Source organism: Streptomyces sp. NPDC024687 (genome assembly GCF_055559055.1).
In genome coordinates this window covers 72334-186814 of sequence record NZ_JBVHLJ010000011.1, presented here as the reverse complement: position 1 = coordinate 186814, position 114481 = coordinate 72334, and the positions used below count along the sequence as shown (strand labels likewise).

100 protein-coding genes and 8 pseudogenes (1 of these 108 cut by a window edge) are annotated in these 114481 nt (G+C 69.7%); 72 read left to right on the top strand and 36 right to left on the bottom strand.

Going from position 1 to position 114481, the window contains the following annotated elements; all coding sequences use genetic code 11:
* A protein-coding gene (locus ACZ39I_RS34795; RefSeq protein WP_467248901.1) for a family 1 glycosylhydrolase crosses the window boundary here: on the top strand, nucleotides 1-1040 show its 3' portion. 376 nt of this gene lie to the left of the window's left edge; only the last 1040 of its 1416 coding nucleotides appear in the window; its start codon lies off the left edge, out of view; it ends in the stop codon at nucleotides 1038-1040.
* Between the two features lie 13 nt (nucleotides 1041-1053).
* On the opposite strand, the gene ACZ39I_RS34790 is transcribed toward ACZ39I_RS34795, so the two are convergent.
* Both ACZ39I_RS34790 and ACZ39I_RS34785 read right to left on the bottom strand, forming a co-directional pair.
* Nucleotides 1054-1554 carry a MaoC family dehydratase gene (locus tag ACZ39I_RS34790; protein WP_467248900.1) on the bottom strand — a complete coding sequence of 167 codons (501 nt, stop codon included), beginning with the start codon at nucleotides 1552-1554 and terminating at the stop codon, nucleotides 1054-1056.
* A 27-nt stretch (nucleotides 1555-1581) separates the two neighbouring features.
* Nucleotides 1582-2403 carry an enoyl-CoA hydratase/isomerase family protein gene (locus ACZ39I_RS34785; protein ID WP_467248899.1) on the bottom strand — a complete coding sequence of 274 codons (822 nt, stop codon included), beginning with the start codon at nucleotides 2401-2403 and terminating at the stop codon, nucleotides 1582-1584.
* A 109-nt stretch (nucleotides 2404-2512) separates the two neighbouring features.
* Here ACZ39I_RS34785 and ACZ39I_RS34780 point away from each other — a divergent pair, with 109 nt between their 5' ends.
* The 4 genes from ACZ39I_RS34780 to ACZ39I_RS34765 are packed head-to-tail and all read left to right on the top strand — an operon-like array spanning nucleotide 2513 to nucleotide 6100.
* Complete coding sequence (locus ACZ39I_RS34780) at nucleotides 2513-3637, top strand: acyl-CoA dehydrogenase family protein (RefSeq protein WP_467248898.1); 1125 nt, start codon at nucleotides 2513-2515, stop codon at nucleotides 3635-3637.
* Nucleotides 3638-3657: 20 nt separating this feature from the next.
* Nucleotides 3658-4836 carry an acyl-CoA dehydrogenase family protein gene (locus tag ACZ39I_RS34775; RefSeq protein WP_467248897.1) on the top strand — a complete coding sequence of 393 codons (1179 nt, stop codon included), beginning with the start codon at nucleotides 3658-3660 and terminating at the stop codon, nucleotides 4834-4836.
* Complete coding sequence (locus ACZ39I_RS34770; protein WP_467248896.1) at nucleotides 4836-5345, top strand: nuclear transport factor 2 family protein; 510 nt, start codon at nucleotides 4836-4838, stop codon at nucleotides 5343-5345. Before ACZ39I_RS34775 ends, ACZ39I_RS34770 begins: the two co-directional genes overlap by 1 nt.
* On the top strand, nucleotides 5345-6100 hold the full coding sequence (locus ACZ39I_RS34765; RefSeq protein WP_467248895.1) for an SDR family NAD(P)-dependent oxidoreductase: 756 nt from the start codon (nucleotides 5345-5347) through the stop codon (nucleotides 6098-6100). The genes ACZ39I_RS34770 and ACZ39I_RS34765 overlap by 1 nt, the downstream gene beginning before the upstream one ends.
* A gap of 245 nt (nucleotides 6101-6345) precedes the next feature.
* Here ACZ39I_RS34765 and ACZ39I_RS34760 read toward each other — a convergent pair whose 3' ends face one another.
* A complete protein-coding gene (locus ACZ39I_RS34760; protein ID WP_467248894.1) occupies nucleotides 6346-7557 on the bottom strand; it encodes a CaiB/BaiF CoA transferase family protein in 1212 nt (403 codons plus the stop codon).
* A gap of 145 nt (nucleotides 7558-7702) precedes the next feature.
* On the opposite strand from ACZ39I_RS34760, the gene ACZ39I_RS34755 reads away from it, so the two are divergent.
* Genes ACZ39I_RS34755 through ACZ39I_RS34730 form a run of 6 tightly spaced genes read left to right on the top strand, consistent with a single transcriptional unit; the run spans nucleotide 7703 to nucleotide 12583 of the window.
* Nucleotides 7703-8194, top strand: a complete 492-nt coding sequence (locus ACZ39I_RS34755; RefSeq protein ID WP_352385531.1) for a PaaI family thioesterase — start codon at nucleotides 7703-7705, stop codon at nucleotides 8192-8194.
* Nucleotides 8195-8198: 4 nt separating this feature from the next.
* Nucleotides 8199-9065: an enoyl-CoA hydratase-related protein gene (locus ACZ39I_RS34750; RefSeq protein WP_467248893.1), complete on the top strand. Its 867-nt coding sequence runs from the start codon at nucleotides 8199-8201 to the stop codon at nucleotides 9063-9065.
* A gap of 31 nt (nucleotides 9066-9096) precedes the next feature.
* A complete protein-coding gene (locus tag ACZ39I_RS34745; RefSeq protein WP_467248892.1) occupies nucleotides 9097-9549 on the top strand; it encodes an FAS1-like dehydratase domain-containing protein in 453 nt (150 codons plus the stop codon).
* Nucleotides 9546-9968 (top strand): MaoC/PaaZ C-terminal domain-containing protein, encoded by a 423-nt coding sequence (locus tag ACZ39I_RS34740; protein WP_467248891.1) that lies wholly within the window; start codon nucleotides 9546-9548, stop codon nucleotides 9966-9968. Before ACZ39I_RS34745 ends, ACZ39I_RS34740 begins: the two co-directional genes overlap by 4 nt.
* 4 nt (nucleotides 9969-9972) lie before the next feature.
* Nucleotides 9973-11463, top strand: a complete 1491-nt coding sequence (locus ACZ39I_RS34735) for a class I adenylate-forming enzyme family protein (protein WP_467248890.1) — start codon at nucleotides 9973-9975, stop codon at nucleotides 11461-11463.
* A complete protein-coding gene (locus ACZ39I_RS34730) occupies nucleotides 11453-12583 on the top strand; it encodes a serine hydrolase domain-containing protein (RefSeq protein WP_467248889.1) in 1131 nt (376 codons plus the stop codon). The genes ACZ39I_RS34735 and ACZ39I_RS34730 overlap by 11 nt, the downstream gene beginning before the upstream one ends.
* A gap of 218 nt (nucleotides 12584-12801) precedes the next feature.
* On the opposite strand, the gene ACZ39I_RS34725 is transcribed toward ACZ39I_RS34730, so the two are convergent.
* Nucleotides 12802-13983: an amidohydrolase family protein gene (locus tag ACZ39I_RS34725; protein WP_403662174.1), complete on the bottom strand. Its 1182-nt coding sequence runs from the start codon at nucleotides 13981-13983 to the stop codon at nucleotides 12802-12804.
* 135 nt (nucleotides 13984-14118) lie between these two features.
* Nucleotides 14119-14922: a FadR/GntR family transcriptional regulator gene (locus ACZ39I_RS34720; protein WP_467248888.1), complete on the bottom strand. Its 804-nt coding sequence runs from the start codon at nucleotides 14920-14922 to the stop codon at nucleotides 14119-14121.
* Between the two features lie 178 nt (nucleotides 14923-15100).
* Here ACZ39I_RS34720 and ACZ39I_RS34715 point away from each other — a divergent pair, with 178 nt between their 5' ends.
* Together ACZ39I_RS34715 and ACZ39I_RS34710 are read left to right on the top strand one after the other, a co-directional pair.
* Complete coding sequence (locus ACZ39I_RS34715) at nucleotides 15101-15940, top strand: enoyl-CoA hydratase-related protein (RefSeq protein ID WP_467248887.1); 840 nt, start codon at nucleotides 15101-15103, stop codon at nucleotides 15938-15940.
* Nucleotides 15937-16527 (top strand): DUF2889 domain-containing protein, encoded by a 591-nt coding sequence (locus ACZ39I_RS34710; RefSeq protein ID WP_467248886.1) that lies wholly within the window; start codon nucleotides 15937-15939, stop codon nucleotides 16525-16527. The genes ACZ39I_RS34715 and ACZ39I_RS34710 overlap by 4 nt, the downstream gene beginning before the upstream one ends.
* 230 nt (nucleotides 16528-16757) lie before the next feature.
* On the opposite strand, the gene ACZ39I_RS34705 is transcribed toward ACZ39I_RS34710, so the two are convergent.
* Entirely contained in the window at nucleotides 16758-17549 is a 792-nt protein-coding gene (locus ACZ39I_RS34705) for a DeoR/GlpR family DNA-binding transcription regulator (protein WP_451476050.1), read from the bottom strand.
* 327 nt (nucleotides 17550-17876) lie between these two features.
* Here ACZ39I_RS34705 and ACZ39I_RS34700 point away from each other — a divergent pair, with 327 nt between their 5' ends.
* The 6 genes and pseudogenes from ACZ39I_RS34700 (at nucleotide 17877) to ACZ39I_RS34675 (ending at nucleotide 23401) form a co-directional block, all read left to right on the top strand.
* Nucleotides 17877-19154, top strand: coding sequence for an ABC transporter substrate-binding protein (locus ACZ39I_RS34700; RefSeq protein WP_467248885.1), 1278 nt, complete (start codon nucleotides 17877-17879; stop codon nucleotides 19152-19154).
* Between the two features lie 124 nt (nucleotides 19155-19278).
* Nucleotides 19279-20163 (top strand): carbohydrate ABC transporter permease, encoded by an 885-nt coding sequence (locus tag ACZ39I_RS34695; protein ID WP_403662701.1) that lies wholly within the window; start codon nucleotides 19279-19281, stop codon nucleotides 20161-20163.
* Nucleotides 20160-21029, top strand: a complete 870-nt coding sequence (locus ACZ39I_RS34690; protein ID WP_403662188.1) for a carbohydrate ABC transporter permease — start codon at nucleotides 20160-20162, stop codon at nucleotides 21027-21029. Before ACZ39I_RS34695 ends, ACZ39I_RS34690 begins: the two co-directional genes overlap by 4 nt.
* Before the next feature lie 30 nt (nucleotides 21030-21059).
* Nucleotides 21060-22028: an alkaline phosphatase family protein gene (locus ACZ39I_RS34685; RefSeq protein ID WP_467248884.1), complete on the top strand. Its 969-nt coding sequence runs from the start codon at nucleotides 21060-21062 to the stop codon at nucleotides 22026-22028.
* Nucleotides 22029-22261: 233 nt separating this feature from the next.
* Nucleotides 22262-22447, top strand: a pseudogene (locus ACZ39I_RS34680) (helix-turn-helix domain-containing protein); the annotation flags it as partial.
* A gap of 150 nt (nucleotides 22448-22597) precedes the next feature.
* Nucleotides 22598-23401 (top strand): hypothetical protein, encoded by an 804-nt coding sequence (locus tag ACZ39I_RS34675; RefSeq protein WP_467248883.1) that lies wholly within the window; start codon nucleotides 22598-22600, stop codon nucleotides 23399-23401.
* A gap of 350 nt (nucleotides 23402-23751) precedes the next feature.
* On the opposite strand, the gene ACZ39I_RS34670 is transcribed toward ACZ39I_RS34675, so the two are convergent.
* Nucleotides 23752-24723, bottom strand: a complete 972-nt coding sequence (locus ACZ39I_RS34670; protein ID WP_467248882.1) for an SDR family NAD(P)-dependent oxidoreductase — start codon at nucleotides 24721-24723, stop codon at nucleotides 23752-23754.
* Nucleotides 24724-24778: 55 nt separating this feature from the next.
* Here ACZ39I_RS34670 and ACZ39I_RS34665 point away from each other — a divergent pair, with 55 nt between their 5' ends.
* A complete protein-coding gene (locus tag ACZ39I_RS34665) occupies nucleotides 24779-25201 on the top strand; it encodes a MerR family transcriptional regulator (protein WP_467248881.1) in 423 nt (140 codons plus the stop codon).
* 313 nt (nucleotides 25202-25514) lie between these two features.
* Here the strand turns inward: ACZ39I_RS34665 and ACZ39I_RS34660 are convergent, their stop codons facing one another.
* Nucleotides 25515-26486: a tetratricopeptide repeat protein gene (locus tag ACZ39I_RS34660; protein WP_467248880.1), complete on the bottom strand. Its 972-nt coding sequence runs from the start codon at nucleotides 26484-26486 to the stop codon at nucleotides 25515-25517.
* A gap of 99 nt (nucleotides 26487-26585) precedes the next feature.
* Between ACZ39I_RS34660 and ACZ39I_RS34655 the strand changes: the two are divergent.
* Nucleotides 26586-26775: pseudogene (locus tag ACZ39I_RS34655) on the top strand (IS5/IS1182 family transposase); the annotation flags it as partial.
* A 26-nt stretch (nucleotides 26776-26801) separates the two neighbouring features.
* Here the strand turns inward: ACZ39I_RS34655 and ACZ39I_RS34650 are convergent.
* From ACZ39I_RS34650 to ACZ39I_RS34640, 3 genes are all read right to left on the bottom strand, one after another.
* The gene (locus ACZ39I_RS34650) at nucleotides 26802-28007 is read right to left on the bottom strand and encodes a flotillin family protein (RefSeq protein ID WP_467248879.1); all 1206 of its coding nucleotides are present in this window, start codon (nucleotides 28005-28007) and stop codon (nucleotides 26802-26804) included.
* Nucleotides 28008-28020: 13 nt separating this feature from the next.
* The gene (locus ACZ39I_RS34645; protein ID WP_467248878.1) at nucleotides 28021-28272 is read right to left on the bottom strand and encodes a hypothetical protein; all 252 of its coding nucleotides are present in this window, start codon (nucleotides 28270-28272) and stop codon (nucleotides 28021-28023) included.
* 430 nt (nucleotides 28273-28702) lie between these two features.
* Complete coding sequence (locus tag ACZ39I_RS34640) at nucleotides 28703-29929, bottom strand: acyl-CoA dehydrogenase family protein (RefSeq protein WP_467248877.1); 1227 nt, start codon at nucleotides 29927-29929, stop codon at nucleotides 28703-28705.
* Between the two features lie 113 nt (nucleotides 29930-30042).
* On the opposite strand from ACZ39I_RS34640, the gene fabG reads away from it, so the two are divergent.
* The 5 genes from fabG to ACZ39I_RS34615 are packed head-to-tail and all read left to right on the top strand — an operon-like array spanning nucleotide 30043 to nucleotide 35519.
* Complete coding sequence (gene fabG / locus ACZ39I_RS34635; protein ID WP_467248876.1) at nucleotides 30043-30789, top strand: 3-oxoacyl-ACP reductase FabG; 747 nt, start codon at nucleotides 30043-30045, stop codon at nucleotides 30787-30789.
* A 23-nt stretch (nucleotides 30790-30812) separates the two neighbouring features.
* Nucleotides 30813-32063 carry an acetyl-CoA C-acetyltransferase gene (locus tag ACZ39I_RS34630; RefSeq protein WP_467248875.1) on the top strand — a complete coding sequence of 417 codons (1251 nt, stop codon included), beginning with the start codon at nucleotides 30813-30815 and terminating at the stop codon, nucleotides 32061-32063.
* Nucleotide 32064: 1 nt separating this feature from the next.
* Nucleotides 32065-33501, top strand: a complete 1437-nt coding sequence (locus tag ACZ39I_RS34625; protein WP_467248874.1) for an OB-fold domain-containing protein — start codon at nucleotides 32065-32067, stop codon at nucleotides 33499-33501.
* Complete coding sequence (locus tag ACZ39I_RS34620) at nucleotides 33501-34709, top strand: acetyl-CoA acetyltransferase (protein WP_467248873.1); 1209 nt, start codon at nucleotides 33501-33503, stop codon at nucleotides 34707-34709. The genes ACZ39I_RS34625 and ACZ39I_RS34620 overlap by 1 nt, the downstream gene beginning before the upstream one ends.
* A gap of 15 nt (nucleotides 34710-34724) precedes the next feature.
* The gene (locus ACZ39I_RS34615; protein WP_467248872.1) at nucleotides 34725-35519 is read left to right on the top strand and encodes an SDR family NAD(P)-dependent oxidoreductase; all 795 of its coding nucleotides are present in this window, start codon (nucleotides 34725-34727) and stop codon (nucleotides 35517-35519) included.
* Nucleotides 35520-35587: 68 nt separating this feature from the next.
* Here ACZ39I_RS34615 and ACZ39I_RS34610 read toward each other — a convergent pair whose 3' ends face one another.
* Nucleotides 35588-38272, bottom strand: coding sequence for an ABC transporter permease subunit (locus ACZ39I_RS34610; protein WP_467248871.1), 2685 nt, complete (start codon nucleotides 38270-38272; stop codon nucleotides 35588-35590).
* A gap of 128 nt (nucleotides 38273-38400) precedes the next feature.
* Between ACZ39I_RS34610 and ACZ39I_RS34605 the strand changes: the two genes are divergently transcribed.
* Genes ACZ39I_RS34605 through ACZ39I_RS34590 form a run of 4 tightly spaced genes read left to right on the top strand, consistent with a single transcriptional unit; the run spans nucleotide 38401 to nucleotide 43109 of the window.
* The gene (locus ACZ39I_RS34605; protein ID WP_467248870.1) at nucleotides 38401-39645 is read left to right on the top strand and encodes an ABC transporter substrate-binding protein; all 1245 of its coding nucleotides are present in this window, start codon (nucleotides 38401-38403) and stop codon (nucleotides 39643-39645) included.
* Nucleotides 39646-39656: 11 nt separating this feature from the next.
* Nucleotides 39657-40382 (top strand): ABC transporter ATP-binding protein, encoded by a 726-nt coding sequence (locus ACZ39I_RS34600; protein ID WP_467248869.1) that lies wholly within the window; start codon nucleotides 39657-39659, stop codon nucleotides 40380-40382.
* Nucleotides 40383-40392: 10 nt separating this feature from the next.
* Nucleotides 40393-41733 carry a hypothetical protein gene (locus ACZ39I_RS34595; protein WP_467248868.1) on the top strand — a complete coding sequence of 447 codons (1341 nt, stop codon included), beginning with the start codon at nucleotides 40393-40395 and terminating at the stop codon, nucleotides 41731-41733.
* Nucleotides 41733-43109 (top strand): acyl-CoA reductase, encoded by a 1377-nt coding sequence (locus ACZ39I_RS34590; protein ID WP_467248867.1) that lies wholly within the window; start codon nucleotides 41733-41735, stop codon nucleotides 43107-43109. Before ACZ39I_RS34595 ends, ACZ39I_RS34590 begins: the two co-directional genes overlap by 1 nt.
* A gap of 321 nt (nucleotides 43110-43430) precedes the next feature.
* On the opposite strand, the gene ACZ39I_RS34585 is transcribed toward ACZ39I_RS34590, so the two are convergent.
* A complete protein-coding gene (locus ACZ39I_RS34585; RefSeq protein WP_467248866.1) occupies nucleotides 43431-44477 on the bottom strand; it encodes a LacI family DNA-binding transcriptional regulator in 1047 nt (348 codons plus the stop codon).
* A gap of 100 nt (nucleotides 44478-44577) precedes the next feature.
* On the opposite strand from ACZ39I_RS34585, the gene ACZ39I_RS34580 reads away from it, so the two are divergent.
* From ACZ39I_RS34580 to ACZ39I_RS34560, 5 genes are read left to right on the top strand one after another with little or no spacing between them, the layout of a single operon-like run.
* Complete coding sequence (locus ACZ39I_RS34580) at nucleotides 44578-45879, top strand: ABC transporter substrate-binding protein (protein ID WP_467248865.1); 1302 nt, start codon at nucleotides 44578-44580, stop codon at nucleotides 45877-45879.
* Nucleotides 45880-45926: 47 nt separating this feature from the next.
* Complete coding sequence (locus ACZ39I_RS34575) at nucleotides 45927-46820, top strand: carbohydrate ABC transporter permease (protein WP_467248864.1); 894 nt, start codon at nucleotides 45927-45929, stop codon at nucleotides 46818-46820.
* Nucleotides 46821-46828: 8 nt separating this feature from the next.
* Entirely contained in the window at nucleotides 46829-47695 is an 867-nt protein-coding gene (locus tag ACZ39I_RS34570) for a carbohydrate ABC transporter permease (RefSeq protein ID WP_467248863.1), read from the top strand.
* On the top strand, nucleotides 47695-49479 hold the full coding sequence (locus ACZ39I_RS34565) for a DUF2264 domain-containing protein (protein WP_467248862.1): 1785 nt from the start codon (nucleotides 47695-47697) through the stop codon (nucleotides 49477-49479). Before ACZ39I_RS34570 ends, ACZ39I_RS34565 begins: the two co-directional genes overlap by 1 nt.
* The gene (locus ACZ39I_RS34560) at nucleotides 49476-52133 is read left to right on the top strand and encodes a discoidin domain-containing protein (RefSeq protein WP_467248861.1); all 2658 of its coding nucleotides are present in this window, start codon (nucleotides 49476-49478) and stop codon (nucleotides 52131-52133) included. Before ACZ39I_RS34565 ends, ACZ39I_RS34560 begins: the two co-directional genes overlap by 4 nt.
* 60 nt (nucleotides 52134-52193) lie before the next feature.
* Here ACZ39I_RS34560 and ACZ39I_RS34555 read toward each other — a convergent pair whose 3' ends face one another.
* From ACZ39I_RS34555 to ACZ39I_RS34535, 5 genes are all read right to left on the bottom strand, one after another.
* A complete protein-coding gene (locus ACZ39I_RS34555; RefSeq protein WP_467248982.1) occupies nucleotides 52194-52784 on the bottom strand; it encodes a TetR/AcrR family transcriptional regulator in 591 nt (196 codons plus the stop codon).
* 60 nt (nucleotides 52785-52844) lie between these two features.
* On the bottom strand, nucleotides 52845-53630 hold the full coding sequence (locus tag ACZ39I_RS34550) for an oxidoreductase (RefSeq protein ID WP_467248860.1): 786 nt from the start codon (nucleotides 53628-53630) through the stop codon (nucleotides 52845-52847).
* Between the two features lie 272 nt (nucleotides 53631-53902).
* On the bottom strand, nucleotides 53903-55060 hold the full coding sequence (locus tag ACZ39I_RS34545) for an oxygenase MpaB family protein (protein WP_467248859.1): 1158 nt from the start codon (nucleotides 55058-55060) through the stop codon (nucleotides 53903-53905).
* A 94-nt stretch (nucleotides 55061-55154) separates the two neighbouring features.
* On the bottom strand, nucleotides 55155-56210 hold the full coding sequence (locus tag ACZ39I_RS34540) for a polyprenyl synthetase family protein (protein WP_467248858.1): 1056 nt from the start codon (nucleotides 56208-56210) through the stop codon (nucleotides 55155-55157).
* Nucleotides 56200-56484, bottom strand: coding sequence for a polyprenyl synthetase (locus ACZ39I_RS34535; protein ID WP_467248857.1), 285 nt, complete (start codon nucleotides 56482-56484; stop codon nucleotides 56200-56202). The genes ACZ39I_RS34540 and ACZ39I_RS34535 overlap by 11 nt, the downstream gene beginning before the upstream one ends.
* 247 nt (nucleotides 56485-56731) lie before the next feature.
* Between ACZ39I_RS34535 and ACZ39I_RS34530 the strand changes: the two genes are divergently transcribed.
* Both ACZ39I_RS34530 and ACZ39I_RS34525 read left to right on the top strand, forming a co-directional pair.
* Nucleotides 56732-56971, top strand: a complete 240-nt coding sequence (locus tag ACZ39I_RS34530; RefSeq protein WP_352385602.1) for a hypothetical protein — start codon at nucleotides 56732-56734, stop codon at nucleotides 56969-56971.
* Nucleotides 56971-57348 (top strand): toxin Doc, encoded by a 378-nt coding sequence (locus ACZ39I_RS34525; protein WP_467248856.1) that lies wholly within the window; start codon nucleotides 56971-56973, stop codon nucleotides 57346-57348. The genes ACZ39I_RS34530 and ACZ39I_RS34525 overlap by 1 nt, the downstream gene beginning before the upstream one ends.
* 26 nt (nucleotides 57349-57374) lie before the next feature.
* Here the strand turns inward: ACZ39I_RS34525 and ACZ39I_RS34520 are convergent, their stop codons facing one another.
* Nucleotides 57375-57842, bottom strand: a complete 468-nt coding sequence (locus tag ACZ39I_RS34520; protein ID WP_467248855.1) for a MarR family winged helix-turn-helix transcriptional regulator — start codon at nucleotides 57840-57842, stop codon at nucleotides 57375-57377.
* 63 nt (nucleotides 57843-57905) lie between these two features.
* On the opposite strand from ACZ39I_RS34520, the gene ACZ39I_RS34515 reads away from it, so the two are divergent.
* The 4 genes from ACZ39I_RS34515 to ACZ39I_RS34500 all read left to right on the top strand — a co-directional run bounded on the left by ACZ39I_RS34515 (nucleotide 57906) and on the right by ACZ39I_RS34500 (nucleotide 60876).
* Entirely contained in the window at nucleotides 57906-58274 is a 369-nt protein-coding gene (locus ACZ39I_RS34515) for a VOC family protein (RefSeq protein ID WP_467248854.1), read from the top strand.
* A 731-nt stretch (nucleotides 58275-59005) separates the two neighbouring features.
* Nucleotides 59006-59758: a zinc-binding dehydrogenase gene (locus ACZ39I_RS34510; protein ID WP_467248853.1), complete on the top strand. Its 753-nt coding sequence runs from the start codon at nucleotides 59006-59008 to the stop codon at nucleotides 59756-59758.
* Between the two features lie 112 nt (nucleotides 59759-59870).
* Nucleotides 59871-59984, top strand: coding sequence for a hypothetical protein (locus ACZ39I_RS34505; RefSeq protein ID WP_467248852.1), 114 nt, complete (start codon nucleotides 59871-59873; stop codon nucleotides 59982-59984).
* Between the two features lie 115 nt (nucleotides 59985-60099).
* Nucleotides 60100-60876 (top strand): nuclear transport factor 2 family protein, encoded by a 777-nt coding sequence (locus ACZ39I_RS34500; RefSeq protein WP_467248851.1) that lies wholly within the window; start codon nucleotides 60100-60102, stop codon nucleotides 60874-60876.
* A gap of 19 nt (nucleotides 60877-60895) precedes the next feature.
* Here the strand turns inward: ACZ39I_RS34500 and ACZ39I_RS34495 are convergent, their stop codons facing one another.
* The 3 genes from ACZ39I_RS34495 to ACZ39I_RS34485 form a co-directional block, all read right to left on the bottom strand.
* Complete coding sequence (locus tag ACZ39I_RS34495) at nucleotides 60896-62137, bottom strand: MFS transporter (RefSeq protein WP_467248850.1); 1242 nt, start codon at nucleotides 62135-62137, stop codon at nucleotides 60896-60898.
* Nucleotides 62138-62827: 690 nt separating this feature from the next.
* Nucleotides 62828-63946, bottom strand: a complete 1119-nt coding sequence (locus ACZ39I_RS34490) for a fatty acid desaturase family protein (protein ID WP_467248849.1) — start codon at nucleotides 63944-63946, stop codon at nucleotides 62828-62830.
* A 7-nt stretch (nucleotides 63947-63953) separates the two neighbouring features.
* On the bottom strand, nucleotides 63954-65009 hold the full coding sequence (locus ACZ39I_RS34485) for a ferredoxin reductase (protein WP_467248848.1): 1056 nt from the start codon (nucleotides 65007-65009) through the stop codon (nucleotides 63954-63956).
* An 87-nt stretch (nucleotides 65010-65096) separates the two neighbouring features.
* Between ACZ39I_RS34485 and ACZ39I_RS34480 the strand changes: the two genes are divergently transcribed.
* Nucleotides 65097-66236, top strand: coding sequence for a PucR family transcriptional regulator (locus tag ACZ39I_RS34480; RefSeq protein ID WP_467248847.1), 1140 nt, complete (start codon nucleotides 65097-65099; stop codon nucleotides 66234-66236).
* A 143-nt stretch (nucleotides 66237-66379) separates the two neighbouring features.
* Nucleotides 66380-66718 carry a thioredoxin family protein gene (locus ACZ39I_RS34475; protein ID WP_467248846.1) on the top strand — a complete coding sequence of 113 codons (339 nt, stop codon included), beginning with the start codon at nucleotides 66380-66382 and terminating at the stop codon, nucleotides 66716-66718.
* A 46-nt stretch (nucleotides 66719-66764) separates the two neighbouring features.
* Here ACZ39I_RS34475 and ACZ39I_RS34470 read toward each other — a convergent pair whose 3' ends face one another.
* Nucleotides 66765-67526: a hypothetical protein gene (locus tag ACZ39I_RS34470; RefSeq protein WP_467248845.1), complete on the bottom strand. Its 762-nt coding sequence runs from the start codon at nucleotides 67524-67526 to the stop codon at nucleotides 66765-66767.
* A gap of 298 nt (nucleotides 67527-67824) precedes the next feature.
* Here ACZ39I_RS34470 and ACZ39I_RS34465 point away from each other — a divergent pair, with 298 nt between their 5' ends.
* From ACZ39I_RS34465 to ACZ39I_RS34455, 3 genes are all read left to right on the top strand, one after another.
* Complete coding sequence (locus tag ACZ39I_RS34465) at nucleotides 67825-68232, top strand: hypothetical protein (protein WP_467248844.1); 408 nt, start codon at nucleotides 67825-67827, stop codon at nucleotides 68230-68232.
* Between the two features lie 917 nt (nucleotides 68233-69149).
* Nucleotides 69150-69581: an ATP-binding protein gene (locus tag ACZ39I_RS34460; protein ID WP_467248843.1), complete on the top strand. Its 432-nt coding sequence runs from the start codon at nucleotides 69150-69152 to the stop codon at nucleotides 69579-69581.
* 280 nt (nucleotides 69582-69861) lie between these two features.
* Nucleotides 69862-70056: a hypothetical protein gene (locus tag ACZ39I_RS34455; RefSeq protein WP_467248842.1), complete on the top strand. Its 195-nt coding sequence runs from the start codon at nucleotides 69862-69864 to the stop codon at nucleotides 70054-70056.
* Nucleotides 70057-70264: 208 nt separating this feature from the next.
* Here the strand turns inward: ACZ39I_RS34455 and ACZ39I_RS34450 are convergent, their stop codons facing one another.
* A complete protein-coding gene (locus ACZ39I_RS34450; RefSeq protein WP_467248841.1) occupies nucleotides 70265-70495 on the bottom strand; it encodes a hypothetical protein in 231 nt (76 codons plus the stop codon).
* Nucleotides 70496-70884: 389 nt separating this feature from the next.
* Here ACZ39I_RS34450 and ACZ39I_RS34445 point away from each other — a divergent pair, with 389 nt between their 5' ends.
* From ACZ39I_RS34445 to ACZ39I_RS34430, 4 genes and pseudogenes are all read left to right on the top strand, one after another.
* Nucleotides 70885-71556, top strand: a complete 672-nt coding sequence (locus ACZ39I_RS34445) for a class I SAM-dependent methyltransferase (protein ID WP_467248840.1) — start codon at nucleotides 70885-70887, stop codon at nucleotides 71554-71556.
* Nucleotides 71557-71587: 31 nt separating this feature from the next.
* A pseudogene (locus ACZ39I_RS34440) lies at nucleotides 71588-71701 on the top strand (IS5-like element IS4811 family transposase); the annotation flags it as partial.
* A gap of 138 nt (nucleotides 71702-71839) precedes the next feature.
* On the top strand, nucleotides 71840-72481 hold the full coding sequence (locus tag ACZ39I_RS34435) for a hypothetical protein (RefSeq protein WP_467248839.1): 642 nt from the start codon (nucleotides 71840-71842) through the stop codon (nucleotides 72479-72481).
* 2 nt (nucleotides 72482-72483) lie between these two features.
* Nucleotides 72484-73074, top strand: a complete 591-nt coding sequence (locus ACZ39I_RS34430; RefSeq protein WP_467248838.1) for a hypothetical protein — start codon at nucleotides 72484-72486, stop codon at nucleotides 73072-73074.
* Between the two features lie 13 nt (nucleotides 73075-73087).
* Here the strand turns inward: ACZ39I_RS34430 and ACZ39I_RS34425 are convergent, their stop codons facing one another.
* Together ACZ39I_RS34425 and ACZ39I_RS34420 are read right to left on the bottom strand one after the other, a co-directional pair.
* The gene (locus ACZ39I_RS34425; protein ID WP_467248837.1) at nucleotides 73088-75697 is read right to left on the bottom strand and encodes an alpha-L-arabinofuranosidase C-terminal domain-containing protein; all 2610 of its coding nucleotides are present in this window, start codon (nucleotides 75695-75697) and stop codon (nucleotides 73088-73090) included.
* A 110-nt stretch (nucleotides 75698-75807) separates the two neighbouring features.
* Complete coding sequence (locus ACZ39I_RS34420; protein ID WP_467248836.1) at nucleotides 75808-77304, bottom strand: arabinofuranosidase catalytic domain-containing protein; 1497 nt, start codon at nucleotides 77302-77304, stop codon at nucleotides 75808-75810.
* Nucleotides 77305-77971: 667 nt separating this feature from the next.
* Here ACZ39I_RS34420 and ACZ39I_RS34415 point away from each other — a divergent pair.
* The 12 genes and pseudogenes from ACZ39I_RS34415 (at nucleotide 77972) to ACZ39I_RS34360 (ending at nucleotide 89541) form a co-directional block, all read left to right on the top strand.
* Nucleotides 77972-78996 (top strand): annotated as a pseudogene (locus ACZ39I_RS34415) (LacI family DNA-binding transcriptional regulator).
* A gap of 399 nt (nucleotides 78997-79395) precedes the next feature.
* A complete protein-coding gene (locus ACZ39I_RS34410) occupies nucleotides 79396-80538 on the top strand; it encodes a substrate-binding domain-containing protein (RefSeq protein ID WP_467248835.1) in 1143 nt (380 codons plus the stop codon).
* Between the two features lie 2 nt (nucleotides 80539-80540).
* Nucleotides 80541-82157, top strand: coding sequence for a sugar ABC transporter ATP-binding protein (locus ACZ39I_RS34405; protein WP_467248834.1), 1617 nt, complete (start codon nucleotides 80541-80543; stop codon nucleotides 82155-82157).
* Nucleotides 82154-83173: an ABC transporter permease gene (locus tag ACZ39I_RS34400; protein ID WP_467248833.1), complete on the top strand. Its 1020-nt coding sequence runs from the start codon at nucleotides 82154-82156 to the stop codon at nucleotides 83171-83173. The genes ACZ39I_RS34405 and ACZ39I_RS34400 overlap by 4 nt, the downstream gene beginning before the upstream one ends.
* A gap of 92 nt (nucleotides 83174-83265) precedes the next feature.
* Nucleotides 83266-83939: pseudogene (locus tag ACZ39I_RS34395) on the top strand (ribulokinase); the annotation flags it as partial.
* A gap of 8 nt (nucleotides 83940-83947) precedes the next feature.
* A pseudogene (gene araD / locus ACZ39I_RS34390) lies at nucleotides 83948-84106 on the top strand (L-ribulose-5-phosphate 4-epimerase); the annotation flags it as partial.
* 729 nt (nucleotides 84107-84835) lie between these two features.
* Nucleotides 84836-85813: a hypothetical protein gene (locus ACZ39I_RS34385; protein ID WP_467248832.1), complete on the top strand. Its 978-nt coding sequence runs from the start codon at nucleotides 84836-84838 to the stop codon at nucleotides 85811-85813.
* Nucleotides 85814-85885: 72 nt separating this feature from the next.
* On the top strand, nucleotides 85886-86377 hold the full coding sequence (locus tag ACZ39I_RS34380) for a hypothetical protein (protein ID WP_467248831.1): 492 nt from the start codon (nucleotides 85886-85888) through the stop codon (nucleotides 86375-86377).
* 466 nt (nucleotides 86378-86843) lie between these two features.
* Entirely contained in the window at nucleotides 86844-87902 is a 1059-nt protein-coding gene (locus tag ACZ39I_RS34375; protein WP_467248981.1) for a YihY/virulence factor BrkB family protein, read from the top strand.
* Between the two features lie 486 nt (nucleotides 87903-88388).
* Complete coding sequence (locus ACZ39I_RS34370) at nucleotides 88389-88811, top strand: phage holin family protein (RefSeq protein ID WP_467248830.1); 423 nt, start codon at nucleotides 88389-88391, stop codon at nucleotides 88809-88811.
* Complete coding sequence (locus ACZ39I_RS34365) at nucleotides 88808-89275, top strand: DUF3618 domain-containing protein (RefSeq protein WP_467248829.1); 468 nt, start codon at nucleotides 88808-88810, stop codon at nucleotides 89273-89275. The genes ACZ39I_RS34370 and ACZ39I_RS34365 overlap by 4 nt, the downstream gene beginning before the upstream one ends.
* A complete protein-coding gene (locus ACZ39I_RS34360; RefSeq protein ID WP_352385670.1) occupies nucleotides 89275-89541 on the top strand; it encodes a DUF4235 domain-containing protein in 267 nt (88 codons plus the stop codon). Before ACZ39I_RS34365 ends, ACZ39I_RS34360 begins: the two co-directional genes overlap by 1 nt.
* Nucleotides 89542-90110: 569 nt before the next feature.
* Here ACZ39I_RS34360 and ACZ39I_RS34355 read toward each other — a convergent pair.
* Nucleotides 90111-90434 (bottom strand): annotated as a pseudogene (locus tag ACZ39I_RS34355) (MFS transporter); the annotation flags it as partial.
* 181 nt (nucleotides 90435-90615) lie between these two features.
* Nucleotides 90616-90744, bottom strand: a pseudogene (locus ACZ39I_RS34350) (dihydrofolate reductase); the annotation flags it as partial.
* Nucleotides 90745-91274: 530 nt separating this feature from the next.
* Between ACZ39I_RS34350 and ACZ39I_RS34345 the strand changes: the two are divergent.
* Nucleotides 91275-92705: a family 43 glycosylhydrolase gene (locus ACZ39I_RS34345; protein WP_467248980.1), complete on the top strand. Its 1431-nt coding sequence runs from the start codon at nucleotides 91275-91277 to the stop codon at nucleotides 92703-92705.
* Nucleotides 92706-92740: 35 nt separating this feature from the next.
* Entirely contained in the window at nucleotides 92741-94192 is a 1452-nt protein-coding gene (locus tag ACZ39I_RS34340) for a family 43 glycosylhydrolase (protein WP_467248828.1), read from the top strand.
* Nucleotides 94193-94208: 16 nt separating this feature from the next.
* Here the strand turns inward: ACZ39I_RS34340 and ACZ39I_RS34335 are convergent, their stop codons facing one another.
* Nucleotides 94209-94484, bottom strand: coding sequence for a hypothetical protein (locus ACZ39I_RS34335; RefSeq protein ID WP_467248827.1), 276 nt, complete (start codon nucleotides 94482-94484; stop codon nucleotides 94209-94211).
* Here ACZ39I_RS34335 and ACZ39I_RS34330 point away from each other — a divergent pair.
* Entirely contained in the window at nucleotides 94477-94776 is a 300-nt protein-coding gene (locus ACZ39I_RS34330) for a hypothetical protein (RefSeq protein ID WP_467248826.1), read from the top strand. The two genes, ACZ39I_RS34335 and ACZ39I_RS34330, sit on opposite strands and share 8 nt — an antisense overlap.
* Nucleotides 94777-94829: 53 nt before the next feature.
* Nucleotides 94830-95027, top strand: a complete 198-nt coding sequence (locus tag ACZ39I_RS34325) for a hypothetical protein (RefSeq protein WP_467248825.1) — start codon at nucleotides 94830-94832, stop codon at nucleotides 95025-95027.
* Nucleotides 95028-95231: 204 nt separating this feature from the next.
* Here ACZ39I_RS34325 and ACZ39I_RS34320 read toward each other — a convergent pair whose 3' ends face one another.
* Nucleotides 95232-95801, bottom strand: a complete 570-nt coding sequence (locus tag ACZ39I_RS34320) for a dihydrofolate reductase family protein (RefSeq protein WP_467248824.1) — start codon at nucleotides 95799-95801, stop codon at nucleotides 95232-95234.
* Between the two features lie 637 nt (nucleotides 95802-96438).
* Entirely contained in the window at nucleotides 96439-96717 is a 279-nt protein-coding gene (locus ACZ39I_RS34315) for a GlsB/YeaQ/YmgE family stress response membrane protein (protein WP_352381772.1), read from the bottom strand.
* An 891-nt stretch (nucleotides 96718-97608) separates the two neighbouring features.
* Here ACZ39I_RS34315 and ACZ39I_RS34310 point away from each other — a divergent pair.
* On the top strand, nucleotides 97609-98985 hold the full coding sequence (locus ACZ39I_RS34310) for a vanadium-dependent haloperoxidase (RefSeq protein ID WP_467248823.1): 1377 nt from the start codon (nucleotides 97609-97611) through the stop codon (nucleotides 98983-98985).
* Between the two features lie 12 nt (nucleotides 98986-98997).
* Here ACZ39I_RS34310 and ACZ39I_RS34305 read toward each other — a convergent pair whose 3' ends face one another.
* The gene (locus tag ACZ39I_RS34305; RefSeq protein ID WP_467248822.1) at nucleotides 98998-99864 is read right to left on the bottom strand and encodes a helix-turn-helix domain-containing protein; all 867 of its coding nucleotides are present in this window, start codon (nucleotides 99862-99864) and stop codon (nucleotides 98998-99000) included.
* Between the two features lie 409 nt (nucleotides 99865-100273).
* Between ACZ39I_RS34305 and ACZ39I_RS34300 the strand changes: the two genes are divergently transcribed.
* From ACZ39I_RS34300 to ACZ39I_RS34290, 3 genes are all read left to right on the top strand, one after another.
* Nucleotides 100274-100879, top strand: a complete 606-nt coding sequence (locus tag ACZ39I_RS34300) for an RNA polymerase sigma factor (protein WP_352391542.1) — start codon at nucleotides 100274-100276, stop codon at nucleotides 100877-100879.
* A complete protein-coding gene (locus ACZ39I_RS34295) occupies nucleotides 100876-101937 on the top strand; it encodes a CU044_5270 family protein (RefSeq protein ID WP_467248821.1) in 1062 nt (353 codons plus the stop codon). Before ACZ39I_RS34300 ends, ACZ39I_RS34295 begins: the two co-directional genes overlap by 4 nt.
* Nucleotides 101938-102370: 433 nt before the next feature.
* Entirely contained in the window at nucleotides 102371-102541 is a 171-nt protein-coding gene (locus ACZ39I_RS34290) for a hypothetical protein (RefSeq protein WP_467248820.1), read from the top strand.
* A 536-nt stretch (nucleotides 102542-103077) separates the two neighbouring features.
* Here the strand turns inward: ACZ39I_RS34290 and ACZ39I_RS34285 are convergent.
* The 4 genes from ACZ39I_RS34285 to ACZ39I_RS34270 all read right to left on the bottom strand — a co-directional run bounded on the left by ACZ39I_RS34285 (nucleotide 103078) and on the right by ACZ39I_RS34270 (nucleotide 111849).
* Complete coding sequence (locus ACZ39I_RS34285) at nucleotides 103078-104658, bottom strand: hypothetical protein (protein WP_467248819.1); 1581 nt, start codon at nucleotides 104656-104658, stop codon at nucleotides 103078-103080.
* 661 nt (nucleotides 104659-105319) lie between these two features.
* A complete protein-coding gene (locus ACZ39I_RS34280; protein WP_467248818.1) occupies nucleotides 105320-106366 on the bottom strand; it encodes a hypothetical protein in 1047 nt (348 codons plus the stop codon).
* A 31-nt stretch (nucleotides 106367-106397) separates the two neighbouring features.
* Nucleotides 106398-108278, bottom strand: a complete 1881-nt coding sequence (locus ACZ39I_RS34275) for a DNA/RNA non-specific endonuclease (RefSeq protein ID WP_467248817.1) — start codon at nucleotides 108276-108278, stop codon at nucleotides 106398-106400.
* 199 nt (nucleotides 108279-108477) lie between these two features.
* On the bottom strand, nucleotides 108478-111849 hold the full coding sequence (locus ACZ39I_RS34270; RefSeq protein WP_467248816.1) for an ALF repeat-containing protein: 3372 nt from the start codon (nucleotides 111847-111849) through the stop codon (nucleotides 108478-108480).
* 554 nt (nucleotides 111850-112403) lie between these two features.
* Here ACZ39I_RS34270 and ACZ39I_RS34265 point away from each other — a divergent pair.
* The gene (locus tag ACZ39I_RS34265; protein WP_467248815.1) at nucleotides 112404-112931 is read left to right on the top strand and encodes a hypothetical protein; all 528 of its coding nucleotides are present in this window, start codon (nucleotides 112404-112406) and stop codon (nucleotides 112929-112931) included.
* A gap of 82 nt (nucleotides 112932-113013) precedes the next feature.
* Nucleotides 113014-114481: trypsin-like serine protease (locus ACZ39I_RS34260; RefSeq protein WP_467248814.1), on the top strand; the 1468-nt coding region annotated here is incomplete at its 3' end.

Sequence of the window (114481 nt, the reverse complement as noted above, 5' to 3'; positions counted from 1 at the left end):
CCGCCGAACTGGGCCGCCGTTTCGGCGACCGGGTGGAACGCTGGATCACCTCCACCGACCTCGCCGGCCCCACGCTCGCCGACCACGTGGCCGGAATGTATCCCCCGAACCGGGGCGCGGGCCGGGCCGGACTGCCCACGGTCCACCACATCCTGCTCGCGAACGGGCTCGCCACCCAGGCCCTGAGAGCCACCGGCGCGCGGGGCCGGATCGGCACCACGGTCACCCTCGTGGGCGGCTACCCGGCCACCGACGACCCCTACGACCGTCTCGCCCTGGAACGCCTGGAGAGCTGGACCAACCGCCTCTTCCTCGACCCCCTGCTGCTCGGCGAGCACATGGTGACCGAGGACGGCGACTCACCGGTCGAGGACACCGGATGCGTACGCCCGGGCGACCTGGAGACCATCACCACCGAACAGGACCTGCTGGGCCTGTCCTGGCACACCCCGTTCCGCGTCACCGCGCCGGAGAACCTGCCGCGCGTACTGCCGACGCGAACCTGTCAGAGCGCCCTCAACGAGGTGAACCGCCTGCTCGTGGGCCTGGGCTTCGCGATCGTCCCGTTCGACGACGTGGAGACCACCGCCTACGGCTGGCCGATCATCCCCGAAGGACTCGCCGACGCCGTCGCCGGCCTCTGCGAGCTGTACGGCGACGCGTTGCCGCCGCTGTCCGTCATCGACAACGGCATGGGCGACCTGGACCTCGTCGACGCCACGGGACACAGCGACGACGACCGGCGCCGGGCCCTGCTGCGCGCCCGGCTGTCCTGGCTGGCCGGACTGACCGCGGCCGGTGTCGAGGTGTGCGGCTACGAGTACTGGTCGGTGCTGGACAACCTGGAGGCCAAGTTCCGCTACACCCGCCTGTACACGATGGCGGTCCCGGACCACGAGGCCCCGCCGCGACCCACGATCCCCTCCGACTGGCTGCACCGCGGCGCCTTCGCCGGCGCCCCCGTACCCGAAGCGGGGCGGCCCACCGGCCTGAGCCTGGTCCCGACCGCGCCCCGGGCTCAGGACGGCACAACCTCCTAGCCCGGCTCCCCTCTCAGGACGCCGGAGCCTCGTAGTCCCTGCCGCGGATCAGCCGTACCGGCGTGTAGACGAGAACGTCCGCGTCCCGCTGGTTGCGGACCGTGATCCGGCTGGTCACCACGCCCCGCCCCGGCTTGCTGGAGGGCCGGGATCCGGTGGTCTCCACGACGGCGTACACGGTGTCGCCGACGTACACCGGACCCAGCACGTCGAGCTCCATGTGCAGGAAGGCGAGGCCCGTGCCGTGCAGCACGTTCGTCTGCAGGACGAGCCCTTCGGCTATGCAGTACGTCAGTCCGCCCGGGACCAGTCGCCCGGTGTAGCCGCCGTCCGCGGCGTGCGAGGCGTCCCAGAAGAGGGGCTCGGTGAAGCCGCCCCAGGTGACGAAGTTGACCAGATCGGTCTCGGTGATGGTGCGGCGGGCGGTCCGGAAGACCTGCCCGACCGGCATCTCCTCATAGGTCAACCCCTTCACCAGCAGGGGCACTTCGGTGATGGTCCGGTCCGGCGCCATGATCGGTTCCTCTCGTACGGTCGGTGGTCACAGGTCGAGCGGGTGCTTGCCGCTGACGCCCTCGAAGTCCGCGGGCCGCTTCTCGCGGTGTGCGGCGAGTCCCTCGACGACCTCGTGCCCGCCGAACCCGAAGAACTCCAGCCCGAGCGAGGCCTCGAAGATCGGCTGGGCGGTGCGGTACCAGTGGTTGAGGGACCGCTTGGTCCAGCTGATCGCGCTGGCCGGCCCGGCGGCCAGGGCTGTCGCCACCCGCAGGCCCTCGGCGTGCACGTCGGCGTCGTCCACGCACTTCGACACCAGCCCGATCCGCTCGGCCTCCTCGCCGGTGAGCGTTTCGCAGGTCAGCAGGTAGTACTTGGCCTTGGCCATGCCACACAGCAAGGGCCAGCAGATGGCGGCATGGTCACCGGCCGCGACCCCGAGCCGGGTGTGCCCGTCGACGATCTTCGCCGTGCGGGCCGCGATCGAGATGTCCGCGAGGATGCCGATGACCAGGCCCGCCCCGACCGCCGGGCCGTGGATCGCGGAGACCACCGGCTTGGAGCAGTTGAGCACCCCGTAGACCATGTCCCGGGCCTCCCGCATCACCCGGGCGCGCACCGCGTAGTCCTCCGTCATGGCTTCGATCGAGTCGAAGGTCCCGCCCGCCGAGAACGCCCGGCCCGCCCCCTGGACGAGCACCGCGCGGACTTCCTCGTCCCGGTCCACGACGGACCAGATGTCGGCGAGCTCACCGTGCATGCGCGGATCCACGGCGTTGAGGTTCGGGGCGTCGAGCACGATCCGCAGCACGCCGGGCGCGGGCCGCTCGAAGGTCAGGCTCGTGAACGGGGCGTAGGGATCGGTCACGTCGCGCTCCTGGTGTATTCAGTGTGGATACTATAATTATCTAACTGTATCGAGAGGTGGGCGGCAAGCAGGCCGCACGTGACGTTGCACCGAGGACAGGAAGCTCGGCATGGATCTCACCTTCAGCGAGGAACAGGACGAACTGCGCAAGGTCGTCCGCTCGTTCCTCGCCAAGCACTCCGACGAGGCGACGGTGCGCCGCCTTGCCGCCGACCCGACCGGGCACGACCCCGTCGTCTGGCGGCGGATGGCCGGCGAACTCGGCCTCCAGGGCCTCGCCGTCCCGGAGGAGTACGGCGGCTCGGGCTTCGGCTACGTCGATCTCGGCATCGTCTTCGAGGAGGCGGGCCGCGCGCTGCTCGGCGGCCCGTACTTCGCCACCGTCGCTCTGGCCGCCGAGGCACTGCTGCGCTGCGCCGACGAGCAGGCGCGCCTCGAGCTCCTGCCGGGCATCGCGTCCGGCGAGACGGTGGCCACGCTGGCGCTCACCGAGGACAGCGGCCGCTGGGACGAGCAGGGCATCCGGCTCACCGCCGCCCATGACGAGGCGGGCGGCTGGCGGCTGACCGGCGCGAAGACGTACGTCCCCGACGGACACCTCGCCGACCTGCTCCTGGTCGCCGCCCGCACGCCCTCGGGTGTGAGCCTCCTGGCCGTCGAGACCGCCGACGCGCCGGGCCTCACCCGCACCCCCCTCCCCACCCTCGACCAGACCCGCAAACAGGCCCGGGTGGAGTTCACGGACACCCCCGCCCGCCTCCTGGGCCCCGAGGGCACGGCCTGGCCCGCTCTCGAACGCACCCTCGCCACGGCCGCCGTACTCCTGTCCGCCGAACAGGTCGGGGGAGCCGCGGCCGCCCTGGACGCCGCTGTGGAGTACGCGAAGATCCGCGAGCAGTACGGCCGGCCCATCGGCTCGTTCCAGGGGATCAAGCACAAGTGCGCCGACATGCTCATGGAGATCGAGTCCGCCCGCTCGGCCGCGTACGGCGGCCTGTGGGCGCTGGACGCGGGCGAGGGGACGGAGATCTCGGTGGCCGCCGCCCTCGCGCAGGCCTTCTGCTCGGAGGCGTTCACCAAGGTCGCCGCCGACAATATCCAGGTCCACGGCGGCATCGGCTTCACCTGGGAGCACCCGGCGCACCTGTACTTCAAGCGGGCCAAGAGCTCCGAGGTACTGCTCGGCACACCGTCGTACCACCGGGAACTGCTCGCCGCCCGGCTCGGCATCTGAGACCTCAGGGAGAAGCTGACATGGAGCTGGACTTCGGGCCCGCGGTACGCGACTTCCGCGAGGAGGTGCGGGACTGGCTGGCGGACCACCTCGTGGGGGAGTTCGCCGAGCACCGGGGCGTGGGCGGCCCCACCGACGGCGCGGCCTGGGAGGTCCGCCTCGCCTGGGACTGTGAACTGTCCGCGGGCGGCTGGCTGGGCATCGGCTGGCCCCAGGAGTACGGCGGCCGCGGGCTCGGACTCCTGGAGGAGATCGTCTTCGAGTACGAGTACGCGCGCGTGAACGCCCCGTACCGGGCCACCGTCAACGCCCTCGACCTGCTCGGCCCGATGCTCCTCAAGGTGGGCAGCGAGACGCAGAAGAAGCGCTTCCTGCCGCCGATCCTCGCCGTCGAGGAACTGTGGGGCCAGGGCTTCAGCGAACCCGGCGCCGGCTCCGATCTGGCGTCCGTGCGCACGCGGGCGGAACGGGACGGCGACGAGTGGGCGGTCAGTGGACAGAAGGTGTGGACGTCGTTCGGTATCCACGCAGACTGGGTCTACGTCCTCACCCGCACCGACCCGCAGTCCGTTCGGCACAAGGGCCTGAGCATGCTGCTGGTGCCCACGGACCAGCCCGGCGTGGAGATCCGCCCGATTCGCAACCTCGCCGGCCAGGACGAGTTCGCCGAGATCTTTTTCTCCGACGCGCGCACCGGCGCCGACATGGTCGTCGGCGAGGTCGGCCAGGGCTGGCGCACCGCCATGGCCACGCTCGGCATCGAGCGCGGCACCACGCTGCTGCCCCAGCAGCTCGCCTTCGAGCGGGAGGCCGAGGCACTGATCGACCTGGCCCGGGAGCGGGGCGCGCTCGACGATCCGATGCTGCGCCGCCGCATCGTCGACGCCTGGATCTCCGTACGCATCATGCGCACCACCAACCTGCGCACCATCGCCGAACTGACCGCCGGCCGCACGCCGGGCGCCCAGGCCACCACCGCGAAGCTGTACGCGTCGACCCGGCACCAGCAACTCGGCCAGCTGGCCACGGAGTTGACGGGCTCCGCCGGACAGATCGTCGGTGAGGGCTACGCGCTGGACCGCAGGCAGCGCTCCTTCCTCCTCGCCCTCGCGGAGACGATCTACGGTGGGTCGAGCGAGATCCAGCGCAACATCATCGGGGAGCAAGTCCTCGGTCTGCCGAAGGAGCCGCGCCCGTGATGTCGCTCGAGGACCGTCTCGACCGCGTCGAGTCGCAGCTCGCCATCCAGCAACTGCCCATCCGCTACGCCCTCGCCGTGGACGGCCGCGACCTCGACGCCTGGGTCGGCTGCTTCCGGCCGGACGTGGACATGGGGCGCCACGGCCGCGGGCGGGCCGTCCTGCGGCAGCACATCGAACCCGCGGTGCGCGGCTTTTACCGGTCGGTCCATCAGATCTGCGGTCACCGCGTGGAGTTCACCGGCCGCGACACGGCGGCCGGCGCGGTGTACTGCAGGGCCGAGCACGAGGTGGGGGACCGGTGGATCGTGATGGCGATCTGCTACTGGGACGACTACGCGCGCGTGGACGGTGACTGGTACTTCTCCCGGCGCCGCGAACGGCACTGGTACGCGGCGGACGTGACCGAACGCCCCCAGTCCGTGGGATTCAAGGGCTGGGAGGGTGCCGGAGAACCGGCGCTGCCCGAGGCCTTCCCCTCCTGGTCCGGCTTCTGGAAGGAAACGTGATGGCACGGTTGTCAGGGAAGACGGCGCTGGTCACCGGCGGTGGGCAGGGCGTGGGCCGCGGGATCGCGCTCGCGCTGGCCGCCGAGGGGGCGGCCGTGGTGATCACCGGCCGGACCGAGGCCAAGCTGAAGTACACGGCCGGGGAGATCGTCGAACGCGGCGGCCGGGCGTACACCGTGGTCGGGGACGTGGGGGAGCGGGACGACGTCGACGCCATGGTGGCCGAGACGGTACGGGAATTCGGCGGCCTGGACGTGCTCGTGAACAACGCGCAGTCCTCGGTGCAGCGCAGGCTGGAGGAGACGTCGTACGAGGATGTCGAACTCACCTACCGCAGCGGACCGTTGGCCGCCTTCCACGCGATGCAGGCCGCCCTGCCCCACCTCAAGGAGAGTCGCGGCAGCGTGGTGAACCTGGGTTCCTCGGCCGCCGTCCAGGGCGAGGTGACCTTCGCGGCCTACGCGATGGCCAAGGAGGCGATCCGCGGCCTGAGCCGGGTCGCCGCGCGGGAGTGGGGCGCGTACGGGATCCGCGTGAACGTCATCTGCCCGGCCGCGCTGAGTCCGGCGGCGGAGGCATATCTCGCCGCGCATCCGCAGAAGGCGGAGGAGATCACCCGGCAGATCCCCTTGGGCCGGCTCGGCGACCCGGTGGCCGACATCGGCCGGGCCGTGGCCGCGCTCGTCAGCGACGACATGGCCTATCTGACGGGCGCGACGCTCATGCTGGAAGGCGGCCGGACCCTGCTCGGGTGAGGCAGGAGTTCCGGCCACCGCCGCCCGTGCCCGTCCTGTCCCCGGGGCTCCGCTCCGGAACCCGGGCCAGGGAGCCTTGCCCCGGACCCCCGGTTCCTCACACGCCAGACGCGCTGAGTCTCCAGCTCGTCCGGCGTTTGGGGCGCGGCCGCTCAGGCGGCAGCGGGGGCCTGGGGGCGCAGCCACCAGTGAGGGGACGGGCAGGGGTGGCGGGGGCGAAAACCTCCCAGGCGTACCCACCCACCTCACACAACACCCCGGCCCCGCAGCTCCGCCAGCTGATGTCCCGTCACGTCGGCCAGCTCGGCCAGCACTTCGGCCGTGTGCTCACCCAGCGCCGGCGGCGGGGTGTACCCCTCGACCGGCGTCGCCGTGAACCGGATGGGGTTGGCGAGCATCGGCAGGGGCCCGGAGGTCGGGTCCTCGACCTCGATCAGCATTCCCCGGTGCTGTATCTGCGGGTCGGCGAAGACCTCGGGCATCTCGTTGTACGGGCCCGCGGGCACGTCGTGTGCGTCCAGTACGCTCAGCCACTCGTCCCGGGTGCGGGTGCGCAGGATCGCCGCCAGCACCGGCAGGATCTCCTCGCGGTGGGCGATCCGGGCGGAGGTCGTGGCGAACCGTTCGTCCTGGAGGAGGTCGCCGCGGTCGGCCGCCGCGCAGAACGCGGCGAACTGCTTGTCGTTGCCCGCGACCAGAAAGATCGGCCTGTCCTTGCAGGGGAAGGCCTGCGAGGGGATCCCGCCGTAGCCGCCGTTGCCACGCCGCTGCGGAACCTCGCCGGAGACCAGGTAGTTCATCGCGAAGTGGGACAGCGAGGCCAGGCCGCAGTCCAGCAGGGACAGGTCGATGAACTGGCCTTCGCCGGTGACGTCCCGGTGGCGCAGGGCCGCGAGGACGGCGGTGGAAGCGTAGAGCCCCGTGAGGATGTCGATCATGCTGACGCCGACCTTCATCGGCTCCTCGGGGTGCCCGGAGACGCTCATCATCCCGGACATGGCCTGGAAGATGCCGTCGTAGCCGGGGCGGTCGGCGTACGGGCCGGTCTGTCCGAAGCCGGTGACCGAGAGGTAGACGAGGCGCGGGTTGAGTGCGCGCAGGCTCTCGTGGTCGAGGCCGTACTTGGCCAGCGTGCCCGTCCGGAAGTTCTCGACGAGCACGTCCGAGCGTGCGGCGAGGGCGCGGATCAGCTCCTGTCCTTCGGTGGAGGCGTGGTTGACGGTGACCGACCGCTTGTTGCGGTTGGCGGCGAGGTAGAAGGCGGCGGTGTCGGTCCGGTCGCCCTCGGGCCCGGGTGCGAAGGGAGGGCCGTACGTCCGGGAGTCGTCCCCCGATCCGGGCCGCTCGACCTTGATCACCTCGGCGCCCAGGTCGGCCAGCATCTGGGTGGCCAGCGGCGCGGCGAGGATGCGGGACAGATCGAGCACGCGGATCCCGGCCAGTGCGGTCGACGGCATCTGGGTCTCCCTCTGTTCACGGACGGCTAATCAGTTATATAAATAATACATCTAGGGGTTGGATGCGGCCCTCGTGATTGCCTCATCTATTGAATTCATGTAACTATATGGATCGGCCGCCAGGCCGGGACCGGAGGGCGGGCTGATGACCGTCGCGGCGAGGACCCTCACCGATCAGGAACAGCGCGAACGCCGGGCCTGGTTCCGGGCCCGCTGGGAACGCGGAGTCGCCTTCAACCGGCGCTGCCGCATCCGGGTGACACGCTGGGAAGCGGACGGGGTCGAGATCGTGCTCCCCTACGCCGAGTCCCTCTCCGCCCACGAAGACGTCTTCCACGGCGGCGTCATCTCGGCGCTCATCGACACCGCCGGGGCCGGAGCCGTGATCGCCGGGCACGACTTCACCAAGGGCAGCCGGCTCAGCACCGTGTCGATGTCGGTGCAGTACCTCGCACCCGCCCGCGGCCGTGAGGCGATCGCCTACGCGCGCTGTGTGCGGCGGGGCGGCCGGGTGCACTTCGCCGACGTCGACGTGCGGGCCGACGGACGCATCTGCGCCCGTGGGCAGGTGGTGGTGACCATCTCCGGGGAACGGCCCGGCGTCGGCGACCCGATCGAACCGCTGGACGAGGAGTGACGTGATGCCCGAGGAAACCGCGGTGGCCCCCGAGAACCTGGACCAGGACCTGGTCCTGTACGAGGTGGACGAGGACGGCGTCGCCACCGTCACCCTCAACCGGCCCGAGCGCAAGAACGCGTGGAGCCTGCCGATGGAGCGCCGCTTCTTCGCACTCCTCTACCGGGCCGCACAGGACCCCGCCGTCCGAGTGGTGATCATCACCGGGGCGGGCCGGGCCTTCTGCCCGGGGATGGACATGCAGCGCCTGGAGCAGAACTCGCAGCCGGGGGAGTCCCTCAACCTCCAGGCCCGCGTCCCCATGTACAGCAGGCGGAACATGCCGAAGCCGATGATCGCCGCCGTCAACGGCGCCTGCGCGGGCATCGGCCTGGTCCAGGCGCTCATCTGCGACGTCCGCTTCGCCGCCCGCGGGGCCCGCTTCACCACCGCGTTCACCCGCCGCGGCCTGGCCGGCGAGTACAACCTGCCGTACGTCCTGCCGCGCGTCATCGGCCTGGAGAACGCCCTCGACCTGCTGCTGTCCGGCCGCGTGTTCGACGCCGACGAGGCGAAGGAGCTCGGTCTGGTCAGCCGAGTCGTGGAACCCGGGGATCTGCTCGACGCGGCCCGCGCCTACGCCAGGGACATCGCCCGCAACTGCTCCCCGCGCGCCATGGCCGTCGTACGCCACCAGGTGTACGGCGACCTGGACCGCCCCTTCACCGACGCCCTCGCCCGCTCCTACTCCGCCATGGAGTTCTTCGCGGGCTCGCCCGACTTCCGCGAGGGCGTGTCGAGCTTCGTGGAGAAGCGGGAGCCCAAGTTCGAGGGACTGCCGCCGGACTTCGACCCGGACGAGGCCACGCGCGACGCGTTTCTGCCGTACTGATCTGCCGTACTGATTCGAGGAGCACACGCGGATGACAGGGCAACCCTTCCCCGTCGAGGCCGGGCACATCATGATGTTCGCCCGTGCCATCGGCGACGAGAACCCGGCGTACCAGGGCGAGTCGGCGCTCGCACCGCCCACCTTCACCATGGCGAGCGCCCACTACGACCCCGACTACCACCTGCGTCCCAAGCCGGAGCAGGAGTGGTTCGGGTCGGGACGTGACGCCGGAGTCATGGCCGAAGGCGCCGGCGGGCTCCACGCCGAGCAGCACTTCGAGTACCACCGCCCGGTGCGCGCCGGCGAGACCCTCTACGCGCACCTCTCCGCCGGCCGCAGCTGGGAGAAGCAGGGCCGCACCGGCCGCCTGCTCTTCAGCGAGCGCATCACCGAGTACCGGGACGCCGACGGCGAACCGGTCGTCAGCGCCGTGACCGTGGCCGTCGTCCCCGAGGGCCCGGCGACCCCGAAGGACGCCCGATGAGCCTGAGCCCCGACGACATCAAGGTCGGCGAGACACGCGAGAGCGTCCTCGTCGACGACCTCAAGCGCACCCGGATCGTGCAGTACGCGGGCGCCTCCGGCGACTTCAACCCCCTGCACACCGACGAGAAGTTCGCCGTCGAGGCCGCGGGCTATCCCGGAGTGTTCGCCCACGGCATGCTGACGATGGGCATGACCGGCCGGGTCCTGACCGACTGGGTCGGCACCGAGGCACTGCTGCGCTACGGCGTCCGCTTCAAGGCGCAGGTCTGGCCCGGCGACACCCTCACCGCCACGGCCACCGTCGAGTCGATCGAGGACACGCCGGCCGGCCCGGTCGCCCACTTCGCCCTGCGCACCGTCAACCAGGACGGCGCCCAGGTGGTCACCGGCATCGCGGCGGCCCGACTGGAGCCCTGAGCCGATGGCCGCCGCGCAGGAAGAGGTGCAGGCGGCCACCTGGACCGCCATGGTGAGCCGCGCCTACGACCATGCCCGCCCCGCCGTCCGGTTCGGCGACCTGACCTGGACCGGACGTGAACTCCTCCACCGTGCGGCTGGTGCGGCCGACTGGCTGGACACCCTCGGCCTGGAGCCCGGCGAACCGGTGCCCGCACTGGTTGCCACCTCTGCCGACGCCCTCGCGCTGGTGATCGGCGGCGCCGGATCCGGCCACCCACTCGCACCGCTCGGCGTCCGCATGACGGCGTACGAGATCGCGGCCGTGGTCAAGGAGACGCGGGCTCATGTCCTGCTGGCGCAGCCCGAGTTCGCCGACCTCGGCAGGCAGGTCGCCGAGCTCTCCGGCCGCCGGATCGCCGTGGTTCCCGAACTGCGCGCGGCATCAAGGGAGTTGGTGGCAGACCCCGACGACCTCGCCACCGTCCTGCACACCTCCGGAACGACGGGCCTGCCCAAGCCCGTGCCCATGAGCCAACGGCGCCTGGCCGCCCGGGCCCGCGTGAACGGCGGGCTGTGCGCCCTTGACCCCGACAGCTTCTACGGCGGCAGCGCGCCCTTCCACCACATCGCGGGCCTGGGCAACCTCGCCGTCGCCCTCGCCGCCGGCGCCCTGATCACCGGCCTGCCCCGCTTCACCGTCGAGGGCTGGGCTCTGCTGCGGGACCTCGGCACCACGCACACCAGCATGGTCCCCGCGATGCTGGAGACTCTGCTGGCGGCCGGACAGGCCCGCCACGAGACGCTGCGGACCCTCCAGTACGGCGGCGCGCCCGTCCGCCCCGGCACCCTGCGCCGGACGTACGAGGCGATGCCCGGCGTCCGCATGCTCAACATGTTCGGGCAGACCGAGGGATCACCGATCAGCGTGCTCACCCCGGAGGACCACCGGGAGGCGGTGGCCGGGCGCACCGAGCTGCTGCGGTCGGTGGGGCGGCCCGCACCCGGAGTGGAGATCAGGGTCCACGACCCCGGCCCGGACGGCATCGGAGAGATCCATGCCCGCGCCGACCACCTCTTCAAGATCGACGCCGAAGGCTGGCTGCACAGCGGCGACCTGGGCCGCGTGGCGGAGGACGGGTATCTCTACCTGCTCGGCCGACGCACCGACATGATCATCCGTGGTGGCGAGAACGTCCACCCGCTGGAGGTGGAGACCGTCCTGTCCGCGCATCCCGGGGTGGCGGATGTCGCGGTCACCGGCGTTCCCGACGAGCGGCTCGGCCAGACCGTCGTCGCCTTCGTCGTCCCCGCAGATCCCGACGCCCCACCGCAGCCCGCGGCCCTGAGAAGCCACACCCGCGCCCGGCTGTCCGGGTTCAAGGTCCCCGTCCGCTGGTGGTTCGTGGACGACCTGCCCCGCAATGCGAACGGCAAGGTCGTACGCCGAAGCCTTCGGGAACCCACCGCGCCCACCGCGCCCGCCGCGCTCGAAGGAGAGACACGTGACGCTTGACCACTCGGTCGTCGCCCCGCAGACCGTCGGCGTCGACCCGCACCGGCTGGACGTACTCCTGCGCCGGATCCGCCTGGAGGTCGAGCACGGACCGCTGCCGACCGCCCAGGTCGCCGTGGCCAGGGGCGGAAGGCTGGTCGCCTTCGAGACCTGGGGGGACGCCGAACCGTCCACGCGATACGTCCTGCAGTCCGTCGGGCGGTCCATCGTCGCGGGCGCCGTGTGGAAGCTGATCGGCGAGAGCCTGCTGGACGTGGATGAGCAAGTCGCCGCGATCATCCCGGAGTTCGCGCCGAACGGGAAGGAGGAGGTGACGGTCGAGCAGGTGCTCACACACACCGCGGGCTTCCCCTTCGCGCCACTCGGGTACCCGAAGATGCTCGACCGCGAGCAGCGCCTGGCCGCCTTCGGCCGCTGGCGGCTCGACTACCCGCCGGGCAGCCGCTTCCAGTTCCACCTCACCTCGGCGGCCTGGCTGATCGCCGAGATCGTGGAGCGGCGAACCGGCCTGGCCTTCGCCGACTACCTGCGGGAGCGGATCGCCGTACCGCTCGGCCTGTCCTCGCTCGAACTCGGCGTCCCGGTGGACCGGCAGGCAGGCACCGTCGCCCCGATGACCGCCACCGACCGCACGAGCGACGAGCAGGAGCCCGACCCCTGGGGCCCCTGGTACCTGTCCGACCCGCGGGTGCTGGCGGCGGGCGAGCCCAGCCACGCGCTGGTCGCCACGGCCGCCGACGTCGCCCTGTACTTCCAGGCGCTGGAGCATTCGGGCCTCTGGAAGCCGGAGGCGGTGGCGGAGGGCACCCGGATCCGGCTGACGGACCACCCGCACGGGGAGCAGATCTACGGGGGCGGCTCCAACCGCCGTACCAGCATGGGCCTGTTCGTCACCGTGGCCGGCCCGGACGCGGGCAGCAACCTGCCGTCCACCGGTTCGCCGGCCCTCTTCGGCAGCGCCGGGGCCGCCTACCAACTCGGCTTCCTGGACCCGGAGACCGGCCTGTCCTTCGCCTGCCTGACCAACGGCTACCCCCTCGCCGGCTACGACCACTCCCGGCGCGGCACGGCCCTCCTCACCAACATCGCGAACCTCGCGGCGGATCTCACGGAGCAGTAGTGCGAGGGTGCGTGGTGCCGGGGGGGAACCGGGCATCGCCTGCGTTCGGTGGTGGAGTTGGGTCATGGCGGTTGCATCCGGCGATGTGCCTGGCGGCAGTACCGGACCTCCGGGTTCAGCAGGGTGACCACTGACCGCTCCACACTCGCTACCCCCAAACAGTCTTGAGCCCGGTACCGAATGCCGGTACCGGGCTCCCCGCTTCTCTCCCGCGATGCTCAGCGGCTGATCAGCTGCTGGGCGTTGTTGTACATGATGTCGTCCTGGGCGGACTCGTCGAGCTCGGCGATGAGCTTGCGGAAGTCGGCCGGGTTGGCCAGGCCCTCCGCATGCGGGAAGTCGGAGCCCATGACGATGGACTCGTGGTAGCCGAGGCGCTTGACGACGTTCACGATGTCGTCCTCCGGATAGGGCACCACACGGACGTGCTTGCGGAAGACCTGGCTGGGGCGCTCGTCCAACTGCCCGCCTATCCAGGGGCCGTTGCGGCCCATGCCACGGCTCTTGTCCATGTGGCGCACGAAGTGCGGCACCCACTCGGAGCCGAACTCGGACACCAGGACGTTGATGTCGGGGAACCGGCCGAAGAGGTTGTCGAAGATCAGCGCGGACAGCGTCTCTTCGACGGGACGCTGGCCGTAGGTGTTCTGCCACTGCCAGGCCGACATCCGGAAGTGGATGGGGTTGGGGTCGTAGCCCCAGGAGGGCGCCACTTGCGAGTTGTAGTAGAACTCGCTGATGTGGTAGCAGACGCTGGCCTTGGCGTCGTTGACCAGCTTCCAGAACGGGTCGAAGTACGGGTCGCCGGGCGAGCGGCCGTACACCGGGCCGGTGGGCAGCAGGATGAAGCGGGCGCCCTGGTTCAGGACGAACTCCAACTCCTTGACGGCGCTGGGCAGATCGCGCAGTGACAGCAGCGCGGGGGCGTAGATGCGGTTCTGGTGGTTGAAGCCCCAGACCTCGTTCATGTACCGGTTGAAGGAGTGGTAGTTGGCGTAGAGCGGCTCCACGCCCTTCACGTACTCCTCGGCCACCAGCGCCCAGCCGCCCGGGTAGATGATCGTCTGGTCCAGACCCTGCTCGTCCATGACGCGCAGCCGGGACTCGCGGTTCTGGTACGACTCGTGCATCGGCTCGAACTGGTACGTCTCCTCGGGATTGCCCGAGGCCATCGCCTTGAGCATCTCCTTGAGCGAACCGGGACGGTAGACCTGCCCGAACTCCGGTTCCAGGCATACGACGATGCGGTCCCCGGCGAGGATCACCTCCCGCCCGTCCGGCAGGGTCACCGGGGCGACCGCCGAACCGAGGAACTCCTTCGGAAGGTAGCGGGTGAAGGAGTCCCGCTCCTCGTACATGTGCTGGTCGCAGTCGAAGATGGGCTTGCGCTGTTCGGCCATGGCGTCGCCTCCGGGCCCCCGGGAACTATTCAGTACGCCTTCTATAATTATCTAACTGATTAGAGAGCGCAAGAGGGGAGTGGGGGCCGACCTGTGGCGGGTAGCGGAGGCGGACCTGTCGCGAGGTGGGGCCGGTCAGTCGAGGAGTTCGAGCACCGTCTTGGGGCCGGCGGCGTTCACGACGTCGTCCGCGCCGGCGATGTGCCGCTGCCACAGCTTCTCGGCCTCGTCCGCCTTGCCGGACTCGATCAGGCCGACCATCCGCACATGTGCCCGGTGCCCCTTGAGGGCCTGCGCCTTCTGTGCCTCGGCATCGGCCGCGCCCGCCGTGTACGAGGCGTTGGCCCGGTCGATGATGTTGCGCAGCATGCCGCACAGCAGGATCAGGGTCTGGTTGCCGGTGAGTTCGATCAGCAGGGCGTGGAAGGCGTCCTGCGCGTCGACCAGGGCGAGCGGGTCGTCGAGGACGGCCTTCTCGGCCGCCACCGCGTCGCGCAGCTGCTTGATGTCGTCCGGCGTGTGCTTGGTGGCGAGCTGGCGGGCGCAGGGCGGCTCGATGAGGGCCGCGGCGCGGTAGATGTCGCCCAGCGTGGCGCCTCGGTACTCGAGGATCAGGCCGGCGAAGCGGGCGGCGACGTCCGAGTCCGGAGCGCTCACCCGGGCCCCGCCGTGGGCGCCGCGGCGCACCGTGATCAGGGACTCCGACTCCAGGACCCGGAACGCCTCGCGCAGCGTGGGTCGCGAGATGCCGAACTGCTCCATCAGGCCCGACTCCGGGGGCAGCGCGTCGCCGGGCTTCAGCTCGCCGCGTACGATCTGGCGACGCAGGTGTCCGGCGACCAGCTCGGCGGTCTTCGGCACCCGCACCTGACGTCCGACACGGCTGCGGGCGGGGACGGGCACGGTCGCCGTTTCTGCGGTGCGGGCTGCCTCGGCCACGGTGGGCTCCTCGTATAGCTAAATGAATCGTCTTAGTGCATCGAGGGTACCAGGTCAAGCCGTCGGTGATCTTCATTGTGCGCCATCTGGTCTGGTGCACTCGTGGCCCGTTGGTATATAGATGATTCATCTATCTATAAAGCCGGTCCAGCCGACGGATACCGCGGGAGTGACCTCGATGACCGAGAACCCGGCCCCGGAGATCCTCACCGATCTCACCGACGACGGGGTCATGCTGCTGACCCTGAACCGGCCCGAGCGGCACAACGCCTGGACGCTCGAGATGGAACTGCTCTACAACGAACTGTTCGAGCGGGCGGAGCGCGATCCACGGGTGCGGGCCGTGGTGCTCACCGGGGCCGGGCGCAGCTTCTGCCCGGGCATGGACATGAGCGTCCTGGACGCCGCCTCGTCGGGCGCCCGCCCCTGGCCGACGGACCACTTGCCCCCGCGTACCCGACCCATGTCCTTCCCGAAGCCCGTGGTGGCCGCTGTCAACGGCGCCTGCGCCGGCATCGGGTTCAACCAGGCGCTGATGTGCGACGTCCGGTTCGCCGTACCGCACGCCAAGTTCGCCGCCGCCTTCAGCGCGCGCGGACTGGTGGCCGAGGACGGCGTGTCCTGGATCCTGCCCCGGCTGATCGGCTACGGCAACGCCGCCGACCTCCTGCTGTCCTCGCGCCGGATCACCGGCACGGAGGCCCTGGCGATGGGGCTGGTCAACCGCCTGGTGGAACCTGCGGAGTTGCTCCCGGCGGCACTCGCGTACGCGACCGAACTGGCCCGCTCGGCCAGCCCGTACGCGATGTCCCTCATCAAACGGCAGCTCGCCGACGACCAGGCGAGGACCTTCCCCGACAGCCGCGACCACGCGGCCGCCCTGCTGGCCACGGCGAAACGCGCCCCGGACTACCGCGAGGGCGTGCGCAGCTTCATCGAACGCAGACAGCCGGAGTTCGCGGGGCTGGGAGAGACTCCGGCCGTGGCCCCGGCCCTGTCGCAGGAGGCGTCGTCATGACACGCTCCGAACTCCCGCTGCACCGCCGCACGATCACCGTCACCGCCTACGCGGAGGGCGGCGACGAGATCTCGGTCGAGGCGGAACTGAGTGACGTGCGCCCCTGGGCGGAGCCGCCGGCCGACGTCGTCCACCGGATGGCGCTGGCCGTGCGTGTACGTCTGGCCGACATGGTCATCGTGCACGCCGACGCGGACATGCGGACCTTCCCGCACGCCGAGTGCCCTTTGATCACCCCGGTGTTCGACGGCCTGACCGGGCTCAGTGTCGCTGCCGGGTACAACCGGGCGATCCAGGAGCGGTTCCGTGGGGTGTCCGGCTGCTCGCACCTGCATGAACTGGCCCGCGTCCTGGGCCCCGCGGTCGTGCAGGCGGCCATCTCGGCGAACGCGGGCCTGCGGTACGCCGGGGAGGAGTCCCAGGGCCCGCGCTCCACGTCAGGTGTGCTGAACAGCTGCCACGTCTGGGCACCGAACGGCGTGGGCCTGCGCAAGCTGGACGCGGGCTGGGTCCCGGGCACCGGGCCGCGTCCGGTGCCGCCGCTCAGGACCTTCGAGCACCGTGGACCGGGGACGTCCGGCGCCTGAATTCCCGGCAAGGCCCGCGGTCGTCTCGCCCACCGAGGCGCGCTGATGACGCGGGTGGTGGACCTGCCGTCGGCCGGGACGAGATCCGGCATGCCTGAAGGCGGGGGCCGGCCCAGCCCAGGCGGTCGAACTCGGCCGGTAAGCCAGGGATCGGGGGGCGCGGATCTCCGCTCCGGCCGGGCGCGGCGGGCACACTGCTGCTCGGTAGCCACCCGCAGGGCGCGGCAGTCTCATACCTCCACCACTTCGACTCCCGCCTCCCGCAGACGGCTACCGGTCTTCTCGTCCACCGGGGCGTTGGTCACCACGACGTCGAGTTCCTCGGGACCGCACACCCGGGCCATGCCGGTGCCGGGGAACTTGCCCGCGTCCGCCACCAGGACCACCTGGGCGCTGGCGGCGATCATCGCCCGCTTGACAGGCACCTCGACGGCGGTGGTGTCCAGCACTTGGCCGTCCGGGCGGACCCCGCTGGTGCCGAGGAACAACCGGTCGGCGTGGACCTGCCGCAGATTGTCCTCGGTGAGGAAGCCGACCAGCGAGCGGTAGTCGCGCCGGACCACGCCGCCCAGCAGGATCAGCTGGACGTCCTTGTCGTCCTGGAGTTCCTCGTAGACGGCGAGGTTGCTGGTGATCACGGTCAGCGAGCGGCCGTGCAGATGGCGGGCCACCCGGTGGGCCGTGGTGCCGATGTCGAGCAGCACGGTCTCGCCGTCCCTGACGAGGTCCGCGCACCAGGCGGCCAGCGCGTCCTTCGCCTCGACCCGGACGCCGGCCACGTCGGCGAACGGGTCGTCCTCGCCCATCACGGGCGCGGCACCGCCGTACACCCGTTTGAGCAGTCCCTCGTCCTCCAGTTGTACGAGGTCCCGTCGGATCGTGGCCTGACTCGCCCCGACCTTCTCGGCCAGGGCGACCACTGAGAGGGGCCCGTCCGCGCGCAGGGCGCGAAGGATCAGCTGATGTCTCCGGTCAGCGAGCATGCCGCTGACCATACTCGCGAACTCTTCAAACTCAAGCAAAGTCACGCATGAATGTCTCGATACTCGCTTGACCCTTGTCAAAGTCGCGCACCGGGTGCACTCTCTTGCGTAATTCAAGCGAGGTCCGGACCCCACTCCGGTCGGCCGAAGCGGATGAAGGCGTACTCCGCCGTCACGGACGCGTCGGCACCGTCTGAGAGGACCAGCTCACACGCCCCGGGTGGCTGAAGGGTTCCCACCACGCCGATGCTCTTCAGCCACCCGGCCCTCCCGTCGCACTCCCTCAACGGCCCATGACTCACAGGTCCTGCCGGGCATGCCCGACATGGCCGACGCGCAGAACCCGCCCAGAACTAGGAGAAGATCGTGGATCTTTCCCGCAGACGATTCCTTCAGGCCGCCGCCCTGACGGCCGCCGCGGCCGGCGCCACCGCGGCATGCGGCGGCTCAGGATCGAGCGGCACCAAGGACGGCAAGGACCTGACCCTCTGGTACTGGGGAGGCGCGCTCAGCGACAAGGTGGTCGCCGAAGCCAAGACGCACTTCAGCAGCCAGATCAAGCTGACCACCGACTCCATCGGCGGCGACTTCAAGCAGAAGCTCACCACCACCCTCGCGGCGGGGGCCGCCGTCCCGGACATCACCGGCATCAAGGGGGAGGACATCGCCTCCTTCCTCCCCAACGGCAACCGTTTCCTGGACCTGAACGACCTGGGCTTCAAGAGCCTCGCTCCCCAGTACCTGGGGTGGAAGACCGAGCTCGCCAAGACCACCGACGGCAAGCAGATCGGTTTCCCGATCGACGTCGGTCCCACCGCGCTCTACTACCGGGCGGACCTGTTCGACAAGGCAGGGCTGCCCTCCGACCCGGCCAAGGTCGCCGCCGCGACCAGGACGTGGGACGACTACTTCGCGCTCGGCGCCGAGCTGAAGAAGGCGCTGCCGGGCACCTACCTGATCAACAACCTCGGCACGGTGTTCAACATCGCGGTCGGGCAGGGGACCAAGCGGTTCATCGACAAGAACAACCACTTCATCGGCGACCAGGACCACATACGCGCCGCCTGGGATCTCGCCGTCCGCCCCTACCAGCTCGGTCTCGACGGCAAGATCAACGACAACACCCACAACGCCGCCCTCAGTAAGGGCACGCTCACCACCGAACTCGGTGCGGCCTGGCACGCGTTGGACATCGAGCAGGCGGCCCCCAACACCAAGGGCAAGTGGCATGTCAGCCCGAACCCGGGAGGACCGGCCAACCAGGGCGGCTCCTACCTGGCCCTGCCCAAGCAGTGCCGTAATCCCGAAGAGGCATTCAAGATCATCAGCTGGATCCTGAGCCCGGCCAACGACGCCCGCGGCTTCACCGACGCCGCCATCTTCCCGGCCTGCCCTGCCGCTTACGCGATGCCGGCCATGACAGGTCCGGACGCCTTCTTCGGCGGACAGAAGATCATCGAGGTCTTCGGTCCGGCCGCCAAGGCCATCCCGGACAGCTACGAGGCACCCGCCGACGCCGCCGTCATGGCCCCCTACCTGACCGAGCTGACCAACATCGAGGCCAAGGGCAAGAAGCCCGACGACGCCTGGAAGGACGCGGTCAGCCAGGCCAAGCAGATCGGCCGGCGGCAGGGAGTGAGCTGACATGTCGTCACCTCCGGTCACCGGCCCCGCCGCGGTGCCCACGCACCGCGGCGGACCGGGCCCGCGCCGGTTCCGCCCGCGGCGCACCCCGCCCCCGGGCGCCGTACGGGTCAGGCGTCGCGGGGTGCTGTCCCACTGGCGGCAGTACCTGGCGATCTCGCCCTTCTACCTGGTCTTCCTCGCCTTCTCGTTCTTTCCGGTCCTCTACTCGCTGTATCTGGCCTTCCAGCGCTGGGACGGCATCGGCACCATGCACTTCGTGGGCCTGCAGGAGTTCCGTTTCCTGTGGGAGGACCCCGTCTTCTGGCTGTCGATTCGCAACACCCTGGTGATCTGGGTCCTGTCCACCGTGCCCACGCTCGTCGGTGCCCTGGTGCTGGCGACGCTGCTGCACTCGGTGCGCCGGTTCAAGGGCTTCTACCGCATCGCCCTCTACGTGCCGAACGTGACCTCGATCGTCGCCGTGGCGATCTTCTTCGGCGCGGTCTTCAGCAACAACTTCGGTCTGGTCAACGCGATCCTGGACACGGTGGGCATCTCACCCGTCCCGTGGCTGAGCGACCCGTGGCTGATCAAACTGGTCATCGCGCTGCTGATGACCTGGATGTGGACCGGCTACAACATGATCATCTACCTGGCGGGGCTCCAGACCATCCCGAAGGAGATCTACGAGGCGGCCAAGCTGGACGGTGCCGGCGCCGTCCGCACCTTCTTCCAGATCACCATGCCGATCATGCGGCCCATCATTCTGTTCACCGTCATCATCTCGACCATCAACGGCCTGCAGAGCTTCAGCGAACCCCAGATCCTCTTCGCCAGCGAGGCCGCCAACCCCAGCCTCGGCGGTCCCGGCCAGGCGGGCCTGACCACGCTGCTGTACTTCTACCAGTCGGCCTTCGTCAACAACGACTACGGCTACGGCGCGGCCATCGTGTGGGCCTTCTTCGTGCTGATCATCGTGCTGGTCCTCATCAACTGGCGCATCGTGCAACGAGGGAGGAAGCCATGACGGCAGCGGGTACGACGCCGAGGGCGACGGACACGAGACGGTCCCGGCGCCCCAGGGGCCTGAGCGCGCACATCATCCTGATCCTGGCGGTCCTGATCTCGGTCTTCCCGTTCGTGTGGACGATCATCATGGCGACCAACACCACCCAGGACATCTACAAGAGTCCGCCGAAGCTGAGCTTCGGCTCCCATCTGCTGGAGAACATCCGGCACATGCTCAAGACCATCGACTTCTTCGGGTCGATGCTCAACACCGTCGTCGTCGCGTCCGTCACCACCGTCCTGGTGCTGCTCATCGACTCCCTGGCGGCTTTCGCCTTCGCCAAGTTCGACTTCCCCGGACGCAGGGTGCTCTTCGCCGCGCTGCTCGGGTTCATGATGCTGCCGTTGCAGCTGGGCATCCTCCCGCAGTTCATCCTCGTCTCCAAGATCGGCTGGGTCGGCACGCTCAGGGCACTCGCCCCGCCCGCCCTCGCCAACGCCTTCGGCATCTTCTGGCTGCGCCAGTACATTCAGAGCGGCGTACCCGACGAACTCCTCGACGCCGCACGCATCGACGGCGCCGGGTTCCTGCGCCAGTACTGGAACATCACGCTGCCCATGATCAAGCCGGGATTGTCGTTCCTCGCCATCTACGCCTTCGTCAACGCCTGGAACGACTACATCTGGCCGCTCGTCGTGCTCACCAAGCCCGGCCACGTCACCCTCCAGGTGGCGCTCGCCCAGCTCAACGTCGCCCACAACACCGACTACAGCATGGTCATGGCCGGGGTGCTCATGGCCTCCGTCCCGATGCTCGTCGTCTTCTCGATCTTCGCCCGAGGCTTCATCGCGGGCGCGACCGAGGGCGCCGTGCAGGGCAGTTGAAGCCGTTGCAGGTATCGAGAGAGGTGAGGAATGACGGACGTACATCCCCCGCAGCGGCGCGCGCCCGGTGAGAACGCTGAGGAGGAAAGGGCGGACGGCGTGAAGCGCGGCAAGGTGCTCGTGGTGGGCCTGGACGGAGTGCGCTTCGACCGGCTGACTCGCTCGCCCTCCACGGCCCCCGTGCTGCACGGACTCATGGCGGCGGGCGCCCACGGCACCAGTCTCCTCCCCTACGGCGAAGTGGACGGGCAGGCGGAGGACGGACCGTCGACCAGCATGGCCTACACCGATTCCGGGCCCGGCTGGTCGAGCCTGCTGACCGGGGTGTGGCCCGACCGTCACGGAGTGACCGGCAACGACTTCACCGGCGCCGACTACTCCCGCTACCCCGACTTCCTCAGCCGTGCCGTCGTCGCCCGGCCCGGTCTGCGTACGGCGGCCGTGGTGTCGTGGCCCGACCTGCTCCACCGCGGCACGCTCGGCCCGGCCATCGCCCGGCGAGTACTCCATGACGGCGAGGCGCAGGGCTACGAAGCAGCGGACCGCCTCGCCGCCGACACCGCCGTGCGCTGGCTCACGGACGGCGACCCGGACGCGGTGTTCGTGTACTTCGGCGCCACCGACGAAGCCGGCCATGCCACGGGCCCCCTCAGCCCCGCCTACGACCAGGCCCTCCTTGCCGTGGACGCCCACCTCGGGCGGCTGCTGGACGCGATCGACTCCCGACGCTCCCACCCCGGCCGCGGTGACGAGCACTGGACGGTGCTCGTCACCACGGACCACGGCCACCTCGACACCGGCGGCCACGGCGGCGACACCCGTGCCGAGCGAGAGGTCTTCGTCATCCTCACCGAGCCCGGCGTACCGGGCGGCACCCTGCTCGACACCCCGCGCCTCATCGACCTGGCCCCCACAGTCCTGGACCGCCTCGGCGTCCCGATCGACCCCGCATGGGGACTGCAGGGCCGCGTCCTGCCGGGGTCCTGCACGGGCTCCTGATTCGTCGTGCGTCCGGTACGAGCTTGTCCTCGTAGGACAGAACTCCCAGGCTCCGGTGGAACGCGTGGTTTTGGGGTTGACCTCTGGCGACGACTCGCGGTCCGTGGTCACGAGGAAAAACCGGCAGTGGGAGGAGTGCCGCTGCAGATCCGCCTCCCGCATAGACCCAGCCAGCCGCTCGGGATCCACCCCGACACCGAGTCCGGGAATTTCTCAACTCACGTCGCGCCCGGATCGCCCCGAGCAGGCGGGCCTGCCCGCTTACGGCGGCAACCGTCGGGTCAAAGGTCTGCACCGCGAGGAGATAGCCCTACTGGCGGGGGTATCGGTCGACTACTACGTGCGCCTGGAGCGCGGCAGTCTCGCCGGTGCCTCCGATGGCGTTGCTCGACGCGTTGCCTCTGTCTTGCAACTCGAATTTTGTGGTGTGGGGAAGCTGGGTGATGGCCCCTCCGCGGACGGCAACCGGGCGGTCCGCCTGAGGCGAGTCCTGCTCGCTGCCAAATCGGCAGGCCAAACGTAGCCGCTCGGTGCGATCATGCTGTCCGCCGACAGAGCGGGGAGAGCGTATGGCCGGCTTGACAGTGACGGTGTGTCTGCCGCCCGAGGTCGCGGACGATATTGAGGGGGCGCTCGCCGCCGCTCTCGCACCGTTCGACCAGAACGGTGACAACCCCCTGGGCCGCGGCATGTGGGATTCACGTCGCGTCCTCGGCGGCAGCAATGGTCGGGGGTTCGCGGTCGTCCGCGGATACGAGGACGATCCCAGGCTGGTCCACGACGAGCCCCGATACGACGGCACCCCTGCTCCCAGCGCTCCGGGAGTCTGTGCCGGAGGACCGCGTACCCTGCTCGACTTCTCGCGGCCGCAAGCCGCTTCCGAACGAGCGACAGCCGCGTCCTGGGACCTGTGGCAACGTCTGTCTGGCGTGCACCCTCCAGCCCTGCCCCTCAAGGTCTTCGTGGAGCGTTGGCGAAATGATCCCGACGCGTTCCCGGGCGGTCCCTGGGACGACGGGATGGTGGCCGCCTACCGGGCTCAGCCGCTGATCAAGGCATACCTCGATCACCCCTGGAGTCTCGGATTGGGCTTTCCGGGCTCCCCGTTCCATACGGAGCATCCCGTCGTCGGCTTCTCCCGCAGCCGTGCTGACTACATCCGTGAGCTCTCCTGGAAGTTTCCGCCGGACACGGACGTGCTCACCGTCGACGGCTGGTGGCGAGAGAGCGACGGAAGTGCCGTTCACGCGTCCTGCGACCCGGAATCGTGTCCTCACGATCCCCCAGGGCCCGCAGTATGGCCGGGCAGCGAGGCATACCTGTCGCAGCTGCCCCTCACCACGATTTTGGTACGGGTGAACTGCCACTGCTGATGCCCCACAAGTTGCGCCAGAGCCGAAAGTCGGGTTCTGGCTCAACTTCTGCGACAGGCAAGGTAGTTGGGCAGACGTCGCGGTGCTGTCGGTGGACGCGAACATCGAGATAGTGCGCGTTGACGCGCAAGGCATCGCGAACAGTGCCCTGTGCCCGGGCTGCGGAGTCTGGGCGGGCCGGGTTCATGGTTCCTACCCGCGGTTCCCGCTGATGTGCCGAGCGGTGGCCGAAGCGTTGTTGCCCAGTTGAGGGTCCGTCGGTTCACCTGCGGGAACTCGGGCTGCGCACGCCGTATCGCACCGTGCTGCCCGCCACAGCGGCGGGCAGCACGGATATGCAGAGCGTGGGTTCATCGGGTGATCGGCGCAGCGCCGGTCACGGCGAGAGACAGGGCCCAGAGCCGGGCTGCCTCGTCGGGGTCGATGGCGTATGCGCGGACGCCCCCGTCATCCATGGGGGTGCCGGGTGCGGAGACATGCGCAACGTCGCAGTCCTCCAGATAGAGGCCGCCGCGGCCGTCGAGGAGTGGGGCCGTGGCGGCCCACAGGCCGGTGGCTGCCCCCTGGGAGGCGGTCTTGAAATCATCCCCGATGACGTTGCCGTGCTCATCCACCCAGCCGCGGGCGATCTGGTCCTGGAGGGGCATGTCCCGCTGGAGCCCAGTGATGATTTTGCCGGGATGGAGGGCGAATGCCCGGACGCCGTCGTCTTTCCCGAGGGCGTCGAGGTGCACGGCGAACAGGGCGTTGGCGGTCTTGGCCTGGCCGTAGGCCAGCCACTTGTCGTAGCCGGTACGGAAGTGCGGATCGTGCCAGCGGATGCCGGTCAGAGTGTGTCCGGCGGAGCTGTTGGCGACGACGCGCGCGCCGTCTGCGGCGGCGAGGAGCGGGTAGAGCTCGCAGGTGAGGGTGAAGTGCCCGAAGTGATTGGCGGTGAACTGGCCCTCCCAGCCGGGCCCGACGCGTCGCTCCGGGGTGGCCATGACTCCGGCCACGGCCATCAGGAGGTCGAGCCGGTCGAGACGGCCACTGATGTGCGCGCAGGCTGAGCGGACGCTCTCCATGTCGGCCAGGTCCATGGGGATGACCTCGCAATTCTTCACTTCCGTGAGAGCGGTACGAGCAATGTCGGGGCGGCGGGCGGGAACGATGACCCGAGCTCCGGTGGCCGTCAGAGCCCGGGTGGTCTCCAGGCCGAGCCCGGAGTAGCCCCCGGTCACCACGGCAGTCTTTCCGGAGAGGTCGAGGCCGGCCACGACGTCCTCGGCAGTGGTGGAAGCGGAGAAGGGCGAGCCGAGCGGCTGCTGGTCCGTGATGGTCATGCAGCGGACGCTACGATCTAGAGCGAGGTCTAGATCAAGTCCAGGGGTGAGCGGCATGACGACCACCGAGGCTGCCATGCAGCCGCTGAGCATCGGCGAAGTAGCCGAGCGGACCGGACTGAGCGTGCACGCGCTGCGCTTCTACGAGCGCGAGGGCCTGCTCGTCGGGCCGGTCCAGCGCACGTCCGGCGGCAGACGGCGCTACACCTCCTTCGATGTCGAGTGGCTGCTGATCTGCGTCAAGCTCCGCGAATCCGGCATGCCGCTCGCCGACCTCAAGCACTTCGCCGAACTGGTACGCCAAGGACCGGGCAACGAAGCGGTACGGCTGGGACTGCTGGACGCCCATCGGCAGCGCGTCGACGCGCAGATCCAGGCGCTGGAGGAGTGCCGGTCCGTCATCGCCTGGAAGGTCGGCGTTTACGCCGAACACCTCGCCCGCGGTGAAGCCGACGGGCTCTGGGACCCGACAACCTGAGGCAACCGCCTCGGGTGCGCTAGCCGCCAGTGGTACGACAAGCCCCGGCTCCGCGGCAACGGTCTCTCGGGCTTCTGGTGCAGGCCGTCGGCGCCGACTTGATGGTCTTCCTGCCCGCGGACAGCAACACCCTGCTGATGGTCGCCTCGGAGCGAGACTGGCTTCGGCCGCGTCCTGGTCGTCGTCACCTTCGCGCTCACACGGATGCTGCAGTTCGTCGGCGCCATCGGTTCACTGCCCGCTCCGCGGCACTCGCCTCCACCACCCCGGCAAGCTGGCGTCCTTTGACGGACTGCAGCCTGCTACACCTGGGTCAGATTTTCTTACGGATGCGGTGGGCCTCGGCAACGAGGCTCCGAGAGAGCTTCGGCCCTGCACACGCATAGTCGATCAGCAGGTTCCGGTAGGTGGCGCTCGCGAGCTCGGGTGCCAGGGCGATCAGGGATCTCAGGTCGTCCGGCGAGCCGGAAACACGTGTGCGGTAGGCGGCGCCCGCCGCGCGCAGGGAGACTTCGTGAGGTTCGTATTCCAGGCCCTGTTCGACGAGACTCGCGGCTGCGGCGAAGTTGCCCTGCTCGGCACGTACGTCCGCCAGGTCCAGGTAGAGGGACCAGTTGGTGGGCTCCAGGAGCAAGGCGCATTCGAAGGCCCCAGCAGCCTGGTCCAGATCGCCCATCACGCGCCAGGTGGCCGCTCGAGCGACCGCGGTCCACATGACCCGACTGACGGCGTCGGCGCGGTCGCACAAAGCGAAGGACAGTTCGTAACGGCCGCAGGCCCGTGGCAGCCTGGCCATGGCTGCCAGCGACTCCGGTACGGGATTCCGCTCGGACACGACGTCGAGGGCATGGAACCAGGGCGTGAACCGCTCCCGCATCTCGTCGGTGTTCAGGTCGTGGCCGTAGTCCAACGTCCGCAGACACGCCTCGGCCAGCGCCTCGGCATTCACAGTGTCAAGAAAGCGCGCGTCGCCGAACCAGGGTGCGGCGCCCCATGCCACATCGGGCCGCACACCGGTGACCGAACCAAGGGTCATCACCGCGTCGTCCATGTCCCCTTCAAGGAAGAAGAAGTACGACTGCGCCAGCACAGCGCTCAAGGAGCTGTCCCCTTCGAGGCTCTCCTTCAGTTCCGAGCGTCGGTCCTGCCACAACTCGGCAAGGGCCGCATAGGGCTCCGGGGCCGCGGGGGCCGAGGCTATCGCCCCCACCAGAAGCTCCACTGCGCTCGCCGGGCTTCCGCCGCAGTGCGCCATCACACCAGCGAGACCGAGTCCCGCCGCCACTGACCGATTCGACATTGCCAGAGAATACTCGTGGCCGAGTCGGCGCAAGCGAACAGGATGCTCGAGAGGCCTGACCAGCGACAACGACGGCCTTCGCACCGGGAATGGGTGGAATCCGGTGCGAAGGCCGCCGTTGGGTAGACGAGCACGATCGCCGACGGCGGCTGCTCCGGCACCGGGCTGGTGATGCCGCACCACCGAAACAAACAAGCACCTCTTCGCCCGCATGAAGACCTGGAAAATCCCCCGTGACTGCCGCCTCAAGGGCGACCGACTGCACCACTCCTGATCGCAAGATCAGTCACGGGACAACCATTAGTCGACGTCGACCCGGCCGTCGTCGCCCTTGTCGTCCTTCCGGGCATGCAACTGGAGCAGGCCGTTGCCGCTGCCGCTGCCGTTGGCGCTGCTGTCCGTGGGGCGGCGGCCGTCGGAGGAGTCCTGGCCGTTCAGGTTCTGCCGGACCGAGTCCAGGATCGTCAGGCCCTGGGACACCAGGCCGGCGGCGATCTCGCCGAGACCGTCCGCGCCGTTGAGGACGTTGACGTTGGCGCCCGCGAGGCCGCCGGCGGCCTCCTTCACGATCTGCGGGAGCTGGTCGATCAGCATCCGGTCGAGCGCGACCCGGTCGTAGGAGGCGGCGGCCTCCGCCTGGATCTTCATCCGCTGGGCGTCGGCGGCGGCGAGCACTCTGATCCGCTCGGCCTCGGCCTCGGCGGGCTTCACGATCTCGGCCACCAGCTGCTGCTGGCGCAGTTTGGCCTGACGCAGGGCCAGGTCCGTCTGCGCGTCGAGGACCTCCTGCTGGGCGTGGGCCTGCGCCAGTGGTCCGGCCTGCGCGGCCTTGGCCTGCGCCCGCTCCACCTCGGCCGAGTACTCCGCCTTGACGATGGCGGTCTGCCGGGCGTACTCGGCCTGGTTGCGGGCCGCCACCTGCTCCGCCTCGACCGAGGCCTGCGTGGCCTGTGCCTGGGCGATCTGGGCCTGCCGATGGATGGCGGCCTTGTGCGGCGCGGACATGGCTTCGATGTAGCCGACGTCGCCGTCGTCGATCGACTGGATCTGCAGCGAGTCCACGATCAGGCCGATCTTCGCCATCTCGGTCTTCGAGGTGTCCAGGACCTCCGCGGCGAGCTTCTGCCGCTCGGTGACGATCTCCTCGACGGTCATCGAGCCGATGATGGCCCGCAGGTGACCGGCGAAGATCCGGCCGGTCAGCACGGACATCTGGTCCTGGTCGGAGAGGAACCGCTGGCCGGCGTTGATGATGCTCTCGTGGTCGTTGCCGACCTTGAAGGCGATGACGGCGCGGACGTGCAGCGAGATGCCCTGCCGGGTCACACAGGTCTCGGTGACCTCGGACTCGCACATCGACAGGGTCAGGAAACGGGTCTTTCGGAAGATCGGGAGCACGAACTTGCCGTGCCCCGTCACCACTCGGAACGGCGCGCCCCCCAGTCCCCGCCGGCCCCCCGAGATCAGCATTGCCTCGTCGGGAGCGGGAACGCGGTAACCGAACATTGTCTACTACTCCTCAATCGGCGTCGGCAGGGTCGCCGCCGAGCGCGTCCAATGGATCCGCCCACTCGATGACACCGACCTCGCGACAGCCACGCGACTCGATCACGAGCACGGTCGCTCCGGTGGGCAGGGGATCCTCGGACCAGGCGAGGAAGGTCTCGGATCCGCCTCTGACGCGCACGAGGATCTCGCCGGGACCCGCGGATCCGCGCGTTCCGATGAGTACTGTCCCCGTGCAGCCGATCACGGCCTCGTCCTGCGGCATCACGGCCGTCCTCCATCGTCTGGCCCCAGGATTCAGACGATAGACCCCCAAGGGCCGGGGGCCCAACGGGCATGACGAACCGGGCCACCACGCTCCGCTTGCCCGGCCTCGGACGCGGTCCACCGTCGGCAGCGGGGACAGTCCCTGACAGGGTTCGCGGTCGGCAGCGGGGACAGTCCCTGGCGCGGTAAGAGGCCGCAGCGGGGACAGTCCCCGACGCGTCTACCGCCGGTAGCCGGCACAGCCCCCGTCGCGGTCCACCGTCGGCAGCTGGGGCAGTCCCTGACACGGTCCGCGGTCGGCAGTGGAGACAGTCCCTGGCGCGGTACGAGGTCGCAGCGGGGACAGTCCCCGACGCGTCGACCGCCGGCAGTCAGGACAGCCCCAGCGCGGTCCACCGCCGCAGCCAGGACGGCCCGCCGCCCGGGTCCTAACCCGCCGCTCCCCGCGGCTCGCGCGGCAGCCCCAGGACCTTCTCCGCGAGGATGTTCCGCTGCACCTGGGACGTGCCCGCGTAGATCGTTCCGGAGCGGGCGATCAGGTATGTCGCCGACCAGGAGGCCGAGGAGTTGGCGGCGCCGGGGTCGTCGGTGCGGTAGGTGCGCAGGGGTGAGCGGCCGACCGGCACCTGGCCGTGCAGGCCCATGATGTCCATCGCCAGATCGGTGGCCTTGGTGTGGTACTCGCTCCAGTACAGCTTGGCGATTGACGACTCGGGCCCGGGCTCGGCGCCCTTGAGCCAGCCGGTGAGGATCCGGTAGCCGAGATAGCGCATGATCTCGACCTTGGACCAGCACCAGGCGATGCGCTGCCGGATCACCGGGTCCTGGTCCTTGCCGTACAGCCGGGCCAGCTCGACGAGGCGTTCCACCTCCGCCTTGAAGAGGATCGGGTTGGTCGCCGCCTCCTCCCCGCGCTCCACGCCGAGCAGGCTCTGGGCGACGGTCCAGCCGTTGTCGACGCCGCCCACGACGAGGTCGGAGCGGGTGCGGGCGCCGTTGAAGAAGACCTCGTTGAAGTGCATCTGTCCGCTCATCATGCGGAAGGGCCGCACCTCGACGCCGGGCTGGTCGAGCGGGACGAGCAGGAAGGAGATGCCCCGATGCCGGGAGGCGTCGGGGTCCGTGCGGGCCAGGACGAAGATCCAGTCACAGTGATGGGCACCCGAGGTCCACACCTTCTGGCCGTCGATCACCCACTCCTCGCCGTCACGCACCGCACGTGTCCGCAGGGAGGCGAGATCCGAGCCCGCGTCCGGCTCCGAGTACCCCTGGCACCAGGTGTCCTCGCCGCTGAGGATGCGGGGCAGGAAGTGCGCTTTCTGCTCGTCCGTGCCCCAGCGCAGCAGCGTGTTGGCCAGCATCTTCACGCCGAAGGTGTCCTGCGGCAGTCCGAACGGCACACCGGCCAGCGCCAGTTCCTCCATCAGCACCACCTGGTGGAGCTTGGTGAGGCCGCGGCCGCCGTACTCCTCGGGCCAGGTCAGCGAGAGGTAGCGCCGCTCGGCGAGCAGCCGGCGCCAGGCGCGGGCGAAGGCCCAGGCCGGCTCCTCGTCGAGGGCGCCGATGCCCTTCCAGTCCGGCGGCAGCGTCTCGGCGAGGAACGCCCTGACCTCGGTGCGGAACGCCTCGGTCTCCGGGGGATAGCTGATGTCCACCTGCGTACTCTCCTCGTCCGGTCCCGTGCGCACAGCACCTGCGCTGTATTGATTGTTTCAGCATAATAGGTTATCTATTTAAGAGGAATAGCGTCGAGTCAGGGCGGGCTGACATGGGACTGCTGGACGGCCGCAACGCGGTGATCACCGGCGGCGCACAGGGAATCGGCTTCGAGATCGCCGGAGTCCTCGGCGCCGAGGGGGCGTCCGTCGTCCTCGGTGACATCAACGAGGACGCGGCGGCGGAAGCCGCCGAACGCCTCGCCAAGAACGGCGTGGCAGCCACCTCGTTGCGCTGCGACGTCACCGACGAGGACGAGGTCGCCGCCCTCGTCGCCCACGGCACCGAGATCTTCGGACCGGTTGGCGTCATGGTCAACAACGCCGGGATCACCCGGGACGCGACCCTGCGCAAGATGGCTCTCGCCGACTTCCGCGCCGTTGTCGACGTGCACCTGACCGGCGCGTGGAACGGCACCCGGTACGCCGCCGAGGCGATGCGCGCGCACGGTCGGGGCGGCAGCATCGTCAACATCTCCTCCATCGCCGGCAAGGTCGGCAACTTCGGCCAGACCAACTACAGCGCGGCCAAGGCCGGACTCGTCGGCCTCACCAAGGCCTCCGCCAAGGAACTGGCGAAAGCGGGCATCCGTGTCAACGCCGTCCAGCCCGGCCTGATCCGCACCGCCATGACCGAGGCGATGCCTCCGGCCGCCTGGGACGCGAAGCTCGCGGAGATCCCCATGGGACGTGCCGGAGAGCCCGCCGAGGTAGCCCAGGTCGTCCTCTTCCTCGCCTCCGACCTGGCGAGCTACGTCACCGGAGCCGTGGTCGAGGTGACCGGCGGCCGGTACATGTGACCCCTGATGAAAGGCAAGTGCTGATGCCCGCCCTCCTGCGTGACGCGGTGATCTGCGAGCCCCTGCGTACCCCCGTCGGCGGCTACGGCGGTGTCTTCCGCGACGTGACGGCGGCCGAGCTCGCCGCCACGGTCGTACGCGCCGTGCTGGAACGTACCGGAATACCACCCGCAGCCGTGGACGACGTCCTGCTGGGCCAGTGCTACCCCAACGGCGAGGCCCCGGCCATCGGCCGCGTGGCCGCCCTGGACGCCGGTCTGCCCGTCGAGGTCCCGGGACTGCAGATCGACCGCCGCTGCGGCTCCGGACTGCAGGCGATCATCACCGCGGCGATGCAGGTCCAGACCGGCGCGAGCGACCTCGTGCTGGCCGGAGGCGTCGAGTCCATGAGCCAGGCCGAGTTCTACACGACCGGTGTGCGGTGGGGCGTACGCGGCGCGGGCACCACCCTGCACGACCGGCTGGCGCGCGGGCGCGTCACGTCCGGAGGGGTCAACCACCCCGTCCCCGGGGGCATGTTGGAGACCGCCGAGAACCTCCGGCGCGAGTACGCCATCCCCCGCGAGGAGCAGGACCAACTCGCCCTGCGCTCCCACGAGAAGGCCGTCGCGGCCCAGCGGGAGGGCCGGTTCACCGACGAGATCGTGCCCGTCACCGTACGGTCCCGGAAGGGCGAGACGGTCATCGACACCGACGAACACCCGCGCCCCGGCTCCTCGTTGGAGAAGCTCGCCTCGCTGCGCCCCGTGCTCGGCCGCCAGGACCCCGAGGCGACCGTCACGGCCGGCAACGCCAGCGGCCAGAACGACGGCGCCGCGCTGTGCGTCGTGACCCACCCCGAGCGCGCCGCCGAACTCGGCCTGCGCCCCCTGGGCCGCCTGGTCTCCTGGGCCGTCGTCGGGGTACCGCCCGAGATGATGGGCATCGGCCCGGTACCCGCCACCGCCCGGGCGCTGGAGCGAGCCGGACTGAAGCTCGCCGACATGGATCTCATCGAACTCAACGAGGCCTTCGCCGCTCAGGTACTGGCCTGCACCCGTGAATGGGGCCTGACCGAGACCGACTTCGAGCGGTTCAACGTCAACGGCTCCGGCATCTCCCTGGGCCACCCCGTCGGCGCCACCGGCGGCCGCATCCTGGCCACCCTGCTGCGCGAACTGGACCGCCGTCAGGCCCGCTACGGCCTGGAGACCATGTGCCTCGGCGGGGGCCAGGGCCTTGCCGCGGTCTTCGAACGGCCGACCGACGCAACCCACGCTCATGGAGGACGCTGACATGCCCGGACTGATCGCATACGGCGCCTACGTGCCGTACCACCGCCTCGCGAGGACGGATGTCGCAGCCGCCCTGGGCGGCAAGGGGGGCAGGGGAACCCGCGCGGTCGCGGGCTATGACGAGGACACCACGTCCATGGCCGTCGAGGCGGCCCGCGGAGCCCTGGACCGTGACGGCCTGCGCGGCCGTGTCAGCCAGCTCTTCCTCGCCACCGCCGCACCCGCCTACCTCGACAAGACCAACGCCACCGCCGTCCACGCAGCCCTCGGCCTCGACCGGCACGTGCTCGCCGCCGACATGGCCGGCTCCGTGCGCTCCGGCCTCGGCGCCCTGGTCACGGCCGCCCGGTCCCCGGTACCGACCCTGACGGTCCTGTCCGACCTGCGCACCGGCCTGCCCGGCGGCAGCGACGAGGTCGCGGGCGGCGACGGCGCGGCGGCGTTCGTCTTCGGCGGACACCGCAACGGGGCCCCCGTCATCGCGGAGTTGCTCGCCCACGACACGGTCAGCGACGAGATCCTCGACCGCTGGCGGCTGCCGGGCGCGCCCGTCTCCCGGGTCTGGGAGGAGCGCTTCGCCGAGGAGATCTACGTGTCCCTCGCGGACAAGGCGCTCACCGCGGCCCTCGACCACGCGGCGGTCGACATCGGCTCGATCGACCACTTCGTGGTCGCCGGGCTGCACGCGCGCGCGTGCGCGGTGGTCCGGCGTACCGCCGGGGTCCGCCCCGAGGCGGTGACCGCGGATCTGGTCGGAGTGATCGGCAACGCCGGTACCGCCCAGCCCGGACTGCTCCTCGCCGACGTCCTCGACCGGGCCCGGCCCGGCGAGCTCATCGCCCTCGTCGTGCTCGGCGACGGCGCCGGAGTCCTCCTGTTGCGCACCACCGACGCGCTCCCCGCCCACCGTGCGGCCCGCCCGGTCGCTGCGCAGATCGCCCAGGGCGGCGCCCCGATGCCGTACGCCACGTATCTGTCCTGGCGCGGTCTCCTCGACCGCGAACCACCCCGCCGGCCGGACCCCGAACCGCCGTACGCGCCGCCCGCACACCGCCGCACCGCCTGGAAGTACGGCTTCGTCGCCTCCCGTTGCGAGAAGTGCGCCACCCGGCATCTGCCACCGGACCGGGTGTGCACCTCGTGCCACAGCGTCGACGCCATGACCGACGAGCCGATGGCGCACGTGCGCGGCACGGTGGCCACGTTCACCGTCGACCGCCTGGCAGCCACGCCGAGTCCGCCGATGCTCGTCGTGGTCGTCGACTACGACGGCGGCGGCCGGTTCCGCTGCCAGCTGACCGACGCCACCGAGGCGGACGCCGTCATCGGGGCCCGGGTGGAGATGACGTTCCGGCGTACGGTCACCGCGTCCGGCGTCCACAACTACTTCTGGAAGGCCCGGCCGGTGCGCACGGGCGAGATCGAGGGGACACACTGATGGGCTCGCACGGAATACGGGACCGGGTCGCGATCGTCGGCATGGGCTGCACGCCCTTCGGCGAGCACTGGACCCGCTCGGCGGACGACCTGCTGATCGACGCCGTGGGCGAGGCGGTCACCTCGGCCGGCATCACCCTCGACGACATCGACGCGTACTGGTTCGGCACCCAGGCCTCCGGCGTGTCCGGGCTGACCCTGAGCCGGGCGCTCCACCTGCCCAACAAGCCGGTCACCCGCGTCGAGAACATGTGCGCGACCGGCTCCGAGGCGCTGCGCAACGCCTGCTACGCCGTCGCCTCCGGGGCGTACGACGTGGCGATGGCCGTCGGTGTGGAGAAGCTCAAGGACTCCGGCATGTCCGGGCTTTCCGGTACGGCCATCCCGGGCGCGGGAGACGACAGCCGCGGGGAGATCACCGCCCCGGCGAACTTCTCCCTCCTGGCCCCCGCCTACGCCGCCAAGTACGGCCTGGCGGAGGAGGACATGAAGGACGTCATCACCCGCATAGCCTGGAAGAACCACGTCAACGGGTCCCGCAACCCGCGCGCACAGTTCCGCAAGGAGGTGCCGCTGGAGCGCATCCGGTCGGCCCCGATCGTCGCGGGCATGCTGGGCGTGTTCGACTGCTCGGGCGTCTCGGACGGTTCGGCGGCGGCGATCGTGGTGCGCGCCGAGGACGCCTACAAGTACACCGACAGGCCGATCTTCGTGAAGGCGCTGTCCTTCGTCGCCGGTCCGGCGGACGGGCTCCTCGACCCGGAGTACGACTTCACCACCTTCCCCGAGGTCGTCGCCTCCGCACGGGAGGCCTACCGGCAGGCCGGCATCACCGACCCGCGTGCCGAGCTCGCCCTCGCCGAGGTCCACGACTGCTTCACGCCAACGGAGTTGGTGCTGATGGAGGACCTGGGCTTCTCCGAGCGCGGTCAGGGCTGGAAGGACGTCACCAGCGGAGCGTTCGACCTGGACGGCTCGCTGCCGGTCAACCCGGACGGTGGCCTGAAGGCCTTCGGTCACCCCATCGGCGCCTCCGGCCTGCGCATGATGTTCGAGGCGTGGTTGCAACTACGGGGCGAGGCACCGGCCGAGCGGGCGGTGAAGTCCGTGGCCGAGGGACGCTCGCTCGCCCTGACCCACAACCTCGGTGGCGGACCCGGCGAGTGCGTCTCGTTCGTGTCGGTCGTCGGCAGTCAACTCACCGAATAGAGAAGGCGGTTCGCCATGGCGCGACTCCAGGACAAGATCGCCGTCGTCACCGGGGCCGCGTCCGGCATCGGTGCGGCCACCGCACGGCGCCTTGCGGTCGAAGGGGCCCACACGGTCGTGGCCGACCTGAACCTAGAGGGTGCCAAGGCGGTGACGGAGGAGATCCGCGCCGCCGGAGGCTCCGCGTCGGCGGTCCCGGTCGACCTCGGCGACATCGAGAGCGTACGGGCCATGGTGGCCGCCGCGGTCGAGACGTACGGCGGTCTCGACGTCCTGCACAACAACGCGGCGGCCACCCACTTGGCCGCCCGGCAGGACCTCGCCGTCGTGGAGGCCGATCCGGCGGTCTGGGACGACACGATGCGCATCAATCTCCGCGGGACCATGGTCGCCATCCAGGCAGCGGTCCCGCACATGGTCGCGCGCGGCGGCGGCTCGATCATCAACACCTCGTCGGGGGCCGGGCTTTCGGGCGATCTGCGCAACCCGGCGTACGGCGCCTCGAAGGCCGCCCTCATCAACCTCACGCAGTACGTCGCCACCCAGTACGGCAAGCAGGGCGTGCGCTGCAACGCCATCGCGCCGGGGTTCATCGTCACCCCGGCCAGCTCCGGTTCGGCGCACGGGGCGATCCGGGACGCGATGCTGCGCCATCACCTCACCCCGCGCCTGGGGCGCCCCGAGGACGTCGCCTCGGCGGTCGTCTTCCTCGCCTCGGACGAGTCGGCCTTCATCACCGGGCACACGCTGCGCGTGGACGGCGGACTGCTGTCCCATCAGCCGTATGTCGCGGACCTGCGCGACGCCTGACACGACCCCTGCCGCTGCCACCGGAGGCGCTGAGACCAGCGCCTCCGGTTCTCGGCGTCCCGGGGCGGTCAGGCCAGCGCCTCCGGCTCCAGGTCGCCCAGGTAGGCCGCCCGTACCGCCGGATCGCGCCGGACCTCCTCCGGCGTACCGGCGCAGATCCGGCGGCCGAAGTCCAGGACGACGACCTGGTCGCAGACGCTCATCACCATGTCGACGTCGTGCTCGACGAGCAGCACCCCCATGCCCCAGTCCTCGGCGAGCCGCCGTACCAGGTGGGCAAGTTCCCGGGTCTCGTCGTCCGACAGGCCGGCCGCCGGTTCGTCGAGGAGCAGTACGGACGGCGAGGCCGCCACCGCGCGGGCGATGGCCAGCAGCCGGCGCTCGCCGTACGACAGGTCGCCCACCGGCCGGTCCAGACTGTCCTGGAGACCGAACTCCCTTACGGCGACGAGCACATGGGCGGGCAGCGGACGACTGCCGGGGCGGACCAGGTCCGTGAGGCAGGCCCACCGGCCCGGCCGGTCGCAGGCCGCGTACAGGTTGTCCAGGACGGTCATGTCCTCGAACAGCTCCAGGGACTGGAACGACCGGCTCAGACCGGCGGCGGCCCGCCGGTGGACCGGCAGCCGGGTCGCGTCCCGGTCCCCGAGGCGCACACTGCCCGACGCGGCCCGGGTGAAGCCGGTGACCGCGTCGATGGCGGAGGTCTTGCCCGCCCCGTTGGGACCGATGAGCCCCACGACCTGACCCGGCCCGACGTCGAATGAGAGCCCGTCGACGGCGACGACACCGCCGTAGCGGACGGTGAGGTCCCGCACCTGGAGGGGGAGCGGGGCGGCACGGGTCACGGCCGGGGCGGCCGAGGGCACGTCCTTCGGGACGGTCGCAGGCCGCTTCGGGGGCAGCTTGCGCCCCCGTGTGCCGAGCCCCTTCGCGATGCCGTCCTGGTTGCCCACCAGCGTCAGCACGAGGATGATCCCGCCGATCAGCGGCATCCAGTCGCTGAGCCCAGGCAGCACGAGGTCCCCGAACCGGGCGCCCACCGTGCCCGCGGCGAAGGTCGCGCCGAACAGCGGGCCGACGAGGAAACCGACACCGCCGATGACGGCGAGGCCGAGCGCGGTGATGGAGTTGAAGCTCGCGAAGTCGGACAGGACGACCGAGGTCGAGCGGAAGCCCGTGAGCACTCCGGCGAGTGCGGCGATGGCCGCGGACAGCCCGAAGGCGTAGAGCTTGGCGGCGCGGACGTCGATGCCGAGGGCGGCGGCGGCCCGCTCGTTCGCCCGTACGGCGATCAGCCGGCGGCCGGTCCGGCTGCGCCGCACGTTGGCGACCACGAGCGCGGCGGCCACGAACAGCACGAGCACCACGGCGGCGTACCGCTGCGGATGGTCGACGCCGGAGATGCTGATCCCGAAGAGGGTCTGTTTGCCCACCGCGATGCCGTCGCTGCCGGGGGTCGTCGACAGATCGGTGTTCTGGAAGACCATTGCCTCCAGCGTGGTGCCGAGGCCGAGCGTGATGATCGCGAGATTGACGCCGCGGGTGCGGACTGCGGGCAGCGCGAACAGCAGGCCGATCGGCACGGTACCCAACACCCCGGCCAACAGGGCGAGTTCGAAGGGCCATCCCCAGTCGGCCGCCGCGTGTCCGGCGAGGAAGGCGCCGGTTCCGGCCAGGGCGTAGGCCGCGAGGGAGACCTGTCCCGCGTACCCGGTGACCACGACGATCGACAGGATGATCAGTGACAGCACCAGGGTGGTGGTGATCGCGTCGGCCCACAGCGGCGTCGCCAGGCTCACCAGCGACAGTCCGGCCACGACGGCGAGCGCCAACGGCAGGGGGCGGACCTTTCCGGTGCCGAGACCCGGCAGCCGGTCCAGGAACGTGCCGCGCAGGGGCAGCGCCCGGCCGCGTGCGACCAGCACCAGGGCGATGAACAGGAAGGGGACCGAGGCGGCGAGGCCGGTGACGTCGGAGCCGAAGCGGGTCAGTTCGGACTGCACGACCCCGATGATCAGGCCGCCGGCCAGCGTGACCGGGAACGAGGAGAACCTGCCGACCAGGGCGGCAGCCAGGGCGCTGAGCAGGAGCGTGGTCAGGCCGGTCACCGACAGACCGATGACCGGCACGATCAGGATGGCCGTCAGGCCCGCGAGGGCCGAGCCCAGCGCCCAGTTGCCGGTGGCGATCAGGTCGGGGGACCAGCCGAGCGAGGCGGCCGCGCCCTCGTTCTCGGCGACCGCGCTGGTGCCCAGGCCGAACAGGGTGCGCTTGTAGAGGAGATGCAGGAGCACGGTCGCGGCGACCGCGATGCCGATCAGCCACATGCGGTCCTCGGAGACCGTCGCCCCGGCGATCGTGAGCAGCTTGGTGGGCAGCTTGCCCGGCACCAGTTCCAGGCCGTCGCCGTAGCGCTTGACGGCGATCGCGGTGAGCACGATGAAGACCGCCAGGGTGCCGACCAGGCGGGCCAGCGAGGACGCGGTGCGCAACGGGCGCAGCACCAGCAGGTGGGTGAGCACGCCCAGTACGGCGGAGGTGAGAACGCCGCACGCGGTGGCGGGCCAGTACGGCACGCCGTGCTGGGCGGCGAGCTCCCACTGGACATAGGCCCCGGCCATACCGATCGCGCCGTGCGCGAAGTTCAGGACGCCGGAGCCCCGGTAGACCAGCACGATGCCGTGCGCGGTGAGTGCGTAGAGGGCGCCGAGCCCGAGGCCGAGCAGCGCGAAACGCAGGACGTCGTCCATCGAGAAACCTCCCGAGGCAGGGGCGAGACAGTGTATTCATTTAAATAATTGTGCCGAGAGTACTTCACTAACCACAAAACAGACCCCATGCTGTTCGCCATCTCGACGACGAGCCCAGCGGAGGAACCATGAACCACTCACGCCGACGCAGAACCGCCGTAGCGAGCTGCCTCGCGGTCACCGGAGTACTGCTCGCCGCCGGTTGCGGGGGAGAGGCGTCCGGCAGTTCGAAGGAGGAGACCTCCACCCTGAAGGGCACACCGGTCAAGGTGATGGTCTGGGCGCCGGAGGACACCCAGGGCAGCGCCCAGCCCGGAGTCCGGCTCACCGCCCAGGCGTACGAGAAGTGGATCAACGCCAACGGCGGCATCAAGGGAGCCCCCCTGAAGGTGCTCACCTGCAACGAGAAGGGCAACCCCGACGAGGCCGAGAAGTGTGCCCAGCAGGCGGTCGCCGAGAAGGTGGCCGCGGTGGTGGGCTCCTACAGCCTCGCCGGCGATCGCTACATGCCCATCCTGCAGAAGGCCGGCATCCCGTACATCGGCGGCACCGGCGTCTCGGCGGCCGAGTTCTCCAACCCGCTGTCGTTCCCGGTCAACGGCGGCACCCCGGTGATCTTCGCGGCCCACGGTCGGCAACTGGTGGAGAACGGCTGCAAGAAGATCTCCGGCGTGCGCTACGACGTGGCCGCCGCCGCCGTCGTCTCCCAGTTCCTCACCGTCGGCGCGGTCTCCGCCGGAGCGCCGGCGCCCAAGGACATCAAGGTGCCGCTCACCGCCACCGACCTCGCCCCGCAGGTCGCCGCCGCGACCAAGGGCAGCGACTGCGTGAGCGTCATCATGGGCACCGCCTCGGGCCTCTTCGTGAAGTCGTACGTGCAGTCGGGCGCCAAGACGAAGCTCGGCAGCGTCGTCGGCAACCTGACCCCGCAGCTCGCCGAGAGCACCGGCGGAGCCGGCGGCCCTCTGGAGGGCGCCGCGATCACCGGCTACTTCCCGCCGACCTCCGACGCCGCCTGGAAGGACTTCCTCGCGGCCACCGACGGCGACAAGGACATCGACACCAGCAACGGGGCCAACGAGACGACCTGGGTGGCCTTCAAGGTCTTCACCGAGGCCGCCAAGAAGCTCCCGACCGTCACGGCGAAGGCCCTGGTGCAGGAGCTCGACACCGCCCCGGGCATCGACACCGGCGGACTGACCCCGCCGCTGAGCTGGAAGGCGTCCACGGCCCTGCCGATCAAGGGGCTGAACCGCATCCACAACACCACCGCCACCGAACTGACCATCCGCGACGGGAAGATCGAGTGGGCCAAGCCCGGATCGACCTTCGTCGACGTCCGCAAGGTCCTGACGGCCCTGTCGGCCGGCTGAGGAGCAGGCCCGTGCCGGACACCGACGCACCCCTGATCGAAGCACGCTCCCTGTCCACCGGATACGGCAGCCAGCCGGTCGTACGCGACCTCGACCTGGAGGTCAGGCCCGGCGAGGTCGTCGCCCTGCTCGGCCCCAACGGCGCGGGCAAGACCACCACGCTGAGGGCGCTCTCCGGTAGCCTCGCCCCCATGGGCGGCGAGGTGCGCTGGCTGGGCGAAACCGGCCGCACACCGCTGCACCGCCGGGCCCGCCAGGGCCTGGCGTACGTCGGTGAGCGGGCCGTCTTCACCCGGCTCGACACCGCGGACAACCTGCGGGTCGGCCGGGTGAGGTCCCAGCAGGCGCTGGAACTCTTCCCCGAGCTCGAAAAGCGCCTCACAACCGGCGCGGGCATGCTGTCCGGCGGCGAGCAGCAGATGCTGTCGCTGGCCCGCGCCCTGTGCCGCGCGCCCAAGCTGCTCCTCGCGGACGAACTCTCCCTCGGCCTCGCCCCGTTGGTGGTCGACCGCCTCCTGCGCGCGGTGCGCGAGGCGGCCGACCGGGGCCTCGGCGCGCTGCTGGTCGAACAGCACGTGCGCAAGGTGCTGGACATCGCCGACCGCGTGTACGTCCTGCACCGCGGCCGGGTCACCATGACCGGCACCCCGAAGGAACTGCGCGGCAATCTCGACGCGATCGAGTCGTCGTACCTCGCGCACTCCACAGCGGAAAAGACCACGTACGCAACCGATTGAGGTGAACGCTGTGCCAGGCGCACGCGAGCAGATCCGATCCCTCGCCCTCTCCGGCGACACCTTCGACCAACCAGCCGACGCACTGAGGGAGTTGCAGCTGGAGGCCGCCCGGGAAACCTTCACCGCCCACCGGGAGCGCGTTCCGCTGCTGCGCACCCGGGCGGCGGAGACCGGGGTTGACGAGGTCACCGGCCTCGACGACCTCGTTCCGCTGCTCTTCTCGCACACCAGCTACAAGTCCTACCCCGTCTCCCTCATCACCGCGGGTCGCTGGGACCGGCTCCTGCGCTGGTACACCACCGTGTCCGCGGTCGAACCCGGCGACGTCGACATAGACGGCGTCCGTGACATCGACGAGTGGACCGACCGCATCACCGCCGCCGGCCACCGCCCGTACATCACCAGCGGCACCTCCGGGAAGGTCTCCTTCCTCAACTGCGACGCCGGCGACCTGAGTTTCCTGCACGACATTCTCGAGAACCTCACCTGCTGGCCCGACCCCCTGCCCCCGAAGCCCACCCGCCGCGGCTATCTGCTCGCACCCGCGAGCGGCCCGATGCGCTCCATCGACGGCTTCCGCCGGCACGCCGACGTCTTCGCACAGCCCGGCGAGACCCGGCTGCTCACCGAGGACGCGATGCGGGTGTCCGAGCTGATGAGCAGCGCACTGCTGCGCCGCCGGATCGCGGAGGGCGCCGCGACCCCGCAGGAGATCAGCTCCTTCGAGTCCGCCTCCGAGTCCCGCGAGCAGGAACTGGGCGCGGCCATGACCGCGATCGTCGACGACATCGCCGCCCACCGCGACGAGCCGCTGCTGATCGCGGGCATGAACAATCAGCAGTTCACCCTCATCCAGGGATTGCGCGCCCGCGGCGTCCCCGACGGCAGCCTGCATCCGGACACGCTGGTGCTCAGCGGCGGCGGCAACAAGGGCCGCGCGCTGCCCGACGACTACCAACAGCAGCTCACCGCGTTCTACGACGGTGTCCGCCGCGTACGCAGCTACGGCATGACCGAGCTCCAGGGCTCCTGCCTCGCCTGCGAGCACGGCAACTACCACGTGCCGCCCTGGGTGATCCCCCTGGTGCTGGACGAGCCCGGCGAGAAGCTGCTCAACCCCGAACAGGGCGTGGTGGAAGGGCGGTTCGCCTTCCTCGACATCTCCCTGGAGGGCCGCTGGGGCGGGCTGATCAGCGGCGACCGGGTCTTCGTGGACTTCTCGCCGTGCACCTGCGGCCGCCCGGGACCGGCGGTCCTGCCGGACATCCGGCGCTACGGCGACCTCGGCGGCGACGACAAGATCACCTGCGCCGCGACACTCGACTCCTATGTGCGGGGGATGATCCACTGATGAGCGGTACGACCCTCGGCGACACCACGGCCGTCGTCCACATGGTCAGGGGCGAGGTCGACGACAGCGTCCCGGTCGACTTCGGCCGGTTCACCGCACCGGCCCTCGACCTGGACCGTCTCGTGTGGCCGCGCTCCGAACCGGGGCCCGCATTCAATGTGCCCGTGGCGGAGATCGTCGACCTGCTGGTGGAGACCGGCGAGGCCCTCAAGGCGGACCGCGCGGGCCTGCTCGCCGAAGCCCTGGAGTGGATGGTCCCGGTCAGTCCGCTGCCCGCGGAGGTGCTGGAGCGTGCCTACGCCGTGCTGTGGCGCAGCTTCCAACGCCCCGGCCTGTACGCCCAGATCGACCACGAACTCGGCGGTGCGGACGTGCTCGACGGCTGGCGTGAGGTACGCCTGCCCGACGACCGGATCGCTGCCACCCGCGCGTTCCCGCCGCGCCTGGTGCACATCATCGCGGGCAACGCACCCGGCGTCGCGGCGATGTCCGTCGTGCGCGGAGCGCTCACCAAGGGCGTAAACCTGCTGAAGCTGCCCTCGAACGACCTGTTCACCGCGACCGCGATCCTGCGCACCATGGCCGCGGTCGCCCCCGGGCACCCGGTGGTGCGGTCGTTCTCCGCGGTGTACTGGCGCGGCGGCGACGAGGCCGTGGAGAGCGTGCTGTTCCGCCCGCAGTTCTTCGACAAGCTGGTCGCCTGGGGCGGCGAGGCCACCCTTCGCAGCGCACTGAAGTACGTCGGCCCCGGATTCGAGCTCGTCTCCTTCGACCCCAAGACCTCCATCTCGATGATCGGCCGGGAGGCGTTCGAGTCCGAGGAGAGCCTGGCCCGAGCGGCCGACGCGGGCGCCGCCGACGCCACGTTCTTCAACCAGCAGGCCTGCGTGGCCAGCCGTTTCCAGTTCGTCGAGGGCTCCTGGGACGACGCCGACCGCTACGCCGCCCTGCTGTGCGAACGCCTTGGCGTGGCAAGGGAGTTCAGCTCGGCCGGCGGCCCACGGGTCGGCGCGGAACTGCGCGAGGAGATCGACGTCCTGCGCTCCATGGAACCCGAGTACCGGGTGTGGGGCGGCTACGACGGCCGGGGCCTGGTCATCCGCTCACCGGAACCCGTGGACTTCCACCCCGACGGGAAGATCGTCGACGTGGTCCCGGTCGGAGCACTGTCCGAGGCGGTCGCCCACACCGGCGTCGCCACGCAGACGGTCGGCGTGTACCCCGACACCCGCAAGGCGGAACTGCGTGACGCCCTCGCCTGCGCCGGCGTGCAACGCGTGGTCTCCCTCGGCAGGGCGGGCGGTATGCCGCCGGGACTGTCCCACGACGGCTTCTACCCGCTGCAACGGCTCATGCGGTGGGTGAACGACGAGTGACGGCTTGCGGCGGGGCGAGCCCTGTGCCGCGCGTTACGCCCGGACAGTGTCAGCGGCCACGCGGAGGGCAGCGGTCGCCGGCGCCGGTCTGACCTCGCGCGGAGTTCCAGATGGCCGCAGGACGGGTGCCGGTGGGCGTCGATCCGGTGGCGAGGACGTCCCCGGCGCTCACACCGGCGATCCCGCCGGGACAGTGGGCTGTGTGTCCGACGGCCCACCGCCGGGCCTCGGTCCGCTGTCAGAAGTGCAGCGCCAGTCGCGAGCTGAACCGCGCGTCGCCGGGGCGCCACGCGTGACCCGGCGCCCCGCAGGGCGGGCTCACTACGCTGGACGCCGCCCGCTGCTCTCCCGCACCACCAGTTCCGTCGCCACCTCCACCCGCGTCGTCTCCGGCTGCTCCCCGGACAGCAGCCGCAGCACCATCCGGGCCGCGAGCGCCGTCATGTCGGCCAGCGGAGTGCGGACCGTCGTCAGGCGTGGGGTCACCCAGTCCGCGAACGGCAGATCGTCGAAGCCGACCACGCTGACGTCGGCCGGGATGCGCAGGCCCAGTTCGGCGGCGGCCCGATAGGTGCCCAGCGCCTGGTGGTCGCTGCCGGCGAAGATCGCCGTCGGACGGTCGGGCAACGCCATGAGCTCCAGGGCGTGTCGGTGCGCCAGGTTGTGGGTGAAGTCGCCGTAGCGCACCAGCTCGGCGTCGAAGGGAAGGCCGGCCTCGGCCAGCGCCGAGCGGTAGCCGTCGACCCGTGCCCGGGAGGTGAGCCGACGCTCCGGTCCGCTGATGATCGCGATGCGCCGGTGGCCCAGCTCAATGAGATGGCGGGTCGCGGCCAGTCCGCCGGGCCAGTTGGTCGCGCCCACCCACGGCGTGCCCGGCACGGGTTCGTCGATCGGCATCACCAGCGCGAAGGGGATGCCCAGCCGGTTCAGCTCCTCGTGCTGCTCGGGCGTCAGTTCGGGCACGACGAGAATCGCTCCGCGCGTGGAGCGGGTGGCCAGAGAGTCCAGCCACTGACGGGCGCGCTTGGTCCGGCCGTGGGTGGAGGAGACGACCAGCCCCATGCCCGCGTCGTGCAGAACGTCCTCCGCGCCCCGGATCAACTCGACCGCCCAGGGGCTGTCGAGTTCGTTGATGACGAAGTCGATCAGCCCGCCGGGCGGGGCCGCGGTGGCCGCCGGGCGGTGTTTCGCCAGATAGCCGTGCTGCCCGAGCAGGCGCTGCACCTTGGCCCGCGTCTCTGCCGATACATCGGACCTGTCGTGCAGCACCTTGGAGACCGTGGACACCGAAACGCCTGCCTGGTCGGCAATTTCGGCCAGGGTGCGCCGTCTTGCCTCACCGGATCCTGTCCGAACCGTTGACGTCATCGGATGAATCTCCTACGTTGCCGGGACGATCGAGCTTTGCGAAAACTATCGCAATCCTCGGTCGCGGAGTAAGGCTCCTCGGCGAAAAAGGTGGTCCTCGATGAAGAGATGGCGCGTGGCTTCCCTGGCCGCGACCGCGGCTCTGGTGCTCTCCGGCTGCGGAGGCACCGGTGGCGGCGCCGGCGGCGATTCGGGCGGCGGGAAGCGCGAGTTACTGGTCTGGGTGGACAACACCCGGATGCCCGCGGCCCAGCAGTACAAGAAGGCCCATCCCGACCTGAAGCTGCGCATCGTCACCATCCCGCCCGACGCGGGCTACGTGCCCACCAAGATCTCCCTCGCCAACCGCACCAAGAGCGGCTGGCCGGACGTCGCCTTCCTGGCCAACCCGGCCGAGGCGGCGACCCTCGCGAGCGAGAAGTTCGGCTACTCGGCCCCGCTCGACGACCTCGTCCCCCAGTCCGTCCGCGACGGCTTCACCCCGGGCGCCCTCGACACCTGCACCTTCGGCGGCAAGACGTACTGCCTGCGCAACGACATCGCCCCCACCGTGCTGTGGTACGACGCGACACTGATGAAGCGCTACGGCTACCAGGTCCCCAAGACCTGGGCCGAGTACCAGCAGACCGGTCTCAAGGCGGCCGACGAGCACCCCGGCACCATCGTCGGAGCCGTCAACGGCAAGTACGGCGCCGGCATCTACTTCGGCAGCAGCGGCTGCGCCAGCCGCGACACACTCAGCCTCACCGAGGTCCACATCGGCCTGGCCCAGGCGAACTGCACCCGAGTCGCCGATCTGCTCCAGCCACTCGCCCGGAAGAAGGCCGTCACCACCGTCGTCCCCATTGACCCGGGCTTCGCCAAGTTCGGCAAGGGCGACAAGATCCTCATGCTGCCGGCGCCGGCCTGGTTCGGCGACTTCATGTTCGCACCCGCCTTCAAGGTGCCCAAGGGCCGCATCGCCGCCGCCCCCATGCCCACCTGGCCCGGCGAGAACAAGCCCTACGCCGGACAGGTCGGCGGCGGCGCCTTCCTCGTCTCCGCGCACGCCGGTGAACGCACCAAGGACGCCGCGGACCTCCTGCGCTGGATGACCACCGACATCAACCTCCAGGCGAAGCAGCCCACTTACCCCGCCTTCACGGCAGCCGCGACGAAGTGGGGCGAGGCCAAGTCGAAGGACCCGTACTACGCTTCCGACCCGATGCCCGCCCTCACCGCAGCCGCGAACGCCCTGCGCCCCGGCTTCGGCGCGGTCCGCTTCGAGGCCGACTGGCAGAGCAGCTTCAACGACACGCTCGTCAAGGCGATCGACTCGGGCGGCAACCTCCGCGGCGCACTGGCGAGTTGGCAGGACAAGCTGGAGGCAGCGGCCAAGACCACCGGGTACACGGTCGGATGAAAACGCTCACGACACCCCGCCCGTCCGCGGCCGCGACCCCGGTACCGGTGACCCCCCGCCGCCGGCGCCGACCCTCCCGCCGTGCCGCCGTCTGGATCCTTGTCGGCCCCTACACCGTGTTCCTCGTGGTCTTCGGGCTCGCGCCCGCCGGTTACGCCCTGTGGACCTCGTTCGTCGACAACGGCTCCTTCACCGGCGGGCGCGACTGGGTGACCGTGTTCGAGGACTACCGGCTGGCCGACGCGGCCGCCAACGTGGCGACCTATCTGCTGCTCTGGCTGCCGATCCTGCTGCTGACCGTCCTGTCCCTCGCCTTCACCCTGCACGCCCGCCCCGGCCGCACGACGAGCGCGCTCCAACTCGTCTACTACCTGCCCGGCGCGGTCACCGGCTCGGCCGCGGCCCTGCTGTGGCTGTTCATGGTCAGCCCGGACAGCAGCCCCTTCTCGCCCCTGCTCAAGCTGCTGGACGTCCAGAGCGCCACGGACGCGCTGTCCGGCGGCAGCGTCATCGCCGTCCTCACCGTGATGGGCGTCGCGGTGCACGCCGGCGGCTGGATCGTGGTCCTGTACGGGGCGCTCAACGCGCTTCCCAAGGACGTCCTGGAGGCCGCGCAGGTCGACGGCGCCTCCGCCTGGCGCACCATGTGGCACGTCAAGCTGCCGATGGTCCGCACGTACGTCGCCTTCGTGCTGATCTCCAGTTTCGCCTCCGGCAGTCAGGTGTTCGTCGAGCCGACCGTGCTGTCCACCGGCGCCCCCGGCCAGATCAGCCCCACCTGGTCCGTCAACCAGCTCGCCTACACCTACGCCACCCAGGACGGCGACTTCGGCAAGGCCGCCGCGCTGTCGCTGGCCATGCTCGCGGTCGGGGTGCTGGCCGCCTGGATCGTGATCACCCGCACCCGTATGTACGCCACCGACTCCTCCGACTCCCGGTGAGTGAGGCGATGACCGCTCTGTCGCGCGGCGCCCGCGCCCTGTTCCTGCTCGGCGCGGCCGTCTTCTTCGGACTGCCCCTGCTCTGGCTGCTCCTCGCACCCACCCGCACGGCCGACGACCTGACCACCGGCTCACCCCTCGGCTTCGGCTCGCTGGGCAACGTGGGCGACGCCTGGTCACACCTGACGTCGTACAACGACGGCCAGATCACCCTGTGGATCGGCAACTCGATCATCTACGCGGCGGCCAGCGTGGCCGTCTCGCTGCTGTTGTGCGTCCCCGCGGGCTATGCCCTGGCCAAACACGACTTCGCCGGCCGCCGAGCCCTGCTCACACTCTCCATCGTGACGATGATCCTGCCCCCGGCCGCGCTGGTGCTCCCGCTGTACCTCGAGATGTCGGCACTCGACCTCACCGGCACGGTCTGGTCGGTGATCCTTCCGCTGTCCTTCTACCCCTTCGGCGTCTACCTCGCCTTCCTCCACTTCCAGGCGAACCTGCCCGACAGCCTGCTGGACGCCGGACGCGTCGACGGGGCGAGCGAACTGCGGCTGTTCTGGTCGCTCGCGGTGCCGCTGGCCCGCCCCGCCATCGCGCTGATCGCCTTCTTCGGCTTCGTCCGCTGCTGGACCGACTTCTTCCTGCCCTTCGTGATGCTCTCCGACGACCGCACCTTCACCCTCCAGCTCGGCCTGATGTCCCTGCTGCAGTCCACCGGCGCGGTCAACAACTCCAGCGGCTTCGCCGACCTCGACATCCACCAGCCGGAGGCGGCCCTGGCGGGACTCGTGGCCTGCGCGCCGCTGCTGATCGGTTTCGTCCTGGCCCAGCGCTTTCTGCGCACCGGGCTGCTGGCCGGGGCGGAGAAGGGCTGATGGGCGAGGACGCACGCACCGAAATGACCTACCGGGTGAGGGACTTGACAGATCCCCTGGTGCCCCGCTTCAGCGCGGGCCGGGCGCGCGTACGGCTCGGCGTGAACACGGCGATCCACGACGACACGGCCGCCGAACTGGAGGCGTTCGCCCGGCCGTTGTGGGGCCTGGCGCCCCTCGCGGCGGGCGGACAGGCCGTACCGCACGCCGAGTTGTGGGTCCGGGGACTCGCCCACGGCAGCGATCCCGCGCACCCGGAGTACTGGGGCGAGCCCGTCGACCACGACCAGCGCATCGTCGAGATGGCCGCCATCGGCTTCGCGCTCGCCCTCGCCCCCGAGCTGTGGTGGGACCCGCTGACCGGCCCCGAACGCGACCGGCTCGCCCGCTGGCTGCTCAGCGCGCTGCCCCGGGAGACCACCGACAACAACTGGCTCTTCTTCCCGGTGCTGATCAGCCTTGCCCTCGACCGGGTGGGGGTGCCCTACGACCGCTCACTGATCACCACACGCCTCGACCGTCTGGAGAGCTTCTGGCTCGGAGACGGCTGGTACGCGGACGGCCCCACCGAGCGCCGCGACTACTACGTCCCGTGGGCCATGCACTTCTACGGCCTGCTCCACGACACGCTGACCGGCGGCGACCGCTTCAAGGACCGGGCGGCGCGGTTCGCCGACGACTTCCGGCACTGGTTCGCCGACGACGGCGCCGCCGTCCCGTACGGCCGCAGCCTCACCTACCGCTGGGCGCAGGCCGCCTTCTGGGGCGCGCTGCCGTTCGCGGGCGTCGACGTACTGCCGTGGGGTGAGGTGAAGGGATACCTGCTACGGCATCTGCGCTGGTGGCAGGGGCAGCCGGTGACCGGCCCCGACGGGCTGCTGTCCGTCGGATACGGCTATCCGCAGCCCGCGCTGGCCGAGCAGTACAACGCGCCGGGCTCGCCCTACTGGTCGCTCAAGGCGTATCTGCCGCTCGCGCTGCCCGAGCAGCACGCGTTCTGGACCGCGAAGGAGGAACCGGCACCCGCCGCCCTGCCCGCCGTCAGCGCCCAGCCGCACGCCGGGGCGGTGCTGATGCGCACGCACGGCGACGTCACCCTTCTCGCCGGGCGCCAGCACCACCCGTGGGTACGCCACGGCGCAGAGAAGTACGCCAAGTTCGCGTACTCGACCCGCTTCGGCTTCAGTCTGCCGAACGGCACGCTCGGCCTCGAACAGGGCGCGTACGACTCGATGTTGGCCCTGAGCGACGACGGCGGGGCGCACTACCGGGTGCGCGAGGAACCGGCCGCCCACTACGTCACCGCCGACACGGTCCTCAGCACCTGGCACCCATGGCCCGACGTGGAGATCACCACCTGGCTGACGGCCGCCGCGCCCTGGCACGTGCGCGTCCACCGCCTCCGCACCGCGCGCGCCCTGCACACCGCCGAGGGCGGCTTCGCCGTCGACCGGGACGCGAGCACGGACCGCGACGCCGGGCCGGGACAGGCACGGGTGTCGGCCCCCGCGGGCGTCACCGGACTGCGAGACCTCGACGGCCGGCGCGAGGGCGAGGTCGTCGACTGCCTGCCCGGCACGAACGTCCTCGCCCGACGCACCGCCCTGCCCGTACTCGTCGGCCGACTCCCGCCCGGTGAGCACTGGTTGAGGTGTGCCGTGCTCGGTGCCCCGGCCGGGCACGAAGCGGACACGGCGTGGCGAGAACCCCCGCCTCTCACCCAGAGGACGCCCCTCCCACATCCCCCGACCACCGCACATCCGACGACTGGAGACGGGACTTGAGACTCAGACATCTGTCCGTACTGGCTGCGGTGACCGCCCTGCTGACCTTCCCGGTGCAGGCGCAGGCGGCGCAGTCCGGCCACACGTATCACGTCGCCCCCCGGGGCAACGACCATGCCCACGGCACAAAGGCAAGCCCTCTGCGCACCATCGGCGCCTGCCTCGACCGCGTCCACCCCGGCGACACCTGCTTGATCCACCAAGGCACCTACCGCGAACAGCTCACTCCTCCTTCCGGCACCGAGGGCGCCCCGGTCACGATCGCCGCGTACGGCGACGGCCCGGTGACCGTCGACGGAACGGAAAAGGTGACCGGCTGGAAGGACGCGGGCGGCGGACTGATCGCCGCCGACACCGACCTGCCGCCCGACCCCGACTTCAACGCGGTGTTCCTGGACAACACCCGGGCCGCGGAAGGCCGTTGGCCCAACTCAGGGGCCGATCCGCTGAACGCGACCTGGGCCGAGGCCGACACCACCTCCACCGACCAGCACATCGACGACACCGACCTGCCCGACGCCGACTGGACCGGCGCCACCGTGCATCTGTGGGCGGGCTCCAACCCGTGGGCCCAGCAGACCGGCACGGCCACGGCCTCGGCACCCGGCAAGCTGGACTTCAAGGGCGGCAACTACCGCTGCACCCCGCTCTGCATGGGCAACCAGCCCTACCGCAACTACTACCTCGTCGGATCGAAGGCCGCCCTCGACCAGCCGGGGGAGTGGTACTACGAGAAGACGGCGCACCGGCTCTACCTGGTCCCCCCGAAGGGCGGCATCGCCGGACACACGGTGACCGCCAAGCACCGGCTGTGGGGCGTCGACCTGAGCGACAGCTCGTACGTCACCGTGCGGGGACTGAACCTGTGGGGAACCTCCCTGCGCACGGGCACGGCCAGTACAGGAGTCGTGGTCGACCGCCTGCACGCCACATACATCTCCGAGTACTCCACCCTGCCCATGCCGCCGGACAGCGACCTCGCGATCGAGCCGGCCGAGGGCCACATCGTCGCCTCCCGCATCCTCGACTCCGGCATCCAGATCCGCGGTACCGGAAACACGCTGAAGAACAGCGAGATCGCGCAGTCGGCCGGTGACGGAGTCCTGGTCCGCGGCACCGGCAACACCGTCACCAACAACTACATCCACGATGTGGGCTGGATGGGCAGCTACACCCCCGGCATCGAGATCAACGGCAACGGCCACACGGTCACCCACAACACGATCCGCCGCACCGGACGGGCGGCCATCGACACCGCCTACCAGATCAACGGCACCGAGTACCACGACAACCGCATCGCCTACAACGACATCTCCGAGGCGATGCGCACCTCCCGCGACGGTTCACCCTTCTACGTGTGCTGCTACCTGAACGGCACCCGAAGCTCCATCGACCACAACACCGCGCACGACTCCAGCGGCCAGAACGGCTACTACGTCGACAACTACTCCGGCCACTTCAAGCTGCACCACAACGTGGCCTGGAACACCGGCGCCCGGGGCGTCTACTTCAACGGTCACACCGGCCCCAGCATCGCCAACGAGGACCACAACTCCAGCTACGGCGTGGGCATCGGTACCGCCTCGTCCGCCCTCGGCGGCGCGACGGACGCGTCCGGCTCGTACCTCAGCAACATCATCGGACCCAAGCCGGTCACCGCGACGCAGACCGGCAACCCGCTGCCGATCGTCCGCTCCAACCTGATCAGCACCACCCCCGGCTACACGGACGCCGTCAACGGCGAGCTGTGGCTGACGCCCGGATCGCCCGCCATCGACGCCGGCGAGGTGGTCGACGGCATCACCACCGACACCCTGGGCACGGCTCCGGACCAGGGCGCCTACGAGTACGGCGCACCCATCTGGTCCACCGGCTGCGACCTGCCCGGTTGTCAGCAGCGGGTGCGGCACGGCAACTGGAGCGCCACCGCGAGCGACGGCACCGACGCCGCCGTCACCGTCGACGGCGACATCAACACCCGCTGGACGGGTGCCGCCCCGCAGGCCGCCGGCCAGTCCCTGACCGTCGACCTCGGCGAGAGCAAGACGTTCAACCGGCTCTCCCTCGACGCGGGCCGCGACACCGGCGGCCGGCAGCCGTACGGCTTCATGGTCTCCGTGAGCAGTGACGGCACGCACTGGGGCAAGCCGCTCGCCCGGGTCTCCGGCCGCTCCTTCACCCAGGACGCGGTCTTCCCCCGGCAGACCACCGCCCGCTACATACAGATCACCCTCACCGCGAGCGGCCCCACGCCCTGGGTCGTCAACGACATCCGGCTGTACGGCGACGGCCCCGACGCCACCTCGACGCTCCAGGCCGAAAACGCGACGACTGTACGGGGCGCGGGGCGCGGCACGGCGGCCACCGGGGTCCTCGACTCCGGCGACTGGGTGGCCTTCCGCAAGGCGAACATCAGCGGAAAGCACCTCACCGTACGGCTCGACTCCCTTTGCGCCCGGGCCTGCTCGTTCCAGCTGCGCCTGGACGCGCCGGACGGTCCAGTGGCCGCGGTCGTGCCCGTCACGGGTACCGGGAACTGGCAGGAACTGTCCGTGCCCCTCAAGCGCGAGGTCATGGGCGCGCACGACCTCTACCTCGTGGCGAAGGGCACGGGCCGGGTCGCCGCGCTCGACTGGCTGACGATCAGGCCCTGACACACGAGCGTCGGACCGGGCCGGGCGACAGGACACGGAACCCCGCCGCCCGGCGGCTCTTCAGCCGTTCTGCTCGGCGTCCAGAAGTGCGAGGGCGTCGCGGATGCCCTGTGCGAGGAGTCGGTCGGCGAGTTGCCGGTCGGGCAGGGCACGGGAGAGCTGCAGTGTCCCGGCCATCATGCCGAGGAGGCTGAGTGATGTCAGACGGGCCGAGGACGGGTCGTGGGGTGCCAGGCGGGCAGCGAAGCCGTCGATGAGGGTCAGCACGCCGGCGGTGTACGCCTGCCGGGTGGGATCGGTGGAGCGTGTGATCTCGTCGAGGAGGGCGGCGTTGGGGCAGCCGTCCTCGATGTTGTCGCGCTGTCCGGGGGAGAAATACCAGCGAACGATCTGCTCGAGACCGGCGCGGCCGGGTGCCGCGTGGGCGACGATGTTCTCGTGCTGGGCGCGCATCTGCTCGGCGACCGCGGTGGCGACGAGGTGGTCCTTGGAGGGGAAGTAGGCGTAGAAGGTGCCGTTGGTCAGGCCCGCGTCCTTCATGAGCGTGGCGATTCCTGAGCCGTCGATGCCGTTGCGCTTGAGCCGACGGCCGGCCGTCTCGACGATCCGCTGCCGTGTCTGCTGTTTGTGTTCTTTCGGGTACCGCACGATGTGTTCCTCTGTCGCGGCCGGGGCTCGGACTCCGGCCGCCGGCCTGGACGGGTCGGAGTGTCAGTTCGGCATCCGGTTGAACCTGCGGACGATGCGGTCGAAGATCCGGGGAGGCAGGACGCGGTGGAACACGCTGATGCCGGCGGCCGTCGTACCGGCGGTGCGCCGCAGTCTCGGGTTGCGGTCGGTGGCCGCCGCTACGATGACCTTGGCGACGGTGGCGGGATCGTCGCCGCCGCTGGTGTTCTTGGCCAGCACCTCGTCGAAGGTGCGCCGTCCCGACGCGTAGAGCGGCATCGGGGTGTCGCCCTGCACGCTGTGGTCCCCGAACGGGGTGTTGATCGGGCCGGGCTCGACGAGCAGGATCCGGACGCCGTGCTCGCGGACCTCGTGGTCCAGCGACCCGGAGTAGCCCTCGACCGCGTGCTTGGTCGAGGTGTAGACGGCCATGAACGGGCTGGGGACGAACCCGCTGAGGGAAGAGACGTTGATGACGCGTCCGCGCCGCTGCGCGCGCATGTGCGGCAGGACCGCCTTGGTCATCCGCATGATGCCGTAGACGTTGACGTCGAAGACTTCCTGCGTCCGGGCGACGGAGAACTCCTCGGCGGCACCGTTGGCGCCGACGCCGGCATTGTTGACCAGGACGTCGATGCGCCCGCACCGGTCGATCACCTGCTTGACCACGGAGGCGACCGATTCGTCGCTGGTCACGTCGAGGTCGAGGTAGCTCACCCCGGCGGGCGCGGTGACCCGCGCGGTGTTGCGAGCGGTCCCGATCACCTCGAAGCCCGCCGCGGCGAAGGCGCGGGCCGTCTCCTTACCGACCCCCGATGAGGCAGGCACCCGTCACGAGTACCACCGGTCGATTTGTCGCCATCACGAGCTCCCTGGGTTCTGGCGCAAACGCGTATATCTTACGGACGTAAGTCTTACGGTCATGCGACCATAGGAGGGTTATCGGGCGATGGCAAGTGGTCATGAATCAGACGGTTGGGCGTCGGCGGCTCCGCTAGGTGGCCGGGGCGGACGACCATCAGCCGACAGGACCGTCTGCCGGCATGGCAGCCGTGCTTCCGGCCGATCCGCCTCACCGGGCCCACCTGGGCGGCGGCGTGTCAGACGGTGCTGGTCGGTGGGGTCCACCGGCGGGTGCGGGGGACTGTGCCGGTGATGCCGTAGTCCTTCTTGAGGGTTTCGGGGATCGCGTAGTGCATGACGCGTCCACGGGTGAGGGAGGACAGTTCGAAGACCGTGGTGAGGTGGCCGAGGCGGTCCAGGGCCCAGGCGCCGAGCGGCGACCGGTCCTCGATGGTCTCCAGGACGCCGAGGAGGTGCGGTACGGCCTTGACCGCGGTGTCCCACGAGGTGCGCGGCACACGGAGCCAGTCGGCGCAGGTGTCGCCGATGAGGTGGCGGATGAGGGCGGAGACGACGGGGTCGAAGAAGGTGCCCGGTACCACCTCCTCGTAGAGGTCGATCAACCCCCGGGTCAGCTGGGCGCCCTCCTCGGACGGCCCCATGTGCCGCACCATGTACAGGTCGAGGAACTGGCGGGCTTCGTCGAGGGTCAGGGGTACGGCGTTCTGGTCGACGCCCAGCATGGCGCCGACGACGCGCCACGCGTAGTAGTACGCCTCCGCGCCCTCGGTCGACATGTGGATCCCGAGCCGGTGCAGGCTGTCCAGGACGAGCAGGGAGAAGAACATCTGCCCGCCGATCATGTCCTCCTGGCAGATCGGCGTGCCGTGCACCGCGGTGTCCCAGTGGTTCTCGCGGGCGAGGTGGTGGCGGATGGAGGCGTGCAGGAGGCGTACCTTCTGGGCGGCGGGGATGAAGCGGCTGCCGGCCTCGAAGGCGTCGGGCTGCATCAGATGGACGGTGAACTGCCCGGTCTCCGCCATCCGTTTGGACGGGTACTTCAGGCCGTGACTGGCCGACAGCAGCTTCGCCACGTGCGGGACGACGTAGCAGGCGGGCATGGCGGCGAAGGACAGCGCGGTGGAGATGTGCACGTTGTTGTCGATGAAGAAGAGCCGTGCTTGCTCCATCTGCGCCCAGTCCACCCAGGGCGGCGGGGTGCGGGTGACTTCGAGATACTCGCGTGCGACATCGGGCAGACCGTCCGGCAGGGGAGCGCCGGCGGTGGAGACGTAACGCATCAGGGTGTTGAACGTGCCCACCTCCCCGCGTGCGAAGAGCTCGGCGACGGTGGCGTCGGCGAGTTCGTCCCCGGCCCGCCGCAGGGCGTCCAGTGATGCCTCGGTGTAGGCCATGGCAGGGTTCCTCGTCTTCCTCTGGAGGGTCCACGACAGCCGGGAGGGTCGGCTGCCCGGGGCGCCACGAGCCCGTGCCGCCCTGATGGCAGGGTCAGGAAAGGCGTACCGCCGCGGAATGGGCCAGCGCGGACAGTCCGTGGGCGGCGTGCGCCGGTAGATCCAGTTCGTGGAGGACGCCGAGAGCCTCCTCGACCCGTGCCCCGATCATGTGCTCGATGCGGTCGGGCGCCTTGAGCCGGCGCATCACCGCGCGCACCCTGTCCAGCGCCTCCCCGTCCAGGTCGTTGCGGCCCAGCAGGGAGTGCAGCACCGCGCGTTCCGCGTCGTCGGCGAGCCGCCATGTCTCCGCCAGCAGCGCCGTGGGCCGCCGGCCGCGCACATCGTCGGCATTGGCCTTGCCGGTGAGCTCGGGGTCGCCGAACAGCCCGAGCAGGTCGTCCCGGAGCTGGAACGCCTCGCCCAGCGGCAGCCCGTACGCGGAGTAGCCCTCGCGCAGCCGCGCGCCCGCGCCGGCCAGCGCACCCCCGATCAACAGGGGCTGTTCGACGGTGTACTTGGCGGTCTTGTACCGGATCACCTTCAGCGCCGTCTCGGTGTCAGGACCGGCACCGGTGCGCAGGATCTCCAGGCACTCGCCGGCGATCAGCTCACGGGCCATCACCGCCCACAACGGGCGGGCCCGGACGAGATACGCGGCGGGCACACCACTGGTGGCGAACAACTGCCCGGCCAGCGCCATCAGCAGGTCTCCCACCAGCATCGCGAGCGACCGCGCGGCGGCATCGGCGTCCGGACGAGCCCCTACGGCCCCGCGCAGGGCGACGTGCGTGGTGGGCCGGCCGTGCCGCAGCGGGCTGTCGTCGATGAGGTCGTCATGCACGACCGCGGCGGCGTGCACCAGCTCCATCGAGGCTGCCGCCCGCACGAGTGCTTCACTGTCCGGCTGTCCGACCGCCCGCCACCCCCAGTAGCAGAACGCCGCTCGCAGCCGTTTGCCGTCCGCGACCGCCGCCTCCAGCCCCTGGGCCACGGCGCCGAGCATCGGGTCGACGGCCGCGAACTCATCGGCCTCCCGGGCCACGAACCTCCGCAGCACCTCGTCCACACGGGCCTTGAACGCGGTCGGCTCCCACCGCTCATACGCCACCGGTGGCCTTCCGGGCCAGGGCGCGCTGGGCAAGGATCTCCAAGTGGGCCGGGGGCACGGTCGCATACCGGTCCAGCACCAGACGGCCACGCGCCATGAGCTCGTGTTCCGCCTCCGCGGCCAGCTCGGTGGCGTCGGACCGGCGCAACAGCCCCCGTACCGTCCCCAGGGCCGAACCCACGGTGCTCACCGCCAGATCGGCCAGTCCGGCAGCCAGCAACAGTGCCTGCCTGTCGCTGGTCGAGCCTCCGCGCGGTCCCGTTTCTCGCGTCACGCCATCCCCCTCATCCGCCGTGCAGCCCTGGGCGCACACCGCCCTCCCGAGCATCCCGGCATGCGCGCTGCGACCGGGGAAGAACTCACGATCGAGTGATCCCTCCGCTCTGCAGTGCGGATCCGGGCAAGGGCGACGCCGAGCTGCCGGCCGAACCGGGCAGAACCGAACCGCTGCTCGCCCGGTCTCGCAGGGCGGCTGTGCTGACGGTTCACACACTCGGTACCTACTAGGTACCATCTCGTGTATGCCATCCCTGAACGTGCCGTTCACCGAGGAAGAGCTCGAAGGTGTCCGCGCGGCTGCGGCCGCCGAGGGCAAGAGCCTCAAGCAGTACCTGCACGACCTCGGTGTCCGCGAAATGCAGCGCAAGCAGTTCATCGCGGGCGCGAGCGCCTGGGCCGACCGGCTGCGTCAGGAGTTCGACGACGCCTTCCCGGACGAGGTTCCCCCCGCGGAGCGCCCCGGCGGGGCCGCGGCCGCCTGATGCACCTCCATATCGACGTCTCCTGGCTCCTCGACGTCCAGGAGACCGCCCTCGGCTCCGAGGACATGTCGGTCGCCGACTACTCCGCCCTGGTCGCCGCTGTGGCCCGGCACAGGACCAAACTGCCCACCCTCCGGGCAGCCGACCCGGATGCCGCGTGGCGGGCGGCCGCGCTCATGCACACGATCGTGCGCCTGGAGCCGCTCCCGCACCGCAACAGCCTGTACGCCGCGTTCGTCGCGGCCCAGTACATGGACCAGTCGGGCGAGGGCATCGACCCGCCGTACGGCGCACTGTCCGACCTCGTGCGCAAGATGCGCGATGCCCGGCTGCGCGTTCCCGAGATCGCCGAGCAGCTGCGCTCCTGGAAGATCTGACCAGGGGACCCCGGCCCTCCGAAGAGCTATGCACCGGTCTTGTCTCCATTGTCATCGCGCAAGGACCGGATCATGCTCTGCAGGATTCGCAACGCCCCCGACTGCTCGGCCTCGGTCAAGCCGGCCAGCATTCTGATCTCGACGGACCGGACCGCCACGCTCGCCTTCTCGAGGACCCGCCGACCGCGAGGCGTGAGCCGGGTGGGAAGAACCTTCCCCACCGGGGCTGCCTCGGGCCTGGTCACGTAGCCGTCGCGTTCCAGGGCCTGGAGCAGCACGTTCATCGACTGCCGTGTCACGAACGCGCCCCGCGCGAGTTCGGAGTTCGACAAGCCCGGTCGCTGAGCCAGCAGTTCGAGGCAGGAGTAGCGCGTCACGCTCATCCCGAGTGGCCGCAGCACATCCTCCATGGCTGAGCGCAGGGCGCTCGAAGCCTCCTTCAGCAGGTAGCCCAGCGATTTGTCCAGGTCGACCCCGGCGTGGTTTTGACTCATGTCAGGATTCTGACATACCTTGACCCGTGTCAGGAATCTGACACGGAGAGAAGGAGCATCCTCATGCCCGCCACCGGTCCCGACTTCATCTCGCTCCAGGCGCGCGACCTCGACGCCTCGCAGGCGTTCTACGAGCAGTACCTCGGCCTCGTCCGCTCGCAGACCGGACCTCCGCACGCCGTCGTCTTCGAGACGAAGCCGATCGCGTTCGCACTCCGCGACGTCATTCCCGGCACCGATCTCGCATCCGTCGCCCGGCCCGGCATCGGTGCCGCGATCTGGCTCCACGCCACAGACGTCCAGGACATTCACGACGCGCTCGTCACCGACGGTCACACGATCGTCTCCGCACCGATCGACGGCCCCTTCGGCCGGACCTTCACCTTCGCCGACCCCGACGGCTACCACATCACCCTCCACGACCGCGCCTGACCGTCGAAGCGCCGCCCATCGCCGATCCCCGGGCGTGACTTGAGTGGTTGGAAGGCACGGCTGACGGGTGGCCGGCCTGTCGGCAAGATCGTGGTCCAGCCCGGCACCGCGGTGATCACGCTGGCTCGGTCCCACGGACAGGGCGCTGAGCAGCCAGGACTGGCCGGCCAGGGGCCAGGGGTGGCCACCCACGCGACGAGTTCCGTGGCAAAGCGCAGGGCAGACGCGGCGCGGTGGTCCGGCCGTTCCGAAGTGCTCTCCCCACCAGCGGTGTTGGCCACCCGCGGACGGTCTCACCGCGCCCGGCCCCGCCGCCACGGTCGGGCACAGCCCGTGACCCCCGCAAGCCGCGAACGCAAGGGTGTCGCCAACCGAACGGCTCGGTCGAACCGCACGGGGCGCGCAACGGCGTGTGACCGCTAAGTGTCTCGTTGACGTCGGAGCCGAGGACCGGAAACTGGTCGGCGAGTACGCCGTTCTCCGTGGACCGAACCGGTGCGCGGCCACCAGGCATGGAACCAGGAAAACCCGCACTCCGATCAGCAGGTGGAACAAGCCGCCCGGGAAGCCCGTCAGGCAGAAGAGGAACGGGCGGAATCCCAGCCGTTCAGCTATCCGTACCCCGAACGCCGCGCGAATATCCGGGCCACCCGCCACATCACGCGGGAAGAGGCCGACGCGGACGTCACTCCAGGAGTCCCGGGCGGTTACGGCAGCACCTGGTGCGGCGGGTGCTGCCGGTACCCGCCGCCGGCCAGGCACTGGTGCGGGTCGAGTCGACCGCGGTGTCCTTCGCGGAGAGCGCGATGCGCCGGGGCCGCTACTACGGCCAGCCCGCGTTCCCGTTCGTGCCCGGATACGACCTTGTCGGCGTCGTCGAGGTCGTCGGCCCCCGAGTGGACCGCGCCCTGGTCGGCCGCCGGGTCGCCGCGCTGACCAAGACCGGGGGCTGGGCCACGGCCGTACTGCTTGCCGCCGCCGACCTGGTCGAGGTGCCCGACGGAATCGACCCGGACGAGGCGGAGACGCTGATCGTCAACGGTCTGACCGCCTACCAGATGCTCCACACCAAGGCGAAAGTGCAGGCCGGGCAGACCGTCCTCGTGACGGGCGCCGCCGGGGGAGTGGGCTCGATCCTGGTCCAGCTCGCCCGGAACGCCGGCGCCCGCGTGATCGGCACGGCGAGCCCGCGTCATCACGAGGCGCTGCGCGCCCTCGGCGTCGAGCCGGTCGACTACCGCGCCCCCGACCTGGCCGCCCGCGTCCGCGCACTGGCTCTCGACGGTGTGGACGCCGCGTTCGACCACCTCGGCGGCGCGAGCGTCACCCACTCATACCGACTGCTCAACCGCACCGGCACGCTGGTCTCCTACAGCATCGCGGCCGCGCTCGACGGTACCCGCCCGATACTGCTCGACTTCCTGCCCCTGCTGGCCAAACTGGCGTGCTGGAATCACCTGCCCACGCGCAGGCACGCGAGCTAGCTTCTACGACATCTGGGCGGGCGCCGGCAAGCCGGACTCGGCCAAGCGCGAGGCGTTCCGGGACCGGACCCGTACGGACCTCACCCACGTCCTCAACCTGCTGCGCGACGGCGTGCTCACCGCACAGATCGCCGCACGCTTCCCGTTGGCCGAGGCCGCCGCGGCGCTGGAACTGGCCGAATCGTCCACCCGCACGACCCCCGGCAAGGTCATCCTCACGCCCTGATGTCAGGGCCCGGACGGCGACTCGAACGAGTACCTGAAGAGCCTACCTGAATAAGTTATCTTATTGAGCTGTAATGTGTGGTGGTGATGCGCGCCGTACCCGTGAGGAGACGAGCATGAGCCGACTTGGAGCCTGGACGCCGACGACGCTCGAAGAGCGACTCGACCGAATGGAATCGCTGGCCGAGATCCGCCAACTCCCCTACCGGTACGCGCTGGCGCTCGACTCACGGGACATGGACGCCGTCGCGGACCTGTTCGTGCCCGACGTGCGGGTGGGACGCGACGAATCCGGCCGCGCGGCACTGCACCGCTGGTACACCGAGGCCATGCGAGCCTCGAGAACCACGATCCACCAGGTGACCAACCACATCGTGGACTTCGACGACGCCGACCGCGCCCGAGGCGTCGTCTACTGCCGGGACCAGCTCGAACGGCCCTCCACCGGCCACTGGGAGGTGGGGGAGTTGCAGTACTGGGACGACTATCTGCGCGTGGACGGCGAGTGGTGCTTCCGACGGCGGAAGTTCCACCGCTGGTACCTGACCGACGCACTGTCCAGACCCGCACACGGCACCGGCGTGAACGACGGCAGCGACCCGCTCGGTGCCCGCCCGCTGCCCGAGTCCTTCCCGACCTGGGCGCGTACTGGAACTCCACCGACAGCCACGCTCCCCAAGCCTGACCGCCCATGCCTCCCGACGCCCTGCTGCACGGGTTCTCGAGTGGTCCCCGGCACGTGCGACCGCCGACGCGGACTTCGAGCGGGACTCGCATCTGGTGATCCACAGTACGAGGATGATGAGTGTTTCCTGCGCGCATCCCGGCGGTCGACGTGCCGTCGATCGTCCTCGACCCGACCGACGCCCACTCCTTGGCCCAAGGCCCCGTAGACGTAGTCGGATGACACGATCACGGCCTGCTCGGTGGCGAAGCGGGCGGTGTCCTCGTAGAACCCGTGGCCGTGCTCCCTGTCCATCGGCTCAGGCCTACGGCGACCGCGGTGACGGCGGCGCAGGCGCACCCCACGGCGAGGAAGCCGTGCGCCGTGAACAACGGGGCGAGGGCGGCGGCACCCACGGCGACGGCGAGGTTGGTCGCGAGGCTGTAGAACGCCAGGATGGTGCCGCGGTGCTGCTGTGAGCGTTCACTGAGTAGCGTGCTGAGCAGGGTGACGACCAGGCTCTGGAGAATGCCCCAGCCGAAGAGACACACCGCCAGCGGCGCCGTCCAGTGGATGAGCAGCGGCACGCCTACGAGCGCGGGCACCAGCCCGGCAAGTGAGGCGGTCAGTACGCGCTCCTTGCCCAGCCGGTCGGCGAACCTGCCCGTGACGAAACTCGAGGCGAAACCCAGCCCGTACAAAAGGATCATGACGCCGGTCAGGGTGCTTTCGGAGCCGTAGCGGTATTCCAGCGCGGTACCGAGGAACGTGTACATGCCGTACCAGCCCAGCATCACCAGGAAGGTCGCCAGCACGTACGCCGGGACCCGTGCTGTCAGGAAGGCCCGGGCCGCCGACCGTGTCCATCCCGCCGCTGGCTGGGTGGCGTCGTCCGCGCTTGACTGCCGCTCGCCGCCGGTGCGGAGCATCGCCGACAGGACGAGAGCACCGAGCAGCGACAGCAGGCCGAAGGACCACCGCCAGCCCAGCCACTGCCCGATGAAGGATCCCATCGGCACGCCCAGCACCAGCGACAGCGACCAGCTCGAGACGAGGATCCCCATGGCCTTGGCGCGGTGCTTGTAGGGGATCTGGTCCCCGACGAAGGCGTAGGCGGTGGGCACGAACGCGCCCGCCGCCAGGCCGGCCAACGCCCTGCCGGTGAAGAACAGGCCTGTTCCCGTGGCGCACGCGCAGAGCACCGTGCCCACGATGAACACCGCCATCCCGACCGACAGACTCAGCTTGCGTGAGACCCGGTCACCGAGGGGCGCGAAGACCAGCGCGCCCAGGGCGGTCGTGGCGCCGTAGACACTGACCGAAAGCGCCATGACGCCGACCGTCGTGTCGAACGATGTGGCCATGCGCACCAACAGCGGTGAGACGACCAGTTCCTCCGAGCCGACGGTGAAGATTCCCGCCATCAGCCCGAGGACCGCCAGCAGGGGGAAGCCGGCCGGGTCCTCGCGCTTGTCGTGTTGGTACGACACTCCAGCAAAGCCCTTCCCTCGCCGCGTGCGGTCTGTCAGTGGATCGAGTCCGCTCTCGTCCCACAGGCAGGTCAACTACCCGCCGTCGACCGAGATCTGTCGACAGATCGCACGCGGCGAGGGGCGTACCGGCTCGCCAGGCCTGACGGGAACAGGCCGAGGGCGGGTTCAAATGAGGTGAGCGGCGTTTTCGGCGCCCGACTCCTCGCCGACATCTTCGAGCGCTCCGCGACTGCGGGCGCACAGGACCGTGACACATCCTTTCCCGTGGAGATGCAACGCGGTGGCCCGCCCGATACCGTGGCCGGCCCCAAGCACTCTGCATCCTCCTCGGCCCGCTCGATGCCGCCGCGGGCCTGACGGGTCTCGCGATGTGGACCGGGGCCACAGCACCCTTCTCCGCGTCGAGCTGCGCCGCAAGCCGGCTGATGGTGGCAGGCCGGTGACCCAGGGCGAAGAGCAACCGCTGACGCAAGGGGTGAGAGACGCCGCGAGTTGCTCAGGCGCACGATCTCCAGTGGGCCGCCCATGGCAGATCGGCGACGCCCTGCAACACCTCCCCGCAGCTGTGTTCAACCCCCTGGCGCAGCCGGACACTGGCTGCCCCGGATCCCTTGCCGTACGGTCTACGGATCTCAACGCCCGGCGGTTGCGCCAGTACGGCCGAGAGATCTGAACCGATACCGGGAATCAGGCCGCGACGAGCTCCCGTTCGCGGTCCGGCGTCGTGACCTTGGGCTTCTTGTTCGGCAGCGAGAGCCGGAAGACCTTGTGCCACGCGGAGAACACCTGCTTGGGCAGCGGGCCGGTGACGTAGTCGAGCTCGTACTTCTCGAACAGCGCGCGCACCTTCACCGCGACCTCGGCGTACCGGTTGCTCGGCAGGTCGGGGAACAGGTGGTGCTCGATCTGGTGCGACAGGTTGCCGGTCATGAAGTGCATGGCCTTGCTGCCGCTGATGTTCGCCGAGCCCATCATTTGGCGCAGGTACCACTGGCCGCGCGTCTCGCCCTTGATCGACCGGCGCTCGAAGACCTGCACGCCCTCGGGGAAGTGCCCGCACATGATCACCGAGTGGGACCAGATGTTGCGGACCAGGTTCGCCGTGAACGTGGCGGCGAGCGTGGGGAGGAACGACGGGCCCGACAGCAGCGGGTGGATCACGTAGTCCTTGAGCACCTGCTTGCGGATCTTGCGGCCCACGGCCCTGGCTCGCGCGCGGAACTCCGGGTTCTTGCGGCGGCGCTTGTCGAGGTTCTTGCCGAGCTCCAGGTCGTACGCCGCGATGCCGTACTCGAAGAAGCAGGCGTTGAGGAAGTTCCACAGCGGCTGGCCGAGGTAAATCGGGTGCCACTTCTGGTCCTCGTCGACGCGCATGATGCCGTAGCCGAGGTCGTTGTCCTTGCCGATCACGTTGGTGTACGTGTGGTGGAGCTCGTTGTGCGAGTGCTTCCACTGCTCGGCCGGCGAGACGTGATCCCAGTCCCAGGTGGTGGAGTGGATCTTCGGGTCCCGCATCCAGTCCCACTGGCCGTGCAGGATGTTGTGGCCGATCTCCATGTTGTCCATGATCTTCGCCACGGACAGCCCGGCGGTGCCGAGCAGCCACGCGGGCGGGAAGATCGAGAACAGCAGTACGCCCCTGCTGACCAGCTCGAGCTTGCGCTGCGCCGAGATGACCTTGCGGATGTAGGCGGCGTCTTTCTCGCCGCGGGCGGCGATCACCTCGTCGCGGATCGCGTCGAGTTCCCGGCCCAGCTCCTCGATCTGCTCTGCGGTCAGGTGGGCGGTGGGGTCGATGGCGGTCAAGGTGCTCCTACCGGTCGATGTCGCAAGGGCCCGCCGCGGCGGACACACAGGTCTGGATGAGGACGCCCGGCTCGGCCTCGGTGATCTCGCCGGTGCGCAGGTCTCGGACGGCGCCCGCCTTGAGCGGCGTGACGCAGCCGAAGCAGATGCCCATGCGGCACCCGGACGGCATGAGCACGCCGGCCTCCTCGCCGACGTCCAGCAACGGCGTGGCGCCGTCCGCGTCGACGGTCTTGCCGGTGGTGCTGAACGTGACCTCGCCGCCGTCGCCGGCGACGACGATGCTGGGGCGGAAGCGTTCGATGTGCAGGCGCTCCGGGACGCCGTGCTCGCTCCAGTGCTTCTCTGCGGCGTCGAGCAGGCCCGTGGGCCCGCAGGCCCAGGTCTCGCGCTCGGTCCAGTCGGGCACGAGTTCGGCGAGACGGGCGATGTCGAGCTGGCCGTCTGTGTCGCTGTGCACCTCGGTGAGCCGCAGCTTCTTGTCCGCGACGAGGTCGTGCAGTTCGTTGCGGAAGATCACGTCCTGCGGCTGCGGCGCGCAGTGGACCATGACGACGTCGTCGAACTCGGTGTCGCGCAGCATGCCCATCACGGGCGTGATGCCACTGCCCGCCGTCAGGTAGAGCACCTTGGCGGGCTTGGCCTGCGGCAGCACGAAGTCACCGGTCGCCTGGTCGAGCTGGATCAGCGTGCCGGGTTTCGCTCTACGGACCAGGTGGTTGCTGACCTTGCCGTCCGGGATCGCCTTCACGGTGATCGTGACGCGGCCGTCAGGGCGGTTCGTCGGTGAGGTGATGGAGTAGGCACGCCACAGGCGCACCCCGTCGACGTCGACTCCGATCCGTACGTACTGACCGGCCGTGTGGCCGCGCCAGCCCCGTCCCGGCCTGATCACGACAGTCGCGGCGTCATCGGTCTCGGGGTGCACGGCCTCGATGCGCCCACGCAGGTCAGCGCCCGCGCGCAGCGGGCTGACCAGGTCGAGGTAGTCCGACGGCAGTAGCGGCGTCGTGACCATCTCCAGCAGTTTCCAAGCCCTGCTGCGGAGGGCTGTACTCGTCATGACTCCAGCTTGCTGCGCCTCAGGGCGTAAAGTCCTGACCGTAGGACGTAAATCTGGCTGGTTGAATTGTTCGCAGGGAACAGAAACGTGAGCCATGCAATCCAGAGGGCCAGCGAACTGGCCCTGAATGAGACGACGGTCACCGCACTTCGGGCGGCGCTGAAGACCACAGCCGACGAAGTCGTCCAGGCGATCATCGACGAGGTCCCCCCCTACGCCAACGCCCTCTCGGGCAGCATGGGCGGCACCATCCGCCGGGCCGTCCGCACCGCCCTGGGCCACTACCTGGACCTCGCGAGCGGAAAGACCAAAGGCGTGGACGCCGGTGACGCAGCATACGAGCTGGGCCGCGGCGAGGTGCGGGACGGCCGTTCGATGGACGCCCTGCTCAGCGCCTACCGCGTCGGCGCCCGCGTGGCCTGGCGATGCCTGGCGGCGGGCGCCGTACCGGCAGGCCTGCCCGCCGCCGAGGTGGCCAAGTTCGCCGAGCTGACCTTCGCCTACATCGACGAACTCTCCGCCGCGAGCGCCGCGGGTCACGCCGACGAACTGGCCGCCCGCGGCAGGGACCAAGAACGCCACCTGGAACACCTGGCCCGCGACCTCCTCGCCGGCGCGAGCCCGGACGTGCTGCTGGCCTCCGCTCAACGGGCCGGGTGGCAGCCTCCGGTTTCGCTGACCGCGGTCCTGCTGCCCGCCGCCCAGGCCCGCCCTGCCTACCGCGCTCTCGACCCGAGCACCCTCGTCCTCGACGATCTGCCGGACGCCACCGGTGTGCTGCTCGTCCCCGATGCCGACCGATCACATCTCCTGCGGCAGCTGACCGACCGCACCGCCGTGGTCGGCCCGCCCCGGCCATGGACTCGCGCGTCCGCCTCGTACGCCCGAGCCGTACGCGCGCGCTTGCTCTCCTCCGACATTCGCGACACCGAGGACCACCTGCCCGAGCTGGTGCTCAGCGCCGACGGGGACGCGTTCGCAGACCTGCGCGCTCGAGCCCTCGCACCGTTGCGGGCCCTGCCCGACGCCACCGCACGGCGGCTGGAGGAGACGCTGCGGGCGTGGCTGCTGCACCAGGGCAGGCGGGACGAGGTGGCGGCGGCGTTGTTCATCCACCCCCAGACAGTCCGGTACCGGATGGCGCAGGTGCGGGAGCTGTTTCCGGATCTCGCATCGCCGCACCGCGTTCTTGAACTGACGCTGGCGGTCGGTCTTCGGGTCAGCTGACGCGTACGCCGACCGTCCACGACCGCGTCCGCGAGCGGCCCAGGGCCTCGGGGAGCTCGTGGGCCCGACACACCGCGCCAGGGATGGTGGGGATGCGGGGGATGATGGGGAGGCAATGACGGAACGTGAGGCCAGGAGCTTCCATGGCGATGCGGGTTCACCGACCCCGTGAGGACGCGGAGTTCGATTTCATCCTCGGGATGAGCGCAGTTCCGGTCCTCGCATACTTCACCGGGACTTGGCCCAAGGCAATCGAGCCCTGCCGGGTGATGGACCTCGTCGTGGGTGACATCGCCGACGACTACACGGGCCGCCTGACGGTCGTCCGCACCGACATCACACGTTGTCCGGCCGCAACCGAGCGATACGGGATCACCGGAGCCCCGTCCTACGTCCTGCTGAAGGAGGGAGAGGCAGTGGCGCACGGCACGGGGCCCATGACCGTCGCCGAGGTACGGAAGTTCCTGGACGGCCACCTCTGAGCGGCCGCCGCGGCACGCGGCCGCGACGCTGCACGGTGCTCGGGGATCAATAGCGGTGGCCGGGCCAGTGCGGGTCCTCCCAGCGGTCGGGGCCGGTGACCTCGAGCAGGCGTATCCGGTGAAGCAGTTCTTCGGACACGCCGATGGCACGCAGCCGCGTCGGAGCGTGGCGAACCAGCCAGACAGTCAGCTCGGCGCGCATCTCTTCCCCGTTCTCCCAAGCATTCCAGGGCAGTTGGTCACCGAGCAGGTCGTACTCCCACTGTGCTGCCGCGTCGGCCAGGTGCTGGTCGGCCGCGGGGCCGGTCACTGCTTCCCAGGTGCGGAGCCACGGGCTCAGGGCGCCGGATGCCTCGGCGCTCACTATGAGGACCTCGTGCGCGGGTACGGCGGGATCCGGATCGGTGAGCGTGTACACCCACCAGGCGTGCAGGAACTCCACGACTGCCGCGGCCTGTCCAGCAGGCCACTGCCGCCAGTGGCCGAGTGCGAACGAACGCCCGACCGTTTCCATGCCGAAGAGGGGCTCGATGAGCCCGTGGACCAGGGCCGTGGCGAACTGGGGCAGGATCCTGCGGAGGACGGATGCGTGGTCGCTCCAGTCGATGGCCTCCCATGTGCGTCGCAGGAGGTCGGGGTCCAGCTCCGTGTCCGCCACCTTGAGCTGGGCAAGATCTTCCGCGCTGCCCCAGTGGCAGTCGCAGTTGTGCTCGTCGGGGTGGGCGGTCATCCCCCGGAAGGTGGCTGCCAGGCCATCCAGTGCGGCGTCGAGGCGAAGTCGGGAGCGGGATGGATCGAGGTTCGTCATGGACGTTCGCCTTCGAGGACTCCGGGAGTTGACACCGCCCGAAGGTCACCAACTTACCGGTGCGGGCCCCAGCCCGCCATCAGGATGACGGTGTTGTTCGCTTCCGTACGCCGTTCCTCTACGCTCAAGGAGGTCATCAACTGCCCCATGACATCTGCCCGGTGACGGAGTCGGCGTGGGGTGGGCGTCCCCGCTCCACGCCACCAACTGGACGGCTTCAGACGCAGCCACGGGTCGGCACAGCAGGACGCCGACGACCCCGTTGGTGCGTCCCGCCGGGCGGCGAAAGGGATGCGCCATGCCTTTGGCTTCAGCGAACTATCGCACTCTGCTGCGCACTTCGGGTGCCGCGGCGTTCTTCCCTCCCTCCGTTGTCGGGCGTGTGGGCCTCGCCATGACGGGGATCGGCATTGTCTGGCTCGTGCACGCACGCACCGGGTCGTATGCCGCTGCGGGTCTCGTCACCGGCGGGTTCGCTGTCGCGGACGCCGTCGCCGGGCCGCCGTGGGGGATGCGGCGGGGCAGGGAGACGATGCCGCCCTCCCGTGTTGTTGTGCACGTGGAACGGCGGTGCCTCGCCCTTGCTGACGTCGAAGCGGCCGACGGTCAGCTGCCCACCGGTCGCCTCGGCGTCGAGCAGCACGCTGAAGACACTTCCGTCGATCCAAAGGCGGAGCATGAAGACTCGACCCAGACCACGCAGTAGGGACATGGCACGTCCCGCTCGACGCTGGGCCAAGGGGAAGTGACGAGCCACGCCGAGGACTAGGGCTGTGGCGTAGTGCTCGGGCGACGCCGAGTCGGTGCTGCATACATGCGAGCAGCGCTCTCCGTCCCGTGAGGTGCCCCGCACTCGGCCGACCGGTGGGGACGCTACCTCGCCGAGGCGGGCATACAGGAAGTCGCGGCTGTGGACGTCGGCGGCCTGCGACAGCACGTCTTCGGCCGGGACTGGCGACAACAATCAGTGGAGGAGTGGGTGCAACACTGGGCGCGCACCGCACTCGCGCCCCTGACGACATGGCCCGCAACCGCACCCGTGGGGGGCGCAGGCGACCAGCTGCCGCGCGCGGCGTTCGAGGAAGGCGTGCTGGAGGCGCTGCGTACCTGGCACACCCCCGGCGAATTCGCGACCAGCGCCCTGCTGCGTTCCCATCTCGTGGCGCCGGGCTCACCCGACCCCGGCCGCGGACCTGCGCGGCGCCATCACCACCGCACTCGACGCGATACAGATCGACCCGGCGGGCGTCAAAGCCCACGAGGCCCTCACCACCACCTACATCACGGCCCCCCGCACCCACAAGGCCGCCGCCCGACGACTCGGGGTGCCCTACGGCACCTACCGACGCCACCTCGCCCTGGCCAAGGAACGCCTGATCGAACAACTGCTGCGCCCGTCACCGGAGGGCTGAGTCCACCGCGGTTCCGCGGTTCCGCGGGGCGATGCCCTCGGTGAAAGCGCGTATGGCCAAACGCCGCTTCGCCACGTTCGGTGGCGGTGCGGTTGCGGGGCTGCCGGCGCAGTTCGGTGGCCTGCAGGTTCACTGCCATGCCTGTCGACACGAGGGCCGGGTACACGGTGCGTGACGCGATTTTCGTGGGCCAAGGAGAGGAAGTCGGCCAGTGGCGGTGAAGGCGATGGGGTGGGCGCACTCGTTCCCCATGTCCGAAGGAGTCCGCGTCGGCCGGGAGTGGACGCGCAGACGTCTTGAGTCGCTGCCTTGGACCGCTGCCGAACCGGACACGGTGGACTCCATCGTGCTGGCGGTGTCCGAGCTGATCACCAATGCGCACATCCACGCGCACAGTGACGCACACCTGGTCCTCACCTGGGACGGTGACTGTCTTCAGGTGAGCGTCCACGACGAGGACCCGTCGCTGCCGCGGCAGCGTGAACCGGAGCAGGGCGCGGTCTCCGGCCGCGGAGTGTCCATCGTGGGCAAGCTCGCCGACGAGTGGGGGACGAGGTGCCAACGGCACGGCAAGACAGTCACGGCATGCTTCCGCCCCGCCGACCCCGCTGCCGCCACCGGCCTTGAGGAGGGCCGCAGTTGATTTCTTGCGGACTTCCTCATCCCCGACGAGGACCCCACGTGAATGGTGACCGAGGCGCCGCTGCAGCCTGCGGGTCGTAGCGCGGGCCGGTCGGCGTGGTCACCGCCAGGTCCCTGAGGGCCTCCCGGTGGTGGGCGGAGCGGTTGAGGCTGCGTCAGTGGATGGCGTTACCGGTGCCGTGTCCGGAGGGGCGGGTGCTGTCACCAAGAGTGTGAAAGCGGCCCTCAAGGTTTCCGCAACGTCTGACTGGAAGGTCCGCATGAACTCGTACCGTGGTCGTATGGCGGTGGTCCTGGCAGGAGTCGCCGCGTTCTGTGTCGTGCTGTTCGTTTTCGTTCCCTGGGCTCAGGACAGCATGAACGGCGCCGTACGAACCGTTCTCGGCATCGTGCTCCTGGTGGCGCTCCTCGTCGCCCTCTTCTTCGGCTGGTCGTGGGCCAACGGGGCTCGCCGCGGTGGACCGCACACCGGGTGACGATCAGCCCCACAGGCGCAAGGAGAAGGGGATGAGTCCGAGGCCGAGCACATGCTCCGACTCGCAAGTGCCGCTATGGATCATGGTTGGCTTCAGTGCGGTGGTTGGTGTCGCACTGCTCGCCTCTGCGGACGGGGCGGCAAGCATGCAACATGCACTCCGTCTACGGCCCCCGGTCGGCACTCTCGCCGACCGGGGGCCGCACCGTTTACTGGTCCTGGTAAAACCTCTGGACGTGGCGGTGGGTGATCGGGCAGACGGCGATTCCGAGGAAGGCTTCGTGGATGTCGTCGCGTCGTTCCCAGCGGATGCGCAGGCGGCGGAAGCGGTGCAGCCAGGAGATCGTCCGCTCGACGGCCCGGCGGAAGGTCCCCGGGCCGGTGCCGTAGGGCCGGCCGCATGCCGCGCTGCCGCAGTGGAGTCGGTCGGCGAACAGCATGTCGGGCCGCCTCCGTGGCCGGCCGACGACTCCGGCCACGGCCGGGATCCGGTCGGCTGCACCGCGAGCGGGATGCCCTGGCAGTTGGTGATGATGTGGTGATTGCTGCCCAGGCTTGCGCGGTCGACCGGGCCGGGGCTGCTTTTGGGCCCCTGCGTGCGGCCCGGACATGCGAGGAGTCTCATCCCGCCAATGGTCCAGGACGCCTCACCTGTTCCAGACCGTGCGACACCGTCGGCAAGGCCCGCCGCCTGCGCCTCACTCTTCAAGGGGCCGCCGTTTGCCGGTCCGGCAACTTCGCGTGCGAATCGGCGCAGGTACGAGCACCATCGACAACGCGCCCGAGTGGGACGGCGTGGCACAGCATCACGAGCAGCGGGAGGCATCCGGTGTCAGGACACCACGAGCACGGCCGAAGCGGCGAGCCCGACGAGCAGGCGGCCGCCGAAATGTTCGAGCCGGCGGCTTGGGACGAGCGGTACGCAGGACAGGAGCGGTTCTGGAGTGGCGAGCCCAATCCGCAACTCGTCGTCACCGCCGGTGAGCTCACCCCTGGCACGGCGCTGGACGTCGGCTGCGGCGAGGGGGGTGACGTGGTCTGGCTGGCCGGACAGGGCTGGCGGGTGACCGGCGCCGACTTCTCGCCCCAGGGCCTGGCCCGTGCCGCCCGCCACGCCGAGCAGGCCGGCGTGGCCGATCGGGTCGACTGGTGGCAGGTGGACGCCAGGACCTTCGATTCCGGCGACCGCTCGTACGACCTCGTCACCACCCACTACCTGCACGCCCCGGACGGCGGCATGGTCGACGTGACCCGCCGCCTCGCCGCAGCCGTCGCCCCCGGCGGCTCGCTCCTGGTAGTGGGGCATGCGCCGTCGCCCGAGTTCACGCACCTGTCCGAGAGCCACCGCAAAGCGATGTTCCTGGCCGCGGAACTGCTTCCCGGCCTGCCGGACGACTTCGAGCCCGTCGTCGTGGAGCAGAGCCCCCGCACGCTCAAACGGGAGACCGGGCCGGTCGAGGCCGAGGACTCGGTCCTGCTGGCCCGCCGCGCGGAGCGCTGAGCACCCACTGCCCCGGAGCGCACGCTCGTGATCGTGGATCACGGGGGCCAGACGGCACTGCCAGGACCACGAACGGTTCCTCGAGATGAGTGAATCGTTGATCACCTGGGCCGCGATCACGCTGATGACCAGGCGCCTCCAGAGGCTTTGTCAGTGCCAGTAAGACCATCCGATGTACGACGAGCTCACTCCGTTCAGGTGAATCCATCTTCATCGGGAAACCGTGCGCGACCTCTGCGAGTCACTCCCCTTGCACGGCACGACATATGCCCCAGGGGGAACCATGAACCAGCAGCAGTACCCGCCGCAGCAGCCCGGATGGGGTGGCCCCCAACACCCCTTCGGACAGCCGCCGTTCGGGCCGCCGCCGAGGAAGAAGGCCGGCGCGGGGAAGGTCATCGGGCTGGGCTGTCTCGGCCTCGTCGGCCTCTTCGTCCTGATCGCTCTCATCGGTGCTGTCGCGGGCGGTGGCTCCAGCTCGAACGACTCCAAGAGCGCCGAGGACACCAAGGCCGGTCGCTCAACGTCCGGTCGCTCAACGTCCGGTGGTTCCACGTCGAAGGGCCACGAGCCGGCTGGTGCCTCCGACGGCAGTGACAAGAAGGCCGAAAAGAAGACCCGCAAGAAAGTCGTGATCTTCAAGGTGTGGGGCACCGCACCCGCAGGCGCCCTCGGGCCGCTCGACATCACCTACGGGTCCGACTCCGACAACCGCGACGGCACCTTCGAGAACGGCGAGTTCAAGGCCACCCTGCCTCTGGACGACGACACCCTGTACTACAACGTCACCGCGCAGCTCCAGGGATCCGGGGACATCCATTGCTCCGTCACGGTCGGCGGGAAGACGAAGAAGGCCCACGCGGCCGGCGACTACAACATCTGTATGGCCCAGCTCAGTTCGGGACTGCTGGGAGGGTGGCACTAACGATGGCCGACAGCACTCCTCAGCCGACCACCCCTCCTCAGCCGACCACCCCTCCGCTGCCGCCCACCTTTCCGCCGCCCGCGGTGCCGACTCCGCCGCGGGGGCACCGCACCAGCGCGATCGTCATCGGCTCGGCCGCCGCCGTGATCGCCGCGATCGTCACCACAGGCGTTGTCGTCGGGCAGCGCACGAACGACGACGGCAAGCCGGCCGGCGTCGCGGCGTCGAGCGTCCCGGACGCGGACGCCGTCAGCCCCGCTATGGAGCCGGACCCGGAGCCGACGTACGCCGAGGTCGACGCCGACAGCTTCTCGATCGACCTGCGCACCACCGCGCGGCACTGCTTCGGATCAGCGGGCTGCAACGTGACCGTGGAGCCCGAGCTCACCTATCTGGGCAGCAGTGGGGACCTCGACCCGGACGCCGTCTACGAGATCACCTACGAGATCCACGGCGACGAGTCCGGGCCGGTCATTGAGACCGCCGAGCTGACGGATCAGACCAGCCTCAGCTACAGACCGTCTCTGATCAGCACCGCTTCGGCGAACAGCACAGCGCTCTCCGTGGAGATCACTGACATCCAGCAGCGTTGAGGCGGTACAGGTATCAGGCCAAGGTGAGTTCCAGGACCGTGACCGAGAGCGGTGGCAGGGTCGTCGTGAACTTCGGTCCTGCTCCCGTCACTCCCGTGGTCTTGGGGACGAGTGTCGTCGGCTCGGTCAGGGTGTTCGTCGCCGTCGGTGAGGGTCCCGTCAGGACCGTGGCCGTGGCGTTCTTCTTGACTCCCTTCGCCAAGCCCTGGAGCTCCACCGGCACATCCACCTTCTCCGTCCTGTAGTTCACCACCGCGAGGTACAGCCGCTTCCCGGAGCGCGTGGCCACCGTCGCCAGGCCCGGTAGCGCGCGTGCCGTGGCCGGCAGGACCGTGTCTCCCAGGTTGCTCGTCAGCATCTGCTGGGCCCAGTAGCTGGGGGAGACGTAGCTGGTGAGGTTGTCGTAGGCGATGAGGTTGGTGGCCCAGACGTTGTTCTTCACGTGGGAGAACAAGGGTGCGTAGCACTCCATCAGGACCTGGTCGGAGTTGCGGATCAGGCCGGCCAGCCAGGACGCGTCACCCAACGCCGCGTTGAGGTCGGGGGTCGGGCGGCCCTCCTGCGCGGCCCACTCGCCTACGAACACCTTCGTCGAAGCGCGGTCCCTGTTGTCGTACTTGTGGGTGGCGGCCTGGGCTGCGGACGGGGCCAGGTAGTAGTGCTCGTCGATCAGGTCCGGGGTGCGGCTCGTCACCGTCGTCGTCGCGATCAGCTTCAGGTGCGGGTACTTCGCCTTGATCGCGTCGTGGAAGTCCGTGAAGCGGGAGTCGTACGAGCCCGATCCGTCGAACCAGTCCTCGTTGCCTATCTCCACGAACTCCAGGGGGAACGGCTTCGGGTGGCCGTCGGCCGCACGCCGAGCGCCCCACGTGCTGGTGACCGGACCCGTGACGTACTCGATCTCGTCCAGGGCGTCCTGGATGTGCGGCTTGAGCGCGTCGCCCGTGACGTGTTCGCCCTGCAGCGCGTAGCCGGCGAAAACGGCCAGGACCGGCTGGGCCTTCATGTCCTCGACCCAGTGCAGGTACTCCATGAGGCCCAGTCCGTCCGTGGACCAGTAACCCCACGCGTCGTCCATGTGGCCGGGGCGCTCCCAGACCGGGCCGATCGTGTTCTTCCAGTTGAAGCGGGTCGCGATCGTGTTGCCCTCGAGGAAGTTGCCGCCGGGGAAGCGCAGGAACTTCGGCTTCAGGGCGACCAGTTTCTCCATCAGGTCGACGCGCAGGCCGTTGGGGCGGTTGTTGTAGGTCGGCGGGAAGAGGGAGACGTGCTGCAGCCACAGCGTCTCGCCCGCGGCGGTCGGGTCGGCCGTGGTGACGGTCAGTCTTGCGTCGCCCGTCACCGGGGCGCCCGAACCCGTGCGCAGGGTCAGTTCGAAGGGGCGGTCGGGGAAGGCCGTACCGATGTGCGCGATCCTCGCGGAGGCGTACACCGTCGCTCCGTCGGCCGACTCGATGGACACCGTGAGGGGGCCGATCCGGCGTGATGCCTTGGCGAAGAGGCGGGCCGTGTAGGTGGTTCGGGGGCGGACCGGGATGCCCCAGAAGCCGTCGTTCGCCACACCGGCTCGGCTTCCGGCCCCTGTACCGCTCGGCAGTGCCACCTTGAGGGAGCGGTTCAGCGCCTCGTTCAACGGCGTGGCCGTGTCCAGCGTCAGCGTCGTGCCGCCCACCGCGGACCAGTGGACCGGTGATGTGTCGCTGGCCATCATCGAGCGGTTCTGCACCAGTTCGGCGTAGATGCCGCCCTCGCCGGAGTGGTTGATGTCCTCGAACATCAGGCCCGGGAGGATGGGGGAGACCGCGTGAGCGGGATGCGCCACGTCCACGCTGAGCAGCGGTGTCGTCGACTCCACCGGGACGCCGGCCAGCGTCGCCACCTGGTCCGAGGTGAGGGCGGACGGGAACAGTTGTACGTCGTCGATCAGGCCGTGCCACTGGTCGACCTGTCCGCCGCCGTACAGCGCGCGGCCGATAGCGGTCGCCCCTGTGCCGGCCCAGCCCGCGGTGTAGGCCGTCTCCCCTTCCAGTACGCCGTTGACGTACAGGCGGGTGACGCCGGCCGCGGCGTCGCTGACGCCGACCAGGTGGGTCCACGTGCCGGCGGTCGGGGCGGAGGCAGCGGCCGCGACGGCGGCTCCCTGGGTGGCGTCGGACGCGAGGCGGGCGAAGGCGAACGTGCCGGTGTCGTCACGCAGTCCGAGGTAGAACGCGCTGACCACCGTGCCGTCGATACTGACCGCGGTCTGGTAGCCGCCCAGCTGGGCGAGGTTGACCCAGGCGGCCACCGAGAAGGCCTTCGAGGTGTCGACGACCGGCCCGGACGCGGTGGCATTGCCGCCCGCCGTGAGGCTCAGGCTGTGGGCGCCGACCTTGCCGGTGTCCCAGCCTGCCGCGCCCTGGAGCGTGGCGGTGTGGGCGTTGCCGGACGCGTCGGCGGCGGTGGTGCCGGAGCCTTCGTCGAAGCTCCAGTGCGCGGCCGCGGCGGGGAGGGCGACGGGAGCGGCCACGGCTGCGGGAGCGGCGACAGCGGGAACGGACCCGGCGAAGGTCCCGGCCAGGGACGTGACACCGATGGCGGTCAGGACAGTCCTGCGGGACGGTCCGACGGCTTCTGAGGGCATGCGCAGTTCCTTCGTGTCAGAGGTGACCAGGTGAACCCGGATGAACCGATGAAGCGCGGGCCCGTCGGCGGGGAGGGGGCCGACGGGCCCGCGACGACCCGACTGTCAGGTCAGGGCGCGATGTTCCACTGCTGGCACGCGTTGTCGAGCTGCTGCCACTGGCGGACCGCCGTGCCGTTGGTCGTTGCGCAGTTCGCCACGTCCAACGCCATGCCGGTGTTGACGTTGGTGATCGTGTAGTGGCTGCCGAACTTGGTGACGTCCCACTGCTGGCAGTTGTTGCCGAGCGAGGCCCACAGCTGGACGGCCGTACCGTTGCTCTGCCCGCAGTTCTTGTCGTCCAGGACCGTGCCGCTGTTGACGTTGCTGATGGTGTAGTGGCCGTTGCCCGCACTGGCGAACTTCCACTGCTGGCAGGTGTTGCCGAGTGAGGCCCAGATGTCGATCGACGTGCCGTTGGCGGTACCGCAGTTGACCGCGTCCAGGACCTTGCCGGAGTTGGCGTTGGTCAGGCGGTAGGCGGTGCCGGCGACCGGGAAGCTCGCGGCCGGGGTGGTGTAGCCGACGGAGGTGATGTTGGCCTGTACGGCGTTGTCGGCGGCGTCGGTCGGGTAACCCGAGGTCATGACGCCCTCGAAGAACGAGCCGTCCGAGCCGTTGCTGTTGTCACCGCCGGTGCCGAGGACGATGGCGCCCTCCAGGTGCATCGGGGTGTATCCGCCGAGGTTGGGAAGCGCGCCGTTGTACCAGGTGGTCAGTGAGCCCGACTGTGCGTTGCCGCCCTTGATCGCGTAGGTCGTGGTGCCGTTGTTCTTCTCCAACGCGGTGACGAACTCGCTGGAGTTGCCCTTGTTGTTGGAATTCGAGCCGTTCCCTCCGAAGAAGAGCCCGTTCTCCAGGTCCGCCTCGACCCAGGGGCCGGATCCGGCGCCGGAACACGAGAACCAGCACTCCGTACCGAAGTTGATCGCGTCCATGTGGCCGTTGCCGGTGTCGTTGCCGGACGTCTCGGCGTTGCCGTAGTCGAAGCAGCACCGGTTGTTCACGTGGTGGCCGCTGGTCACCATGTACGCGCCCTCGGGGGAGCTGCCGGTGGCGATGCCGGTCGTGCTGTTGTCGCGGTAGCCGACACCGGCGGACACGAAGACGCCGTACGCCGCGTGGCCGCCGACCGTGACCGGAAGAGCGTCGGCGATCGCGCCGACGTCCTGGCCGCCGTTGCCGCCGGGCCCCTCGATGGTGAGGTCGTTGTGGTTGGCGCTCTGGTCGTAGATCTTGGTGATGATGCAGGTCGTCCCGGAGCAGAAGGAGTCCTGGGCCGCCGCGTTGGCGTAGCCGCCGGCGCTGAGGACGCCGATGTTGGTGGTCGCGCCGTCCGAAGCGCGCTTGACCTGGTAGAGCGAGCCGCCGTAGGAGGCGTAGAGCGCCCGCGTCGTGCTGTGTGCCGCGGCGCACGGTGTGCCCGCGGAGGCGTAGATGTCGCAGGGCAGGGACGTGGCGGCCGCTGCTGAGCCCGCGGTGCCGACGACCCCGGCCAGGATGCCCCCGACGAGCGTGAGGGTCGCGCCCAGAGTCAGCAGGAGCCCTCTCCGGCGCGAGCCTCGCACCCGACTTCTCACTCGGCCTGTCACTCGGCTGACTCGACTCGTTCGACCTGTCACGGTGAACCTCTTCCGTCGTGCGTTCTTCTCTCGTCCGGCGCTGTGTGCTCCGGGAGAGCGGAAATGTGGGCGCTAACATCTCGGGCCCTCGGAGATCGGCACACATACGAGCCGGACAGGAGGGCGAGGCGAGGGGAGGGGAGAGCCGGACTGGGCGATCCGCAGATCGAGCAGCGTCGTGGGGAGTGTCTGCTGGTCAGGGCGGAGGATCGGTCCGGAGTGGGTGACTTGTACGGGTGCCGTTCTCGTGCGGCCGGTGAGTTGGACGGCCGCTCTCGTGGCACCGTCTTTTTACGGCCGGATGAATACGGGGTCAACACGGTCGAACAGTCAAGAGTGCGGAAACAAAAGCTGTGCCGTCTGTTTACCCGGGCGCGCGGCGATGCCGGAACGGACGCTCGGCCGATCAATACCTCCAGGTCAAAGGGCTCTTTGCCAGTGCGTCGAACTCCCGGAAACCGGTGATCGAGGGGCCCGAGCTGCCTTGCCCACGAGGAATGTGTGCGCTAACAATTCGGTCAACGGCGTGCCGCTCCACCGGAGAAGCAGCTGATCGACAACGACACGACGGTGCGTGAGGAGGCGGGACATGGACGGCGATCGGGCACCGGTGATGGCGGACGTGGCCCGGATCGCGGGAGTCTCGCACCAGACCGTCTCCCGGGTCCTCAACGACCACCCCAACGTCCGGCCCCGCACGCGGGAACGTGTGCTGGCCGCCGTCCGCGAACTCGGCTACCGGCCCAACGCCGCCGCCCGCACCCTGGCGACCCGCCGCACCCGCACCCTGGGTGTGATCAGCTTCAACACCACGCTGTACGGCCCCGCTTGCATGCTCTACGGCATCGAGCGGGCGGCCAGGGAGCACGACTACTTCGTCACCGTGGCGGCGGTCGGCACCCTCGACCGGCATTCGGTGCTGGACGCCGTGGACCGGCTGCGCGACCAGAACGTGGCGGGGATCGTCTCATCGCACCGCAGACCGCCGCAGTGGGCGCACTCGCGAACGTGCCGGCGGACGTTCCCCTGGTCGCGGTCGGCTGTGGCACGCACACGGCGCTGGTCTCGGTCGCCGTGGACAACGAGGCGGGTGCCGAACTGGCCACCTCCTACCTGCTCGACCTCGGCCATCGCACGGTGCACCACCTGGTCGGGCCGCGTTCCTGGCTCGACGCGCAGGAACGCGAGTCCGGCTGGCGAGCCGCCCTGGAGAAGCGGGGGGCTCCGGTGCCCGAACCGTCGGCCGGCGCCGACTGGACGGCTCGTACCGGATACGAGCACGGCCGTCGGATCGCCGCCGATCCCGAGGTCACCGCGGTGTTCTGCGCCAACGACCACCTGGCCCTCGGTCTGCTGCGGGCCCTGCAGCAGGCAGGGCGCCGGGTGCCGGAGGGCATCAGTGTCGTGGGTTTCGACGACATGCCGGAGACCGAGTACTTCGGCCCGTCACTGACCACCGTCCGCCAGGACTTCGACGAACTCGGCCGCCGTGCGCTGCGGGCGCTGATCGAGCTCGTCGGCGATCCGGATACCGGGATCCCGGCATCCGGCGACAGACCCCACATCGTCATCCCGCCCAGCCTCGTGGTGCGGACCTCGGCGACCCGCCCGCGACCTCGAACGGAAAGTCCGACATGAACCGTCCCCGTTAGCACTCCGGTGCCAACTCCCTTACGAGCACGCCCTGTTGTGACCCGCGTACCGTTGGGGCAGCCGCCGCGCCGACCATGAGCGATCGGCCGTGACGACCCCGGCACGCGCAACGGCTCCCCGCCGGTCTACCGCCCCAAGCGGTCGGCTCCTTCATTATTCTGACGTCCTGTCAGGCATCCCGGCGTCCCGCCGCGCTCACGTCGATGAGCCCCCGCCCGGCGACTACGGCGCCCTCCGCCACGTACCGCTTCCCAGTGGCCTCCACACCTGCCCCCGTCTCCCGGCACCGGTATGCCCGTGAACAGGTGTGCGTTCCCAGCGATCCAGCCGTTCCCATCCATGCCGAGACACCAACCAGACACGTCAAGAAGGGCGCTGATTCCCATGCTCCGCACCAGAAGGTCCCGCACCCTCGCCACCGCCACCGCCGTGCTCCTCTCGCTCGCCGCCGCAGGTTGCTCCAAGAGCGCGGGCGGCTCCGACGCGTCCAGCTCGGCCGGTACCAGGGCCGCCGCCCCGGTCGCGCTGGCCGGCTCGGTCACCTTCAACCAGTCGAACCTCGCCAAGCTCGACGCGGCGCTGAAGTCCGCGCTGGCCGGCAAGGACCTGTCCAAGGTCGACATCGCGATGGTCGTGAACGTGGCCGCCGACTACTGGAAGGCCGGTCAGGTCGGCTTCCTCAAGGGCTGCTCCGACCTCGGCATCGCGAAGAGCAAGTGCACCTACTTCGCCCCGCCCGGCGGCAAGCTCACCGAGCAGAACTCGGAGCTGGAGACCCTGCGTTCGCAGGGCGTCACCGGCTACTCGATCTCGGCGATCGACCCGACGTCGGCCGCCGGGACCATCCACACCGACGTCCAGAAGGGCATCGGCGTCCTGGCGATCGACTCCCCGCTGCCGGGCACCGACGCCGCCTCGCTCTACCTGGGCACCCCGAACTACACCGCCGGCTTCCAGGCCGGCACCGCGATGAAGCAGGTACTCGGCGGCAAGGGCAAGGTGGCCATCCTGGTCGGCTCCCTCACCGCCTCCAACGCCACCCAGCGCATCGCCGGCTTCGAGGCCGCACTCAAGGGCACCAAGATCACGGTCGCCCAGAAGGTCAACGACAACCTCCAGGCCAGCACGGCGACTTCGGACGCGGAGACCATCCTCGCGAACAACCCGGACGTCAACGGCCTGTACGGCGTCTACTCCTACGACGGTCCCGCGCTGGCGCAGGCGGTCACCTCGGCCGGAAAGACCTCGTCCGTGCACATCGTCTCCGACGACTCCGACGCCCAGACGCTGAAGTTCATCAAGTCCGGCGTGATCTCCGGGACCGTCGTGCAGATGCCGTACCAGCAGGGCTACACCGGGGCGTACGTCCTGGCCGCGGAGAAGGTGCTGGGCAAGGACAAGACGATGGCGCTCGTCAAGCCGTACCTGGAGAAGGACGGTTCGACCCTGAGTTCCGGCGTGGGCCTGGTCACCAAGTCCGACCTGGGCGCGTACCAGTCCCTCGAGTCGCAGCTCGGGATCGGCTGAGCATGACGGCCACGAAGAACGCCCCGGACGACGTCCCGAATAACGCCCCGAACCGCGCGGTCACTGCGCGGCTGCGGGGGGTGCACAAGTCCTACGGACCGGTGCGCGTCCTCGACCTGCCCGAACTCGACCTCTACGCCGGCCAGGTGATCGGTGTGGTCGGCGAGAACGGCGCCGGGAAGTCCACGCTGATGGGCACGCTGGCCGGATCGGTGCATCGGGACGGCGGCGAGATCCTGATCGACGGGGAACCCCTCGCCGCCGGGTCCACCGAGGCCGCGGGACAGCTCGGCATCGCCATGGTCTCCCAGGAGTTCCCGCTGGTCGGACAGCTCTCGGTGGCCGAGAACCTGCTCCTCGGCCGCCGCCCGCGCCAGTCGAAGCGACGGCTGCTGGTGGACCGTACGGCACAGCGGGCCGAGGCGAAGGCGATGCTCGAGGAGATCGGCCTGTCCGCCGGGACGATCGAGGTGAACCGGGAGGTCCGCACCCTTCCGGTGCCGACCCGCCAGATGATCGAGATCGCCAAGGCCTGGGGCCGCGAACCCAAGCTGCTGATCCTGGACGAGCCGACCTCCTCGCTGGGGCCGGTCGAGGCCCAGATGGTGCTCGGCCTGGCCCGCCAACTCGCCGACCGCGGCGGCACCGTGCTGTTCATCGGGCACCGCCTCGACGAGGTGCGGGAGATCAGCGACCGGGTCCTGGTCCTGCGCAACGGCAGGCTGGTCGCCGACCTCGAACCCGCCGAGGCCAATGAGGAACGGCTGATCCGGGAGATGGTCGGCGGCGAGGTCGCGCAGGGCGAACCGAAGGCACCGCCCGCGACGAGCCCGGTCCTGCTCCAGGCCGAGGGCCTGACCGCGGACGGACTCGGACCGGTCGACCTCGACATCCGCGAGGGCGAGATCCTGGGCGTGGCCGGGCTGATGGGCTCGGGCCGCAGCCGTCTGGTCCACACGATCGCCGGAGCGCAGCCCTCGACCGGCGGTCGGATGCTGCTGGGCGGCACGCCCTACCGGCCGCGGGGTGCGGGTGACGGCGTGGCGGCCGGGATCGCCCTGATCCCCGAGGACCGCAAGGAGCAGTCGCTCGTCCTGTTCGCGTCCATCCGGGCGAACGTCGTCGTCTCGGTGCTCAAGCGGATCAGCACCCGCGGTCTGCTCGCACCGGGCCGGGAACGCGCCGAGGCACGGAAGATCACCGAGAACGTCAACGTGCGGATGCAGTCGGTGGAGCAGCCGATCGGCTCGTTGTCCGGCGGCAACCAGCAACGCGCCATCTTCGGCCGGGCGTTCGCCGCCGAACCGCGCCTGCTGCTGCTCGACGAGCCGACCCGTGGCGTGGACGTGGGCGCGAAGGCGGAGATCTACAAACTGATCGACCAGGCGGCCGAGCAGGGCATGGGGATCGTGGTCGCCTCCTCCGAACTGGAGGAACTGCTGTGGATCTGCCACCGCATCGCGGTGATGAACCACGGGCGGGTGGTCACGGTCATCGACCGGGCCGACGCCACCAAGGAGCGGATCATGACGGCCGCGGCCGGCACGTCCTCGCTGGATGAGCACCGAACGACGAATTCCCTCGACGAGCACCAAGTGACGAACGGAGCCACAGCATGAGCGCGCAGACCACGCTCGCCCCGAACGAGGTCGCGCCGCCGTCCCGTTCGGCCGCATCGACCCTCGCCCGCAGACTCGCCGCCTCCCCGGAGGCCGGCGTGATCATCGCCTGCGTGGTGGTGTTCGTGGCGATCGCCGCCAACGCGGAGACGTACACGGCGGTAGGCAACCTCCAGGTGATGGGCCGCGACCTCTCGCAGGTCGGGATCCTCGCGATCGGTGAGGCGCTGGTCATCCTGACCGGTGGCATCGACCTGTCGGTCGGCGCGCTGGCCGGTCTGGCCGGCATCCTGGCCGGCTGGATGAACGTCAACGAGGGCCTGCCCGCCCCCCTCGCGATCCTCCTCACGCTGGTGATCACCGCCGCCGTCGGCCTCTGGCACGGCGTCATGGTCACCCGCCTCAACGTGCCGCCCTTCGTGATCACCCTGGTCACCTACACCGTCGCGCAGGGCACGGCACTCGCCATCACGAGCGGCTCGCCCATCAACAACCTCGACCCGATGTTCAGCAACCTGAGCCAGTACTACCTCGGCGAAATACCGGTCCCCGCCGTGTTCTTCGTCGGCGCGGCGGCTGTCGCCTGGTTCGTCCTTGAGCGCACCTACGTGGGCCGCCAGATCTACGCGGTCGGCGGCAACAAGGAGGCCGCCAGGCTGGCCGGCATCCCGACCGCCCGCCGGATCACCTCCACCTACGTCGCCAGCGCGGCCCTCGCCGGCCTGGTCGGCATCCTGGTGATCGGCCGTATGAACGTGGCCGACCCCTCGGTCGGCGCCGGCTGGGAACTGACCGCGATCGCCGCCGCGGTGGTCGGCGGGATGTCACTCTCGGGCGGTGAGGGCCGTATCGCGGGCATCGCGGCGGGCGCGATCCTGCTGGAGTTCATCACCAACGGCCTGCTCGCCCTCAAGGTCAGCCCCTACGACCAGCAGGTCGTCCAGGGCGCGGTCCTCGGCGTCGCCATCCTGCTCGACCGGGCGCGCGCTCGTTACTTCGGCAGGAGTCGGAGTTAGTACGTCGGGTGTGGGTTTGGAAGTCGCTCGCGTCCCCATCCCTTCGAACCTAGATCGATATGTCGAACGCCTGAGTGTGGAGGAGGCCGCCGGTGAACGCCGGACAAGAGACAGCCACGAACCCCGAACCCTGCGTCGTAGGAATCGATTTCGGGACACTGTCCGGACGGGCCGTGGTGGTCCGCGTGCGCGACGGCGCGGAGTTGGGGACGGCCGAGCACGCGTACCGGGACGCGGTGCTGGACCGAGTACTGCCGGACGGTACGGGACTGGGTCGGACTGGGCCCTCCAGGTCCCCTCGGACTACGTCGGCGTGCTCCGCCACGCGGTGCCGGCAGCGCTGGCGGCAGCCGGTGTGCGTCCTGAGCAAGTAATCGGTATCGGCACGGACTTCACCGCCTGCGCGGTGCTGCCGGTGCTGGCCGACGGCACGCCCCTGTGCGAGCTGCCCGAGTACGCCTCCCGCCCGCACGCCTACGTCAAGCTGTGGCGCCACCACGCCGCCCAGGCCCAGGCCGACCGGATCAACGCGCTGGCCGCCGAAAGCAAGGAGCCGTGGCTCCAGCGCTACGGCGGGAAGATCTCCTCGGAGCGGGAGTTCGCCAAGGCCCTACAGGTCCTGGAGGAGGACCCGGAGATCTATCACCGCATGGAGCGCTAGGTGGAGGCGGCGGACTGGATCGTGTGGCGGCTGTGCGGGACGTACGTCCGCAACGCCTGCACCGCCGGCTACAAGGGCCAGTTCCAGGACGGCGCCTACCCCTCCCGGGCCTCGCGATCATCTGCGAGGCCGTCGCCGACATCGCCCTCCACACCCTGTCCTTGAACCCGACCGCCCCACCACCGCGTCATCTCCTGGAGCGCCACTACACCCGCAAGCACGGACCCGACGCCCACTACGGCAACCCGGACATGCCCACGATTTCCGGATGACCACCGCACTTCGGGGCTGGGCCGTGCCTGTCTCTTTGACGCTCTGGTCGGAAGATCGGATATGCCCTTCCGATGGGTGATCACTGATGCGATGCGGGATCGGATCGCGCCCTTAATGCCGGCCGATTCGGTTCGTGGACGGCGGTGGGCCGGCCACCGCCGCACGCGATGTCCGCGACACCGAGGGTCCAGGCCGGCAGCCGTCGGCCTGCGTGCCGGACTCCCAGGCCACCAAGACCTCCGTCGATGTCCACCTCGCGGATCGGGGCACGGACGCGCCGGGCAACGGATCATCGGACCCGCACATCACGAGGGCCTGGGTGGACGCGGGCTACCGCACCACCGCCATCGACCACGGCGCCCCGCTTCGGCATCGACGACCACCGCGTCCAACGCCCTTCCCAAGCCCGCGGGTTCGCGCTCATCCCGAGACGGTGGACCATCGAGCGCAGCATCGGCTGGCTCATGCACCGCCGACGCCTCGCCCGCGACTGTGAACGCCACGCCCGCAACAACCCCAGAACACGACGTGCACCGAGCCCGGCAGCCCTGTCGGCTCCCGTGAGGACGCAGCGCCAGGCGCACTGGAAGACGGTGCGCGCGCCGCCGTCGTATGACTCCAGGTGCAAGAAAACAAATCCACGGTCCACGTCATACGGACATGCCTCCCAGGGCGTCAACGGTGCGTAAGAGCAACCCAGTTGGACTTCGCCCGGGGAGGATGCCGATATGCGCGCCGACGCCTCACGCTGGACGGTGGTAGCGAGTGGACGCAGCACAGCACGCGCGACCGCCACGGTGGGTGTGATCGCCGCACTGGCCTGCCTCGCCCTGACCGGCTGCACAGCAGACACCGACGCGGCCCAGCGCACCTCACCGGCCGCACGGGTCAAGGCCGCCACGGCCGGCGAGGACCTCACCCTCGCGCAGGAGTTGCGGATCGCGGATGCCGAGCAGCGGCTGATCAAGCGGTGCCTGAACCGGCAAGGCTTCACGTACTGGGAGGCGGAGCGGCCGACTCTGGAGGAAAGCCGGACGCTCGGCTATGTGGCGGACGATGTCGCCTGGGCCCGCAAGCACGGGTACGGCAGCCGTATCGCGGCCAAGGAAGACCGCGTACGGCTTGCCAACCCCAATCTCGTTTACCGCAAGGGCCTTTCAGAAGAGCGGCGCAAGGCGTACGACGACGCTCTGGACGGGGGGATCGACGCGCCGGAGATCACCGCGGAGCTCCCGAACGGTGCCACCATCAGCCGCCAGATGGGCGGATGCGTGGCCGAGGCTGAGAAACGGCTGTACGGAGATCCGAAGGTGTGGTTCCGGGCCAACAAGATCGCCTCGAATCTGCAGCCGCTCTACGTCCCCCAGGTGATGCGGGACAAGCAGTTCGTCGCGGCGCTGCGCGTCTGGTCGACGTGCATGGAACGCGCGGGCCACCCCTACAAGGACCCTGGAGCGGCACGTCAGGCAGCGAAGGAACGAGCGTTGCGCAGCACGTCCGACAAGACGTTCGCAGCCGAGCGACGGCTCGCCGTCGCCGATGCCACCTGCGCCCGCACCGCATCGCTGGCAGCCATCGGCAAGGAACGCGAGAAGCACTACGTGAACGCCTTGCTCGGCCGGTACGGCCAGGCGCTGGACACGAGCCGCCGTATCGAGCGCGAGGCATACGTCCGGGCGGCGGGCATCGTCGGCCCCCGTACCTGACCCCACAGATTTCCACGCTGGTCCAACAGAGGACCGGTGCGCCTCAAACGAGGCAGACAAATAGGGAGAATCATGCGCAAGTTCGCTTCAGCCGCCGCAGTCATCGGGCTGGCGGCACTCGGTCTGGCGGTACCGGTCACCTCCGCTCAGGCCTCGGTCCAGGGAGCCGGTTGCAACGCGAAGTGGCCGGGACGGGACGGGTACGTCCGTGCCTGGGCCGACCCCGACTGCCAGGGCACCCTGCTCGGCGCAACCCAGGGCAACGACGCCAACTGGTCCGACAACGAAGGCCCGTTCACCAGCGGTGACCAGAACCAGGCCTCGTCCGTCATGAACAGCGGAACGATCGGCGGCAAGGACGTCGTAGCCTTCTACTACCTTCCCGGACAGAGCGACGTGAGCGGGTACACCTGCCTCGCACCGGGCGAGAAGTACGCCGACAACCTGACGGACAACCGGTTCCAGAGGCGCGACGGCAGCACCGTCGGACCCGTGGACGACAACATCATGTCCCACGTGTGGGTCACCGCCACCGCCTGCGGCTCCAACTCGTGGCTCACCTGACCTGACCTGACCTGACATGTCACTCACGCCCGGGGGTGCCACTGCCCCCGGGCCGCCGCGTTGCGTCGGTCTTCGTCTTTGTCAGGACCTGTTGCGTGCCTGTTCCAGAGCGGTACGGATCGCCTCGGCGCCGGTCGGCCTTCCCGGGTGCCGTGGAACATGCTGCCGGGCCGGTCGTCGGACACGGCAGCGTCAGGCGCAGGGCTTCCCGTGCCTGGCCGACGCCTTGAGCGAGCCCGGCTAGCGCGTCGGAGGACCGGCGGGTTCCTGAACATCGTTTCCACCACGATCAGCGCATGGCGGATCAGAACCACCTGCTTGTTTCTTGCAGCGGCCCAGGACGTCCCGCTCCGCCGGCCACGGCGCGGGCACGGCCGTCGGCACAATCTGCAGCAGAAAATTGAAAGATTGTGATTTGTGGTGAATTAGGGGTGTGAGGGCATGTATGCCCGGCTACCCGGACTCCATGGTGCGGACTATGAAACGGCATGGAAGGCACGGCAGTCACGCGGCGACCGACCAGGAGGTCGAGGCCGGGCGGGGGACGCAAGCCGGGCCGGATGAGCAGGTGGAGCGGCAGGCGCCGGACACTCCGACGGATCTGCCCAAGCGCTCCTGGGGGGCGGTGCTGAAAGGCACTTTGAAGGAGTTCAAGAAGGACGAGCTGACCGACCGGGCGGCGGCGCTGACCTACTACGGGATCCTGGCGCTGTTCCCGGCGCTTTTGGCGCTGATCTCGCTGCTGGGGATCGTCGGGCAGTCGGTGACGCAGCAGGTGCTGGACAACATTCAGAAGCTCGCCCCGGGCGCGGCGCGGGACGTCCTTACCAACGCGGTCAAGCAGATGCAGGGCAACGCCGGCATCGGCTCCGTCATGGCGATCGTGGGTCTGGTACTCGCGGTGTGGTCGGCGTCCGGTTATGTCGCCGCCTTCATCCGCAGTGCGAACGCGGTCTACGACGTCCCGGAGGGTCGCCCGGTGTGGAAGGTGCTGCCGGTGCGCGTCGGCGTGACCGTGGTGCTGATGGTCCTCGCGGTGGTCAGTGCGGTGATCGTGGTGTTCACGGGCGGCCTGGCTCGCGAGGTCGGCACGGCGCTCGGTGTCGGGGACACGTTCTTGACGGTGTGGTCGATCGCGAAGTGGCCGGTGCTGGTCCTCCTGGTCACGCTCATGATTGCGATCCTGTACTGGGCTACGCCGAACGCGCGGGTGCGCGGCTTCCGCTGGATTACCCCGGGCAGCTTCCTGGCACTGATGATCTGGATGGTCGCCTCGGCCGCCTTCGCGCTGTACGTGGCGAACTTCGCCTCCTACAACAAGACCTACGGCACCTTCGCCGGAGTGATCATTTTCCTGGTGTGGCTGTGGATCACGAACCTGGCGATCTTGCTCGGCCTGGAGTTCGACGCCGAAGTGCACCGCCAGCGCGCCGTGGCCGGCGGTCACCCGGCCGGGAAGGAGCCGTACGTGCAGCCGCGGGACACCCGTAAGTGGGACGAGGAAGACCGACGCCGCCTCGAATGAGGCGACGGACCGCCGTGCCGGGCCTCGCCCCGGGCTCTGGTCAGGCGGGTGATCGCGTAGGGCCGGCCGCCCTGGCTGCGACGGGCAGCGCCCGCGGTGCAGGAAGCGGCCGAGCACAAGCACACCAATCTCCGGTGGGCGGCAGCCGCAGCGATGACCGCCTCGGCGGGTGGCGGCCATGCAGACGGCGCAGGTGCTGCCAACGCGGTCGTCAAGCCTCTGTCCCAGCGGCGCCGCCCGCCCGCGGAGTGGGTGCCGAAAAAGGATCTTGAGGAGGGCCCGGACATGGCGGCGGTGGTGGCCACGCAGCGCGTGCACAGCAGCGCGCACCACCCCTCCGACGTGGCCGCCGGAGCAGTGATCGGACTGGCCGTGGCCGCCCTGGTCCGGGGTGCCCGTCATCTGCCGTGGTGTCGGGCGGTGATGCGGGGCGGCCGGGGTACTCGGCAGCAGGTCAGACGGTGGGATGAAGGAAGGTGAGCACTCATGACAGCAGATGGTCCTGCCCGCGCCCCGGGCAGCAGCGCGCAGGAACCGGTGGGCGAACTGGTCCAGCGTGCCTCGCAGCAGCTCTCCCAGCTGGTCCGCGACGAGATGCGGCTGGCGCAGGCGGAGATGACCGAGAAGGGCAAGCGGTTCGGCAAGGGCGGCGGCCTGTTCGGCGGCGCCGGCCTGATGGGGGTGCTCACCCTGCAGGCCCTGGTGGCCACCGTGATCGCCGCACTCTCGCTCGTCATGGACGTGTGGCTGGCGGCGCTGATCGTCACCGGAGTGCTGGCAGCCGTCACCGCGCTGATGGCGGTGCTCGGCAAGCAGCAGGTCAGCAAGGCATCCCCGCCCACGCCCGAGCAGGCGGTGGACGGCGTCAAGGCCGACGTGGCCGAGATCAAGGAGAGGGCACAGCGATGACCCAGGACAAGCCGCAGCGGGGCGAAGAGGCAGCACCTTCCCCGGAGGAACTGCGCAACCAGGTCGAGGCGACCCGTGAGGAACTCGGCGAGACCGTCGAGGCGCTCGCGGCCAAGACCGACGTCAAGACCCGCGCGGCGGAGAAGACCACGGCTGTCAAACAGCAGGTCACGGCGAAGACCACCCAGGTCACGGCCCAGCTGAAGGACAAGGCCACGCACGCGGCCCACGCGGTGCAGGACAAGACGCCCGAGCCGGTGCGCGCCAAGGCCGCCGCGGCCACCGGACAGGTACGCCACCAGGCCGCGCACCTCGGCGAGCTGGCCCGGGACAAGGCGCCGCAACCGGTGCGGGAGAAAGCCGGCCAGAGTATCCAGGCGGCCCGCGCCCACCAGGCCCCGCTGCTCGCCGCAGCCGGCGCACTCATCGCGCTGCTGCTCATCCGCCGCGCCCGGAGGCACTGATGAAAGCCTCGAAGATCGCCTACAAGCCGGTCGGCCTCGCCATGGGCGCCCTCAGCGGCGTCCTGGCCGGCGGACTGTTCAAGCAGGTCTGGAAGAAGCTCGGACATGAGGAAGACGCCCCCGACTCCACCGACGAGCACCGCACCTGGCGCGAGGTGGTGTCGGCGGCCGTCCTGCAGGGAGCGATCTTCGCCGGCGTGAAAGCCGTCGTCGACCGTGGCGGGGCCACCGCCACCCGCCGCCTGACCGGAACCTGGCCCGGCTGACGCGCACAACGAGGTGGCAGGGCCGAACCGTACGGATACCGGCCCTGCCATCCCGCTGCCCGTACCCCTACGAAGGACCCCTCTGCGCATGTCGGACCAGCACGCAGCAACCGCAGCCCCCCGTCGCCCCGCTTGCGACGCGCCGTTCTTCCGGAGCACGTTCATCCGTACGCGCCTGATCACATCAGCGAGTACGCCGACGCACAGTCCAGCGTTCGGTCCCCGGCCAGTCCCTCACCCCACGTCCCGTCGGACGAGCGCGTGCGGGACCGGCCCTCCGCGGCGCTGCGCTGCGCGTACGTCATCCGTTCGCGTATGTCACGCAGGGTCCGGGGCGGTATGCAGGCCGCCGCAGCAGCTCTTGTTGGACCTCACCCCGGCGTTCAGTAGCACCGTGAATGTGCGCCATGCCGCGGCAACCCGGCGTCGCCGGGTCATCGGGCAGTCTGCCGACGCCGAGCGCGCTCAGCAGCTCGTTCGGGTCGGTGTCGAGGCCGACTACCCGCATGCTGTTCGCTGCCGTTCTCTGATCCCGTTGGGTAGTTCGGGACGGGGACCGGGGAGGTGGGCCGGTGCCAGGAGAGAATCCAGCCGGCGGTAAGCGCCGCCGCGCCGCCTGCCAGGGCGATTGCGCCGCCTGTGCCGATGCTTGCGGCCACCGAGCCGAAGCAGGCCGGCCCGACGCCCTGCAGCGTCATGCTGCCGGAGCCGAGCAGACCGAAGGCCTGGCCCTGGCCATCTGGCGGTAGGGCGTCCAGGAACGGCCGTTGCAGGCCGAGACCGTAGGCGAATCCGAAGCCGCAGAGCAGCAGCAGGCAGGACGAGACGCCTACCCCGGGTTCGGCGGCGAAGCCGAGCAGCGGCAGTCCCATCAGCGCGATCAACGGGACTACCGCCTCGCCATCCTGCGAGGCGCGGGACTGCTCGTCCGCGCCCGGTCCGGACGGTCGGTGCTCTACCGGCGTACCCCGCTCGGCGAGGCACTGGTCGCCGGTTCGGGCTGAGGGCTCAGATCAGCACGCGACCGCTGACGGACCTACTCGGTGTCCGCTGTCGTTGAGGCGATCGGTCAGGACGTGTGGTCTCGTCGAGGGGCGTGGACAGGATGACGACGTCCGCCTCGGGGAGCAGGGCGGGCAGTTCGGCGAGCGGGTGCACGGGGCCGCGCTCCGTGGTGCGCGCGGAGCGCGCGACGTTGTCGACGCCGTCGAAGAGGTGGCTGTCGTGGATGAGGAAGCGTGGCGGTGGGCGAGGACGGCGAGGGGCAGGTCGAAGCAGAAGATGACCATGCTGCTGATGCCGCGACTGTCGTCGCTGTGGAGGTGGGGGCGGATCTGGAGGCTGTGGGGACCGGCTCCGATGGCGAGGCATGCCTCGCGGCCCTGTCCGTAGAGGCGTTGGGCGTACTGGGAGAACAGCAGGTCGCCTCGGCGGCATGCTCGGCGCGTTCGTCGAGGTCGATGGTGACGGCTTGCTGTAGCTGCAGCGGCGGCGCAGTCTCGGAGCGCTGACAGGCCGCGTCGGTCCGGCTCACGGGATGAAGTCACGCAGGTGAAGTGCATGTGACGAAACCGTTGACGGAATCATTACCCCCGCTTATCTTCTGATCGAATTTGCGAACAACGTTCGAAATTACGGACAGGGATGGTCCCCGCATGCCAAAGTTGTCAGAGCAGCCCCCCGCCAGACGCCACAGATCCCTGATCCTCTGTGTGCTCGCCGTACTGATCGCCATGGTGTCGGCGACGACCCCGGCCACCGCCGCCGAGGGCCGGCCGTACACCAACCCGGTCAAGACGCAAAAGGGAGCCGACCCGTGGCTGGAGTACTACAACGGCAACTACTACCTGGTCACCACGTCCTTCACCGGTGTGCTGACCATGCGGAAGTCGCCGACCCTGGCCGGCCTCTCCACCGCCGCCAGCGTCCAGGTCTGGAGTGACACCACCGCCACCCGCAACACCAACATCTGGGCGCCCGAGCTCCACTTCCTCGACGGCCACTGGTACCTGTACTACTCCGCCGGGCAGAGCGGTGTCGCCTGCTGCGACTCCCAGCGCACCCACGTCCTGGAGAGCGCCGGTACCGACCCGATGGGCCCGTACACGTACAAGAACCAGCTCTCCGGCTCCAACCTCACCCCTGGCGGCTGGCTCATCGACGCCACCGTCCTCAAGGCCAACAACAGCCTGTACCTGATCGGCAGCGGCTTCATCAACGGCAGCAAGCAGAGCCTGGTCATCGCGCCGATGAGCAACCCGTACACGCTGGCGAGCAACACCTTCACGATCATCTCCAGCCCCACCGCGAGCTGGGAGACCTCGGGCGGCGCGGTCAACGAGGGCCCGGAACCGCTGTACCACGACGGCCGCACCTTCCTCACCTTCTCCGCCAGCTTCTGCGGAACCCCGGACTACAAGCTGGGCCAGCTGGAGCTGACCGGCACCGACCCGCTGAACCCCGCCTCCTGGACGAAGAAGTCCACGCCGGTCTTCCAGCGCAACGACGCCGCGAGTGTCTACGGCCCCGGCCACAACGGCTTCTTCACCTCGCCGGACGGCACCGAGAACTGGATCGTCTACCACGCCAACGACACCGCGAACGGCGGCTGCGGCAACGGCCGTACGACGCGGGCGCAGAAGTTCACCTGGAACGCGGACGGCACGCCGAACTTCGGCACCCCGGTCGCGCTCGGCACCACGCTGCCCGGCCCCTCGGGCGAGACGGCGGCGACCCCGACCGCGTACACCCTGGTGAACCGCAACAGCGGCAAGTGCCTGGACGTGGAGGGCGGCAACACCACGGACGGCACCAACATCTTCCAGTGGAGCTGTACCGGCGGTGCCAACCAGAAGTGGCGCGTCGAGGACCTCGGCAACGACACCAGCCGACTGGTCAACGTCGCCACCGGCAAGGTCATGGACACCGCGAACTGCGCGACGGCCGACGGCACGGACATCGCCCAGTGGTCCTGGCTGAACAACAACTGCCAGAAGTTCCGACTGGTCTACACGGCCACCGGCGACTACGTGCGGATCGTGAACGAGAACAGCGGCAAGGTCGCCGACGTCGCCAACTGCGGCACCACGAACGGGACCGACGTACGGCTGTGGACGTGGCTGAACAACAACTGCCAGCAGTGGCGCCTCGTCCCCACGACCTGACCTCCCTCCGTCCCCTCGTGATCTGGAGAAACTCCTTGAGACGCAACGCCGTACGGCTGCTCACAGCCGTCCTCCTCGCCCTGGTGGGCTGCCTCGCCGGGCCCGGCACCGCCGCCCACGCGGCCGTGCCCGACTCACCCGCCGTGACCTACACCAACCCGATCGCCGAGAAGCGCGCCGACCCGCACATCTTCAAGCACACCGACGGCTACTACTACTTCACCGCGACCGTCCCCGAATACGACCGCATCGTGCTGCGCCGCGCGACCACCATCCAGGGTCTGTCGACGGCCCCCGAGACCACGATCTGGACCAAGCACGCCAGCGGCGTGATGGCCAACCACATCTGGGCACCGGAGATCCACTACATCAACGGCAAGTGGTACGTGTACTTCGCCGCCGGCTCCAGCAGTGACCAGTGGGCGATCCGGATGTACGTCCTGGAGGGCACCGGAGCCAACCCGCTCACCGCGACCTGGGCCGAGAAGGGCCAGATCAAGACGACGTGGGAGAGCTTCTCCCTCGACGCCACCACCTTCGTCGTGGGCGGCGTCCGCTACCTCGCCTGGGCCCAGCGCAACCCGGCCGAGAACAACAACACCAGCCTGTTCATCGCCAAGATGGCCGACCCCTGGACGCTCACCGGCACTCCGGCGGAGATCTCCCAGCCGACGCTGTCCTGGGAGACGGTCGGCTACAAGGTCAACGAGGGTCCGGCGGTGATCGAGCACGGCGGCAAGGTCTTCATGACCTACTCGGCCAGCGCGACCGACGCCAACTACTGCCTCGGCATGCTGACCGCCTCGTCGACGGCCGACCTGACCAGCCCGGCGTCGTGGACCAAGGGTGCGCAGCCGGTCTTCAAGACGAGCGAGGCGACCTCACAGTACGGCCCGGGCCACAACTCCTTCACCGTCTCCGAGGACGGCAAGTCCGACGTCCTCGTCTACCACGACCGCAGCTACAAGGACATCACCGGCGACCCGCTGAACGACCCCAACCGCCGCACCCGCGTCCAGAAGGTGTACTGGAAGGCCGACGGCACCCCCGACTTCGGCATCCCGGTCGCCGACGGAGTCACCCCGCAGCGCTTCTCGTCGTACAACTTCGCGGACCGCTTCATCCGCCACTTCGACTACCGCGGCCGGATCGACGCCAACGTCAGCCCGCTGGCGGACTCGCAGTTCCGCGTGGTCACCGGCCTGGCCGGCAGCGGCACCGTGTCGCTGGAGTCGGCCAACTTCCCCGGCTACTACCTGCGGAGCAACGCGAGCTTCGAGATCCGGCTGGAGAAGAACGACGGCACGGCCCAGTTCGCCTCCGACGCCACCTTCTCCAAGCGGGCGGGTCTGTCCGACTCGGCCGGCGTCTCCTACGAGTCGTACGGTTCACCCGGCCGCTATGTCCGCCACTTCAACTACCTGCTGTACGTGCAGACACCGAGCACGGCCACGGACCGGGCGGACGCCACGTTCTACGCCCAGTAACACCTGCGGACGGCTCTCACCGGGGCCGCGGACCGGTGGCGAAGGCAGCCCCGATGGGGCGCTCGTCGGCCAGGCCGCGGCCCTGGGGCGGGCCGTTCAGTACCGTGCGGACGGCGGTCCGGCCGGAGGGCCGTGCACACCCGTCCGACCGCCAGAGGATCAGCTCCCGCTCGGGCACCCGGTAGTGGCAGCCGTCGTCGGGAGCGTGCGGACACGCCCCCCACACGTCGAACGGGTCGAGCAGGTCGTCGCCCCGCCGGTCGACGCGGCGGCCCTCGGCGTCGGTGAGCACTCAGCGCGCCACGTCGGACAGTTCGGTGACGAACCCGGTGCTGATGCCGTGCAGCCGCAGCAGACCGACCGCCTCACGGGCCCCGGCGATGGGCCGGACGCGGTCGGACTCCGGAGCGGAGTCGACGGCCGGTCTTGCCGGCATCCGGCTCGCGGAGACCCGCTCGACCGCGCTGTTCCAGCTCGCCACCGAGCTGCCCGCCGCGGTCCTCGCCCGCACCCTCGGTATCGACATCACCGTCGCCGTCAAGTGGAAGCGGGCCGCCGCCGGACTGGCGCGCCTACCCAGCTGACGTGAGCCGAAGGCTGCCGCGTCAGAACTGACGACGAGAGTGAGGGCACCGCAATGGGCGTTTACGTGTCGATCAGGGGGTGGCTGGAGTGCGACGAGACTCAACTCACCGCCATCTACATCTTCTACGGCGCCGACATCCGTGAGTCGGCACTGGACTGGTTCACCGACCAGATCCGAGAGATCGCTCGGATCCCCGCTTCCGATGACGACGGACCGGCCGACATCAGGCACCGGTACCTCGACGAATAGCTCCACTCCCGCCCGCTGTCACCGGCGCCCGGTTACAACGCGACCGGCCTCGACGTGCTCTTCGGGCAGGTGGGATGACGTCCAAGGTCACGGCGGCCATGGCGACGTCGCAGGACAAGGTTGTCGCGTTGCGCGGGGCGGCCCACTGCCCCCGAGCTGTCGTTCCGTCGCGAGGGAGCGGCCACCGTGCCAGGACACATCACGTTAAGCCGTAACTCGCGTGGGCCGGTATCGCTGGGCTACCGCCCCCGACCGGAACTGATGACGGTCCACGAACTCGAGCTGGATGCGCTCGCGCAGACCGGCAAGCAACGTCGGCCCGTGTCCGGCAAGGACCGGCTGAACAACGAACTCGTACTCGTCGATCAGTCCCAGATCTGCCAACGCCAGGGGGAGCGTCACGCCACCCACCCACAGGCCCTCGCCTGACTCCTGCTTGAGCCGCTGAACCGCTTGCCCCAAGTCGCCTCGCACCAGGTCGGCATTCCAATCGACCCCGCTCAGCGTGCTCGACACGACGTACTTCTTCGCCCGGTCGATGGTCTCGGCGAACGGGATCTGCCACTCATCCACCCACTCCGGCCACGTGCCCGTGGCCGGCTTCCGCCATGCCGACTCCATCATCTCGTAGGTCACCCGGCCGAACAGCAGGGCATCGGCTCGCTCCATCTCAGCGGTCCAGTAGCGCATCGACTCCTCGTCCGGGGGGAGCCCTGCCTCGTGATGGCAGCAGCCGTCGAGCGTGACGTTGATCGAATATCGAAGTGGTCTCATCTCGTTGCTCTCCCTTGATGCGCGCCCCGCGTTCACCCGACCGTACTGAGACGACCGCAGGCGCCATTTCTCATCGGTGCCCCGATCGCACCTGCTTTGACGCCATCCCGTTGCGAACCGTTGACGGCGAGGAAGATCAGGGCGGGCACGGCGACGCCGCCGAGGGCTGCGGGATCGGCAGGGCGGCGCGGCGTGGGTCGCGCAGCTCGCCGTGCATGAGTTCCTGCTTCAGCTCGTTGCGGACGACGTGGAGGGCGGAGGGCCGAAGAGAAGGAGCGCAGCGACTCGTAGGAGTGCGACAGCGGCGAGTTCGCCCAGGCTGAACTGCGCTCCGCGCACTTGGGTTGCCGCATGGCCTGCCTGGTCACGTTGAGCGCGGTGAAGCCGTCCGAAACCGTGCGGCTGACCAAAGCGCCTGCGGACACCTCGGCCACCCACAGTCCAGGGATTCACCCGTGAAACGAGTTCAGCCGGGCGCATGACACGCCGGTCGCATGCCCATGCACGATCATGCCACCGAGCTGCACATGCGCCTGCTTCCGTCCCAGTGGCCCGGCCATACACGCCGACGGCTCCCGTCCTGCGCACAGGAAGGGAGCCGTCCAGGTGTGTCCCGAGGCGTTATGCCTTCAGCGGGTCATGCGTGGCGGTGCGAATGCCGGTTGCCGGTGACGAGGCGGTAGAGAGCGAGCAGGATGACGGAGCCGGCGATCGCGGCGATCCAGGTGGAGAGTTCGAAGAACCCGTCGATGGAGTCGACGCCGAAGATGACCTTGCCGAGCCAGCCGCCGAGCAGACCGCCGACGATCCCGATGAGCATGGTGATGATGATGCCGCCGGGGTCCTTGCCCGGCATCAGCGCCTTGGCGATGGCGCCGGCGAGCAGGCCGATGAAGATCCACGCGATGATGCCCATGATGCCCCTCCGCTTCGTCATATAAAGGCTGTGTCAGATCATCGTGTGCACCGATCGCGCCGGAACAAACGTCTTCTCCGAATCCGGCCGCGCCAGCCTTTGATCATGGAGAGGGCGAGGGGTGGGCGGAATGGGCGGCGCGAACGCAGCCGGGGCCGGGGCGCGCTCGGCCGGCTGCGCGTCGGCGGGGCCTCCGCCCCGGCCGGCCTCTACGCCACCCTCGGCGGCAAACAAGATGTACCGCGCCGCACTGCGCCGGTACGTCGACCAATGCTCCCAGCCCACGTTCAACCGCCTGACCGGAGACGGTCTGCCGACTGTCCACGGCTTCTTCGCCTCGCTGATCGAGGCCCGCTGCTCTGGCATGTAGGCCCGCTGGGTCCGCCTGGTCTCCAAGGCGCATGCCGGGAGCGAGAACAGTGACCCCGAGGTCCGGGCCGTCCTCGACCGGCAGGCCCTGCTCGCCTACGGTGCGAATCTGCGCTTCCGCGCGGGCGCCGCCCCCCGGGAGGTGGCAAAGGAGGGGCCGTGGCTGGCGCTCTCGAAGCGTTCTCCGGGCGGCGTAGCCGGGCCGTGTGGGGTGATGCCGTGTCAGCGGGTTCGGGGCAGAAAACCGGCAGCCGTGGGAGGAGGCTCCCGGCGAACCCGCCCATGTCCAGGCGATGGCGGAAATATCCAAGACTCACAACAACACTCGCACCAGGATGACCCCGTTCGGTCAGAGCATGACATGCGCGGGGCCGGTCCGTGCGGGGAAAGCGCCGATGGGGCGCGGGCTTCCGCCGGCCGACCGGCCGCCGCCGTCCGGGGAGGGAAGACGTCATGGGGTTGTTCGGTACATCGGGGAGACGTAAGAGATCGGCAGGGCACCGCGGGTCGTTTCGGAAGGCGGTGACCTTGGGCGCGGGGCTGGCGTTGCTGGCCGCGGGGAGCACGCTCGCGTTGCCCGCGCAGACGGCGGCGGCCGCTGCGCCGAACTACGAGGGTGATCCGACGCAGTACTGGAACGGCGTGCTGCTGGAGATGTTCCGGCAGGCTGATGGTTCGCTGGGGTCGCCGGGGCAGTTGGCCCGGTCGGCGGCGATGATGAACGCGGCGATCTACGACGGGGAGAGCTCGTACCAGAACACCTTCTACACGATGAAGTACAAGCCCTACCTGTCGGCGCCCAAGTACCCGAACCTGGGGCAGGGGCCCGACGAGGAGGAGCGGATCATCGGGCGGACGGCGTACAACATCCTGCATCACCTGTACCCGAACCAGACCGCGTATCTGGGCAAGGTGTTCCAGGACCGGTTCGGAACACCGCCCACGCAGTTCGACATCATCGACAACGAGATCGTCGGCACGATCTACAACAACATGATCAAGGCCCGCACCAACGACGGTTCGGAAAACCAGAGACTGTACAACCTGGAAGACGTGCCGGGGGCGTGGCGTCCCACGGGTGAGCCCGGCTGTAACTCCAGCACGGCGGTGACGCCCTTCTGGGGGCTGGTGAAGCCGTTCACCATGAGTTCCGGGTCCGAATACCGGCCGACCACGCCGGGCAGCTTCGCGGACTATGCCACGCTGCTTGCCAGTCCGGCGTACGCGTACCAGGTCGAGCAGGTGCGCCTGCTCGGGGGCCGGGGATCCACGCAGCGGACCACCGAGCAGACGGCGATCGCCACGTTCTGGGCCAACGACCTGGGGCCGGATGTCAACAACAACATCAAGGGCACGTTCAAGCCACCGGGGCAGCTGCTGGACGCCACGATCCGCATCGCGAAGGCGCGCGACATCAGGAGCAAGTACGAGAACGCGCGGCTGTTCGCGCTGGTGTCGCTGGCGATGGCGGACAGCGCCATCGGTGAGTGGGATGTGAAGTATCTGACGCCGATCGACCTGTGGCGTCCCGTCTCCGCGATCCACAACGGGATCGACTCCTCGTGGCAGCCGCTGTCCGCGGCCCGCGACGGTTCGCCGTTCACACCGTGCTTCCCCGCCTGGGCCTCGGGTCATGCGGCGTTCGCCGGCGCCTGGGCGGCGGTGATGAAGGGATACTTCGGCAGCGACACCATGAACTTCGAGGTCGCCACGGAGGACCCTGCCTCGCCGCAGAAGAAGCGGACCTTCACCAGCTTCCGCCAGGCCGCCCAGGAGGACGCGGACAGCCGGGTGTACCTGGGGGTGCATTACCCGTGGGACGCGAGCGACGGGCTGAAGCTGGGCGAGGACGTGGCGACGAGGTCAGTGCTGCCGCGGCTGGGACCGGTGGGGTCCTGAGCGCCGTACCCCTCAGTGGCCGGTCAGTACGACGCTGGTGACCTGTCCCTCCTCCCGGTCCAGTTGGGCGAAGCCGGCGCCGTGGATGCGTTCGGCGATGAAGCGGGAGGGGGAGCGACCGGTCATCGCCTTGAAGTCGCGGTTCAGGTGGGCCTGGTCGTAGTAGCCGCAGGCGGCGGCTATCCGGGACGGGGGGAAGCGGGCGTCCAGCAGGCGCAGGGCGTGCCGGAAGCGCAGGACGCGGGCGGTGGCTTTCGGTGACAGGCCGATCTGCTCCCGGAAGCGGCGTTCGAGGTGGCGCTCGCTCCAGCCGACCGTGCCCGCCAGCTTCGCCACGGTGGACCCCGTGGCCCCGCCGGACAGGAGTTGCCGCCAGGCCCACACCAGGCGATGGGAGGCGGGTGGGCCGGTCCGGGCGCGGGCGGTGAGGAAGGCGTCCAGCAGGGTGAATCGGGCGGCCCACCCGGGGGTCTTGGCGAGTGCCCCGGCAAGGTCGTACGCCGGCTGACCCAGCAGGTCGGCGAGGTCCACCATGGAGTCGGCCAGCTCGGCCATCGGTGTCCGGAACAGAGTGAACGCGGTCCAGGGCGCCATCACCACCTCGATGCCGTGCGCCCGTCCGTCGTGTTCGCCGACGCTGGCCCGGGTGTGCAGCCCGGAGAGCAACGAGGTGTACGAGGTCCCAGGCTGTACGACCTGCCCCGTCTGTCCGGCCGGATGCGCTCCGGTGATCCGTAGTGGGTCACCGAACCCCAGCACCAATGTCACGGACGCGTTGGGCACTTCGAGCCGCCGCCGGGAACGCTCGAACGCCAGCCGGAAACCCCGGTAACTGCGCACCCCGGGCCGCAGCTCGGGATGAGGCAGTTGCGTCACCATCTCGCAGATTCCGTCCGGCCCGGCCAAACGTCGCACAGCGGTCCCCCCGGTCCGTAGGGCCGGCGGCGACGACGTGCGGCCGACTCGCGCACGTTAGCTCGCCGGCCGGCGCTTGGGCAGTGCGTTTCGGGCCACCATCCCCTTCGCCTTTGACGGTGCAGGGGATCACCTCGTCATCGACCAGCGCCCCTGCCGTCGCCGCGGAAGGATCGATAAGGCCGATCACCATGACAGTCCGTCATGTCACACCCTCAGTGATCTTGCGTGGGGCAAAGATCCGGGTGACCTTGTGACGGCCGGGAGTACCGGGCCGCGGACGGCGTTGCGGTCGCAGCAGTGGGTGACACAGGCCACAGGAACGCCTCCCGTGTCGCGGAGAGAAGTGGTCGTGAGGGACTCAGAAAACGATGTGCGCCGCCGTGTGCGCGAGGGGGAGCGCGAGGCGTTCGCCCTGCTGTACGAGCAGTTCGCCCGTGCCGTCTACAACCATGGGCTGCGCTTGACGGGCGACTGGTCGACGGCCGAAGAGATCATGTCCGAAACGTTCCTGACCGCGTGGCGGACCCGCGCCCGAGTACACGAGGACGGTGGTTCCCTGCTGCCCTGGCTGCTGGGTATCGCCACCCACAAGGCGGACAACGCTCGCCGGGGAGTCCGCAGACGGCAGTTGTTCCTGGCCCGTCAGCCGCAGCCGCGTGTGGAGGAGGACTTCGCGCCCAGGACCATCGGGCGTATCGATGACGCACGGTACCTGCGTGCCGTGCAGGCCGCGCTGGGACGGCTGCGGCGTCAGGAGCGGGAGGTACTGGCCCTGTGTGTGTGGGCCGGTCTGGACAACCAGCAGACGGCCGAAGCGCTGGGCATCGCCGTCGGAACCGTACGCTCCCGCCTTTCGCGTGCCCGCAAGAAACTCGCGCACCTGGCGGAAGAAGACCTGGAACAACCCACCGCTCGCGGAGAGATGACAAGTGCGGCCGCGATCGCGGCCCTGCCCGTACGGGAGGAGCTCACATGAACGACCACACCACCGGCGCTTCCCCGGAGTCGCACGGCGACCGCGAGGAGATCGCCCGCCTGCTGCCGGCCCCGGCCGACTGGGACCTCCCGCTCGAGCAGCACCTTCGTCACAAGGACCTTCTGATGCGCCACATCGACCACGACCAGATCGCCCCTGCACGGTCGGCCCGCCGACTGCTGCGCCCCGCGGTCCTGGCGCCCGCCACCGCTCTGGCCCTGGCCTGCGCGGTCACCGCGGGGATCGCGCTGAGCGGCGGTGACGCGGCGCCCGCCGGCACCGCGTCGCACCGCGCGGCCACGGACATGCAGCCAGCCGCCGCGCTGCTGGACCGGATCTCCGCCGCCACGGAGACGCACGCCGATCTCACGGTGCGCGACGACCAGTTCGTGTACACCAGGGAGAAGACCCGCGGGGCCGACCTGACCAGTGGGAAGGCTGTGCTCGGCCCGTTGGTGGATCGTGAGCAGTGGATCGCGCAGGAGCCGGGGCCTCTGCGCAAGCAGGGCCTGATCCGTCAGGACGGTGAGACGATGCCCATCAACGCCGACCTCGGTGACACCAACGGCACACCGGCCGGCATCAGCCGGCCCACCTACCGCTGGCTCGGCTCGCTGCCCACCGACCCCGACAAGCTTTTGGCCTACCTGTACACCAAGACCCCTCATGCCGATGGACGGGAACGCGACCAGGCGGTGTTCGAGCAGATCGGCTCCATGCTCGACGGGGTGATGCCGCCCCGTACGGCCGCCGCCCTCTACCGGGCCGCCGCGAAGATCCCCGGTGTCACCCCGGCCCCGGGGGCCCGCGACGCGATCGGCCGCAAGGGTCTCGGCATCGCCCGGGACGACACGCGCTACGGCATCCGCACCGAGTGGGTCTTCGATGCGAAGAGCTTCGCCTTCCTGGGCTCCCGCAGCTACCTGACCAAGGACGCCTCGTACGGAAAGGCCGGGACCCTGCTGTCCAGCAGCGCCGAGCTGGAGCACGCCGTCGTCGACGAAGCCGGCCGGCAGCCCACTGACGCGGAGCGGAGCCGGACCGGGCGCCGAAGCTGACCGTCGGCCGCGTGCCTCCCTGGCCCGCGCGTGACCTCGGGTTGAGGGCACCGGGGGCCGGGAGAACGACTCAGGACCCGGCAGGCCGCCGACCCCTCGCGCCGATCGTCCAGCACTGCCCCCGTCGGCGACCTGCGCAGGATCGACGTCAGACCCGCTCCAGGCCCGATACGGCCCGCTGGGAAGCTCAGTCCTGAGGGTGTGGCCGGGGCGCACCGTGCCGCCTTGGCTGCGCTTCGACGGCTCGGCGACCCAGGTCGCGTCGGCCTCCAGCGTGCGCCGCCGGCTGAAGGCCGACGCGATCAAGCCCTGGCCGTACCGGTCCCCGCCAGGTGCTGGACCTGTACGCCCGTATCTTCGACGGCGAACCCGTGGGGGAGGGTGGGCCTGGTCGACGACACGGGCAAGCGCACCCACACCTACGGCCCCCGGCTTGCCTCGCGGCACCACCACCGAAGCGGCGGCCCAGCCCTTCCGCTACAGCGGCGCCTACCTCGACCCGACGGGCCTGTACAAGATGGGCGGCCGGAGTACACCCGCGACATCGACGACCGGCTCGCCACCGTTGCCACCGTCGGCGCTGTTGGCGTCACCCCGCAGGTAGCGGGCGACGTTCTCGTGCACGATCGTGCGTTCGTCGTCGCAAAACCGCACGTCCGTCTGTCGGCACTCGCACCCCTGATCACGACCGGCAGGTGGGCTGAGTCGGCAGCGCGTGTCGGTGGGCGGAGACTGCGCCGCCGGGAGACCCGCCGTCGTGGACGGGACCCACCTGCGGTCCGAGTTGCGGAGGTCGCCTGCTCACCTCGCCGAAGTGGTCGAGCTCTCGGCGCGCGCGGGCACAGCGGGATCATGGAGCCCTCAAGTCCAGGGTCGTCGCAGACGTCGACAGTGTGATCCGGGTGCCGGTCTGCTTGCCCAGGCTGGTGTAGCCGATGGTGGCCACCGTGGACCCGCCGGTCGTGCCCCGGAGGTAGCGGGTCGACGAGGCCGGCAGGCCGATCCGGAGGGTGTCGTGGGTTCAGGAGGCGAACTCGTAGTCAGACGTGGACTTGTCGGTGGCCATGAGATCGGGCGGTGGGCGTGGCCGCCCACCGCCCTCATCGGCCGTTGACGCCTTGCCACGCCCGTGCGGCGGCGTCAGCGGCCGCCCTGCAGCCGCGACCTCCGCGCCGTCAGGAACACCAGCGCGCCGCCCGCCACCAACAGGACGGCGGTGCCCGCCCGCAGCAGGACTCCGTCCGTGCCCGTGGCGGCGAGCCCGCTGCCGGCCGTCGTCACGGTGCCGGTTCCCGTCCCGGCGCCGGACGGGCTCGCGGTGGCCGTGTGCGGGGGAGAAGCGGAGGTGCTGGGCGACGGGTTGGACGTCACCGAGCCGGTGGCCTTCACCGCGATCACCGCGATGTCGTTCGCCGCGTCGTCGTCACGGTTGGGGTAGTCGCGGTTCTCCACCGCCTTCACGCTGCCCTGCGTGCCAGGGACGACCCGGTCGATCCGTACCGTGAACTCCTGGGTCACCAAGTCGCCCGGCTTGAAGTCGGTACTGCCGATGTCGCAGGTGTAACTCTTCGCTCCGGCCTTCTGCGGTGTGCAGTTCCACAGCGGCCCGGGGTCGCCCTGCTCACCGGGGCCAGGGGCGCCGGTGATGGTCGTGCCCGCGGGCGGGGTCACCACGAAGGTGCCGGAGTTGTCGGCGTCCGACCACCGATAGCCCATCCGGCCCGGCCCGTTGTTCCGCACGCCCACGGTGATGCTCACCGTGTCGCCGACCTTGCCCTCGACCGTGTCGCCGAGCGCCTGGTAGTCGGCGTGCTGGGTGGTGGCGAAGGTGCCGTAGCCGGAGCCGGTGAAGCCGGAGCCGGAGGCGACGGACTTCAGGCCGAGCGGCGCGCCGGTGCCCGTCTCGGGGAAGTCGGAGGGGTCGAAGGAGTCGGGCACGGTGCCGCCGACCGGCCACGCGAGGTAGGTGTTGTAGCCGTACATCGTGTCCGCGGCAGCGGTGTAGCGCAGCGGCGCGTCGGTCTCGTAGGCCGCGCCGGGCGCGACCGGGGTGTCGAACCGGCACCAGGCGCCGACGCTGGGCCGGTCCGAGTAGTGGCAGTTGGAGTGGTCGTGGGCGAGAGAGACGCCTTCGGAGTCCTGCACCCACAGCATGACGCCCTTGTCGGCGGGGGCTGTGCCGGTGTTGGCGAAGGCCGGGGTGCGCTCGAAGACGGCGCCGGGCGCGATGTCTTTGAGCGCCGGGTAGGGGCGGCTGACGAGCTTCGGCCCGCCGACCAGGACCGCCGTCTTCCCGGTCACGGCGGGCGCGTCGGAGGCGGTGGCGGTGTAGGTGATGGCACCTGTGTCGCCTGCCTTGGCGGCCGCGGTGGGCTTCAGGAAGAACGGGTCGATCGACTCCTTGCCCGACAACGGGCCCACGTCACATCTCACCTTGAGGGTGCCGGTGCTCACGCAGTCCCCCGTGACCACCATCGTCGCTTTTCCGGCGAGGGACGACGCGTCGACCGCGACCGAGACGTCATGGGCGTCCCCGCCCGAGGCGGTGATGCCCAGGTCCAGGTTCGGGCCCTCGTCCTCGGTGGGGAGGTAGTAGTTCTCCTGGGCGTCGAGGAGAAGCGTCGTTCCGGCGGCGTGCGCGGCCGGGGTTGCGACCGCCAGGGCGGCAGTCGCGACAGCGGCGGCCGCCGCTGTTCGCCAGGTTCTATGTATCGTCAGCACACTGTGTGGACACGTCAGAAGACCGGAAGGTTGCGCGGAAGCGGCCGTTGTCTGACGGACAGGTTCCGCTCTGGGAAGGTTCACCGGGAATCCGTACCGTCCTGAGGACGCGTTTGCCCTGAGCTGGGCAGTCAGGTCGAACGGATCGGGTTCGCGGCACATGGGGGGCCGGCACCGTGACCGCCTTGCTGAGGCGCCGCCGACGATCTGGCGATCGGTCACCTTGAGCTGCTTGCCCGTGGACAGTTCGGGACGTGGCTGTTGGATGCCCTGCTGGCCGGCGATCGTCGTGGTCCCGATGGACGACCGGGAACAACGGCCGCGCCCGAACGCGGTGCCGCGAGGCCGGTCGCGAGCAGCCCGGGAGGTCTCAGCACGCCGAGCTCGAAGAGACCATGATCCGTTGGGCGAGATCGGGTCATGGTCCGCTGTCTGACGCGGGGTGGACGTGCCACTCGGCGCAGCCAACCTGCATATGACCGTTCGGAGGTGGGCGGGCGTGCGAGAGCGTGTGACCGGGTTCAAGCCCGCGAGCAGCGAGGTGTTCGGGGCCTCCGGGCGCAGGTGGGCTTTTGAGAGCCACACACCGAGGACGAACTCGCTGAACTCGAAGCCCGGAGGGCATGAGGCCGCCGACCCGGTGCCTGGGCATCGGGCCTGCTCACTGAACGAGTTCGATGTGCGGATGGTCGGGGGACACCGGGCAGACGTGGAGTTGCAGATCGTAGGCGTCGGCGATGTTGAGCAGAGTGACGTTCGCGGGCCGGGTGCCCATGGGGAGCGGAGTCGGGTTCGTCTGTTCCTCCTCGGGCATCCAGCTCTTGCTGCCGGGGTCCCATTCCCTGCTCGCGACGGTGACGAGCGGGATCGTCTCGGTGCCGCATTCGGGGCAGGGGCGCGGCATGGGGTCGGTGAGACCCCAGCGGGTCCAGCCGCCGGTCTTCCACCCGGGGGTGTGGCACAGGTTGCGGAAGTAGAACTCCTGCGGGGTTTCCGCGCCGGTGGCGTCCCACGCGTATCCGGCTGCCTCCCACCGACTCTCGTCGCCCAACTGCTGCTGCAGTTCCTTGCTCAGCTCCATGGGGCTGGGGTACTCGGTGACCTGCTCGGGTGCCAGCAGGCACGGCATCGGGAGGTACCAGTCGAACTGGATCACGGGCGGCTCGGGCGGGGCGTCGAGGACGTCGGTGACGGAGGCGGACGAACGCCAGCGGAGGGCGGTTCGGGGGTGTGCGAACTCCGAGTGGTCGCAGGGGCACCACAGGATCTGGAGCACATCGGCTCCGGGAGGGCTGCCCGGGAGGGGCACGTCACGGGCGTAGAGCTGGGCAACGGGAATCATGGGAATCGGACCGTCGAACCACGGGTGGCCCGTGCTGAGCCGCTGCTCGATCTCCTGTTCCTCGGGCGTGACCGCGGGGGCCTGAGGGTCGCGAAGTCGGCGCTCAGTCGCTGCCGTTCGGATGCGACGCAGAAGCCGGATTTCGTCCGGGGAGTGCATCTCGTCTGTCGCGTCACTGTCGTGTGGCTCTTCGCAGTGCGGCCACGGCTCGTCGGCGGGCCAGAGGAGCGGCCCGCCGACGGAGCTTTCGTACGGCGTGGGCGACCCGGGGCGGGGATGCAGCCGGGTCGCCGTGCGGGCCAGCGGGGCCAGTTGAGGGAAGAGCGCGGTCACGTCGAGCGGCCGCGGCGGGGTGGTGAAACTCATGCTGGCTCCCGATGGCGCGAACTGACTGTGATCAGTTGCCGAGGTTGTACAACCCGGTGTTCTTCAGGGTGTTGGTGACATAGACGTTGGAAAACAACTCCTCGATCGTCCCGTCCGCCCGTTCGATATTAGCGTTCATCGTGACTCCCACCGGGATCGTGCTGGTGTCGTCGTTGTAGACGGGCGTCACCTGGTAAAAGATCGCGTCGTCCGGTCCGAAGGCGGACACGTCACTCTGGATGACCTTCTGCGCCTCGAGCTCGTAGGTTCGCATGCTGGGCGTGCCCGTGTTCATCCCCACCTGCCAGCAGGGGACGAGATTGACCTGGATACCCCTTCCGCCGGCGACGTTCGGAATCAGGTGACACCGGGCCAGGCCGTTGGTGAGCGAGTTCGCGTTCCGGAAGATCTCCGCATCCTGCCAGCCGGGTATGTCTCCCTGCGCGGGGGTGCCGTCGGGGGCTGTCCTGTCCAGGCACGCCTGAGCCCGGGTCGGCCTGGCTCCGGCCCGGCCCAGCGGGGTGGTCGTCTTGTTGACGTGGGGGACCGGTTCGGTGGTGTTCAGGATCCACCCGGCGCCGCTGGGAAGTGAACCGTTCGGCGTGGTGTCCAGGCAGCGGGCGTGCGGGCCGGTGTCCGGCAACGAGAACGTCAGCTCGAACTGGTCGGCGTCGATGACCCGTTGGTTCTTGAATCCGTCGGCGAGCTGCGCGGCGGCGAACTGCTTCTCGTCGGGCGTGACATGGGCCTGGACGCAGGGTGAGGCGGGGTCCACGGCACGGGCGTCGTTCAGGACATAGCTATCCCATTCGCCGTTGCCGAGGTTGGGGATCACCTTGACGCACTGAGCGCCGGCGGCACCGCCTTCCTTCGCCTCGCCGAAGGGGAAGTCACCGCAGGAGTCGTTGTCGACGAGCTCCGGCTCAGGCGTGAAGCCGCCGCATGTACTGGCGGTACGGTCGGCCACGCCGCTCGTCGACCGGGTCAGGGGGCTGCCCTTCTTCCCCCAGGCGCCGTTGAGGTTCTTCTGTGCCCACGCGTAGGCGGCCACGGCGCCGCCGGCGTCGGAGGCCGTCGCGCTCATCGGTACGACGGGCATGATCGAAGGGATGACACAGCCGGCCGAAGAGGTGCCCCCGACCGCGTTGTCGCAGCGGATCTTACGCGGGTTGTCCCAGGAGGCGTTCGGGTCGAGGGGCGTGGCGCCCGGGGAGGTCACGTACAACTTGTACGAGGTGAGGAACTCCGCGACGGAGCCCACCGCGGGGGCCGAGGAGTACTTGACGTCGCCGGCGAGGGTCTTCCCCAGGACCAGCCCGCTTTCGTACCAGGGTGCGGTCACCGTCGCCCTGCAGCCGGTTCCGCAGGAGGCGCGGAACTTGGCGTCGAGGGCGGTGACTTCGCCGCTCGCAGAGGTCATCGTCACGGTGACGTGCTCGCTCCACGCCGTACCCGCCGCCGGCAGTGACGCGCTGGTTGAGATCTCCAGGGTGCCGCGCCCGAGCTCCGCGCCCTTGCTGTCGCGCAGGACGTAGAGGACGTTCACCCCGGTCACGCAGTAACTGAAGCGCTCGTAGGAGTAGTTGCCGGGGCTGGTGAGGGAGCAGCTGCCGACGGCAGCCGAAGTGGCGGCGAGGCTCTGCGGTTTCGCCTTGGTTCGCGCGGCCGGGACGGGACTGGTGCTCACACACGCCTCGACGGCGCCCGCCCGGCGCTCCTTCGTCCCCGCCTTCGTGGCCTCACAGTGTTCCCCTGACTGCTTGGGGAAGGCGCTGGTGGCGGTAAGGGGGGCCGGAGTGTCGGTCTGGTTCGTCCGGTCGACCGTCCCCGCGTGTCGCGGCTTCTCGTCCGCGGTCTGCTGTGCCGTGGCCGTACCCGCCGTGGTGAGTCCCAGCGTCACCGCGGTAAGCACGGCAAGTACGGTCGACCGCGCCCGTATTCGGGATGCGCCTCGAGGGCGTCTCTCGTGCATGTTTGTCGGTTCTCTCTTCCTTGTTGCTTTGTCCTGGTGGCATGGAGGAAGGGGGGCACCGGACATGAAGTGCCCCCCGGGGCAGTGGTGGGTGGCCTGCGCTCTACCGCGTCAGAGCCGTACGAGCGGGACTCACTCGTCAGCCGACCAATTCGAAGAGATCCTTGGTGATGGAGGAGACCCCGTCCTCGACAACGTCCGCGATCTTGCCCACGACGGGCTTCACGGCAGTGCTGGCGGGCTTCAGCGCACCCAGCCACTTGCTCTGGCCGTAGGTGACCAGGCTCAGGCCGGTGCCTGCCGCGGACCACCAGAAATCGCTACTCGTGAAGCCGTGCTCGATGCCGGTGAAGACAGTGCCGATGGCGCTCGCGCCCACGGAGACACCTGCGAAGAAGCCGGCTGCGGCGAAGGCCGGCGGGAAGACGAATCCTGCGAGAGTGCAGCCGGCGGCCAAGAGGCCGGCGCCGACGCTGACCACGTTGGCGGCGTCCGCGTAGAACTGGGCGTCGTTCCACCACTCGTCGGAGTCGGCGGGGTCATTGGTGCCGTTGGGGTTGACCTGGTTGTTCCGGTCGTTGGCGGCGGGATCACGCTTGGCCTCACGGTCCGCCTTGGCCTTCTCTGCGGCTTCCCTGGCCTTGGCGGCCACTTCGGCCCGGTGCTTCTCGGCCGCGATCCGCTTGGCCGCGGAGTACGCGGCGGCGGCCTGCTTCGCGTCCGCCTGCGCCTCAAGCATGGAGGCACGGGCGGCGTTGGCCGAACTCTGTGCGGCGGCGGAGGACTTGAGGGCGGCGCGCGCGGAGTCGATCGCCTTGTTGGCCGAGTAGTTGGCCGAGCGGGCCGCGCCGCGGGCGGTCGCGGCGGCCGCCTTCGCCGTGTTGGCGGAAGCCTGGGCGTCGGCGGCCGACTTGTCGGCGGCGTCCGCGTTCCGGTTCGCCTCGTCCGCGTAGTTGTCGGCCGCCTTGGAGGAGGCGATCGCCTTGTCCGCCCACTCCTGAGCCTTGGCGGCGTTGTTGCGGGCCAGATAGGCGGCCTGGGTGGCCCGCGCGGCGTTCTCCTGCGCCTTCTGAGCGATCTTCGCGGCGGCGGCGATGGCACCGCGGATCGCGGCGACATGGGTGGCGGTGTCGTGGTCGAGCTGGGCCGTCCGGAACTGGACCACGAGGATGAAGTTGCGGAGCATCCACGCCGGGCCCTCGAGGGCGACCTCGGCGTAGGCCTTGGTGAACGGGCCACCGGTGGCGATGAGCTTTCCGGCGAGGACCCGGTCGTCCTCCTCCTGTGCCAGCGGGTAGTCGTGGTCGAAGAAGTAGTTGAGGGATTCGGTGGTGTTCTCGTCGAGTGCCTTGTTGGCGGCGTTGGTGACGGCCCTGCCCGCGCCATCGTTGAGGATCTTGCCGATCGCGACGCGCAGCTCCTCGTCGGAGGCTTTCTTGATGCCGATGGTGAGGAAGTCACCGATGGCCTTGGAGCTGGAACTCTCCAGGGCGAGCTGGGCCGCCTCGGCAATCTTCGGCGCGGCGATCGTCGCCACATGGAGGGTGGTCTCGCGGTCGTCCTGGCCCTGGGCGAGGGCCCGATCGAGGTCGATCCAGGCGAAGACGTCGTCGTCGGAGCCTGCCAGGGCGTGCTGGGCGGCCTGCCGGGTCCAAGCGCCCCGGGACTCGATCAGGCCGATCGCGGCCTTGCGCCCCAGGGTCGCGGCGAGTGCCATGTCGCCGGAGTACAGGGCCTGTTCAGCTCGGGTGGTGAGGTCCTTGATCTCCTGGGCGGTGCGCTCCGCGAGAAGGCGCTTGTCGCGGACGTCGGACAGATCGCTCGCCTCGGCGGAGGCGAGCAGCTGCGCCTCCTCGATCGCCTTCTGCTTGTCCTGCTCCAGCGTCTGGGCCTCGGCGGCGCGGGCGTTCTTCTCCACCTCGATGGCGTCGGCGACGGCCTTGGTGGCGACGTTGGCGGCCTTCACGGCCTCGTCGGCGTGCGCGGTCGACTTGTTGGCGTAGTCAATGGCCTGGCCCGCGTACTTCACGGCCTCCTCGGCGGCGGCTGCCGCCTTGTCGGCGTGGGCGGCGGCGGAATTGGCGGCGTCGCGGGCGGTGCGGGCCGCGGCGGCGGCGGCGCTGGCCAGCGCCTGGGCGGCGGAGGCAGCGTTGGTGGCACGGTTGGCTGCGCTGGTGGCGATGGCGGCCTGGCGCTTGGCTTCGGCGGCCTCCGCCTGGGCGACACCCGCGGAGGCGGCGGCCTGGGCGGCGGCCGTGGCGGCGGCGGCCGAATTGCGTGCGGCGGACGCGGCGGCCGTGCCGGCGGACGCGGCCGCATCGCCGGCGAGGGCGGCCTTGTTGGCAGCTGCGGCGGCACTACGGGCCTTGGCCGCGGCGTTCTTGGCGGCGACCGCGGCGTCCTTGGCCTCCTGCGTCTTGCTCGCGTCCTTGGAGGCGGCTATCGCAGCCCGGTAGGCACGGGACGCGGCGCTGCCCGCGTTCGAGGCGGCCTGAGCGGCACCGGTGGCCGCCCAGGAGGCACGGCGGGATGCGTTCACTGCCGCATTGGAGGCGTTGATGGCGTTGCGTGCGGCGTCCGCCGCGCCCTTCGCCGCGTTCGCAGCCTTCCGGGCCGCTGCCGCCGACTTCTGCACGTCGTTCTGGGCCGCGGACGCCTCGGCGGCGGCCTTCTGGGCGGCCTCCTTGGCCTTCCCGGCGGCGGTCTCGGCGCGTGCCGAGGCCTCCACGGCCAGGTTGGTCTCCTTCTGAGCGCGCTTGCCCTCGCGCTCGACGAGGGCCACCAGCTCCTCGATGGTCGCCGACTCCTGGTCACGGGCGCGCGCGATGTGCTGCCCGGTCTCCATGAACCACTCCACGTCGGCCGCGGTCCCCTCGAGCGCACGGCTCGCGTACTTCTGCACTTCCGGGCCACCGTTCACCAGCATGGCGCTGACCTGGACCCGGGTGTCCTCCAGGCGCGCGTCGTACTGCTTGTCGGTGAGGAAGGAGGTGAGAGCCGGTGCGGTGGCGGCGTCGAGAGCGGTGTTGGCGCTGCGCACCACCGCCCTGTCGCCGGTGGTCGACACAGTGGTGGTGGCGACCCGGAGATCTTCGAGGATGGCCGGTTTGAAGCCGTTCTTCAGGAACTCGGCGATCGCGGCGTCTCCGCTTTCGAGAGCAGCGACGGCCTCTCTTCGCAGGCCCTTGCCGGCACGGTCCAGGCTGCGGACGATCGCGACGCGGTTGTCCTCCACGGTCTGCCTCGGCAGCGTCTCGGCGAGGAAGGTCTGGATGTCGGCGTCCGACCCGTAAAGGGCCGCGGCGGCAGCGGCCTTGACGCCCTTGCCACCGGTCAGCCACGCCCTGACGACCTTGGCGCGCTCGGTGTCCGGCAGCGGCACCGGTTCGGATGCCGCGCCGTCTGCAGCGGCGGCGGCCGTGGGGAGGAGCGTCAAGGGTGCGGAGGCCACGGCGGCGGAGGCGGCGAGCGCGCCGAGCACGCGTCGACGGCTCCAGAAGATTGTCTGCATCGGAGAGTTGTCCTCGTGTGAGTTGGCGACAGGACGTGCCGGATCGCACCGGCAGGGCGGTTTCCGGTGTGCCCAAAAGGTGGAATGCCGACGGACGCGAAGTGGTGTGCGGTCGGGAGTACTTGTAGCTCCGGACCATATCAACTGTCCTTGCGGGGAGGTCAATTAAGTAGCCACGTTCTTCAACGCGCGGTTTCAGCAAGAACCTTGATAGATCATCAGAAGCTTCTTTACAGGAGCTTCACAAGTCTTCGTGCAACCTTTATGAAGTGTGACGGAGGTCATGAGTGGAGCGTGGAGATTGCCACAGTATGAGTGGTTTTTTGCGCTCGACCTGAGGGTGGCTTCGTGTTTGCATGATGAAGAGGATGGTGATCACCGGGGCGGGGGCTTCTTGCTTTGGGGCGCAAGGGAATCTCTTCCCGGGGGAGTTGGAACGCACCCGGCAGAGCGATGCCGATAAAGCATTCCTGGGCACCCGAAAAATCGAGACCGGTGACGAACGTCCGGCCTTCAACGACGAACTTGGGGATGCAATGAAGCAATACAGCAGAATGTCCGTTAAGCCGCGGCGCAGGCGGCTTGCGCTGCGTGCACTGGGCGCGGCCGGGGTCGGCGCCCTGGCATGGATCACGGCGGCCTCGGGCATTCCCGGCGGGGCGTCGCAGGAGGCGAGCCCCACCGCACTGGTCGCGGGGGAGTCCCCCGGTTACGCGGTGGAGGACTTCAACTACCCGCTGGCGGACAAGATCCTGGCCGAGAAGAAGATCCTCCTCAAGCGCGGTGACGGGCACATCACCCTCGCCGACTGTGCGGGCGGGACCGGTCTTCTGGAGGTCATGGCCCGCGACAAGGCGGACAAGATCTGCTTCAAGGTCGTCGGTGACTCCGGCTGGCTGACCCTGGAGATTCCCGCGGTGTACGCGATCAAGGGCAACGACTACACGACCGCGGTCGACATGACCGTAGGTACCGAGGAGAAGTCGTACGACATCGCCAAGAACTCCTGGACGCCGGTAGGTGAGGCGGCGGACCCCGAGGGCCGCGACCACATGCTCGTCGAGATCAGGTCCTCCAAGTAAACGCAGTCGACATTGTCATGCTCACCGCAATGCGGTCCGATGTCCACGGACGCGCGGCCCTCGTGTCTAGGAATCCACGCCCATGCACCTCTCCAGACGTCACCGTCTCTCCGCGTCAGCCGCTGCCCTGCTCGCAACCCCCGTCGTACTGGGTGCCGTTCCGGCCGCGACCACCACGGCCTCCGCGCTGGGCGGAGTCGAGGCCCCGGCGCAGTTGAACTATGTCGCGAAGGTCAACGTCGGTGAGCAGTCTGCCTGCACCGGCACCCTCGTCGACCCGCAGTGGGTCCTGACCGCGGCCAGCTGCTTCGCCGCGGACGGCAAGCTCTCCGCGGGCAAGCCTGCCGTCCCCACCACCGTCACGGTCGGCCGCACCGACCTGACGCAGACCAACGGGAGCGTCCAGCAGGCTCTCTGGCTCGTCCCGCACGCCGACCGGGACCTGGTCCTGGTCAGGCTCGCCACCCGGATCACCGATCCCGCCGTCAAGCCCGTGCGGCTGGCGACGACGCCCGCCGCGGCGGGCGAGAAGCTGACGAAGGCGGGATTTGGACGCACCAAGTCCGAATGGGTGCCCGACAAGCTGCACGCCGGCACGTTCACCGTCGCCTCCACCGCGAGCACGACCGTGGACCTCGACGGCTCCGACGGTGCGACCGTCTGCAAGGGCGACGCCGGCGGCCCCACCCTGCGCACCGTCAATGACACTACCGAACTCGTCGCCGTCAACTCCCGCTCCTGGCAGGGCGGATGCCTCGGCAACGATCCCACCGAAACCCGCACCGGCGCCGTCGACACCCGAGTCGACGACCTGAGCAGCTGGGTGGCCTCCACCGTCGCCGTCCCCCGCGTCACCGACCACACCGGGGACGGCAAGTCCGACGTCGCGTACCTGTACGACTACGGGACCAACGCCGACGGCACCAACCACACGGCCCTGTGGCTGCAGACCTCCACCGGCAGCGGCTTCAACGGGCCGGCGAAGTCATGGGACTCCGGCACTGATTCCTGGGACTGGAACCGCAGCAAGACCGTGTCCGGCGATTTCAACGGTGACGGTCTGGCCGACGTAGGCGTCCTCTACAAATATCCCGACACCTCCGACGGACGCGGCCACACCGCACTGTGGACCTTCACTTCCACCGGTTCCGGATTCAAAGCACCGGTCAAAGTGTGGGACTCCGGCACCGGCTCTTGGAGCTGGGACAGTTCCGCCCCGGTGGCGGGTGATTTCAACGGTGACGGCCTGGCCGACGTAGGCGTCCTCTACAAGTACGCCAACACCTCCGACGGGCGTGGCCATTCGGCCTTGTGGACTTTCACGTCGACCGGTGCCGGTATCAGTGCGCCGGTCAGGAAGTGGGATTCCGGCGACGGTTCGTGGACTTGGGACAATTCCGCGCTGGTGGCGGGTGATTTCAACGGTGACGGCAAGTCGGACGTCGGTGTGCTGTACAAGTACGCCAACACCTCCGACGGGCGTGGCCATTCGGCCTTGTGGACTTTCACGTCGACCGGTGCCGGTATCAGTGCGCCGGTCAGGAAGTGGG

Coding starts and splice junctions, on each gene's coding strand:
- ACZ39I_RS34710 (WP_467248886.1), top strand. CDS start 15,937: ATGACACGCTCCGAACTCCCGCTGCACCGCCGCACGATCACCGTCACC.
- ACZ39I_RS34430 (WP_467248838.1), top strand. CDS start 72,484: ATGGCCGACAGCACTCCTCAGCCGACCACCCCTCCTCAGCCGACCACC.
- ACZ39I_RS34740 (WP_467248891.1), top strand. CDS start 9,546: ATGAGCCTGAGCCCCGACGACATCAAGGTCGGCGAGACACGCGAGAGC.
- ACZ39I_RS34345 (WP_467248980.1), top strand. CDS start 91,275: ATGGTGTCGGCGACGACCCCGGCCACCGCCGCCGAGGGCCGGCCGTAC.
- ACZ39I_RS34775 (WP_467248897.1), top strand. CDS start 3,658: ATGGAGCTGGACTTCGGGCCCGCGGTACGCGACTTCCGCGAGGAGGTG.
- ACZ39I_RS34385 (WP_467248832.1), top strand. CDS start 84,836: ATGCGCGCCGACGCCTCACGCTGGACGGTGGTAGCGAGTGGACGCAGC.
- ACZ39I_RS34315 (WP_352381772.1), bottom strand. CDS start 96,717: ATGGGCATCATCGCGTGGATCTTCATCGGCCTGCTCGCCGGCGCCATC.
- ACZ39I_RS34485 (WP_467248848.1), bottom strand. CDS start 65,009: ATGACGAGTACAGCCCTCCGCAGCAGGGCTTGGAAACTGCTGGAGATG.
- ACZ39I_RS34530 (WP_352385602.1), top strand. CDS start 56,732: ATGCCATCCCTGAACGTGCCGTTCACCGAGGAAGAGCTCGAAGGTGTC.
- ACZ39I_RS34265 (WP_467248815.1), top strand. CDS start 112,404: ATGTCCGTTAAGCCGCGGCGCAGGCGGCTTGCGCTGCGTGCACTGGGC.
- ACZ39I_RS34270 (WP_467248816.1), bottom strand. CDS start 111,849: ATGCAGACAATCTTCTGGAGCCGTCGACGCGTGCTCGGCGCGCTCGCC.
- ACZ39I_RS34545 (WP_467248859.1), bottom strand. CDS start 55,060: ATGGCCTACACCGAGGCATCACTGGACGCCCTGCGGCGGGCCGGGGAC.
- ACZ39I_RS34755 (WP_352385531.1), top strand. CDS start 7,703: ATGACCGTCGCGGCGAGGACCCTCACCGATCAGGAACAGCGCGAACGC.
- ACZ39I_RS34360 (WP_352385670.1), top strand. CDS start 89,275: ATGAAAGCCTCGAAGATCGCCTACAAGCCGGTCGGCCTCGCCATGGGC.
- ACZ39I_RS34780 (WP_467248898.1), top strand. CDS start 2,513: ATGGATCTCACCTTCAGCGAGGAACAGGACGAACTGCGCAAGGTCGTC.
- ACZ39I_RS34585 (WP_467248866.1), bottom strand. CDS start 44,477: ATGACGTCAACGGTTCGGACAGGATCCGGTGAGGCAAGACGGCGCACC.
- ACZ39I_RS34375 (WP_467248981.1), top strand. CDS start 86,844: ATGGTGCGGACTATGAAACGGCATGGAAGGCACGGCAGTCACGCGGCG.
- ACZ39I_RS34615 (WP_467248872.1), top strand. CDS start 34,725: ATGGCGCGACTCCAGGACAAGATCGCCGTCGTCACCGGGGCCGCGTCC.
- ACZ39I_RS34470 (WP_467248845.1), bottom strand. CDS start 67,526: ATGACGAACCTCGATCCATCCCGCTCCCGACTTCGCCTCGACGCCGCA.
- ACZ39I_RS34665 (WP_467248881.1), top strand. CDS start 24,779: ATGACGACCACCGAGGCTGCCATGCAGCCGCTGAGCATCGGCGAAGTA.
- ACZ39I_RS34435 (WP_467248839.1), top strand. CDS start 71,840: ATGAACCAGCAGCAGTACCCGCCGCAGCAGCCCGGATGGGGTGGCCCC.
- ACZ39I_RS34620 (WP_467248873.1), top strand. CDS start 33,501: ATGGGCTCGCACGGAATACGGGACCGGGTCGCGATCGTCGGCATGGGC.
- ACZ39I_RS34500 (WP_467248851.1), top strand. CDS start 60,100: ATGAGCCGACTTGGAGCCTGGACGCCGACGACGCTCGAAGAGCGACTC.
- ACZ39I_RS34625 (WP_467248874.1), top strand. CDS start 32,065: ATGCCCGGACTGATCGCATACGGCGCCTACGTGCCGTACCACCGCCTC.
- ACZ39I_RS34410 (WP_467248835.1), top strand. CDS start 79,396: ATGCTCCGCACCAGAAGGTCCCGCACCCTCGCCACCGCCACCGCCGTG.
- ACZ39I_RS34380 (WP_467248831.1), top strand. CDS start 85,886: ATGCGCAAGTTCGCTTCAGCCGCCGCAGTCATCGGGCTGGCGGCACTC.
- ACZ39I_RS34320 (WP_467248824.1), bottom strand. CDS start 95,801: ATGAGACCACTTCGATATTCGATCAACGTCACGCTCGACGGCTGCTGC.
- ACZ39I_RS34305 (WP_467248822.1), bottom strand. CDS start 99,864: ATGGTGACGCAACTGCCTCATCCCGAGCTGCGGCCCGGGGTGCGCAGT.
- ACZ39I_RS34610 (WP_467248871.1), bottom strand. CDS start 38,272: ATGGACGACGTCCTGCGTTTCGCGCTGCTCGGCCTCGGGCTCGGCGCC.
- ACZ39I_RS34280 (WP_467248818.1), bottom strand. CDS start 106,366: ATGAGTTTCACCACCCCGCCGCGGCCGCTCGACGTGACCGCGCTCTTC.
- ACZ39I_RS34675 (WP_467248883.1), top strand. CDS start 22,598: ATGGCCGGCTTGACAGTGACGGTGTGTCTGCCGCCCGAGGTCGCGGAC.
- ACZ39I_RS34765 (WP_467248895.1), top strand. CDS start 5,345: ATGGCACGGTTGTCAGGGAAGACGGCGCTGGTCACCGGCGGTGGGCAG.
- ACZ39I_RS34465 (WP_467248844.1), top strand. CDS start 67,825: ATGCCTTTGGCTTCAGCGAACTATCGCACTCTGCTGCGCACTTCGGGT.
- ACZ39I_RS34325 (WP_467248825.1), top strand. CDS start 94,830: ATGGGCGTTTACGTGTCGATCAGGGGGTGGCTGGAGTGCGACGAGACT.
- ACZ39I_RS34580 (WP_467248865.1), top strand. CDS start 44,578: ATGAAGAGATGGCGCGTGGCTTCCCTGGCCGCGACCGCGGCTCTGGTG.
- ACZ39I_RS34670 (WP_467248882.1), bottom strand. CDS start 24,723: ATGACCATCACGGACCAGCAGCCGCTCGGCTCGCCCTTCTCCGCTTCC.
- ACZ39I_RS34475 (WP_467248846.1), top strand. CDS start 66,380: ATGGCGATGCGGGTTCACCGACCCCGTGAGGACGCGGAGTTCGATTTC.
- ACZ39I_RS34745 (WP_467248892.1), top strand. CDS start 9,097: ATGACAGGGCAACCCTTCCCCGTCGAGGCCGGGCACATCATGATGTTC.
- ACZ39I_RS34450 (WP_467248841.1), bottom strand. CDS start 70,495: ATGCTGTTCGCCGACCGACTCCACTGCGGCAGCGCGGCATGCGGCCGG.
- ACZ39I_RS34715 (WP_467248887.1), top strand. CDS start 15,101: ATGACCGAGAACCCGGCCCCGGAGATCCTCACCGATCTCACCGACGAC.
- fabG (WP_467248876.1), top strand. CDS start 30,043: ATGGGACTGCTGGACGGCCGCAACGCGGTGATCACCGGCGGCGCACAG.
- ACZ39I_RS34520 (WP_467248855.1), bottom strand. CDS start 57,842: ATGAGTCAAAACCACGCCGGGGTCGACCTGGACAAATCGCTGGGCTAC.
- ACZ39I_RS34565 (WP_467248862.1), top strand. CDS start 47,695: ATGGGCGAGGACGCACGCACCGAAATGACCTACCGGGTGAGGGACTTG.
- ACZ39I_RS34515 (WP_467248854.1), top strand. CDS start 57,906: ATGCCCGCCACCGGTCCCGACTTCATCTCGCTCCAGGCGCGCGACCTC.
- ACZ39I_RS34570 (WP_467248863.1), top strand. CDS start 46,829: ATGACCGCTCTGTCGCGCGGCGCCCGCGCCCTGTTCCTGCTCGGCGCG.
- ACZ39I_RS34400 (WP_467248833.1), top strand. CDS start 82,154: ATGAGCGCGCAGACCACGCTCGCCCCGAACGAGGTCGCGCCGCCGTCC.
- ACZ39I_RS34590 (WP_467248867.1), top strand. CDS start 41,733: ATGAGCGGTACGACCCTCGGCGACACCACGGCCGTCGTCCACATGGTC.
- ACZ39I_RS34605 (WP_467248870.1), top strand. CDS start 38,401: ATGAACCACTCACGCCGACGCAGAACCGCCGTAGCGAGCTGCCTCGCG.
- ACZ39I_RS34645 (WP_467248878.1), bottom strand. CDS start 28,272: ATGCCGCAGGACGAGGCCGTGATCGGCTGCACGGGGACAGTACTCATC.
- ACZ39I_RS34650 (WP_467248879.1), bottom strand. CDS start 28,007: ATGTTCGGTTACCGCGTTCCCGCTCCCGACGAGGCAATGCTGATCTCG.
- ACZ39I_RS34750 (WP_467248893.1), top strand. CDS start 8,199: ATGCCCGAGGAAACCGCGGTGGCCCCCGAGAACCTGGACCAGGACCTG.
- ACZ39I_RS34425 (WP_467248837.1), bottom strand. CDS start 75,697: ATGCCCTCAGAAGCCGTCGGACCGTCCCGCAGGACTGTCCTGACCGCC.
- ACZ39I_RS34690 (WP_403662188.1), top strand. CDS start 20,160: ATGACGGCAGCGGGTACGACGCCGAGGGCGACGGACACGAGACGGTCC.
- ACZ39I_RS34770 (WP_467248896.1), top strand. CDS start 4,836: ATGTCGCTCGAGGACCGTCTCGACCGCGTCGAGTCGCAGCTCGCCATC.
- ACZ39I_RS34760 (WP_467248894.1), bottom strand. CDS start 7,557: ATGCCGTCGACCGCACTGGCCGGGATCCGCGTGCTCGATCTGTCCCGC.
- ACZ39I_RS34370 (WP_467248830.1), top strand. CDS start 88,389: ATGACAGCAGATGGTCCTGCCCGCGCCCCGGGCAGCAGCGCGCAGGAA.
- ACZ39I_RS34725 (WP_403662174.1), bottom strand. CDS start 13,983: ATGGCCGAACAGCGCAAGCCCATCTTCGACTGCGACCAGCACATGTAC.
- ACZ39I_RS34685 (WP_467248884.1), top strand. CDS start 21,060: ATGACGGACGTACATCCCCCGCAGCGGCGCGCGCCCGGTGAGAACGCT.
- ACZ39I_RS34405 (WP_467248834.1), top strand. CDS start 80,541: ATGACGGCCACGAAGAACGCCCCGGACGACGTCCCGAATAACGCCCCG.
- ACZ39I_RS34790 (WP_467248900.1), bottom strand. CDS start 1,554: ATGGCGCCGGACCGGACCATCACCGAAGTGCCCCTGCTGGTGAAGGGG.
- ACZ39I_RS34295 (WP_467248821.1), top strand. CDS start 100,876: ATGAACGACCACACCACCGGCGCTTCCCCGGAGTCGCACGGCGACCGC.
- ACZ39I_RS34525 (WP_467248856.1), top strand. CDS start 56,971: ATGCACCTCCATATCGACGTCTCCTGGCTCCTCGACGTCCAGGAGACC.
- ACZ39I_RS34455 (WP_467248842.1), top strand. CDS start 69,862: ATGGCGGTGGTCCTGGCAGGAGTCGCCGCGTTCTGTGTCGTGCTGTTC.
- ACZ39I_RS34735 (WP_467248890.1), top strand. CDS start 9,973: ATGGCCGCCGCGCAGGAAGAGGTGCAGGCGGCCACCTGGACCGCCATG.
- ACZ39I_RS34365 (WP_467248829.1), top strand. CDS start 88,808: ATGACCCAGGACAAGCCGCAGCGGGGCGAAGAGGCAGCACCTTCCCCG.
- ACZ39I_RS34630 (WP_467248875.1), top strand. CDS start 30,813: ATGCCCGCCCTCCTGCGTGACGCGGTGATCTGCGAGCCCCTGCGTACC.